109 protein-coding genes and 6 pseudogenes (2 of these 115 cut by a window edge) are annotated in these 113,670 nt (G+C 55.1%); 40 read left to right on the top strand and 75 right to left on the bottom strand.

Annotated elements, in window-relative coordinates; translation table 11 throughout:
• A protein-coding gene (gene lpdA, locus C1J02_RS05550; protein ID WP_114877695.1) for a dihydrolipoyl dehydrogenase crosses the window boundary here: on the top strand, window positions 1-321 show its 3' end. The gene continues 1,068 nt to the left of window position 1, outside the view; only the last 321 of its 1,389 coding nucleotides appear in the window; the start codon falls outside the window, past its left edge; the stop codon is at window positions 319-321.
• Between the two features lie 83 nt (window positions 322-404).
• On the opposite strand, the gene C1J02_RS05545 is transcribed toward lpdA, so the two are convergent.
• The 4 genes from C1J02_RS05545 to C1J02_RS05530 are packed head-to-tail and all read right to left on the bottom strand — an operon-like array spanning window position 405 to window position 3,310.
• On the bottom strand, window positions 405-1,010 hold the full coding sequence (locus tag C1J02_RS05545; RefSeq protein ID WP_114877694.1) for a pyridoxamine 5'-phosphate oxidase family protein: 606 nt from the start codon (window positions 1,008-1,010) through the stop codon (window positions 405-407).
• Window positions 994-1,731: a 1-acyl-sn-glycerol-3-phosphate acyltransferase gene (locus C1J02_RS05540; RefSeq protein ID WP_114877693.1), complete on the bottom strand. Its 738-nt coding sequence runs from the start codon at window positions 1,729-1,731 to the stop codon at window positions 994-996. Before C1J02_RS05540 ends, C1J02_RS05545 begins: the two co-directional genes overlap by 17 nt.
• Window positions 1,731-2,603 (bottom strand): ABC transporter permease, encoded by an 873-nt coding sequence (locus tag C1J02_RS05535; RefSeq protein WP_114877692.1) that lies wholly within the window; start codon window positions 2,601-2,603, stop codon window positions 1,731-1,733. Before C1J02_RS05535 ends, C1J02_RS05540 begins: the two co-directional genes overlap by 1 nt.
• A gap of 29 nt (window positions 2,604-2,632) precedes the next feature.
• Window positions 2,633-3,310 carry a cell division ATP-binding protein FtsE gene (locus C1J02_RS05530; RefSeq protein WP_114877691.1) on the bottom strand — a complete coding sequence of 226 codons (678 nt, stop codon included), beginning with the start codon at window positions 3,308-3,310 and terminating at the stop codon, window positions 2,633-2,635.
• 164 nt (window positions 3,311-3,474) lie between these two features.
• Between C1J02_RS05530 and C1J02_RS05525 the strand changes: the two genes are divergently transcribed.
• On the top strand, window positions 3,475-4,305 hold the full coding sequence (locus C1J02_RS05525) for a zinc-ribbon domain-containing protein (RefSeq protein ID WP_114877690.1): 831 nt from the start codon (window positions 3,475-3,477) through the stop codon (window positions 4,303-4,305).
• Window positions 4,306-4,354: 49 nt separating this feature from the next.
• Here C1J02_RS05525 and C1J02_RS05520 read toward each other — a convergent pair whose 3' ends face one another.
• From C1J02_RS05520 to argH, 5 genes are all read right to left on the bottom strand, one after another.
• Entirely contained in the window at window positions 4,355-6,988 is a 2,634-nt protein-coding gene (locus tag C1J02_RS05520; RefSeq protein ID WP_114877689.1) for a DUF4175 domain-containing protein, read from the bottom strand.
• A gap of 49 nt (window positions 6,989-7,037) precedes the next feature.
• Window positions 7,038-8,303, bottom strand: coding sequence for a diaminopimelate decarboxylase (gene lysA, locus C1J02_RS05515; RefSeq protein ID WP_114877688.1), 1,266 nt, complete (start codon window positions 8,301-8,303; stop codon window positions 7,038-7,040).
• 32 nt (window positions 8,304-8,335) lie between these two features.
• Window positions 8,336-8,653, bottom strand: a complete 318-nt coding sequence (locus C1J02_RS05510; RefSeq protein ID WP_114877687.1) for a DUF2834 domain-containing protein — start codon at window positions 8,651-8,653, stop codon at window positions 8,336-8,338.
• Window positions 8,654-8,827: 174 nt separating this feature from the next.
• Window positions 8,828-9,007, bottom strand: a complete 180-nt coding sequence (locus C1J02_RS05505) for a hypothetical protein (protein WP_114877686.1) — start codon at window positions 9,005-9,007, stop codon at window positions 8,828-8,830.
• Window positions 9,004-10,395: an argininosuccinate lyase gene (argH, locus tag C1J02_RS05500; RefSeq protein WP_114877685.1), complete on the bottom strand. Its 1,392-nt coding sequence runs from the start codon at window positions 10,393-10,395 to the stop codon at window positions 9,004-9,006. Before argH ends, C1J02_RS05505 begins: the two co-directional genes overlap by 4 nt.
• Before the next feature lie 21 nt (window positions 10,396-10,416).
• Between argH and C1J02_RS05495 the strand changes: the two genes are divergently transcribed.
• Entirely contained in the window at window positions 10,417-10,980 is a 564-nt protein-coding gene (locus C1J02_RS05495; protein WP_114877684.1) for a TlpA disulfide reductase family protein, read from the top strand.
• 13 nt (window positions 10,981-10,993) lie between these two features.
• Here the strand turns inward: C1J02_RS05495 and C1J02_RS05490 are convergent, their stop codons facing one another.
• Window positions 10,994-12,070 carry a Hint domain-containing protein gene (locus C1J02_RS05490; RefSeq protein WP_114877683.1) on the bottom strand — a complete coding sequence of 359 codons (1,077 nt, stop codon included), beginning with the start codon at window positions 12,068-12,070 and terminating at the stop codon, window positions 10,994-10,996.
• 355 nt (window positions 12,071-12,425) lie between these two features.
• Here C1J02_RS05490 and C1J02_RS05485 point away from each other — a divergent pair, with 355 nt between their 5' ends.
• Window positions 12,426-12,953, top strand: coding sequence for a winged helix DNA-binding protein (locus C1J02_RS05485; RefSeq protein ID WP_114877682.1), 528 nt, complete (start codon window positions 12,426-12,428; stop codon window positions 12,951-12,953).
• A gap of 13 nt (window positions 12,954-12,966) precedes the next feature.
• Here the strand turns inward: C1J02_RS05485 and C1J02_RS05480 are convergent, their stop codons facing one another.
• From C1J02_RS05480 to gap, 4 genes are all read right to left on the bottom strand, one after another.
• Window positions 12,967-13,644 (bottom strand): HAD family phosphatase, encoded by a 678-nt coding sequence (locus C1J02_RS05480; RefSeq protein WP_114877681.1) that lies wholly within the window; start codon window positions 13,642-13,644, stop codon window positions 12,967-12,969.
• An 82-nt stretch (window positions 13,645-13,726) separates the two neighbouring features.
• The gene (gene eda / locus C1J02_RS05475; RefSeq protein ID WP_114877680.1) at window positions 13,727-14,374 is read right to left on the bottom strand and encodes a bifunctional 4-hydroxy-2-oxoglutarate aldolase/2-dehydro-3-deoxy-phosphogluconate aldolase; all 648 of its coding nucleotides are present in this window, start codon (window positions 14,372-14,374) and stop codon (window positions 13,727-13,729) included.
• 22 nt (window positions 14,375-14,396) lie between these two features.
• Entirely contained in the window at window positions 14,397-16,196 is a 1,800-nt protein-coding gene (gene edd, locus C1J02_RS05470) for a phosphogluconate dehydratase (protein WP_114877679.1), read from the bottom strand.
• A 34-nt stretch (window positions 16,197-16,230) separates the two neighbouring features.
• A complete protein-coding gene (gap, locus tag C1J02_RS05465) occupies window positions 16,231-17,241 on the bottom strand; it encodes a type I glyceraldehyde-3-phosphate dehydrogenase (protein WP_114877678.1) in 1,011 nt (336 codons plus the stop codon).
• Window positions 17,242-17,405: 164 nt separating this feature from the next.
• Between gap and C1J02_RS05460 the strand changes: the two genes are divergently transcribed.
• The gene (locus C1J02_RS05460; protein WP_114877677.1) at window positions 17,406-18,287 is read left to right on the top strand and encodes a BadF/BadG/BcrA/BcrD ATPase family protein; all 882 of its coding nucleotides are present in this window, start codon (window positions 17,406-17,408) and stop codon (window positions 18,285-18,287) included.
• Here C1J02_RS05460 and C1J02_RS05455 read toward each other — a convergent pair.
• The 5 genes from C1J02_RS05455 to C1J02_RS05435 are packed head-to-tail and all read right to left on the bottom strand — an operon-like array spanning window position 18,284 to window position 24,127.
• Window positions 18,284-19,573: an amidohydrolase family protein gene (locus tag C1J02_RS05455; RefSeq protein ID WP_114877676.1), complete on the bottom strand. Its 1,290-nt coding sequence runs from the start codon at window positions 19,571-19,573 to the stop codon at window positions 18,284-18,286. The genes C1J02_RS05460 and C1J02_RS05455 overlap by 4 nt on opposite strands.
• Entirely contained in the window at window positions 19,574-20,518 is a 945-nt protein-coding gene (locus tag C1J02_RS05450) for an ABC transporter permease (protein WP_114877675.1), read from the bottom strand.
• The gene (locus C1J02_RS05445) at window positions 20,518-21,567 is read right to left on the bottom strand and encodes an ABC transporter permease (protein WP_114877674.1); all 1,050 of its coding nucleotides are present in this window, start codon (window positions 21,565-21,567) and stop codon (window positions 20,518-20,520) included. Before C1J02_RS05445 ends, C1J02_RS05450 begins: the two co-directional genes overlap by 1 nt.
• Window positions 21,557-23,107: an ABC transporter ATP-binding protein gene (locus C1J02_RS05440; RefSeq protein ID WP_114877673.1), complete on the bottom strand. Its 1,551-nt coding sequence runs from the start codon at window positions 23,105-23,107 to the stop codon at window positions 21,557-21,559. The genes C1J02_RS05445 and C1J02_RS05440 overlap by 11 nt, the downstream gene beginning before the upstream one ends.
• Entirely contained in the window at window positions 23,108-24,127 is a 1,020-nt protein-coding gene (locus C1J02_RS05435) for a BMP family protein (protein ID WP_205389867.1), read from the bottom strand.
• A 177-nt stretch (window positions 24,128-24,304) separates the two neighbouring features.
• Between C1J02_RS05435 and C1J02_RS05430 the strand changes: the two genes are divergently transcribed.
• Window positions 24,305-25,633, top strand: coding sequence for an aspartate aminotransferase family protein (locus C1J02_RS05430; RefSeq protein ID WP_114877671.1), 1,329 nt, complete (start codon window positions 24,305-24,307; stop codon window positions 25,631-25,633).
• 104 nt (window positions 25,634-25,737) lie between these two features.
• Here C1J02_RS05430 and C1J02_RS05425 read toward each other — a convergent pair whose 3' ends face one another.
• From C1J02_RS05425 to ugpB, 6 genes are all read right to left on the bottom strand, one after another.
• Window positions 25,738-26,409, bottom strand: coding sequence for a hypothetical protein (locus C1J02_RS05425; protein ID WP_114877670.1), 672 nt, complete (start codon window positions 26,407-26,409; stop codon window positions 25,738-25,740).
• Complete coding sequence (locus tag C1J02_RS05420) at window positions 26,410-27,810, bottom strand: selenium-binding protein SBP56-related protein (RefSeq protein ID WP_114877669.1); 1,401 nt, start codon at window positions 27,808-27,810, stop codon at window positions 26,410-26,412. It lies immediately after the preceding gene.
• A 420-nt stretch (window positions 27,811-28,230) separates the two neighbouring features.
• On the bottom strand, window positions 28,231-29,286 hold the full coding sequence (locus C1J02_RS05415) for an ABC transporter ATP-binding protein (RefSeq protein ID WP_114877668.1): 1,056 nt from the start codon (window positions 29,284-29,286) through the stop codon (window positions 28,231-28,233).
• 3 nt (window positions 29,287-29,289) lie between these two features.
• Window positions 29,290-30,126: a sn-glycerol-3-phosphate ABC transporter permease UgpE gene (gene ugpE, locus C1J02_RS05410; RefSeq protein WP_114880391.1), complete on the bottom strand. Its 837-nt coding sequence runs from the start codon at window positions 30,124-30,126 to the stop codon at window positions 29,290-29,292.
• Window positions 30,127-30,146: 20 nt separating this feature from the next.
• The gene (gene ugpA / locus C1J02_RS05405) at window positions 30,147-31,028 is read right to left on the bottom strand and encodes a sn-glycerol-3-phosphate ABC transporter permease UgpA (RefSeq protein WP_114877667.1); all 882 of its coding nucleotides are present in this window, start codon (window positions 31,026-31,028) and stop codon (window positions 30,147-30,149) included.
• Between the two features lie 59 nt (window positions 31,029-31,087).
• On the bottom strand, window positions 31,088-32,401 hold the full coding sequence (ugpB, locus tag C1J02_RS05400) for a sn-glycerol-3-phosphate ABC transporter substrate-binding protein UgpB (RefSeq protein WP_114877666.1): 1,314 nt from the start codon (window positions 32,399-32,401) through the stop codon (window positions 31,088-31,090).
• Window positions 32,402-33,056: 655 nt separating this feature from the next.
• Here ugpB and C1J02_RS05395 point away from each other — a divergent pair.
• Window positions 33,057-33,910: pseudogene (locus C1J02_RS05395) on the top strand (IS5 family transposase).
• A gap of 403 nt (window positions 33,911-34,313) precedes the next feature.
• Here the strand turns inward: C1J02_RS05395 and C1J02_RS05390 are convergent.
• On the bottom strand, window positions 34,314-34,727 hold the full coding sequence (locus C1J02_RS05390) for a cytochrome c (protein WP_162798243.1): 414 nt from the start codon (window positions 34,725-34,727) through the stop codon (window positions 34,314-34,316).
• 301 nt (window positions 34,728-35,028) lie between these two features.
• On the opposite strand from C1J02_RS05390, the gene C1J02_RS05385 reads away from it, so the two are divergent.
• Window positions 35,029-35,217, top strand: a complete 189-nt coding sequence (locus tag C1J02_RS05385; RefSeq protein ID WP_114880390.1) for a hypothetical protein — start codon at window positions 35,029-35,031, stop codon at window positions 35,215-35,217.
• Window positions 35,218-35,517: 300 nt separating this feature from the next.
• Here C1J02_RS05385 and C1J02_RS05380 read toward each other — a convergent pair whose 3' ends face one another.
• Both C1J02_RS05380 and C1J02_RS05375 read right to left on the bottom strand, forming a co-directional pair.
• On the bottom strand, window positions 35,518-36,354 hold the full coding sequence (locus C1J02_RS05380; protein WP_114877664.1) for a GNAT family N-acetyltransferase: 837 nt from the start codon (window positions 36,352-36,354) through the stop codon (window positions 35,518-35,520).
• Window positions 36,355-36,445: 91 nt separating this feature from the next.
• Entirely contained in the window at window positions 36,446-36,742 is a 297-nt protein-coding gene (locus tag C1J02_RS05375; protein ID WP_114877663.1) for an antibiotic biosynthesis monooxygenase, read from the bottom strand.
• 161 nt (window positions 36,743-36,903) lie between these two features.
• On the opposite strand from C1J02_RS05375, the gene C1J02_RS05370 reads away from it, so the two are divergent.
• Together C1J02_RS05370 and C1J02_RS05365 are read left to right on the top strand one after the other, a co-directional pair.
• Window positions 36,904-37,824 carry a sulfurtransferase gene (locus C1J02_RS05370; protein ID WP_114877662.1) on the top strand — a complete coding sequence of 307 codons (921 nt, stop codon included), beginning with the start codon at window positions 36,904-36,906 and terminating at the stop codon, window positions 37,822-37,824.
• Window positions 37,825-37,960: 136 nt separating this feature from the next.
• Window positions 37,961-38,947, top strand: coding sequence for a succinylglutamate desuccinylase/aspartoacylase family protein (locus C1J02_RS05365; protein ID WP_114877661.1), 987 nt, complete (start codon window positions 37,961-37,963; stop codon window positions 38,945-38,947).
• Between the two features lie 509 nt (window positions 38,948-39,456).
• On the opposite strand, the gene C1J02_RS05355 is transcribed toward C1J02_RS05365, so the two are convergent.
• Together C1J02_RS05355 and C1J02_RS05350 are read right to left on the bottom strand one after the other, a co-directional pair.
• A complete protein-coding gene (locus tag C1J02_RS05355) occupies window positions 39,457-40,224 on the bottom strand; it encodes a methyltransferase domain-containing protein (RefSeq protein WP_114877660.1) in 768 nt (255 codons plus the stop codon).
• Between the two features lie 144 nt (window positions 40,225-40,368).
• Window positions 40,369-41,067: a helix-turn-helix domain-containing protein gene (locus tag C1J02_RS05350; protein ID WP_114877659.1), complete on the bottom strand. Its 699-nt coding sequence runs from the start codon at window positions 41,065-41,067 to the stop codon at window positions 40,369-40,371.
• 145 nt (window positions 41,068-41,212) lie between these two features.
• Here C1J02_RS05350 and C1J02_RS05345 point away from each other — a divergent pair, with 145 nt between their 5' ends.
• Window positions 41,213-41,455: a hypothetical protein gene (locus C1J02_RS05345; protein WP_114877658.1), complete on the top strand. Its 243-nt coding sequence runs from the start codon at window positions 41,213-41,215 to the stop codon at window positions 41,453-41,455.
• A gap of 332 nt (window positions 41,456-41,787) precedes the next feature.
• Here C1J02_RS05345 and C1J02_RS05340 read toward each other — a convergent pair whose 3' ends face one another.
• The 4 genes from C1J02_RS05340 to C1J02_RS05320 all read right to left on the bottom strand — a co-directional run bounded on the left by C1J02_RS05340 (window position 41,788) and on the right by C1J02_RS05320 (window position 45,960).
• Complete coding sequence (locus C1J02_RS05340; RefSeq protein WP_162798242.1) at window positions 41,788-42,600, bottom strand: class I SAM-dependent methyltransferase; 813 nt, start codon at window positions 42,598-42,600, stop codon at window positions 41,788-41,790.
• 148 nt (window positions 42,601-42,748) lie between these two features.
• The gene (locus C1J02_RS05335) at window positions 42,749-43,237 is read right to left on the bottom strand and encodes a histidine phosphatase family protein (protein WP_162798241.1); all 489 of its coding nucleotides are present in this window, start codon (window positions 43,235-43,237) and stop codon (window positions 42,749-42,751) included.
• 232 nt (window positions 43,238-43,469) lie between these two features.
• Window positions 43,470-44,357, bottom strand: a complete 888-nt coding sequence (locus tag C1J02_RS05330) for a LysR family transcriptional regulator (protein ID WP_114877655.1) — start codon at window positions 44,355-44,357, stop codon at window positions 43,470-43,472.
• A 970-nt stretch (window positions 44,358-45,327) separates the two neighbouring features.
• The gene (locus C1J02_RS05320; protein WP_114877653.1) at window positions 45,328-45,960 is read right to left on the bottom strand and encodes a tyrosine-type recombinase/integrase; all 633 of its coding nucleotides are present in this window, start codon (window positions 45,958-45,960) and stop codon (window positions 45,328-45,330) included.
• Between the two features lie 366 nt (window positions 45,961-46,326).
• On the opposite strand from C1J02_RS05320, the gene C1J02_RS05310 reads away from it, so the two are divergent.
• From C1J02_RS05310 to C1J02_RS05300, 3 genes and pseudogenes are all read left to right on the top strand, one after another.
• A complete protein-coding gene (locus tag C1J02_RS05310) occupies window positions 46,327-47,196 on the top strand; it encodes an NAD(P)-dependent oxidoreductase (RefSeq protein ID WP_114877651.1) in 870 nt (289 codons plus the stop codon).
• Between the two features lie 252 nt (window positions 47,197-47,448).
• Window positions 47,449-48,243: a class I SAM-dependent methyltransferase gene (locus tag C1J02_RS05305; protein WP_162798240.1), complete on the top strand. Its 795-nt coding sequence runs from the start codon at window positions 47,449-47,451 to the stop codon at window positions 48,241-48,243.
• 18 nt (window positions 48,244-48,261) lie between these two features.
• A pseudogene (locus tag C1J02_RS05300) lies at window positions 48,262-48,681 on the top strand (IS30 family transposase); the annotation flags it as partial.
• Window positions 48,682-48,721: 40 nt separating this feature from the next.
• Here C1J02_RS05300 and C1J02_RS05295 read toward each other — a convergent pair.
• The 3 genes from C1J02_RS05295 to C1J02_RS05285 form a co-directional block, all read right to left on the bottom strand.
• Window positions 48,722-49,534, bottom strand: a complete 813-nt coding sequence (locus C1J02_RS05295) for a GNAT family N-acetyltransferase (protein ID WP_162798239.1) — start codon at window positions 49,532-49,534, stop codon at window positions 48,722-48,724.
• A 227-nt stretch (window positions 49,535-49,761) separates the two neighbouring features.
• Window positions 49,762-50,406: a hypothetical protein gene (locus C1J02_RS05290; protein ID WP_114877648.1), complete on the bottom strand. Its 645-nt coding sequence runs from the start codon at window positions 50,404-50,406 to the stop codon at window positions 49,762-49,764.
• Window positions 50,391-50,867, bottom strand: coding sequence for a hypothetical protein (locus tag C1J02_RS05285; RefSeq protein WP_162798238.1), 477 nt, complete (start codon window positions 50,865-50,867; stop codon window positions 50,391-50,393). Before C1J02_RS05285 ends, C1J02_RS05290 begins: the two co-directional genes overlap by 16 nt.
• 97 nt (window positions 50,868-50,964) lie before the next feature.
• Here C1J02_RS05285 and C1J02_RS05280 point away from each other — a divergent pair, with 97 nt between their 5' ends.
• Window positions 50,965-51,708, top strand: a complete 744-nt coding sequence (locus C1J02_RS05280) for an SDR family NAD(P)-dependent oxidoreductase (protein ID WP_114877646.1) — start codon at window positions 50,965-50,967, stop codon at window positions 51,706-51,708.
• Window positions 51,709-51,720: 12 nt separating this feature from the next.
• On the opposite strand, the gene C1J02_RS05275 is transcribed toward C1J02_RS05280, so the two are convergent.
• Window positions 51,721-52,650 carry a ketopantoate reductase family protein gene (locus C1J02_RS05275; protein ID WP_114877645.1) on the bottom strand — a complete coding sequence of 310 codons (930 nt, stop codon included), beginning with the start codon at window positions 52,648-52,650 and terminating at the stop codon, window positions 51,721-51,723.
• Between the two features lie 379 nt (window positions 52,651-53,029).
• Between C1J02_RS05275 and C1J02_RS05270 the strand changes: the two genes are divergently transcribed.
• From C1J02_RS05270 to C1J02_RS05255, 4 genes are all read left to right on the top strand, one after another.
• Window positions 53,030-53,839, top strand: a complete 810-nt coding sequence (locus tag C1J02_RS05270) for a class I SAM-dependent methyltransferase (protein ID WP_162798237.1) — start codon at window positions 53,030-53,032, stop codon at window positions 53,837-53,839.
• Between the two features lie 67 nt (window positions 53,840-53,906).
• Window positions 53,907-54,749, top strand: coding sequence for a class I SAM-dependent methyltransferase (locus tag C1J02_RS05265; protein WP_114877643.1), 843 nt, complete (start codon window positions 53,907-53,909; stop codon window positions 54,747-54,749).
• Window positions 54,750-54,805: 56 nt separating this feature from the next.
• The gene (locus tag C1J02_RS05260; RefSeq protein WP_114877642.1) at window positions 54,806-55,426 is read left to right on the top strand and encodes a histidine phosphatase family protein; all 621 of its coding nucleotides are present in this window, start codon (window positions 54,806-54,808) and stop codon (window positions 55,424-55,426) included.
• On the top strand, window positions 55,423-56,232 hold the full coding sequence (locus C1J02_RS05255; RefSeq protein ID WP_114877641.1) for a GNAT family N-acetyltransferase: 810 nt from the start codon (window positions 55,423-55,425) through the stop codon (window positions 56,230-56,232). The genes C1J02_RS05260 and C1J02_RS05255 overlap by 4 nt, the downstream gene beginning before the upstream one ends.
• A 250-nt stretch (window positions 56,233-56,482) precedes the next feature.
• On the opposite strand, the gene C1J02_RS05250 is transcribed toward C1J02_RS05255, so the two are convergent.
• Together C1J02_RS05250 and C1J02_RS05245 are read right to left on the bottom strand one after the other, a co-directional pair.
• Window positions 56,483-57,283: a glutathione S-transferase family protein gene (locus tag C1J02_RS05250; protein WP_114877640.1), complete on the bottom strand. Its 801-nt coding sequence runs from the start codon at window positions 57,281-57,283 to the stop codon at window positions 56,483-56,485.
• A gap of 4 nt (window positions 57,284-57,287) precedes the next feature.
• Window positions 57,288-57,731 (bottom strand): cupin domain-containing protein, encoded by a 444-nt coding sequence (locus C1J02_RS05245; RefSeq protein ID WP_114877639.1) that lies wholly within the window; start codon window positions 57,729-57,731, stop codon window positions 57,288-57,290.
• Between the two features lie 112 nt (window positions 57,732-57,843).
• On the opposite strand from C1J02_RS05245, the gene C1J02_RS05240 reads away from it, so the two are divergent.
• Entirely contained in the window at window positions 57,844-58,776 is a 933-nt protein-coding gene (locus C1J02_RS05240) for a LysR family transcriptional regulator (RefSeq protein ID WP_114877638.1), read from the top strand.
• 220 nt (window positions 58,777-58,996) lie between these two features.
• Here the strand turns inward: C1J02_RS05240 and C1J02_RS05235 are convergent, their stop codons facing one another.
• Window positions 58,997-59,800 (bottom strand): class I SAM-dependent methyltransferase, encoded by an 804-nt coding sequence (locus C1J02_RS05235; RefSeq protein WP_162798235.1) that lies wholly within the window; start codon window positions 59,798-59,800, stop codon window positions 58,997-58,999.
• A 95-nt stretch (window positions 59,801-59,895) separates the two neighbouring features.
• Complete coding sequence (locus tag C1J02_RS05230) at window positions 59,896-60,330, bottom strand: thioesterase family protein (protein ID WP_162798234.1); 435 nt, start codon at window positions 60,328-60,330, stop codon at window positions 59,896-59,898.
• 123 nt (window positions 60,331-60,453) lie between these two features.
• Here C1J02_RS05230 and C1J02_RS05225 point away from each other — a divergent pair, with 123 nt between their 5' ends.
• Together C1J02_RS05225 and C1J02_RS05220 are read left to right on the top strand one after the other, a co-directional pair.
• Window positions 60,454-60,672, top strand: a complete 219-nt coding sequence (locus tag C1J02_RS05225; RefSeq protein WP_114880389.1) for a tautomerase family protein — start codon at window positions 60,454-60,456, stop codon at window positions 60,670-60,672.
• A 230-nt stretch (window positions 60,673-60,902) separates the two neighbouring features.
• Complete coding sequence (locus C1J02_RS05220; protein ID WP_205389866.1) at window positions 60,903-61,676, top strand: methyltransferase domain-containing protein; 774 nt, start codon at window positions 60,903-60,905, stop codon at window positions 61,674-61,676.
• A 385-nt stretch (window positions 61,677-62,061) separates the two neighbouring features.
• Here the strand turns inward: C1J02_RS05220 and C1J02_RS05215 are convergent, their stop codons facing one another.
• Window positions 62,062-63,444, bottom strand: a complete 1,383-nt coding sequence (locus tag C1J02_RS05215) for a transposase (protein ID WP_114877634.1) — start codon at window positions 63,442-63,444, stop codon at window positions 62,062-62,064.
• 453 nt (window positions 63,445-63,897) lie between these two features.
• Here C1J02_RS05215 and C1J02_RS05210 point away from each other — a divergent pair, with 453 nt between their 5' ends.
• Window positions 63,898-65,037, top strand: a complete 1,140-nt coding sequence (locus C1J02_RS05210; protein WP_114877633.1) for a site-specific integrase — start codon at window positions 63,898-63,900, stop codon at window positions 65,035-65,037.
• Between the two features lie 712 nt (window positions 65,038-65,749).
• Here the strand turns inward: C1J02_RS05210 and C1J02_RS05205 are convergent.
• The 4 genes from C1J02_RS05205 to C1J02_RS05190 are packed head-to-tail and all read right to left on the bottom strand — an operon-like array spanning window position 65,750 to window position 70,011.
• Entirely contained in the window at window positions 65,750-66,367 is a 618-nt protein-coding gene (locus C1J02_RS05205; protein ID WP_114877632.1) for an ABC-type transport auxiliary lipoprotein family protein, read from the bottom strand.
• Window positions 66,368-66,371: 4 nt separating this feature from the next.
• Window positions 66,372-68,087, bottom strand: a complete 1,716-nt coding sequence (locus C1J02_RS05200; protein WP_114877631.1) for an MlaD family protein — start codon at window positions 68,085-68,087, stop codon at window positions 66,372-66,374.
• On the bottom strand, window positions 68,087-68,878 hold the full coding sequence (locus C1J02_RS05195) for an ABC transporter ATP-binding protein (RefSeq protein WP_114880388.1): 792 nt from the start codon (window positions 68,876-68,878) through the stop codon (window positions 68,087-68,089). Before C1J02_RS05195 ends, C1J02_RS05200 begins: the two co-directional genes overlap by 1 nt.
• Window positions 68,878-70,011, bottom strand: coding sequence for an MlaE family lipid ABC transporter permease subunit (locus C1J02_RS05190; RefSeq protein WP_114877630.1), 1,134 nt, complete (start codon window positions 70,009-70,011; stop codon window positions 68,878-68,880). Before C1J02_RS05190 ends, C1J02_RS05195 begins: the two co-directional genes overlap by 1 nt.
• 309 nt (window positions 70,012-70,320) lie before the next feature.
• Between C1J02_RS05190 and C1J02_RS05185 the strand changes: the two genes are divergently transcribed.
• Window positions 70,321-70,734: a cytochrome c gene (locus C1J02_RS05185; RefSeq protein WP_114877629.1), complete on the top strand. Its 414-nt coding sequence runs from the start codon at window positions 70,321-70,323 to the stop codon at window positions 70,732-70,734.
• 45 nt (window positions 70,735-70,779) lie between these two features.
• On the opposite strand, the gene C1J02_RS05180 is transcribed toward C1J02_RS05185, so the two are convergent.
• The 5 genes from C1J02_RS05180 to C1J02_RS05160 form a co-directional block, all read right to left on the bottom strand.
• Window positions 70,780-71,106 carry a TraR/DksA family transcriptional regulator gene (locus C1J02_RS05180; RefSeq protein WP_114877628.1) on the bottom strand — a complete coding sequence of 109 codons (327 nt, stop codon included), beginning with the start codon at window positions 71,104-71,106 and terminating at the stop codon, window positions 70,780-70,782.
• Window positions 71,107-71,172: 66 nt separating this feature from the next.
• On the bottom strand, window positions 71,173-71,613 hold the full coding sequence (locus C1J02_RS05175; protein WP_114877627.1) for a DUF6691 family protein: 441 nt from the start codon (window positions 71,611-71,613) through the stop codon (window positions 71,173-71,175).
• A gap of 3 nt (window positions 71,614-71,616) precedes the next feature.
• Window positions 71,617-72,048, bottom strand: a complete 432-nt coding sequence (locus C1J02_RS05170; protein ID WP_114877626.1) for a YeeE/YedE family protein — start codon at window positions 72,046-72,048, stop codon at window positions 71,617-71,619.
• A 3-nt stretch (window positions 72,049-72,051) separates the two neighbouring features.
• A complete protein-coding gene (locus C1J02_RS05165) occupies window positions 72,052-72,264 on the bottom strand; it encodes a DUF2892 domain-containing protein (RefSeq protein ID WP_114877625.1) in 213 nt (70 codons plus the stop codon).
• 87 nt (window positions 72,265-72,351) lie between these two features.
• Window positions 72,352-73,020 (bottom strand): Crp/Fnr family transcriptional regulator, encoded by a 669-nt coding sequence (locus C1J02_RS05160; RefSeq protein ID WP_114877624.1) that lies wholly within the window; start codon window positions 73,018-73,020, stop codon window positions 72,352-72,354.
• A 209-nt stretch (window positions 73,021-73,229) separates the two neighbouring features.
• Between C1J02_RS05160 and C1J02_RS05155 the strand changes: the two genes are divergently transcribed.
• Genes C1J02_RS05155 through C1J02_RS05140 form a run of 4 tightly spaced genes read left to right on the top strand, consistent with a single transcriptional unit; the run spans window position 73,230 to window position 79,171 of the window.
• Window positions 73,230-73,937, top strand: a complete 708-nt coding sequence (locus C1J02_RS05155) for an ABC transporter ATP-binding protein (RefSeq protein ID WP_114877623.1) — start codon at window positions 73,230-73,232, stop codon at window positions 73,935-73,937.
• 5 nt (window positions 73,938-73,942) lie between these two features.
• A complete protein-coding gene (locus tag C1J02_RS05150) occupies window positions 73,943-76,306 on the top strand; it encodes an ABC transporter permease (RefSeq protein ID WP_114877622.1) in 2,364 nt (787 codons plus the stop codon).
• Between the two features lie 4 nt (window positions 76,307-76,310).
• Window positions 76,311-77,522 (top strand): efflux RND transporter periplasmic adaptor subunit, encoded by a 1,212-nt coding sequence (locus C1J02_RS05145; RefSeq protein WP_114877621.1) that lies wholly within the window; start codon window positions 76,311-76,313, stop codon window positions 77,520-77,522.
• Entirely contained in the window at window positions 77,519-79,171 is a 1,653-nt protein-coding gene (locus C1J02_RS05140) for an alpha/beta hydrolase (protein WP_114877620.1), read from the top strand. The genes C1J02_RS05145 and C1J02_RS05140 overlap by 4 nt, the downstream gene beginning before the upstream one ends.
• Here C1J02_RS05140 and C1J02_RS05135 read toward each other — a convergent pair.
• Complete coding sequence (locus C1J02_RS05135) at window positions 79,168-79,533, bottom strand: phasin family protein (protein ID WP_162798233.1); 366 nt, start codon at window positions 79,531-79,533, stop codon at window positions 79,168-79,170. The genes C1J02_RS05140 and C1J02_RS05135 overlap by 4 nt on opposite strands.
• 108 nt (window positions 79,534-79,641) lie before the next feature.
• Between C1J02_RS05135 and C1J02_RS05130 the strand changes: the two genes are divergently transcribed.
• From C1J02_RS05130 to C1J02_RS05120, 3 genes are all read left to right on the top strand, one after another.
• Window positions 79,642-80,358 carry a VIT1/CCC1 transporter family protein gene (locus tag C1J02_RS05130; protein WP_114877618.1) on the top strand — a complete coding sequence of 239 codons (717 nt, stop codon included), beginning with the start codon at window positions 79,642-79,644 and terminating at the stop codon, window positions 80,356-80,358.
• Between the two features lie 69 nt (window positions 80,359-80,427).
• Window positions 80,428-81,561: a site-2 protease family protein gene (locus tag C1J02_RS05125; protein ID WP_114880387.1), complete on the top strand. Its 1,134-nt coding sequence runs from the start codon at window positions 80,428-80,430 to the stop codon at window positions 81,559-81,561.
• Between the two features lie 87 nt (window positions 81,562-81,648).
• A complete protein-coding gene (locus C1J02_RS05120) occupies window positions 81,649-83,202 on the top strand; it encodes a PAS domain S-box protein (RefSeq protein ID WP_114877617.1) in 1,554 nt (517 codons plus the stop codon).
• Here C1J02_RS05120 and C1J02_RS05115 read toward each other — a convergent pair.
• Window positions 83,169-83,948 carry a response regulator gene (locus C1J02_RS05115; RefSeq protein ID WP_114877616.1) on the bottom strand — a complete coding sequence of 260 codons (780 nt, stop codon included), beginning with the start codon at window positions 83,946-83,948 and terminating at the stop codon, window positions 83,169-83,171. The two genes, C1J02_RS05120 and C1J02_RS05115, sit on opposite strands and share 34 nt — an antisense overlap.
• A 171-nt stretch (window positions 83,949-84,119) precedes the next feature.
• Here C1J02_RS05115 and C1J02_RS05110 point away from each other — a divergent pair, with 171 nt between their 5' ends.
• Window positions 84,120-84,794 carry a helix-turn-helix domain-containing protein gene (locus C1J02_RS05110; protein ID WP_114877615.1) on the top strand — a complete coding sequence of 225 codons (675 nt, stop codon included), beginning with the start codon at window positions 84,120-84,122 and terminating at the stop codon, window positions 84,792-84,794.
• Window positions 84,795-84,868: 74 nt separating this feature from the next.
• On the opposite strand, the gene C1J02_RS05105 is transcribed toward C1J02_RS05110, so the two are convergent.
• Window positions 84,869-85,300: a DUF2267 domain-containing protein gene (locus C1J02_RS05105; RefSeq protein ID WP_254693210.1), complete on the bottom strand. Its 432-nt coding sequence runs from the start codon at window positions 85,298-85,300 to the stop codon at window positions 84,869-84,871.
• A gap of 20 nt (window positions 85,301-85,320) precedes the next feature.
• Window positions 85,321-86,502: a hypothetical protein gene (locus tag C1J02_RS05100; protein WP_162798232.1), complete on the bottom strand. Its 1,182-nt coding sequence runs from the start codon at window positions 86,500-86,502 to the stop codon at window positions 85,321-85,323.
• Window positions 86,503-86,648: 146 nt separating this feature from the next.
• On the opposite strand from C1J02_RS05100, the gene C1J02_RS05095 reads away from it, so the two are divergent.
• Entirely contained in the window at window positions 86,649-87,488 is an 840-nt protein-coding gene (locus C1J02_RS05095; RefSeq protein WP_114877612.1) for a universal stress protein, read from the top strand.
• Between the two features lie 98 nt (window positions 87,489-87,586).
• On the opposite strand, the gene C1J02_RS05090 is transcribed toward C1J02_RS05095, so the two are convergent.
• Window positions 87,587-87,886, bottom strand: a complete 300-nt coding sequence (locus C1J02_RS05090) for a chaperone modulator CbpM (RefSeq protein WP_114877611.1) — start codon at window positions 87,884-87,886, stop codon at window positions 87,587-87,589.
• A gap of 4 nt (window positions 87,887-87,890) precedes the next feature.
• Window positions 87,891-88,823 (bottom strand): DnaJ C-terminal domain-containing protein, encoded by a 933-nt coding sequence (locus tag C1J02_RS05085; RefSeq protein ID WP_114877610.1) that lies wholly within the window; start codon window positions 88,821-88,823, stop codon window positions 87,891-87,893.
• A 154-nt stretch (window positions 88,824-88,977) separates the two neighbouring features.
• On the opposite strand from C1J02_RS05085, the gene C1J02_RS05080 reads away from it, so the two are divergent.
• A complete protein-coding gene (locus C1J02_RS05080) occupies window positions 88,978-89,823 on the top strand; it encodes a universal stress protein (RefSeq protein ID WP_205389865.1) in 846 nt (281 codons plus the stop codon).
• Window positions 89,824-89,844: 21 nt separating this feature from the next.
• On the opposite strand, the gene C1J02_RS05075 is transcribed toward C1J02_RS05080, so the two are convergent.
• The 9 genes and pseudogenes from C1J02_RS05075 to rfbC all read right to left on the bottom strand — a co-directional run bounded on the left by C1J02_RS05075 (window position 89,845) and on the right by rfbC (window position 99,448).
• Complete coding sequence (locus tag C1J02_RS05075; RefSeq protein WP_114877608.1) at window positions 89,845-91,617, bottom strand: SulP family inorganic anion transporter; 1,773 nt, start codon at window positions 91,615-91,617, stop codon at window positions 89,845-89,847.
• A 2-nt stretch (window positions 91,618-91,619) separates the two neighbouring features.
• On the bottom strand, window positions 91,620-93,293 hold the full coding sequence (locus C1J02_RS05070) for a bifunctional protein tyrosine phosphatase family protein/NAD(P)/FAD-dependent oxidoreductase (RefSeq protein ID WP_114877607.1): 1,674 nt from the start codon (window positions 93,291-93,293) through the stop codon (window positions 91,620-91,622).
• A gap of 32 nt (window positions 93,294-93,325) precedes the next feature.
• Window positions 93,326-94,210 carry an MBL fold metallo-hydrolase gene (locus C1J02_RS05065; protein WP_114880386.1) on the bottom strand — a complete coding sequence of 295 codons (885 nt, stop codon included), beginning with the start codon at window positions 94,208-94,210 and terminating at the stop codon, window positions 93,326-93,328.
• Window positions 94,211-94,388: 178 nt separating this feature from the next.
• Window positions 94,389-94,600, bottom strand: a pseudogene (locus C1J02_RS05060) (transposase); the annotation flags it as partial.
• 191 nt (window positions 94,601-94,791) lie between these two features.
• A protein-coding gene (locus C1J02_RS05055; protein WP_114877606.1) for an IS3 family transposase occupies window positions 94,792-95,918 on the bottom strand; the annotation gives its coding sequence in 2 pieces (ribosomal slippage) (window positions 94,792-95,654 and window positions 95,654-95,918; 1,128 coding nt in all).
• A 90-nt stretch (window positions 95,919-96,008) separates the two neighbouring features.
• The gene (gene rfbA / locus C1J02_RS05050) at window positions 96,009-96,890 is read right to left on the bottom strand and encodes a glucose-1-phosphate thymidylyltransferase RfbA (RefSeq protein ID WP_114877605.1); all 882 of its coding nucleotides are present in this window, start codon (window positions 96,888-96,890) and stop codon (window positions 96,009-96,011) included.
• Window positions 96,887-97,768 (bottom strand): dTDP-4-dehydrorhamnose reductase, encoded by an 882-nt coding sequence (gene rfbD, locus C1J02_RS05045; RefSeq protein ID WP_114877604.1) that lies wholly within the window; start codon window positions 97,766-97,768, stop codon window positions 96,887-96,889. The genes rfbA and rfbD overlap by 4 nt, the downstream gene beginning before the upstream one ends.
• A gap of 63 nt (window positions 97,769-97,831) precedes the next feature.
• Entirely contained in the window at window positions 97,832-98,869 is a 1,038-nt protein-coding gene (rfbB, locus tag C1J02_RS05040; RefSeq protein ID WP_114877603.1) for a dTDP-glucose 4,6-dehydratase, read from the bottom strand.
• A 3-nt stretch (window positions 98,870-98,872) separates the two neighbouring features.
• Window positions 98,873-99,448 carry a dTDP-4-dehydrorhamnose 3,5-epimerase gene (gene rfbC / locus C1J02_RS05035; RefSeq protein ID WP_114877602.1) on the bottom strand — a complete coding sequence of 192 codons (576 nt, stop codon included), beginning with the start codon at window positions 99,446-99,448 and terminating at the stop codon, window positions 98,873-98,875.
• A gap of 313 nt (window positions 99,449-99,761) precedes the next feature.
• Between rfbC and C1J02_RS05030 the strand changes: the two genes are divergently transcribed.
• Complete coding sequence (locus C1J02_RS05030; RefSeq protein ID WP_114877601.1) at window positions 99,762-100,928, top strand: nucleotide sugar dehydrogenase; 1,167 nt, start codon at window positions 99,762-99,764, stop codon at window positions 100,926-100,928.
• Between the two features lie 512 nt (window positions 100,929-101,440).
• Here C1J02_RS05030 and C1J02_RS05025 read toward each other — a convergent pair.
• On the bottom strand, window positions 101,441-102,856 hold the full coding sequence (locus C1J02_RS05025; protein ID WP_254693209.1) for an oligosaccharide flippase family protein: 1,416 nt from the start codon (window positions 102,854-102,856) through the stop codon (window positions 101,441-101,443).
• Between the two features lie 329 nt (window positions 102,857-103,185).
• Here C1J02_RS05025 and hemE point away from each other — a divergent pair, with 329 nt between their 5' ends.
• Complete coding sequence (hemE, locus tag C1J02_RS05020; RefSeq protein WP_114880384.1) at window positions 103,186-104,220, top strand: uroporphyrinogen decarboxylase; 1,035 nt, start codon at window positions 103,186-103,188, stop codon at window positions 104,218-104,220.
• Here the strand turns inward: hemE and hemF are convergent.
• A complete protein-coding gene (gene hemF, locus C1J02_RS05015; RefSeq protein WP_114877600.1) occupies window positions 104,217-105,098 on the bottom strand; it encodes an oxygen-dependent coproporphyrinogen oxidase in 882 nt (293 codons plus the stop codon). The two genes, hemE and hemF, sit on opposite strands and share 4 nt — an antisense overlap.
• Window positions 105,099-105,116: 18 nt before the next feature.
• Window positions 105,117-105,662 carry an isopentenyl-diphosphate Delta-isomerase gene (gene idi, locus C1J02_RS05010; RefSeq protein ID WP_114877599.1) on the bottom strand — a complete coding sequence of 182 codons (546 nt, stop codon included), beginning with the start codon at window positions 105,660-105,662 and terminating at the stop codon, window positions 105,117-105,119.
• Window positions 105,663-105,865: 203 nt separating this feature from the next.
• Here idi and C1J02_RS05005 point away from each other — a divergent pair, with 203 nt between their 5' ends.
• Together C1J02_RS05005 and C1J02_RS04995 are read left to right on the top strand one after the other, a co-directional pair.
• Window positions 105,866-106,327, top strand: a complete 462-nt coding sequence (locus tag C1J02_RS05005) for a cytochrome c family protein (protein ID WP_205389864.1) — start codon at window positions 105,866-105,868, stop codon at window positions 106,325-106,327.
• A 799-nt stretch (window positions 106,328-107,126) separates the two neighbouring features.
• Window positions 107,127-108,578 carry an aldehyde dehydrogenase family protein gene (locus tag C1J02_RS04995; RefSeq protein ID WP_114877597.1) on the top strand — a complete coding sequence of 484 codons (1,452 nt, stop codon included), beginning with the start codon at window positions 107,127-107,129 and terminating at the stop codon, window positions 108,576-108,578.
• Between the two features lie 633 nt (window positions 108,579-109,211).
• On the opposite strand, the pseudogene C1J02_RS04990 reads toward C1J02_RS04995, so the two are convergent.
• From C1J02_RS04990 to C1J02_RS04975, 3 genes and pseudogenes are all read right to left on the bottom strand, one after another.
• Window positions 109,212-109,499 (bottom strand): annotated as a pseudogene (locus tag C1J02_RS04990) (transposase); the annotation flags it as partial.
• 40 nt (window positions 109,500-109,539) lie between these two features.
• A pseudogene (locus C1J02_RS04985) lies at window positions 109,540-110,710 on the bottom strand (IS3 family transposase).
• A gap of 856 nt (window positions 110,711-111,566) precedes the next feature.
• Window positions 111,567-111,827, bottom strand: coding sequence for a hypothetical protein (locus C1J02_RS04975; protein WP_114877595.1), 261 nt, complete (start codon window positions 111,825-111,827; stop codon window positions 111,567-111,569).
• On the opposite strand from C1J02_RS04975, the pseudogene C1J02_RS04970 reads away from it, so the two are divergent.
• Window positions 111,777-111,965 (top strand): annotated as a pseudogene (locus C1J02_RS04970) (IS5/IS1182 family transposase); the annotation flags it as partial. The gene C1J02_RS04975 and the pseudogene C1J02_RS04970 sit on opposite strands and share 51 nt — an antisense overlap.
• On the opposite strand, the gene C1J02_RS04965 reads toward C1J02_RS04970, so the two are convergent.
• A complete protein-coding gene (locus C1J02_RS04965; protein ID WP_114877594.1) occupies window positions 111,956-112,957 on the bottom strand; it encodes a tyrosine-type recombinase/integrase in 1,002 nt (333 codons plus the stop codon). The pseudogene C1J02_RS04970 and the gene C1J02_RS04965 overlap by 10 nt on opposite strands.
• A 90-nt stretch (window positions 112,958-113,047) precedes the next feature.
• Here C1J02_RS04965 and C1J02_RS20790 point away from each other — a divergent pair, with 90 nt between their 5' ends.
• On the top strand, window positions 113,048-113,413 hold the full coding sequence (locus C1J02_RS20790) for a hypothetical protein (protein WP_162798231.1): 366 nt from the start codon (window positions 113,048-113,050) through the stop codon (window positions 113,411-113,413).
• Window positions 113,414-113,517: 104 nt separating this feature from the next.
• Here the strand turns inward: C1J02_RS20790 and C1J02_RS04960 are convergent, their stop codons facing one another.
• Window positions 113,518-113,670, bottom strand: partial view of a site-specific integrase gene (locus tag C1J02_RS04960; protein ID WP_114877593.1) — the end only. The gene runs 1,131 nt beyond the window's last position; only the last 153 of its 1,284 coding nucleotides appear in the window; its start codon lies beyond the right edge, outside the window — the gene reads right to left on this strand; the stop codon is at window positions 113,518-113,520.

Raw genomic sequence — 113,670 nt, 5'->3', positions numbered from 1 at the left:
GGCGAAACCGAAGCCACGCTGAAAGAAGCCGGGCGGGCCTATAAGGTGGGCAAATTCAGCTTTATGGGCAACGCACGGGCCAAGGCGGTATTTGCGGGTGACGGATTTGTCAAAATTCTGGCAGACAAGGAAACGGACCGCATATTGGGCGCACATATCATCGGCCCCGGTGCCGGTGATCTGATCCATGAGGTCTGTGTCGCTATGGAATTTGGGGCATCTGCTCAGGATCTGGCGATGACCTGCCATGCGCATCCGACCTATTCCGAAGCGGTGCGCGAGGCCGCGTTGGCCTGTGGAGACGGCGCAATCCATATGTAGTTTCTGAAAGCCAAGGTGGGCAAAGTGCCCGCCTTATTGCAGGTGCTTTTGGGCGGGCGCTTAGCCCGGAAAATCGCCTGCGTTTACCACATCGTCTTGGCCGCCCGAGCGCCCCATGCGTCATCATAAGGTGCACCGCCCTCTTCGCCACTGGTCATTTCGGCGAGTATTTCACCGACACTGGGAAGGCTGGTACTTTCGTCGACGCCGGCCCAAGCCCCTGCGCGCATCAAGGCGCGGGCGCATTGAGTATAAATTTCGGCAATTTCAATCACAATCACAGTTGCGGGTTGGCGACCGCCCTTGTCGAAACGGGCGCGCAGGTCCGCATCATCGGTGACAAACCCGCGCCCGTTGACCCGCACGACATTGTTTGATCCCGGCACCAAAAACAGGCAGGACAACCTTCCATCCGCCACGATATTGCGCAGGCTGTCCAATCGGTTGTTGCCGCGCCAGTCGGGCATCGCAAGCCGATGCGCATCCAGTTCCATGACCACAGGGCCGTCATCACCACGGGGGCTCCCATCGGTGCCACCCGGACCTATTGTGCTGAGCACACAGAGCTTTGAGGACATGATCCACTTGCGGTAGAGCGGTGTCAGTCGATCCGCCACCTTGCGCAGGGCGGGTGCCCCGGGTTGGCCATAGAGCGCCTCAAGTTCTCTTAAATCATCTAGGTGTCGCATCAACTGGTGTCCATCCTGCATCGCGCAGCAGCGTATCAGACGCACTTTCAACCTTGGTTTCCAGTTCTGCCATGAATGCTTCTTTTGTGAGGCCGGTCCGAATGGGTTCCAAAAACTCAACCACGGCGAGGCCGGGACGACGATATAGTCCACGGCGGGGCCAGAAATACCCGGCATTGGTGGCCACCGGGACGCAGGGTTGTGCCATCTGTTCGTAAAGTGCTGCGGTGCCCGCCTTGTAGGGCGCGCTCACACCAGGTGCCACACGGGTGCCTTGCGAATAGATCACCAACTGTCCCGCCTCGATACGGCCAGATTTCACATCTTCCAGCATCTTGGTGATGGCTTTGCCGCGTTTGCCACGGTCCACCGCCACCATGTTCATCCTCTTGGCGTATTGACCAATAATAGGTGTATAAAGGATTTCCTTTTTCATGATGAATTTCGCACGCGGCAAGGCGTTGAAAATCATCATGATATCAAGAAATGACTGGTGCTTTGCAGCCACCAGCACTTCGCCCTGCGGCACAGTCCCATGCACTTCACAGCGCAGTCCGATCAGCCAGCGCGCCGTCCAGATGCACCATCGCGAATAGGCTTTGCAGGCTGCATATGCGCCGTTAAGCGAGAACATCGCCCAAGGGGCATAAAGCAAGCCAACCACAGGCATCATCACTGTTGCCTGCACGATATAGAGGATCGACCGCACCCATTGCAGCATTATGCCAACTCCCTCAAAGTACGGCGCGCCGCCGCGCCCGTTGCGATAAACGCCACAGCCCCAGCCAAAAACGGGATCAGCAGCGGCAACAGCCAATGCCATCCCTGCAAGCCCAGCCCGGTCAGAAAGCCAGCCTCCTCAGCTGCGGAGGGCATCAGGAGCACCGCAATCATCCCCAGAGTTGTACCCGCCGCAGCGCCCAAAAGGGCGCGCAGGGTAAAGCGCCGGATGAACGCCTGTGCAATGTAGTCATCCGTGGCCCCCACCAACCGCAAAACAGCAATAACCTGGGCATTTGCGGCGAGCGCGGCATGCGCTGCAAGGGTAATCATCGCAGCCACAGCGGCCCCGATTAGCAGGATCGACAGCCAGCCCAAGATGCGCAAACGGGTTGCCGCCTTGATCAAAGGCGCACGCCAGCGGGCATGGTCATCCAAAATTGCCCCCGGGACTTCGGCAGACAGACGCAACCGCAGACCGGTGGCATCCAGACCTTCGCTGTTCTCAATCACTTCAATCAGACGCGGCACCGGCAATGTATCAAGCGCCAATTCGGGGCCAAACCACGGGGCCAGTAATGCCTGTTGTTCCGCGTCGGTCAGCGCGCGCGCCGTGGCAACACCTTTGGTCGTCTCCAGAATGCGCAAAGCAGCATCGGTCTGGGCCGCGCGTTGATCCAGCGGTGCCACAATTCGGATCGTTGCAGACCGTGCCAGCTCGTCTCCCCAGCGCTGCGCGAGACGTCCGGAGGCCAGCGACAGCGCAAGCGCAAACACCGCTAAAAAAGCCATCGCGGCGGCGGCAAAAAGGGTCAATTGTGCCGTAAATCCCGAAGGCGGCACAACGCGGTCCGCATGTCGGTCGCCCACCATCACGGCCCGAAAAGACGACAGAGTAAACTTCACAGATCTGCCCCCGCCAATTGAATGCGGCGGTTTGCAATGCGCAAAACACGGGCTTGGACATGCGCCTTGGTGGCGCGGATCAGGCTTAAATCATGGGTTGCGATCAATACGGTCTTGCCCATCTTGTTCAATTCTATCAGCAGCCTCAGCAAACGCTCTGACATTTCCCAGTCGATGTTGCCGGTGGGTTCATCCGCCAAAACCACATCAGGCGACATGATGACGGCGCGCGCCAATGCCGCGCGTTGCCGTTCACCGCCCGACAATTCGGGTGGCAATGCATCCGCGCGATTGGTCAGGCCAACCCACGACATCAGTTCCTGCAAATCCTCGCCCCCTGCCTCGGCATGACGGCCAGATACCGTTAAGGGCAGCGATATGTTGTCTGACACGTCCAGATGATCAAGGAACTTAACATCTTGATGTACAACACCAACCCGACGACGCACCATCGCGATATCGTCCCGGTCAAGCCCGCGCACGTCCGCACCAAACAACCGGACATGGCCCGCGGTTGGCAGCAATGCACCATAACAGAGCTTCATCAGCGTCGTCTTGCCGGCACCCGAAGGCCCGGTCAGGAAATGAAAAGAGCCCGGCGCAAGTTTCAGCGCAATATCTGACAGCAACTCACCGCCGCCATAGCTATACGCCACATTTTCCAGTTCGATCACAAAAGTACCCCGGTTCGCTCAACCTGTTGTGCCTTAGCACCGCTTACGTTTCAATACACCTGAACAAAGCTTCACGCCCAGATAGCACTTTTCCTATTTTGTTCTAAGACATATGCTAGGTGTTAACACTTAAGTTCGGTCGTTACAGAGCAACAGGATAAATAATGCGGCTCATCTGTCCAAATTGCGATGCCCAGTACGAAGTCCCCGACGAAGTCATGCCGACGGATGGACGGGACGTGCAATGTTCAAATTGCGGGCAAACCTGGTTTCAGCATCATCCCGACAACGCGCCTGAGGAAGATCAAGACCGCAGCGTCGATGTGGATGCCCCCGCACCGGACGAAGAGATTTCCCCGCCACCACCGCCAATGCCGCGTCCAGCCGAACCTCAGCGCAAGCAACTTGATCCTGCGGTCGCCGATATTTTGCGACAGGAAGCAGAGGCCGAACATGAGGCGCGGCGCAAGCGGCAATCCGAAACATTGGAAAGCCAGCCAGATCTGGGACTGGACAGCAGCGACAAAAATGACAGCGTCGATAGCGAAGACCGCCGTACCCGGCAGGCTCAGGAACGTATGGCGCGGATGCGTGGCGAACCAAAACCGGAACCGGTATCAGATTCGTCTGTGATGGCGGCGGCGATTTCGTCCCGGCGCGATCTGTTGCCTGATATAGAAGAGATCAACTCGACCTTGCGCACCGGAAACACCCGCAACGGCGTTGGGGGCGAAAACGGACCTGAGATCGAAGCGCCCACAACACGAAAGCGAAAGCGCGGCTTTCGCAAGGGCTTTTTGCTCATGATCTTGTTGTTCGCGATCATGCTGGCGGTCTATTCGTTCGCGCCGCAGATCGCCAAAGCCGTGCCGCAGACCGATCCGTATTTGTCGGGCTATGTCGCCTGGGTGGATCGGATGCGACTGGGGCTGGACGGTTATGTGCAATCGATCCTGAGTTGGCTTGACACGATGGCCTCCGCATCAGGCGGTTAAGCCGGATGTGTTAAACCCGCGCTCACATCTTATCCAGATGGCCACCCGGTTAGAATTCATCTAACAGGCGTTTGAGATAGTCGCGCTCGACCTCTGGTCGCTGTGTTTCACCTGACCGACGGCGGATTTCATCAAGCAACTTGCGCGCGGTCCCTGCGCCGCCCGGTCCTTGGCGCAGTTTGCCATCCGGCGCTCCGTTGCTGCTTGACCCCTCGCGATCACGCCCCAATGGATCCTGAGCTTCGGCGCGACGCTCCGAAGGTGCTGTGCCCTGGCCCGGTTGTTGGTTCTCTTGCTGGTCCATCGCATCGGCAAGGGACCGCATTCCTTCGCGCAGCGCTTCCATGGCTTGCGCCTGATTGTCAATTGCCTCAGCCAGATCCCCATTTCGCAGCGCATCCTCTGCTTCGTCCATGGCGCGTCCTGCACGGTCCAGCGCCTCGCGGGCGGCATCGACCTCTGGTGTTCCTTGTCCGGGCAGGCGTCCCTGTTGACGCCGCAGTTCATCGCGTAGGGCTTCCTGACGGTCGGCAAGGCCATCCTCGCCTTTGCCAAAGCCTTCGCCTTGTTCTCCGCCTTCGGGGACAGGAGTATTCTGACCCTGACCTTGGCCTTGCTGTTCACCACTGCCCTGTCCCTGGCCATTCTGGCCCTCATGGCTCTGGCCGCGACCCTGGCCACCATTGCGGCCTTCGTTGCCATCGTTTTCACCTGCCTGCGCATTGGGGTTGAACTGTTCTTGCAGGTCGCGGAACGCCTGATCGCTCAGACCTTGTTGTTCGCGCAGGGTGTCCGACAGGCCTTCCATCGCCTGTTCGCCGGGCGATTTTCCACCTTGGCCGGGCTGACCTTCGGTGACGCGCATGTTTTCCAGCAACTCTTGCAGTTCTTTGAGCGCCTGTTCGGCCTCAGCCATGCGGCCTTGTTCCATCAATTCCTGAATGTGATCCATCATGCGTTGCAGGTCGTCCTGGGTCATCTGCATGCCATCGCCCTGTTGCCGGTCCGGCTCATCGGTACCGTTGCGGTCCTGTTCCTGCGCCTGCTGGCGTTGCAACTGGTCTAAGTAATCTTCGGTCGCGCGGCGCAACTCGTCCATCAATTCGGCAATCTCTTCCTTTGAGGCACCGTTCTTGATCGCTTCGTTCAGGCGGTCCTGCGCCCGGCGCATCCGTTCCAACGCATCAGCCAAGACGCCTTCTTCAAGCTCAATTGCGAGGCCCCACATGTCTTCCGCCAATTGTTCCTGCACATCATCGCTCAGCCCAAACCGGGCGTGAATTTCCAACTGCCTGATCACTTTGCGCAGACGCAATGCAGTCGTTTCTGAACGAAACAGGTCTTGCGGCCGATAGGAAACAGCCCGCAATACCTGTGCCATGCGTGGTGCATTGGCCCGTGACCACAGAAGATCGCGACGCATTTCAATGACTGCTGCCGCTGTCGGATCAAAAAACCTGCGTCCCGGCAGGATGATGTCAGTTGGCACCGCATCACCTTGTTGTTCCGCCGCATCCAGAACCGAGAGGCTGATTTTGACCGGCAGGTTCGCCCAAGGGTGCTTTGAGAAATCATCGGTTAGATTTTCTTCAAAATCCGCACGGTCACCTGCAATTGGGGTCGGCAGTGCCACGATCACCTCAGACCGGGGTTCGGGATCAAGGCTCAGACCATAACGCCGGTCAACCGCTGCCAGATCAAGAATGATCCGCGCCTCGCCCGCTTCGACGCCGTAATCGTCACGCGCCGCAAAAGGCAGCCGCATTTCGCCAAGTGCGGAAACTTCAGGTGGGCCAAGCACGTCGACTTCCGGTGCCAGATCCTCGACCACTGCGATATCCCAACGGCGCCCGCCGGGGCCATCAACAGCGATTGTCCCATCTTGCAAAACCGTAAAATCCTGAGCGGCATCAGAAGCGGCGGGTACATCTGAGGTGCGGCCCGAAACGGTTTCAGACAGGGTCAGCGCACCGACCTGGCCGTAAAACCGCAACGTGATCAGTGTCCCATTGGGCAGATCGATGGCCCCTTCGGCCAGATCATTGAGATAAAGTGTTGGCTTGCCAGTATAGCGCGGCGGTTCTGCCCAGCCTTCCCAAACCGGACCGTTCGCAAGCCCGCCGCCGCCCGGAGCCATGTCAGCCACCGATCCGACCCGCCAGATTGATCCAAACAAAAGCGCAACCGCAAAGGCCAAGACGGCCACAAATCGCAACGCATAGGGGTCGCGGCGCGCGACCCGCAGGTCCGCAGGCACCGGGCGCGCAAGGGTTGCACGTGCAACCATACGTGCTTTATGCGCACGCCAGACCGCCATTGACGCATCATCCCCTTCGCCAATGATCTGGTCATCCATCATCGCCTGAATAGGACGCCCCGGCAGACTGCGATCCAACCGCTCCATCGCGTCGCTGCGTGACGGTATGCGGAACCGACGCAAGGCATAGATAAGCGCACCCAAAGCTGCGACAGCAGCGGCCATCGCACCCGCCCAGACCACTTCGATCATCACAACATCTTGCAGGCCCAACATTAACGCGGCCAGAACCATCAGGCAGACGGTCATCATGGGCCAAAGCGCATTGACCAGACTTTCCGCCAACATACCCACCCGCGTCAACCGCAACGGCCAGCGCAAAATCGCCAGCCCGCGCCGCAGATCGTTGGGGGTAAATGAGGTCATATTGGCCGTCTCCCGTTGCCTTTCAGCAAAGCCTGTCAGCAAGGCGCTGTCAAAGCCATTCAGGGATGGTATCTCGATTTATCATTTCGTCAAAGGTCGGGCGTGAGCGGATAACCGCAAATTGATCATCTTTCACCAAAACTTCGGGGATAAGCGGGCGTGAATTATATTCACTGCTCATCACCGCACCGTAAGCACCAGCCGAGCGAAACGCGACCAGATCACCGGCAGTCAGGGGCGGCATCATGCGCCCCTTGGCAAATGTATCGCCGGATTCGCATACCGGCCCGACGATGTCATAGGGTTGGAATTCAATTGCGGGCGTGGGTTCATTGACCGCGATGATATCGTGATGGGCGTCATACATTGCCGGACGGATCAGATCATTCATAGCGCCGTCAAGGATCAGAAAATCGCGGTCTTCGCCTGATTTGACATAGATGACCTTGCTGACCATCAGGCCGGCGTTGCCCGCAATCAGACGGCCCGGCTCAATCTCAATCTCGCAGCCCAGATGCCCGAGCGTCCGCTTGACCAGTGCGCCGTAATCCATGGGCAAGGGCGGGGCGGCATTGGAATGCTGGTATGGGATGCCAAGGCCGCCGCCCAAATCCAGACGGCTGATTGTATGCCCGTCCGCGCGCAGTGTTTCTGTCAACTCCGCGACTTTCAGATAGGCTTGTTCAAAGGGCGCAAGGTCCGTCAATTGGCTGCCGATATGGACATCAATGCCAATCACCTCAAGACCGGGCAGACCCGCCGCCATGCGGTACACCTCCCGGGCGCGGGCAATGGGAATGCCAAACTTGTTCTCGGATTTTCCCGTCGCAATTTTCGCATGGGTTTTTGCGTCGACGTCCGGGTTCACGCGAATGGTGATGGGCGCGGTTGTCCCCAAATCCTGCGCGACTTTGCTCAGCACCATCATCTCGGGCTCGCTTTCGACATTGAACTGGCGGATGCCACCCTGCAAAGCCATGCGGATTTCATCCGCCGTTTTGCCCACACCGGAAAATACAATTTTTTCGCCCGGCACACCCGCTGCCTTGGCGCGCAGGTACTCCCCGATGGACACCACATCCATGCCCGCCCCGGCCTGTGCCAGAGTGCGCAGCACAGCGATGTTTGAATTGGCCTTCATTGCATAGCAAACCAGATGGTCCATGCCTGCCAATGCCTCATCAAAAAGCTTGAAATGGCGCAGCAAAGTCGCGGTCGAATAGACATAAAACGGCGTGCCAACCGCCGCTGCAATTTCGGCCACTGCGACGTCTTCGGCGTGCAGCACACCGTCACGATACAGAAAATGATCCATGCTTCTTTTCGCCCCAAATACTCAATTCTGACCTAACGAACCGGTGCCGTCCGCAAGAAAAGGTAAAGCGGCAGACCACAGCTTACCCCAATACAGAACGTGGCGGGGATGGCAATCAGGGCCCGCCAATTGCGCCGCACAGCGACCTCGGCCAGGATCCACACTGTCAAGGTGATGGCCGCAATGGTCAGGTCCCAGACCAGCCCGCTTGACGCCGCGTTTGCGTGCCACGCGTCGACCATCGCCATAATGTCAAAGCCATTGGTCCGGAACCATTGTACGAAATAATACATTGGATGGATCGCACCCCAGACCGCCAGGGCAAGGTATGTCATGCGCAATATCGACATCTCAATTCACTGTTGAAACGCCAACAATCACCTGTCCTGAAATATGGACGCCGGGGGTGGTTGGCTCTGGAACATGACGCGTGCTTATGTCACGCACACGCCCGTCATCAGACGGGCTTGGACCGGTGCAGGCGGCAACACATCCCATAAGGCAGGTCACGATCGCAAAGCGCGTCATAAACCGAGGCCCAATGACACCCACAGCGGTCCTTGGTTCAATGCCACATTGGTGCCAACGGACACACCGTGGTTGGACAGGGTGACCGCAGAACTTGCGGTTGGATAGATCGGTTCGCCGTCCACGCCACAGGCCGCCAGCGTCAGGACAGCACCGACAATGAGAACTGATTTCATGCCAAAATACCTTTCCACCTTGCGACCTGCGCCCGCACTTGGGCAGGGGCCGTTCCCCCATAAGACATACGCGAGTTTACCGAATTTTCCACGCCTAAGACGTCAAAAACGTCGCTGGTGATATCCACATGTGCTGATTTCATCTGATCCAGCGTCAGATCAGGCAGATCACAACCCTGGCCTTCTGCCATTGCAACCAGCGTCCCGGTGATGTGGTGCGCATCGCGAAACGGCAGGCCCAGCACCCGGACCAGCCAATCAGCCAGATCAGTGGCGGTGGAAAATCCACTGCCCGCCGCCGCCGCCAGATTTTCACGCTGCGCGTTCATGTCCCGCACCATGCCCTCCATTGCGGCCAGTGCCAGCATGAGGTTGTCAGCGGCGTCAAAAACCTGTTCTTTGTCTTCTTGCATGTCCTTGGAATAGGCCAGCGGCAGGCCCTTCATCACCATCATCAACGCTGTATTGGCACCGAAAATGCGCCCGACCTTGGCGCGGATCAGCTCCGCCGCATCGGGGTTCTTTTTCTGCGGCATGATGCTGGACCCGGTTGAAAACCGATCCGACAGCGCCACAAATCTAAACTGTGCCGACGACCAGATCACCAATTCCTCCGCAAAGCGGCTCAGGTGCATGGCACAGATGCTGCCCGCACCCAGAAATTCGAGCGCAAAATCACGGTCGCTGACGGCGTCCAGCGAATTGGCAGACGGGCGGTCAAACCCCAGCGCCTGTGCGGTCATGTCCCGGTCGATGGGAAAGGACGTGCCCGCCAGCGCGGCGGCTCCCAAGGGGCATTCATTCATCCGTTTGCGCGCATCGCGCATGCGGCTCAGGTCGCGGCCAAACATTTCGACATAGGCCATCATGTGATGGCCCCATGTAACCGGTTGCGCCGTCTGCAAATGCGTGAACCCCGGCATCACCCAATCCGCACCTGCCTCGGCCTGACCAAGCAGGGCTTGGAGCAGCGCGATAAGTCCCGCCTCGGCGGCATCAAACTGATCACGCACCCAAAGTTTAAAATCTGTCGCGACCTGATCGTTGCGCGACCGACCTGTGTGCAAACGCCCGGCCGGTTCGCCGATCACCTCTTTCAGGCGCGCCTCGACATTCATGTGAATGTCTTCAAGGGCGGTGGAATACTCAAATGTCCCGCCTTCGATCTCTGACAAGATCGTGAGCAACCCTTCCCGTATCGCTTTGGCATCGCTATCAGTGAGGATGCCTGTGGCGGCCAACATGGCGGCATGGGCGCGCGACCCTGCGATGTCTTGTGCGGCCATCCGCTTGTCAAACCCGATCGAGGCGTTAATTGCCTCCATGATCGCGTCCGGCCCGGCGGCGAAACGGCCACCCCACATTTTGTTTGAGGTCGTGTCAGTCATTTTAAACCCTCGGAGGGACAGATGAAGAATTTGGTGTTGGCGTTCGTGTATACGGCCCTTGTGACAGGTGCAAACACCGTTGCTGCTGCGGGCGCGGACATCCTGAGCTTGCGCGACGGGGATATGAAAAAACTGATCGTGCATGAAACACCGATTGCCACATCTGATGCGGCCTTTGATCTTGAGGACGATGGCGGCAAAGGTTCGCTCGCTGATTATCGCGGCAAATATGTGCTGCTCAATTTCTGGGCCACTTGGTGCGCGCCCTGTCGCAAGGAGATGCCGCAATTGGAAGCACTGCAAAAGGAATTCGGCGGCGATATGTTTGAGGTGCTGACCATCGCCACCGGTCGTAATTCACCCGAAGGCATCACCCGCTTTTTTGCCGAGGCCGGTATCGACAGCCTGCCCCGCCACCAAGACCCAAAACAGGCACTGGCCAGCCAGATGGGGGTATTCGGCCTGCCGATCACCGTGATCATGGACCCGGAGGGCCGCGAAGTCGCGCGCCTGCGGGGCGATGCGGATTGGAGCAGTGAAAGTGCAAAGGCCATCATCAAGGCTTTGGTACAGCCGGACAGTTAGGCAAGTTCGCGCGTCATGCCGCGTGGGTCAAGATTGCGGCTTCTGAAGATGACAAATGCCGACGGGCAAAACGTCCGTAGGTATGGGGGTCAAATTCCAACTCCGGATGAGCCGCCAGCAAACGTGCGCGATCCGCATCATCCAGCGTACTGAGGGCGGTTGATGCCGGGTGAAAGCTTTCTGTTTCCACGCCGTTTGCCCAGACCACTTCATGCTGATCCAGCAGCATGTGGATATAGGTCACTTCGCGCACTTTCATATCGACGCGGATGCTGCCGCCGTTGATCAGGTCTTTGGCGGCGACAAGGACTTCGGACGTATTGAACAATTCCTGAGCCACTGCACCTTTCACGACCACACGGTGTTCGGGTGAAACAACCAGATCATCGTCCGGGCAGTCGATGCCCAGAATGCCTGCATCAAACCGGACTGGGCGCAATTTCGGCATCGCAAAAAGGCGTGCGCCCGACATGTTGCGGCTTCCGATCCACTGGATTGTTTGGGCACCATTGTCTTTGGTTTGAATGCGATCGCCTTCGCGCAGGTCCTCGATTAGGATCAGCCCGTCTGGCGTGCGAATACGCGTGCCGGGGGTAAAACAAATCACACCACCGCTGCCCGCGGACATCGATTCACCGGGGCTCGACCCAAGTGTATGGTGCACGACCCAAAGATCCGCGTTGCGTGGGGGAATTTCGTCAAGGAACATCAGCAGGGGCTGTGATCCGCCCCCAACGTCGATCAGCGTTACGGTATAGCTTTTGCCACCGTCTGTTACGACAAAGCTGTTGTCCATCATTGGCGGCTGGTCTTTAGGGTCGATCCGCTCGGGATGCAAAGTCGGCATGCTCTGGTCAACGGCAGCCCCCACCAGACGGTGGACCATGCGCGCGGCGCGTCTGCGTAGATTCTCTGCTTCGTCTGCCTGATCCAGCCGCAACACGTCATTAGGTCCATCCACCCGGATGGCATCGCCCCGCCATGCCCACGCAGCACCCACATTGAGGTTTTGCACCGGCGCAGCATCAAGGCCGTCTATTTCTGTTTGCGACCAGCTGATGACAAACGTGCCCTTAAAGCCCGTTTTCATTGCTCGTTCTGCCTGCCTCTTCTTTTTATTATGAATACGTTAACAAAGCCGCACGAATCGGGGAAGGTCAAATTTGTGTCAGATTCCAGTGTGTTGCAATTTCACGATGGCCTTTTCTCTGAACATGACCCGAATTCAATATCTGGTGGGCATTTTACCTTTACCCACTAAATGCAGTCAGCGCCGGATCCCTGGTACGATAGAGTGACTCAAGGTAATGTTATCCCCTCGCTGGGACATCGCCGCCTTACGCCCAACAATATTGCCACCACCCGCGGGCCATACCCCTTCAATCGCTTGTAAATCACCGATAAAATGATAGCGTTCTGTATCTGAATTCTCGATCGGAGGCTCCATGTCAGACCCACGAAAACCTTTGCCTGACCGACGTATCGTTTCGTCAAGACACCTTGCCGAAGGGGAGGGATGGGAGGCGTCCGAGCTCGAATACGGGATGATTATCGCTTACAACGCCTTTGCCCGCTGGATGTCACGGTGCATGGCGGCAGCGGGGAACCCTGACCTTACCCCGCTTGAGATATTGGTGCTGCACAACACAAATCATCGTGGCCGAGAAAAGCGTCTGACGGATATTTGTTTCATTCTGAATATCGAAGACACGCACACCGTCAATTACGCGCTTCGAAAGCTACTGAAATCCGGACTTCTGGAGGCTGACAAACGCGGAAAGGAAGTGTTTTATCGAACCTCTCAGGCGGGCACTGATTTGTGCGAAGCCTACCGGAATATTCGCCAGATTTGCTTCATCGACGGCTTGCCACGCACAGACATCAGCGGTGAAGATCTACGCGAGATCGCGGCCAGCTTGCGCACCATGTCGGGTCAATATGATCAGGCCAGCCGCGCTGCCGCCTCGCTATAAAACTCGCGGCATTTCAAACAGGCGTTTCGGCTGTGAAAATCGACGGGACCAATGCCCGCAGATCGGGCCACTGTTCAAAGCTGCGCACATAGTCCGCGTGTTTCAGGACCCGCCCCGCCAGATGCGCGCCGCCCGTGTAGCGGCAAATATGCATATTTGCCGCAAGCGCCGCCTCAACCCCCGGAAGGCTGTCTTCGATCACCAGACAATGTGCTGGATCGACGCCCATCTTCTCTGCCGTATACAGAAATAAATCTGGTGCGGGTTTGCCATGGGCGACCTGCGACGCGGTAAAGACATCTTGCCCAAAGTAACGCGCCAAATCTACGATATTCAACGAATTGGATACCCGCTCCGGACTGCTTGACGTCGCAACGCAGCACCTGGTGGTCAGCCCGTCCAATACGTCCGTCACGCCTTTGGTCGGCGTCAATCGCTGCGCGAATTTGGCCAAAAGTTCGTGACGGTATTGCTGTTCAAAATCACCGGGCAGGTCCACATCAAATGTCATTTGAATGTCACGCGCGACAGTGGGGAAACTACGCCCCATGAAATTTGTGCAGATGTAATCGAAATCAATGACTACGCCTAACTTCGCAAGGGCCCCGAGCAAGACCTCCGCACTCAACCCTTCGCTGTCAATCAAGACCCCGTCACAATCGAAAATGACCAGATCTATGCGTGTATCCATCGCCCGTCGCCCCCCGCCTGAATGTTTCGGATAGCGCAAATTGGGGTCCTTTGTCTTGCGGAATTTGGCCTTGGATCTGAGCCTAGGCGTCGCGGCTCAACTGGCTTGCAGCGCGGGCCAGTTCAGTGATCGCCGGCCAATCGCCCGCCTGGACAAGGGCATCTGGTGCCACCCATGACCCGCCAGCGCAGGCCACATTCGGCAAAGACAGGTAGCTGCGTGCGTTTGCCATGCTGACGCCGCCGGTTGGGCAAAAGCTGATCTGGGGCAACGGTGATGCGAGCGATTTCAACGCAGGTGCACCGCCTGACGCCTCAGCCGGAAAGAACTTCATCATGTCATATCCGCGTTCAAGCAAGCGCATCGCCTCGGTCGCCGTGGCGGCACCGGGAAGGGTGGGCAGATGTGCATCCTCGCAGGCCGACAAAAGCCGGTCCGTGGCACCCGGTGACACACCAAACGTGGCCCCGGCATCTTTGGCGCGTTTGACATCATCTGGCGTCAGCAAGGTGCCAGCGCCGACAACGCCTCCTTCAACCTTGGCCATTTCGGCAATCACCGCCAATGCCGCCTCGGTGCGCAACGTCACCTCAAGGACCGGCAAACCGCCCGCTACCAAAGCTTCGGCCAAGGGCCGGGCGTGGGCCACATCATGGACGACCAGAACCGGTATGATCGGGGCCAATGCGCATATCTTTTTGGTGGCGGTGCTTGCGTCGTGAGGAAGCATAACGTGTCCTTTTTGGATAATCTCAAATACAGCTTGCGCCAGTGTCAGCAGAACGCACCAAAGCGCGGAAATTGGCAAAAAGTTCGCGCCCTTGCCCGTATTCATTGCCGCTGAGGTCAGCAGTCACAAGTGGGCGGTCCAACACGCCTTCAGTGATAATATCCAACCTGCCTGCATGGGCATCGACCCGAAGAACATCACCATCTGCAATCCGCGCGATTGGGCCACCGTCCACCGCTTCGGGGCAGACGTGGATGGCCGATAGAACCTTGCCGGATGCACCCGACATGCGCCCATCCGTGACCAGCGCGACCTTTAGACCACGCGCTTGCAGGTTTGCCAGAACCGGTGTGAGACTGTGCAACTCGGGCATCCCGTTGGCCTTGGGTCCCTGAAAGCGGACCACGACGATCACATCGCTGTCAAACTCACCTGACTGATAGGCCGCCTTGACCGCCTCCTGATCGTGAAACACCCGCGCCGGGGCCTCAACCACATGATGTTCTGGCTTGACGGCGGACACCTTTGTTACCGCGGCACCCAGTGACCCATCCAGACGTTTGAGGCCACCTGTGGGCTGAAACGGGTCGGTTGCGGGGCGCAGTATCTTGTCGTTCAAGGTTTCGGTCGGCCCGGCCACCCAAGACAATTGATTGTCCTTCAATTTGGGGTCCTGCGTATAACGCTCCAAGCCTTTGCCAGCGATGGTTGTCACATCTTCATGCAGCAAGCCCGCGCTTAGCAATTGACCAATCATATAGCCCAGACCGCCCGCCGCGTGGAAATGGTTCACATCCGCAAGTCCGTTGGGATAGACCCGTGCCAAAAGCGGTGTCACATCCGCAAGTTCGGAAAAATCCTGCCAATCCAGCATGATACCGCCTGCGCGCGCCATTGCGACCAGATGGATCAAGAGGTTGGTGGAGCCACCTGTGGCATGCAGACCCACGATGCCGTTTACATAGGCGCGTTCGTCAAGCACATCACACACCGGCGTATAGCTGTTGCCCAGATGGCTGATGGCCAGTGCCCGCTGTGCGCCCGCGATGGTCAATTCGTCGCGCAGGGGGGTGTTGGGGTTCACAAATGACGCACCCGGCAGGTGCAGCCCCATAAACTCCATCAGCATCTGGTTGGTGTTGGCCGTGCCGTAAAACGTACAGGTGCCCGGCCCGTGATAGGCGGCCATTTCGGCGGCCATCAATTCTTCGCGCCCGACTTCACCTGCGGCAAATTGTTGGCGCACTTTGGCTTTCTCATCATTGCTGATGCCCGACACCATCGGACCGGCAGGCAGAAATATCGCGGGGATGTGGCCAAAGGCCTGGGCAGCAATGACCAGTCCCGGCACGATCTTGTCACAAACGCCAAGATAGACAGCCGCGTCAAAAGTGTTGTGGCTTAACCCGACACCGGCGGCCATCGCAATCACGTCGCGCGAAAACAGGCTCAGTTCCATCCCGGCCGTACCTTGGGTCACACCGTCACACATCGCAGGCACACCGCCCGCCACCTGCGCCGTGCCGCCAACAGCGCGCGCCGCATCGCGGATCAGTTCGGGAAACCGCTCAAACGGTTGATGGGCCGACAACATATCATTGTAAGTCGTGATGATACCCAGATTGCCAGCCGACTTGGTCGCCAGTGCCGCCTGATCGGGGCCTGCCGCGGCATAGGCATGGGCCTGACCGCTGCACGACAAATGCGCGCGCGCAGGGCCATCATCGGCCGCGCGGCGCATCCGTGTCAGATAGGCACTGCGGCCTTTGGCACTGCGTTCAATAATCCGGTCGGTGACGCGGGCAATTGTGTCATTCAGCATATCAGTTCCAATCAGGCGCTGCTTTGGTAGTGGTTCAGGCGGATGCCATCAGTTTGCCCATCAGGCGGGCCATGTCATTCATACGGTTCGAAAAACCCCATTCGTTGTCATACCAGCTGACCACACGGACCATCCCGCCCGCCGTCACCTTGGTCTGTGGTGCGGCAAAGCTGGAAGAATGGCTATCATGGTTGAAATCCACAGATACCAGCGGATCCGTTTCATAGGCCAGGACCCCTTTCATCGGGCCGTTGGCCGCTTTTTCAATGGCGGCATTCACGGCCTCCACGGTCGCGGGGCGCGACGGCATGAAAGCAAGATCAACAAGCGATACATTTGCGGTCGGGACGCGCACAGCGGACCCTTCAAGCCGGCCTTTGAGGTGCGGGATGACTTGTGAAATCGCCGCTGCCGCCCCTGTTGACGTTGGCACCATCGAGAGCGCCGCCGCACGGCCCCGATACGGGTCACGGTGCGCACTGTCATGGCTGGGCTGATCACCGGTGTAGGCGTGAATTGTGGTCATGTACCCGGTTTCAATGCCAAAGGCATCGTCAAGAACCTTGGCCACAGGGGCAAGGCAATTGGTGGTGCAAGACGCGCTCGACACGATCTTATCGTCCGCAGTCAGATCGGCGTGGTTGACGCCATATACGATAGTCCGGTCCACGTTTTTTCCGGGTGCAGAGATCAGCACACGTTTGCTGCCATTCTCGAAATGGGCGGCGGCCTTGTCACGTTCGGTGAAGAAACCCGTGCACTCGTACGCCACGTCCACATCTTCCCAAGGCAGGTTTGCCGGATCGCGTTCAGCAGTCAGACGAATCGCCTGCCCCGCAATGTGCAACATGTCGCCATCAAGCTTGGCCTCGCTTTTCAGGCGGCCATGCACGCTGTCGTATTTCAACAGGTGCAACAAGGTCTCTGGGGCGGCCAAATCATTGATTGCAACCACTTCAATCCCGTCAAAGCCGCTTTCAACCAAGGCCCGCAAAACACAGCGTCCAATGCGGCCAAAGCCATTAATTGCGATTTTTGTGGTCATCTTCTTTGTCTCCTCATCGCATCTGCGATTGCATGTTTGTATCCGTTAGCGCTAACATAGCACATTAAGCACGCAAATCAATCACTCCGTTGTCCGTTGCACTGCATAAAAGTTCGGTTAGGTTGTGAGCGCATCAGAAATTAAGAATACAGGTCAAGGTCAGCATGACAGAAATAGATCAAACCGTCCTTATCGCGGTAGATGGCGGCGGCACCGGATGCAGGGCCGCTGTGGGGACTGTTCAGGCTGGTATCATCGCCGAGACGCGGGGTGGGCCGTCGAACGTCAGCACGAACTTTGAAGGGTCGGTGGCCAATATCACTGAAACCATCGCCCAGGCCCTGCACACAGCAGAACTGGACGGCATTGATCTGTCACAAACGGTCGCCCACATTGGCGTTGCCGGGGCCAATACCGAAGGTGAAATGCGCCAGGTCGAGGCCGCGCTTCCCTATGGGCGCTGCCGTGTCACGGGCGACCGCGCCACCACGGTTGCTGGCGTTCTGGGCGCTGACGACGGATATGTGCTGGCGCTTGGCACAGGCACCATCATTGCGCGCCAACACGCACAGGAAATGACCACTGTGGGGGGCTGGGGTTTTCAGCTGTCTGATCAGGCATCTGGCGCATGGCTGGGCCGCACATTGTTGACGCGTATCCTGCTCGCGGAAGACAGGTTGATTGATCACAGCCCGCTCAGCAGTGAGGTTTGTGCGCGGTATGGTGGCGGTAATGAGCTTGTTGTTTTCAGCAATACCGCAAAGCCAAGTGACTATGCCAAATTCGCGCCCGAGATCATTGGCGCTGCGGACAATGGGGACAAGATCGCATTGTCGATCCTCAACGAGGGTGCGCAGTATGTCGAATGCGGCCTGAACGCTTTGGGGTTTCGGCCCGGCGACGGTCTTTGTCTGTCGGGTGGCGTTGGCCCGCGCTATGCCCCGTATCTGTCCGCACCTTACATTCAAAACCTGCGCGAACCGCAGGGCAACGCGCTGCAGGGTGCGTTTTCACTGGCGCGCCGGGTCGCGGTTGCGGCCTCCTAGCTGGGTTGCGAATGCGCCTTATGACGGCGGCGCACGCTTGCAGGGCGTCCCGACAAATCAAGGCGCGCATCATTGCGGCTCTGGCGCGATATCACCTTGCCTTTCGCAATCACGCACAGCCGATCTGGCCGCAGACGCAACGCTTCGATCGGATTGCCCGCATCCAACACCACCAGCGACGCTTTGGCCCCGACCCGCAGACCGTAGTCTTGCAACCCCATGATCGACGCATTCACATTTGTCACCATATCAAAGCAGCGCCGCATTTCGTCAGGTGACGTCATCTGCGCCACGTGCAGACCCATGAACGCCACATCGAGCATGTCCGCGGTACCCATCGAATACCAGGGGTCCATCACGCAATCCTGCCCCCACCCCACCGTGATGCCCAGCGCCTGCATTTCCTTCACGCGCGTCAACCCGCGCCGTTTGGGATAGGTGTCGTGACGCCCCTGCAACACGATGTTGATCAGGGGGTTCGGGATGGCGGCCACTTCAGCCTCTGCCATCAGGGGCAGTAGTTTGCTAACGTAATAATTGTCCATCGAATGCATTGATGTAAGGTGCGATCCCGCCACCCTGCCCTGCAGCCCCAACCGCTGTGTCTCAAATGTCAGCGTCTCGATATGCCGCGACTGCGGATCATCGGTTTCGTCGCAATGCATGTCCACCATCAGACCACGTTCCGCCGCGATCTCGCACAAAGCAGTGACCGATCGTGCACCGTCTGCCATGGTACGTTCAAAATGTGGAATCCCGCCCACCACATCAACGCCCAGATCTAGCGCGCGCAGCGTGTTCGCAAACGCAGTTGGATCGCGGTAAAGCCCGTCTTGGGGGAACGCGACCAGTTGCAGGTCGATGTACCCCGCCACCGCCTTGCGCACCTCCAGCAACGCCTCAACGCCCAGCAGCCTGTCATCACAGGTGTCCACATGACTGCGGATCGCCAACAACCCCATGGACGCCGCCCAATCGCAATAAGCCAAAGCGCGGTCATAAACCTCTTGCTGCGTCATCACTTGTTTCAGTTCGCCCCAAAGCCCGATCCCTTCAAGCAGCGTGCCAGAGGCGTTGATGCGCGGGGTGCCGTAACTCAGCGTGGCATCCATGTGAAAATGCGGGTCGACAAAGGGTGGGCTGACCAGATCGCCCTGCGCGTCAATCACTTCGGCGGCGTCGGCATCCGTGAGGTGGTCCATGGCCGTGATCTTGCCATCTGCAATGCCGATGTCGGTCACCCGGCCATCCGGTAGGGTTCCACCTTTTACGATCAGATCAAACATCTACCGTTCCCCTTTGTTAAATGGCACCATCAGCGCCGCTGGCACCTGCGCCCGGCGCGACATCACCACCAGTGCCAGAATGGACAGGATGTAAGGTGCCATCAAGAATATCTGATAGGGAATATCGGCCCCCAACGGTGTCTGTTGCACCCGGATTTGCAGAGCGTCAAAGGCCGCAAAAAGCACGGCCCCCAGCAGCGTCTTCCCCGGTTTCCATGACCCAAAAACCACCAACGCAATGCAGATCCAGCCACGCCCATTGATCATCTCAAAGAAGAATGAATTGAACGCCGACATGGTCAGAAACGCACCACCCACGGCCATCAACCCACTGCCCACCATGACCGCGCCCATACGGATTGCAGTGACATTCAGCCCCTGCGCCTCGACCGCGGCCGGATTTTCACCAGCGGCGCGCACGGCCAGGCCGACGGGTGTGCGGTACAGGACAACGGACACAACCACCGCCAGAACAAAGGCCAGGTAGGTCAGTGGCGTCTGGCTGAAAAGCGCCGGACCGAGCAATGGAATGTCTGAAAGGATTGGTATCTCAAACGGCTGAAACGCGTCGATCTTGGGCGGTGACGTTACCTCAGGCAAGGCGAGGCGATAGCAATAATACGTCAGTGATGTTGCAAGCAGCGTGATCCCCAGACCCACGACATGTTGCGACAGCCCAAAGGGCACGGTGAGCAATCCATGCAACAAGCCGAACGCCATACCAGAAAGCATGGCCACTGCGACGCCGAACCAAAGCCCCCCGCCCAGATAAACGGTGAGCCAGCCGGCAAAGGCCCCGACGACCATGATCCCCTCAATCCCGAGGTTCAGCACGCCCGCGCGTTCACAGATCAACTCACCCAGTGCCGCAAAAATCAGCGGCGACGCGATGCGGATCGCGGCGGTCCAAAAGCTGGCAGATATCAGGATGTCGAGAATATCCATCAGTGCCACCTGACTTTGAACCGGGTGAGCATGATCGCCAGCACCATCATTAACAGCGCCATGGCCAGCATGATATCGGCCAGATAGGTCGGCACGCCTGCGGCCCGGCTCATGCTGTCCGCACCGACAAAAATTCCCGCCACAAAAAGCGCCGCGATCACCACACCCAAAGGATTGAGCAGCGCCAGCATGGCGACGATAATGCCAGTGTACCCAAACCCCGGCGAGATATCCAAAGTCAGGCTGCCTTTAAGGCCTGCCACTTCTGAAAATCCTGCAAGTGCTGCCAATCCGCCCGACAAAAGCGCGGTTTTGATCAGCACGGCGTTGACCGGAATGCCGGCAAATCGCGCAGCATCGGCGTTCAAACCAACCGCGCGCATTTCATAGCCCAGCGTGGTTCGGCGCTGTATCACCCAGACCACAACCGCCGACAGCAGTGCCAGGCCAAACCCCCAGTGCAACCGCAACCCATCGATCATGCGCGGCAACCGCGCCTCGGCGATCAGCCGCGCGGATTTGGGCCACCCCAACCCCATCGGATCCTTCAGCGCCCCTTCCAGCAGCATTGACACCCACAGCAACACAACGAAATTGAGCAACAAAGTCGTGACGACTTCGTCCACACCAAAACGGGTCTTGAGGAATGTCGGTACCAAAAGCACCAGGGCGCCCGCCAGCATTGCGGCCGCCGCCGTCGCGGGCAACAATATGCCAGCGGGCCAGGCCAATGCCCCCGTTCCCATCACCACTGTGACCACTGCGCCGACATAAAGCTGTGCTTCGGCTCCGATGTTCCAAAGCTTGGCCTTGAACGCGACGGCCACTGCCAGCCCGGTAAAGATAAGCGGTGTTGCCCGGTTCAGCGTTTCAAGCGTGGCAAATTTCGACCCGAACGCCCCTTTTATGATCAAGCCAAGCACCGAAAACGGGTTCGCGCCCGCAATCATTGCCAACAAGGATGCCGCGACAATCGTTGACGTGATGGCGACCGCAGGCAGTCCCAGCGTGCGCGTCCATGACGGGTTGGCGACAGGTTCAAGCCGCATGATTGTCTCGCGCTTCAAAACCATGGCCCGCCATCCAGACGCCCAATTCCGCCGGGCTCAGCGCCCCACGTGCAAACCCCGGTGACAGACGCCCCTCCGATATCACATGGATCACATCTGACAGCGCCGTGATCTCATCCAAATCTTCCGAGATGAGCAGGACCGCCGCACCACGATCGCGTGCAGCCAGCAATTGTTCATGCACATACGTCAGGGCGCCAATGTCCAGGCCGCGCACCGGTTGGTTGGCCAGCACCACATCCGGCGAGACCTCAAGCACGCGCCCCAAAATCAGCTTTTGCATATTGCCACCTGACAGCAGCCGGATGCGGGTATCCGGCCCTGGGCACCGCACATCGTAACCTGCGATAACCTTTTCGGCAAAATCCCGCGCGGCGCGCCAGTTCATCAAACCTCGGCGGCTGAAAGGCGGCTTTGCATAAAGTTCAAGAACCGCATTTTCGGTCAGATCAAAATCCGCAATCGTCCCGGTCTTGTGGCGATCCTCAGGTATCCGTGCAATGCCCGCTGCCAGTGCGGCGCGTGGCGTCCAGCCGTTGGTCGAAGCGCCCATGATGCGCAGCGTTCCCGAGGCGGGTGCGATCAGCCCACCGATCAGATCAGCCAGTGCCGCCTGCCCGTTTCCCGACACACCTGCCAATCCGGTAATCTGTCCTGCGCGCAGCTCCAAATCCACCGCACGCAGCCCCGGCGCGCTGCCGATATTGGGTGTGCTGACACCCGCAAGCTCCACTATTTCCTTGCCGGGATTTGCGGCGCGCACTTGTGGTGCGGCAACCTCTGCACCGACCATCATCTCAGCCAACTCATGTCGGTCGGTTTCTGCCGTCTTGGCCTCTGCTACCAATTTCCCGTGCCGCAACACCACCACGCGGCTGGAGATCGCCGTCACCTCATGCAGTTTGTGCGAAATAAAGATCACCGACAGCCCCAGCGCCACGGCCTTGCGCATGGTGGCAAAAAGATCATCGGCCTCTTGCGGCGTCAACACGGCGGTCGGTTCATCCAGAATAAGGATGCGCGCATCGCGGTAGAGCGCCTTGAGGATTTCGACCCGCTGGCGCTCCCCCACGCTCAATGCGCCAACCTGCGCATCGGGGTCCACGTGCAACCCGTAATCCTCAACCAGCGCCGAAATGCGTTTGCGTGCGGCACCCGCCTGATACCCCATTCGCCAAAGCGAGGCGGTGCCCAGCACGATGTTTTCCAACACGCTCATGTTATCGGCAAGCGTGAAATGTTGATGCACCATACCGACACCCGCCGCCAGTGCGGCGCGTGGATTGCCGGGCGGCAACGTCTGGCCAAACACCTCAACCCGACCTTCGTCGGCGGTGTAATGACCAAACAGGATGTTCATCAGCGTGGTCTTGCCCGCGCCATTTTCCCCCAACAGCGCAATCACTTCGCCCTGCCGCAGATCAAAACTGATCGCGTCATTGGCCGTGAGGGTCCCAAAGCGTTTGGTGATGTTGTCGAGGCGCAGGACAACCTGCGCCTCTGACGGTGGTTGTGTCATCTACGAAGACTTTGGTTCTTCGTCGTTGATTTCAACGCTGAAACTGCCATCCATGATTGCGGCCTGCTTGGCCGCGACCAGATCAAGTGCCGCTTGCGGCACTTTGCCGTCAAACGTACCCAGCGGCGCAAGTGACGATCCGCCCTCAGCCATAAACGAATATTTGCCATAATCCGCCGCTTTGAAGGTACCGCCTTTGACCTCGGCAATTGCCGCGTCCAGCGTTGGCTCAAAATGCCAGATGGCCGAGGCCACAACTGTTTCAGGATACTCTGACTGCGTGTCGATTACATTGCCGATAGCCAGAACACCCTTTTCCTGTGCGGCGTCAGACACGCCAAAGCGTTCGGCATAAAGCACATCAGCGCCATTTTCGATCATTGCAAATGCGGTTTCCTTGGCCTTGGGCGGATCAAACCATGACCCAATAAAGCTGACCTGAAACTTGATGTCAGGGTTCATTTCCGCCGCGCCCGCCATAAACGCGTGCATCAAACGGTTCACTTCAGGGATCGGGAAACCGCCGACCATGCCAATGTTGCCCGATGACGTCATGGCACCCGCAACGATGCCCGACAGATAGGCGGCGTCCTGAATGTAGTTGTCGAACACCGCGAAATTGCCAAGTGCCGCGTCTTCTTTGAAACTGGAGCCCATGAGGAACGAAACCTCAGGATAATCCGCCGCCACTTCGCGGGCTTCTTGTTCGGCACCAAACACTTCACCAATGATCAGCTGATTGCCAGCTTCGGCATATTCGCGCATCACGCGGGCATAATCGGTGTTCGATACGTTTTCGGTGAAGGTATATTCAATGTCGCCGCGCGCCTGCGCTGTTTCGGCGGCTTGGTGAATACGGCTGACCCATTGCTGTTCGACGGGTACGGTATAGATGCCCGCAACTTTGATCGGTTCGGCGGCAAAGGCTGCGCGTGGCATCAGGGCTGCGACCCCGACAAGTGCTGCGGCACTGCCCATTAATTTGCGGCGCGTCATCATCAGTGCTTGGTTCTTCTTCATCGTCACTCCCCCTTTGATTTCTATTTTTTACCGTTTGGATAAATTTCGTCTGTGTCAACCCACCTTATCTTCTATTCCATTGCAATGCTCGCAAATAGCCATTGCTCTGCGTAATGGTTTGGCACACGCGCGTCTCTATCTTATGGTATTGCGGAACCACAAAGGACGGACATCCCGATGAGCCATGTTTTACGCCGCAGCCTGACCGCTGATCAGCCCACGATCGTCAAAGGCGAAGGGTCCTACCTGATCGACGACACGGGAAGACGGTATCTGGATGCCTGCGGTGGTGCGGCTGTCTCCTGCCTAGGCCATGACAACAGAGCAGTCCGTGAAGCGGTTACCGCACAGATGAACATATTGGCCTATGCCCATACCGGGTTGTTCACCAATGAGCCTGCGGAAAAACTGGCTGATTTTCTGATCGCTCGGGCACCGAAAGGCACTGGCGAAGGCCGGGTGATGTATCTTGGCAGCGGCTCTGAAGCGATGGAAGCCGCCATGAAACTGGCACGGCAGTATCACCTCGAACGGGGCGACACTGCACGCACGCGGTTCATCGCCCGCGCGCCCAGCTATCATGGCAACACGCTTGGCGCATTGGCGGTTGGCGGCCATGCGGGCCGCCGTGCGCCCTTTGCCGCGATGCTGATCGACGTCGAGCACATTGACGCCGCATATGCCTATCGCATGCAGCGCGACGACGAAACCGAGGCGGATTTCGCGCTGCGTCTGGCCAATCAACTGGAGGACCGAATTCAGGCCATGGGGCCTGAAACTGTCGCCGCCTTTATCGCGGAACCAGTGGTTGGCGCATCTTTGGGCAGCCAACCTGCACCTGCGGGATATTTCAAACGCATCCGCGAAATCTGCGATGCGCATGGCGTGTTGTACATAGCGGATGAAGTGATGTGCGGTATGGGCCGAACCGGGTCGCTTTACGCGCTTGAGCAGGAAGGCATCTGTGCAGATATCACAACAATGGCCAAAGGATTGGGTGCGGGGTACCAACCCATTGCCGCCGTGATGGCATCAGAAAAAGTGATCAACGCCATTCTGGACGGCAGCGGCAAACTTTGGAACGGGCACACCTACATGTCGCATGCGGTTGCAACCGCCGGTGCCATGGCTGTGATGCAGGAAATTGAGGACCGCAATCTGTTGGCCGAAGTAAAGCGGCTGGGCGCGCGGTTGGAAAAAGGATTGCGTGACCGTCTGGGCCAACATGCCCATGTGGGCAACATACGCGGACGCGGGCTTTTTTGGTCTGTCGAACTGGTGCAGGACCGCGAGACCAAAGCGCCTTTTGATGTCAAACGTAACTTGGCGGGCCGCATCCAAAACGCGGCGATGCAGGCCGGCGTGATCTGTTATCCCTCACAAGGGTGTGCAGATGGGACTGCGGGCGATCACGTTCTGATTGCACCCTGCTATACATCGACCGAAGAAGAAATTGACACGATTGTTGAAACTTTGGCGCAGGTGATTGAAGCCGAAACCGCCTGAGATTATCGCGGCAAGGTGCCAAGGCGAACCAGGTGCAAGACCCCTCGCACCTTTGAAGATGCGTGTGAAAATAATCCTTGAAGCCCGGCACTGACCGTCAGAAATCAATGACCGTAATACGCGGCGTAGATGCCGAAAGCGCCCACAACAATGAGGCTCAGCGCCCAGACAAGGTCGAGGTTGAACCACGTTTTTGAAATGAATTTCAGGCCAAGCCAGAAATAGATCACCACAGCGATCAGCCCCCCGGCAACGGACATGGCAAAGGTGTGCACAGCGGCGACGCTGAAGGCGGTTAAAACATTGCTGCCCATCAATGCCTGAGCGGCAAGATGACCAGTCTCATCTGCACCCACCGCGCAGATCCCAAGGAATACGGGGACAAGCATCAGTCCTGCACCATGGGCCATTGCGGCAAGAAATGACCACAGGGCCAGACGCGCCGGATGGACCCGCGCCAGAAACTTTGGATGCCGTCGATTGATCAGCAGGTAGATACCCATCGCGATGACAAGCAGCCCCGCACCAATGCGAATTTCAACTTCCCACTGAACGAGAAAAATCATCAGCGAAAACGGCAGTAAAATGCCGATCATCGCCAAAAAATGACCGGCTGCCAGCATGGCAAGGGCTTTGGGCAGGGCGCTGTGTTTGCGTTCCATCAATCCGGCGGAAACGGCAAGCGGCCAACCCATACCGGGATTGATGCCATGATAGAGCCCAGAAAAAATGACGGCCCACCACAGGGCCGTCACCGAGATTGCGTCGTCAATCACCTAGACAGACGGATAGCAAAAGCTGTCAGTTGAACAATCGCCGCCCTCAAGACGGATCTGGTGGCTGCGATAGCCCATGGGGAAATCAATATAGAAATCCTTATCAAGGGTAAGACCACCGTCTTTGCCAACATTCGCCATCACCATCTGACCGCCCTCATCGTCGGGATAGAATTGATCGTCCCATGTAGAATAAAGCGAGTTTGTCCAATAGACCCGCTTACCATCGCGGCTGATTTCGACCATCTGCGGACCATAGGCAAATTCCTTGCCGTTTGGATGCTTGTGGTTGGCGACGATGCCGCCCAGTTCAACCTTGCCAGCAAGCTTGGGGTTCATTGGGTCCGACACGTCATATTGATGCATCTCACCAAGGCCCCAGCAGGCGACGTAAAGATATTTGTCATCAAGGCTCAGGTCGATGTCTGTGACCAGCGGCGGCACCGCGCCGAACCCTTTCAAAAGCTCCGGCAAATCGTCGGCATCAGCGGGTACAGGATCAATTGTGATGGTCTTTTTAGATTGCCAGACACCATCGTCATCGCGCCACCATGTAAAAATCGCGCCTTGCAGGTTCGTCGTATCCACAACAACACCGCAGAAACCATATGATTTTGTCGGGTCATGGGCCGGGCGGATTTCCAGAGCCATCTGGTGGTTCGCCCCAAAATCGATGGTCTGAATGTTCTTGCGCGCCCGCAAATCCCAAAAATGGATCGAGTGACCATATTTGTTGGACAACAGGTCTTCAGGCACAATGCCGTTTTCAAATTGCGGCGGCAGACCCCATTCGGAACTGACCATATAGTCCTGCGGCAAGTTCCACCAGAAATCGTAGTGCTTGTCTTGCTTGCCACGATCCATTTCATACTGGCCGATGATATCAAAGGTTTCGCAATCCATGATAAAGATGCCCGGAGGACCGTCTGTGCCGTCTGGGCCACCCCCGCCAAGGGTCGAGACATAGATGCCCTCAGGGCCGCAGTGAATTGTGTGGGGCCGCGAATACCCCGTCTTTTCAAAAATCTCTTCCGGCTCAATTGTCTTGTGGATTTTCGCCTTCAACGGCTCTTTCACGTCGATGATGTAAATGCGCGAAGACCGGATGCCGGGCACGATCAGATACCGACGTTCAAGAAATGCGTGGCCCGACAGTGGCGACAATGAGGATGAACAGGCGTTCCAGCCGAAATGGTGAAATTCATCACCTTTGTTGGGCACGATCACCTGATGAACAATCTGACCATAGGTGTCTGATTTTGGGTTCAGATCGACAACGGCAATCCCGTCTGACTGCGAACCATCAGGGCTGAGCATGACGGTAAAGCCGTAATTCTCGACAGGTGCCTGCATCGCAAGTTTGGCCGTCGCGTGAAATGTTGGATCAGGTCTAAGGTTCATTTGTTCCTCCCAGAAACATCTATTGCTCTTATATTTGAGCTCGGTTTAAGGCCATAATTGACCAGGTGTCGAACTGTGCCTCCCACACATCCAAGATGCTGCAAAGCACAACAGCTTCGTGAATTTTCAAAAATTTGACCGGTTACGACGCGTATGTGGCCCTCACTATTTGTGCCGACGATAGCCTGGCAAACCATATACAACCATCGGCGAGCCCTCGGGACGCATGGAAGTTTAGTGGTTTATCGCTTCGGTCTTTTTTAAGCAGTTGCTCAGGATGCTAACGCGAAATGTCGGTTTGGCAAAGGCCCGATACTTTGGCAGGCGAATACGCGTGTATCAGCCGGCCCTACGCCGATCAGAGATATGTCAGGCCAGCCCCAGCGACAAACGTGCTTGTCCCGCCACATCTGGCCATGATCAGGATATTCGGCGCAGGCCGGTGCCGGCATCAAAGATATGTGCCTGACCGGGCTGAATGGAAAAACGCATGATTTTGCCGGTCTCTCTCAGCGGATGAACGCCTTGCAAGCTGGCGGTAAAATCGGCTCCTGCATCGGTCAATTTGCCGTGGAAAAGCGTATTGGCCCCAAGCGGTTCGGTCATCTGCACAGCAAGGCTCAGAGCACCTTGGTCATCCTGCACAAGGTGTTCCGGTCTGACCCCCAGTTTGACAGCACCATCAGGTCCTGTCGCATCGGCAACCGGCACTTCTTTCAACACAACCTTGCCGCCCTGCACATGCGCATCAAGGATGTTCATCGACGGGCTGCCAATAAACTGCGCCGCAAATAACGTGCGCGGTGTTTCGTAAACCTCCAGCGGCGTCCCGATCTGCTCGGCCACCCCTGCGTTCATCACGATCATGCGGTCTGCCATTGTCATGGCCTCGACCTGATCGTGGGTCACATAAAGCGAGGTGATGCCAAGCTTGGACTGCAGTTCCTTGATCTCAAGCCGCATCTGCACGCGCAGCTTTGCATCAAGGTTTGACAGTGGCTCATCAAACAGGAAAACCGCAGGTTCACGCACGATGGCACGGCCCATGGCGACCCGCTGACGTTGCCCCCCCGAAAGCTGCTTTGGCTTGCGATCCAGCAAGGCTTCCAACTGCAAAAGCGTCGCAGCCTCTTGCACCTTGGCGTCGATTTCACCCTTTGGCAGGCCCGCGATCTTGAGCCCGTATCCCATGTTCTGGCGCACCGACATATGCGGATAAAGTGCGTAGTTCTGAAACACCATGGCGATGTCGCGGTCCATGGGTTCCTTGTCGTTGGCGCGTTCTTCGCCAATAAACACATCCCCCGACGACACCGTTTCAAGCCCGGCAACCATCCGCAGAAGTGTGGATTTTCCGCACCCTGACGGCCCGACAATAACGATGAATTCGCCGTCCTCGATGTGGGTGCTGATCCCGTGGATCACATCGGTCGGGCCAAAGCTTTTCTTGATGTCTTTTAGCGTAACTGTCGCCATGTCTTATTTCTCGCTGTCTACGAGGCCGCGAATGAACAGCCTTTGCATGCTCACAACGACGATTACCGGGGGGATCATCGCAAGGATTGACGTCGCCATGATCACCGGCCAATCCGCAACATCGTCACCTGACGGGAACATCTGCTTGATGCCCATCACGATGGTGTTCATCTCGGGATCTGTGGTGATCAAAAGCGGCCAGAGGTATTGGTTCCAGCCATAGATAAAGAGGATCACAAAGAGTGCTGCGACGTTTGTGCGGCTCATCGGTATGACGATATCAATGAAAAACCGCATTGGCCGTGCACCATCGACGCGCGCGGCCTCAGCCAGCTCATCGGGGATTGTCAAAAAGAACTGGCGAAACAGGAAAGTGGCGGTGGCCGAAGCAATCAGCGGAAAGATCAGGCCGGAATAGCTGTTCAGCATGCCAAAGCTCGCGACCACTTCAAATGTCGGCACGATCCGGACCTCAACAGGCAACATCAGTGTCAGGAAGATCATCCAGAAAAACATGTTGCGGCCCGGAAAGCGGAAATAGACGATGGCAAAGGCCGAGATCAGCGAAATTGCGATTTTGCCGATTGCGATGCCCATGGCCATTATGAGGCTATTCAAGAGCATTGTCGCCACCGGCACGTTCACACCGGCAAACAGTGCCTTTGAGTAATTGTTCAAAAACTGATCACCCGGCCAGACCGGCATCGGAGGGCTGACAATTTCCGGCTGTGACACGGTTGAGGCAACAAAGGCCAGCCAGATCGGAAAGAAGATCACCAGAACGCCAAGGATCATGAAGACGTGGGTCAGCCATAGCCCCACGCCGCGTTTTTCAACCATGCCATGTACTTCGCGCGCCATCAGTAGTGTACTCGCTTTTCAATGAACTTGAACTGCACAACCGTCAGCAGCCCGACAATGACCAAAAGGATCACCGACTGCGCCGAAGACGATCCAAGGTCCTGACCCACGAACCCGTCAGAAAAGACTTTGTAGACAAGGATCGTTGTCGACTGTTGTGGCCCGCCAGAGGTGATGGTGTGGATCACACCAAAGGTCTCAAAAAACGCATAGACCACGTTCACGACCAAAAGGAAAAAGGTTGTCGGAGACAACAGTGGCAGAACGATTGTGAAGAACCGCCGCCAGAAATGAGCGCCATCAATGGCCGCCGCCTCAATGACAGAGCGTGGGACCGACTGCAGTGCCGCGAAGAAAAAGAGAAAGTTATAGCTGATCCGCCCCCAGGCCGATGCCACGACAACCAGCCCCATCGCCTCGCCGCCGTTCAGCACATGGTTCCAGTCATAGCCGAGCTGGCCCAGGTACCATGAGATCACGCCAACGCGGGTGTTGAACATAAAGAGCCACAACACCCCGGCGATGGCAGGGGCGACGGCATAGGGCCAGATGAGAAGTGTGCGATAGACACCGGAGCCCTTGATCAGCCGATCAGCGATCACCGCCAGAAAAAGTGCAGGCACCATCGAGCATAGCGTCACAAGGAGTGAAAAGATCGCGGTGGTCACAAAAGAGGCGCGGTAAAATCTGTCGCTCAGCAGAAACTCAAAGTTGCCGAGACCGACAAATTGCGAGGACAGTCCAAATGGATCAGGGATGAACAGCGACTGCCAAATGGCCTGACCCGCAGGATAGAAAAAGAAAACCGCCGATATCACGACCTGTGGCGCGATGAGAAGCATGGGAAGCAGCCAGCCGCGAAACGTGACGCGTTTTTCCATATCAATACCCCCTCAGACAAGAAAGGCAGGCCGTGATGGCCTGCCTTTTTCATTTGGTCTTAGCGGTTTGCCGACTCAAAACGCCGCAAGAGTGCATCGCCACGCTCTTTTGCGCTGTCCATGGCTTCCTGCGCGGTCTTGTCACCGGCCCAGATGGCTTCAAGCTCTTCATCGATGATCCCGCGGATCTGATCAAATGAGCCAAGCCGCAGACCTTTGCTGTTGGCTGTCGGTTCTTTTGCGGTCATCTGAATCACGGCGATATCAGTGCCCGGATTTGCATCGTAAAAACCGGACGCACGCGTGGCCTCTCCAGCCTCTTTCGTGATCGGCAGATAGCCGGTGTCCTGATGCCACTTTGCCTGCACATCAGACGATGACAGGTAGCTCAGGAATTCACCAACACCCTTGTACTCGTCATCTTCATGACCTGACATGACCCAAAGCGACGCGCCGCCGATGATGGTATTCTGCGGACTGTTGCCGACACCTTCCCAATAGGGAAGCGGACGCACATCAAAGGCAAACTGCGCCTCTGACTTGATGCCAGCGTAACCTGCCGAGCTTTCGGTGAAGAGCGCACAGTCGCCGGCACGGAAGTTTGCGCCGCCCTCATTGCGCCGTCCTGTGTAGATGAATTTGCCGTCTTTTGCCCATTCACCCATCGCCGTCAGATGCGCAACCTGCGCGGGGCCGTTCAATGCAAGCTCGGTGTCGAGCCCGGCAAAGCCGTTGTCCTTAGTGGCGAATGGCACGTCGTGGTAGGCTGACAGATTCTCAAGATGAATCCAGCTTTGCCACGCGGTCACAAGCGGGCATTCTTCACCGCCTGCTTTCAGCTGATCAAGCACCGCCCCCACGTTCTGCCAGGTTGACAGGTCCGTGTCCGGATCAACGCCTGCGGCCGTCATCGCGTCACGATTTACCCAAAGTACCGGTGTCGATGAGTTGAATGGCAGCGACAGCATCTGACCGTCAGTTGATGTGTAATACCCTTTGACCGACCCGATATAGGCGTCAGGATCAAAGTTGGCTCCGCTTTCGGCCATCACCTCATAAACCGGTTTGGTTGCACCGCTCGCGGACATCATTGTCGCGGTACCAACTTCAAATACCATCAGGATATGAGGCTGCTCGCCCGCACGGAATGCCGCAATCCCGGCATTCAGGGTTTCCGAGTAATTGCCCTTGTGGCTTTCAACGACCACATAATCGCTCTGGCTTGCGTTAAATTCTTCGACCTGAGCCTTTACCAGTTCGCCAAGGCGTCCTGTAAATGCGTGCCAAAACTGAACTTCGGATTGCGCCATTGCCATCATCGGAGACAGCAAGGCGGTGGACACGGCAAGCGCGCCGATCAGCATCTTTTTCATAATTCCTCCCATGCACCAAAGCCGGTGCTTTTTTGGGGCGGGCCATACACCCGCCTAAATTCACAGAAGTCAAAAGATATAGATGTGATTGAATAAGGCAAGTCACCGCGTGCGGATGACAACATCGGCCTGCGCGCTTTGGACTGCAGTCTAAAAAGTGCAACTTATTGAAAAGTGGCGGTGACATGGTAGCGCCGACTTCAACCAAGATTGCCCACATGCCCGCCTCGCTGGCATGACAGTGGCGGGATGCGTAAACTGGTCACAAGACGGCCAAGACCTGAACGTAACGAGCCAAAATAGTGGACTCTTTAGGGGGCAGCTCACTTCCGGAAATGGTACGTAGAGTTTTTCTGGCCATGGACAGATTGCCATCCAGTTCCAACTTCATTTCGCCCAAGAACATTCAGGTCTGTCGTAAAGTCTGCGGCAAGGCGCTTTCCGATGTACTTAGTAAGCGCGTCAGCGCGAAGCTGACAATAGCTGTCTGGCGTAAACCCTCGTAGCTTTGGGTTCGAATTTTCGGTGCACTTAAATTTGACCGAAGGTCTGTTTATCGGTTCGATATTCCAATTACACCTAGGGTCTGGACCCATTAATCGACTTGAGGCTGTTCTGGCCGCATGATTCAAGCTCCCAAGCTTAAGGGGGTATGATGAGCAATCTTTTCTGGCTGAACGACGAGCAAATGGCGCGGCTTCGGCCATACTTTCCGAAGAGCCATGGTGTGCCCCGCGTTGATGACCGGCGCGTGCTCAGTGGCATTATCTTCATCAATCGCAATGGGTTGTGATGGAGTGATGCGCCTGCCGATTACGGACCGGCGAAGACCCTGTACAACCGATGGAAGCGGTGGAGCGACATGGGGGTATTCGCGCGGATCATGACGGGGCTGGCTGCCGAGGCACCTGACAATAAGACGATCTCAATCGACGCAACCTACCTCAAAGCGCACCGCACGGCCTCGAGCCTGCGGTTAAAAAAGGGGGCCGTGGACGTCTGATCACTGCCCGGCAGTCGCTGTTTATAGCGATGAGAGGGGGGGCGAACGAAAGGCGGTATGAACACAAAGTTGCATGCCGTCACCGATGCAAGTGGGCGGCCGATCCGGTTCTTCATGACCGCCGGCCCCCCTCTCATCGAAACGTCGTTTCGACTGTCGGGCAGTGGGTCAGCGACTATACCGGGGCCAGGGCTTTGGTAAATAGCCTACCCGCCGCCGACTGGCTCTTGGGTGACCGAGGATATGATGCGGATTGGTTCCGTGAGGCCCTTGTAGTCAAGGGAATAACGCCCTGCATCCCGGGGCGGAAGTCACGCGACAAGCCCATCAAATACGACAAGCGTCGCTACAAACGGCGCAACCGGATCGAGATCATGTTCGGACGCTTGAAAGACTGGAGACGCGTGGCCACGCGTTACGACAGAAGCCCCAAAGTGTTCCTGTCCGCCATCGCGCTCGCAGCCACTGTCTTGTTCTGGCTTCAAATCAATGAGTCTGGAGCCTAGGTGTGAAAGTTTGGTCTTTTTCATAGCCATATTTTTCTGTCGTTGCGCGAGACTGGCGGGGCAGTCAAATTCGGTTGTGTAGTTCAACCAATTGCTGTCGACTTGACCTATGGTAGAGCACAACGCGTCTGACGGGCAATCCATTTTGGTGTTGGTACAATCGGCGAATTCTGCCGGGATATGAAAGTTCCTGAAATCCTATTTTTCAACCCTATTTGCACTGCGGCCACCATTCGCTCATACCGCAGAGAATGACGGCAGTTCGAACTGAGCTAACGCGCTCTGCGCAAATTCTAAGGTCAGCGAATGGACTCGCAGCAACCGTCCTTTTCAATTGTTGAAGCAGTAATCGATTACGCAACTGGCCGAAACAGTCCCGGGCTTAGTGCTTTTGACCTCTCGCTCAAGGCACATAGCTGGTCGGCGCAGGGTCTTGTAGAGTTTCGAGATAGTTGACGATATCGATCAGCTTGCTCGGCACCAACGAATTTACACCATTTCCCGTGTCGAATTCGACCATGTCATCGTCCAAAAAATGCTCGAAGACAGGCATATCCTCGCGCGGGAGTGTATTTCGCGAATAGCCGTCTATGATCGACATGACCTCAAGCATTGGCCAAACTCCGTCGCGGCGCGCGGCAATCTGCGTCAGGTCGGCCGGCTTCGTAAACAAGCCTGCTGCAACAGGACCATTACCTCGTCCAGTGACGCCATGACAGGAAACACAGTTTTCCACGTATAGAGTTTGCCCTGCGCCTTGGGCTTCCAGCGAAGATCCCATAGCAAGAAACGAGACTAAAAGTAAAACGTGCTTCACGTGTGACCTGCCTTTCACCAGAATCCCCTTTCTAAAACCAAGAAAGCCAATTCGCGCCGATCCGCACATACCTTGATCGGTAAGAATGATCGGATAGCGCGCTATCCATCGTGTCTTTCGTTGCCTTGTACATCATTCTGCAAAGACGCGTTAATTTCTCAGTGCATTGCGCCAAAGCGTCTTCGGCGTCGCGGTCAAGGTAGCAGTCGAGTTTGGAAGACTAAAGAGTTTTCAAGGGTTTCTTCTGACAAAGCCCACAGTTTGTCCTAGCCATCTTCATCAGCAACCAATGGAGGACATCATGGCTGAAGCAATGACCCTGAAAGACCTATGCGAAGAACTGAAACTCGATCCGCGCATGACCCGGATGAAGCTGCGGGAAGCCGTGAAGAGCAATCCAGACCTCGCAGCGATCCACAAGCCGCGCACCCAATGGCGCTGGCGTAAAGGCACCGCAGAAGACAAATCTATCCGCAAAGCTGTGGTGTAATCCAAAGATCGATCTCAGCGATATGAGGGCACTCTTGGTGATTGGATAGAGAAAAGCAGCCGTTGGAGGCAATGCTCACCAAATTCCGCTAAGCGGGACTTTTCCGACGTTGGAATTTCGGCATTCGCTAACGCAGCAATCATTCGCAGTTGCGGAGAGCCTATTGTTACGGCGCGGCGCTTGTCACGGAACCGGTCGTTCGCGAGAGACAAATTGGCTGTAACCGCAACCGCATATTCGCCGCAGTCGAGACGAACCAAAAAGACGCGGACAATACCATCATTCCGCCCTCGGCGAATTTCATTTGGCCTCATCATGAGCAGACTTGGTCCACATATCGCGAGACATTCGGTAAGTTGCCCACGCCGGATTGTCATACCCGAGTTGCAGCCACCTAGCTACGCGGTCTTGAACGATGCTGGAATGGGCAATTTTCACGGGCAATGCCGCAGTAATTCGCCTTTCCGCAGCCTGGACGTCCAGCAGTTGTTCTAAGACGAGTTGGCCAATCCTTACCGTACATTGGCGAAGGGTTTCGGCATAATCTTCGTTTTCAAGCTTGGAAATCCGCCAAAGGTCAAATTCCAGCACCTCCAGCATCCGCTGTTCGCCAAACGTTTCTCTGAGCGTATGTCTATCTGCCGGTTCAAATCCAAGGCGGCGTTGAACCGCGTCGCTCGCAGGATTCAATTTGGGCCAGACCCGCGTATAAATCGCAGCCACATCGGAATTCTCAAACACATGTCCGCAAAGCTGGAACGAGGAATCGCCTGATACACCCTCACCCCAGTACGCCTTAGCGACGGCAACAAAAGTCGCGACTGAATTTTCTGGCAGCCCAGGAGCGACGAATACGCCGCGTATGCCCACAAATCGGCCGGCGTTTGACGGATCGACTATCGTCCATAATCCAATATGTTCATGATTGGAGGTGTTGCGCTTCCCGTCAGCAGCAAGTGCGTCAATCCACGCGTCTGTAGCGACTAGGGCGCCCTCAGGTGACGAAACATTATGGACCAACGTTTTTGCTACTTCGATGTCGCCAAAAATATGTTCCGCAACATCCATTTGATCGGAAGCCAAACTGGGCCGAAGCAGAAACCCTGAACGTCGGAGTTTGGCTTTCATCTCACTCATCCACCTTCACGGCCTATCCTGGCATGCGGCAGATGATTTGCACCAGACGCGTTCTTCTCGGCAAGTTTGATGGGCACGATTCACCGCGCCGTCACGATTCCACGAGATCATAGTGCTTGATCGTACGAGATTCGACCAACTCGGCTTCTGCGGGATCAATATGTGGGTTCTGATATTCTTCGCCTGCAAAGGCTTTCAAGGCGTCTAGGTCTTTCCATACCATCACAAAACTAAACTCACCGGGGCTGTCAGGACGTGGTGCACCGGGTAGTACTGAGACGATTCCTTCTGTCCCCTTCATCAGCGGTATCGCAGTCTCATGGAAGAATTTAGCAAACTCGGCCTCTTTCCCTGGGCGTGTTACGACCTGAAAAATGCGCATGATCATGGCTGGCTCTCCCTTTGGTTCCCCTACACAGATACAAGGTTTTGACAGGCCAGCATAGTAGACCATCACCAACCTGACCCGTGTTGGAGAAGTGGCAATGCAGACAAACTGGGCATTTTTTGATATGACTGGAACATATCCAAAGCATCGGGAACAAGCCCATGATGACGCAAATTAGACCCCTGGTTAACACTCCGTGGCTGGCAGATCACTTAACTGACCCGGATTTGCGTATCATAGATGTACGTTGGAAATTCAGGGAAGAAAACGGCAAAGGGGTCGCGTTTGATGACAAGGCTGATTTCTTAGCAGGGCATGTTCCCGGAGCCATGTATGTTGGTATGGCTACCGAATTGTCCGACGATACCAACGACATTCCAGACATGATGTTGGCTGCAGAGGCGTTCGCTCAGAAAATGCGGAGTTTGGGTGTTTCGAACGACACCCACGTTGTGGTCTACGACGACTCCGGCTTGCCATTGGCCTCCGCTCGGCTTTGGTGGGCGCTTTCGTATTACGGCCACGACAAGGTTCAAGTTCTCAACGGCGGTCTGCAACAATGGAATCTCGAAGGTCGAGCGACTGAAACCGGTGATACCACGGCGGAGCGAGGCACCTTCAATTCGTCTGTTCGCAAAGACTGGATCGCGGAAAAAGCAGATGTGTTGAACGCGATTGACGATCCCAAATTCTGTATCGTCGACTTCTTGCCAAACGATCTATTTCGCGGCCAGGGAATACACGCTTGGGGCGGCCGATCTGGGCATGTCCCAGGTGCTGTAAATATTCCTGCGATTTCGAACATTGACCCCGCGCTGGCAAAGACGCCAATTGCTGAGCGAACGGCGAAACTTAAGGAAATAGGCTCGTTCAAGTTGGCGGATCAAGACCACCTACTTCAACACTACCGAGACAAAGGGCTCCAGACTGACCAAGAGGTGATTGCATACTGCGGCCGCGGGATTGCGGCGTCTTGCGGTCTTCTTGCATTGCGTCACCTCGGCTTTGACAAGTCTCGTCTGTACGACGGCTCGTGGGCCGAGTGGAGCGCCGACGAGAGCCTTCCAATAGAAACGTCTTGAAGAAAAGTATTTCGCGGCAATCAAGGTGTCTTTTGACACCAATTGCTATCCAGACTGAGCCATCTTTGGCATGGCCTAGCTTGCCAAAAACCAGGAGCCTCATTGGTTGACCAAGAATGGAGTAACATCTCGCCTCATGGAAACTGAACGCATTACACTGAAATCGGATACGCCTGGTCAGGAACTTGCGCTGTCCGTATTTCAATTTGTTGGATCGAACGATGGACCGGCGGTTTACATACAGGCTGCTCTGCATTCGCATGAAATGCCCGGAGTGGCAGCACTCGACCAATTGATGCCCCGACTTGTGGCGGCTGAGAACGAAGCGCGCCTGGCTGGCAGCATCACATTGGTCCCGCACGCAAATCCGATTGGATTGGCTCAAGCTGTGTACGGGGAAACGCTCGGTCGATTTGACGCCAACACTCGGGTCAATTTTAACCGTTCATTTCCTACAGATATAGCGACTGAGTTGACCGGGAAACCTGCTGCCGAGTGCCTGAAGGCGACCTTGCTCACATTGGCTGAAAGGGCAGATGTTGTGTTGGATTTGCATTGCGATGACGAAGGTCCAGTCTACCTGTACATTTCCGAGGGACAACTTGATGAAGGGCTTCGGCTCGCGCGCGCGATGCAGGCGGCGGTTATCCTGACGGACGCTGCTGACGATCCAATCTCATTCGATCTCGCCGTTGGGGCACGATGGGCCGTAGAGAGTCGCAATGCCGACGATCGTTTCGCGGCTACGATTGAATTGCGCGGAATGATGGACGTTACCCCCGATTTCGCGAAACAAGACGCAGACGGCCTTTATCGTTATCTCGTTGATATTGGCACAGTCATCGACGACCTCCCGGCCATTGATAGTGTCGACCCCACCATGGGTGCGGTAGATGACGCTGTGCTGATATCGACTGCGGAGCCGGGCGCCATTCTCTACGACGTCTTGATCGGAGATTGGGTAACTAAAGGACAGCGGCTTGCGGTCATCTTGTCAGAGCCAGGCTCAGCGCATCACGAAATTTTGTCGCCATTTGATGGTCAGGTCATGACACGCAGGGATCGTCGGTTCGCGCGCCGCGGAGATGATGTCATCAAGGTTCTACGTCATCCGTTACCCTAGGCACCGCGCATTTCGAAAATGAAATCCTCTACATTGGGCTAAAGCTTAACGTCAGTCGTAGTGTTGTTCGGCAACCATGATGAATGTGTAGATATGTACGGACCTGTTTAGAAAGCAGCGGTCGTTTCTGACCAATTACACGCCCCTTGTTCCAGGCTCTGCGTTTCGAGGTGACTGTGGGAAGTTGAACTCTTGGCATGGTATGCCCTTCGATCCCGCCTCCATGCTCAGACATCAGTACAACGCTGACGAAGAGAACATAGCATCGGTTCGAATGGCCGTTGTCCGAAGCCTCTGGAACGCGGTATCTCTGCCAGCGCAATCGGCCGTTAAGAGCCCACTGCAGACCCATCGAAATTTCGCTGCGCGCGCTCGAAACACGAAAATCGCTGCAGATGTATCGATTTCAACGCTGCCCTGCAGCGGCCAAACCGGTTGTTCATGTGGGCTGCGGCAGGACTGGGACTCGATCTCACGGGTGGCAGGACGGAGATGCCTTTCGGAGGCATTCATTTGTTTCCGGAGAGAATGTAGCGGTTGAGCGAAAAGAACACGCCACCGTCCCGCTCTAGTTGTTCCTGATCTTCCAGCCAACGCGCCTGCTCTTCTTTGCTGAACTCGGGCGCGCCTTCCATGATGGAAGTCGCGAAGCCCATGGTCTGGCGCGCATATGTCTCTTCTCCCAAACCTCTGTTCAGAACCACGAAACTCTCGACTTTGATGTCCGAAAACCCTGCCTGCGATAAACGGTGCGGTAGCGTTCTCGGTAAATAGGCGTCCGCATAGACCGCTTTGTAGGCGTCCATGACTCTTGCCATCAGCTCGGGGTGCCGGTTACGCCAAACCAGCGTATCCCAATCCGTATCCAGGATGACGACCCGCCCGCCGGGTTTGAGAACGCGATAGGTTTCGGCCAGCGCCCGGTCAACATCCGTCAGGAAACAAAACACCTGTGCGCCAGCCACGGCATCGAAACTCTGATCGTCGAACGGCAAATCCTGCGCGTCACCCTGTATGAAATCTACTTGCGGGCAGATGTGACGGGCCATTTCCAGGATGGCTTCCGAAGGATCCAGTCCGATCACCCTGCCACCTGACCCGACGCGGTCTGCAAGTTCGCGTGCGAATATCCCGTTGCCGGAGCCGAGCTCCAGAATTTTTTCACCCGATTTCGGCGAAAGAACCCGCATGTGTTCCGAGCGTTGGCGCATCATGTCCTCGGTTCGCGCCATTCGTTCCTGCTGGGCGGCCATCTCTGAATCATAAAAATCATTCATCGAATTCTCCTCCGTGATCTCTAAATCGCGACTTTTTCCTTCGTCAGAATTCGGCCCCGATGCTAGTGGCCACTCTATGAAAATGCCACCGCTTCTTGGCGCACCTTACTCTCAGCCGCTCCATATGTTTACTGTATCGTCCCGTCACGCCATCGCGATCCCGTCGGTGTCCGAATAGACATTGTGCGGCAGCCACTTAGTGAAGTTCCGAGCCAAGCGTGTGTCACCGCTCATGAATATGTTGCCGTCATCTATTTCGCGCGCCAGGCTGCGGCGACCCAGGTAGATCCCGGTCAGCACACCGACCCCACATTCCACATATAGGTCCGGTTCCAGCTTGGGATCGTGAACGCAGAGGTCGGCTTCGGCACCGCGTTTGGCGACGATCCAGTACGTGTTGTGCTTGCTGGTGGCGTCGGGAAATCGGAACCGCACCACATTTCGGCCCTCAATCATTTCCTCGGGATTGATCCGCCGACGCAGCTTCCACATCAGCATTCCGGCATCCTGATCCGAAAGCGCGATTTCCGCATTCACATGACGCTGGGCCCAGCGGGCCAGTTCGTCAAAAATCGGCTCAAGCTCAATCGCTTTTTGAGTGCGAAAATAGTCAACCGTGCCCTGTGCACGGTTTTCCACACGTTCGATCATTCCATTGGCTTCGAGTTCCTTGAGGCGCTTTGACAACAGTCCGGGTGACAGCGCGGGAAGAGCGCGCCGGATTTCGTTGAACCGCGTGTTGCTGTCCCAAAGCTCGCAGAGAATTGGAATGGTCCAACGAGGTTCCAGTACCTCGCAGGCCTTCGAGGTCGGGCAGTAGATTCCATATGTCTTGGTTGCCATGTTCAGATCCTCCTACTTTCAGGCATAGGTTTTACCGCCGCTCCAATCTAGTTCATAAAAAGTACCGGGACCGCTTCATTTCCTGCACTATCTGAAGGGCAAGGCCACCTGTCATTTTAAGGATGCATCGAAAAGGAGGCACACAATGACCCACAAAACTCATACAACCCCGCTCACCGAGTTCGACATGATCGTGATCCGTGCTGGCGGTAAAACGCAGGCAGAACTTGAAGCAATGGCCGAACGCGGTTTTGGACTTGCAGCCCGCTGCATGGTTTGCGCATTCCTCGCAGACACACTTTACCGCGTTGTCGTGAAACTCGAAACTGGCGCAAACCGTGCCACGGAAGCATCCCACCACCGGCTGGCCGCAAACCCGGCTGTTTGACCGAAGCTTAGGACTCGAAGCGAACGAAGGGGGGACATGACACCGCCCCTTCGATGTTTGGAGCACCAGCCAATCGCGGATTTCTCGCCGATATGGTGCCGTTAGGGCTCGTTGCTTTTGGTGCCTCATGGAAGAGTTCAAAGACCGCTTTGGCGAAATGGGCTACGTCGCAGCGAGATGCAATCGCGAGTGGTTTCTGCGCTCGCATTCGCTGCATCTGGACGAGTCCGGAAAGTCCCGCGCCTTTCCAGTTCAGGCGGCGCGCAGCGAAAGTCGGGAATGCCGTAACGATACGATTCCGCCCCCAACCAGATCAGCCCCCTGACGCTTTTTTAGAGTGTCGCTGTCAAAGTGTGGCAAGGTGCCGGAGCGGCGAGACCACCATCGTCATGATAATCTGCCAATTCTTTTACAATCTCGGTGTAGAGCATGCTGCTTTCTTCCTCAGGCATTTCAGCAAGCGCACTGGCAAGTGGTGAGCCTGCGACGGCACCAGTGACGAAGGCGATAGGATCCGAATGCCGGGCGAACTTGTAGTCAAAGGTGATATGAACGTCGCGAAACCCTGCGGCGAGAACGAGGCTGCGTAATTCCTCGCGGTCACCAAGCGAATACATGGTCTGCCATGAGGCAGTTGTATCTTCGCCGAACCGCCTGTCAAAAACCTTGGCGAGGGCCGCGCCCAACGGCGAACGCTCTTTCCAAACGCTCAGTGCAAGACGGCCATTTGGCTTTAAGACCCGTGCCATCTCGCGCAGTGCGCCATTCTGATCGGGCATGAACTGAAGACCCTGCTGGCAGAGCACAACATCGAACGATTGGTCTTCGAACGGCATGTTCGCAGCGTCACACTCGACCCATGCGATACCCCCGATCCCGCTTCTTTCCGCGAAGTCCGCTGCAGCGATCAGCATGGGCGCATTCACATCGACGCCTGTCACCTGTGCAGCGTTCCTCACATTTGCTGCAGCGGTCCTGGCAACGACGCCGGTGCCGCAGCCCACGTCCAAAACCCTTTCGTCCAGATCAATTTTGGCCGCAGCTACAAGTTCTTGCGCGGAGGGGCCCATTTGAGCCGTGACAAGGCAGGCCTCATAGACGTCCGGGCCGCCATTTCTCAGTTGAAACTCTGATGAACCTGGCATGATCTCATTCTCTTGTGACGGGTTAGCAGCCTCGATTGCACAGGTAAGGATAACCAAAATCTGCACCATAGGCCCCGGTCTCACCTGAGCTGTGCAATGTGCTCATTCTAAACGCGCAACCGTAGCACTTCAATTCTGTATTATCGCGCTATGGCATCCGCATCCGAATGAGATAAGGGTCGTTCGCTTCGGATTGGGTCAACACAAACAGATTGGCGAAATCGGTTTGGCTTATATCGATCTCTTCAGATGCCCCAAGGTTTCTGAGAATACCGGGGATAGTCTCGGCATGGCCAACGACCAGAACGGTATCTTCTTCGTGGTCGAAGCTGAGTGTATCGATCAATCCGGCCGTGTCGTTACGGTTCATCGAGGTCAGCGGCAGCCCCAGTTTATCCGCGATGATTTGCCCCGTCTGCTGAGTACGTCTCGCGTCGCTGGTGATCACGATATCCAACCCAGCGTGTTGAAGCATATCTGCCCAGGCAGCCGCTCTGTTTCTGCCCGCGTTGGTGATGGCCGGGTCTTCTCCGCGCAGTTCTTTTTCAGCGTGCCGTATGACAAAAACAGCCTCTTGCGCAGCGCTTGCAAGTGCCGCTGTGATGACGACGGCAAACGCCAAAAAGAACACTCGCACAACGGCCTCCCCAAAATAATATCCCAGGCTCTTAACAGATTGGGCAAAGCTGCACCAACAGCGGGATGTCACTTGCGCCACAGGCTGGACGCAATGGACGCCGCGAAAAAGGGCGACAAGTACAAATGCTCAATTTTGAGGCCCAGACCACAAACTTCCGACACCCCCGATCAAGGCGCGGGCATTCCGCGAAGGCCTCGCGAGTGTCCGCACATTGTTCGTTTCTGCAAATTTACCTAAAAAGCGCGGCATAGCGCGGCGCAAAATATTTCACAAACAATTTGACCTCTTGGCGCCGATACGCTTCTTGCGAGATCAGTATCAAATGCGGCGCCGTCAGGTCGTCGATCGATTCAAAGCATTGGATGAGTTCCTCGTCTGCTTCGACAAGTTTCACATTGCTAATTCCCAAGCCCTGTCCTGATCGAATGGCGGCGTGCATTAGGTCCATTTCGCTGAACGTGGCGACGATCTGCTCAGGGGCTGCGTGCTGCTCTAGCCATTCGTGAATGACATTCGGGACGTCGCCGCGCCGAAAGGTCACGAACGTGTGGCCACCCAAATCTTCGATTGAAACGGGAAGACCGAATTTCTCTGCATAACTGTAGCCGCCAAAAAGAGACCATTTTGCATCGCTGACCTTCCTGCAGATCAGGTTTGGATCGGGCTCGGTTCGGGCCAGCCTCAGGGCGACGTCGGCCTCGCCAGCCGACAAGTCTAAAGCTCTCACTGAGGGCAGAAACTCGAACGCCACTCCTGGATTCTCTGCCGAAAAAGCGTTCACTATGTCGACCATGCGCGGGGAAAAGTTCCCAGAATAGGCTGTAATCCGGATAGGACGGGCTTCAGCTAGTTCCGCTGCTTGCTCTAGGAACTCAGTGGCAGCGGCTTCGACGACTTCAGCCGCAATGACAAGATTGCGCCCATTTTCTGTAGGCCTGAAACCTCGCGTCTCACGTTCAAATAGGGTCAGCTCGATTTCGCGTTCCAGGGCCTCAACCCGCCGCGCGACTGTGGGCTGCGACATCCCAAGCTTGCGCGATGCCGCCAGGGTTGATCCAACTCGAACGACGGTCAGGAAAACCCGGATGTCAGACCAATTCCAGAGTTTATTCTTCATTTTTGTAGAACAACACAAAATCAAGCCCGATACCAGAACCCTCGTTCTGCCATTAACCTCATCACAAACGAAAACGATGAAAGGCCAGACTGATGACCGAAGCCACCGCACATGTCGCAATTTGGAAGCCTCTCGCTCTCTTGCTGGAGGCCTTCAACTCAGCAAGAATCCGGCCTACGATCTCAGCAGATTCAGATGATGAGATACGCGCCAGACGTGATTGCATCCTGGAGATGATGCAATCCAACCCAGAGGCTTTTCAAAGCGAGTTGGACTTCCAATGCATGATGCATCACTATCCCAGCAGACATGGGTGTTAGGTCGGAGGTCTAAAACCACTCTCGGCGCTTGGCCCGAATGCCTGCTGGATGTCTTTGACGATCTTCTCGCCAGGGCTTTTCGTTGTCTTTCTCATCGTCCACTCCTCGGTGGCTACGATGAGCAACAAACCTTCTCTTAGCAAACATGCTGTTTGGACCCATAAGCGCTGACGTCAGACATATCGGAATCTGAGTGGGATCCGTCAATGATGCGACGCCCGCCGCCGTGACAGATTTCAGGTCAGTCATTTCGATGCGCTCGGACATGAACAGTCCTTACTCAAATCCCCCCGGCGTGCAAACTGGGGATGCCCGGACCACACGGGAAAATTCGGCTGTTGGCACTTTTTGACCTTACCCAATCGGCAATACCGGAAGTCGAAGCCGACGTTTGAAATGCATTTTTGATGGCGGGTCTGTCTGTGATCAGGGAGTTCAGATCGCTATCCATGCTGCACGCTGCGCCGACGGCCAGTCTCGACGCTGCAATGCAACTACGAGAATTGGGCTGCCGCAGCAAATATGGTGCTGCGAGTGCGCGCAGCGAAAATCTGACACTTCCGCAAAGGGCTCAGTCCTGCCGACCGCTGCGGGAACCATAAAGGCCTGGTCTTGATTGGCGAACGGCAATAGCCGCACGCCAACTTCGTTCAGATGTCGATCCGTTCAGCAATGCTTAGCGCATCTTCCAGCTCAACGCCCAGATAACGCACTGTGCTATCGACCTTCGTATGGCCTAACAAAAGTTGCACGGCGCGGAGGTTCCCCGTCTTGCGGTAAATCTCCGCAGCTTTGGTTCGGCGCATCGAGTGTGTTCCGTATCCGCTGGGTTCCAGGCCAATCGCTGTAACCCAGTCACGAACAAGTCGACCATATTGACGTGTTGAGATATGCGGGCGATCGTGGAAACGGCTCGGAAACATGAACCGGCACCCGATCATCTCAGGTGATCGCACCCACGCAATGACGGTATCTCTTGTGTTTTCAGTAAGTTCGAACTGAACGGGTTTCTTGGTTTTACTCTGGACTATTGAAACGCGTTCGCGAACGCGGTCATCTTTGACCAAATCGGCCACAGCGAGTTTGACCAGATCACAGCCGCGCAGTTTGCTATCAATCGCAACGTTAAACAGCGCAAGGTCACGAAGATAACCCGAAAGTTCAAGCCGCGCCCGGATGGCCCACACTTGTTTAGGAAGAAGGGGACGTTTTTGGCCGATGATCCGGCCCTTGTTCCAGGCTTTGTGTTTTGGGGTAACTGCGGGAAGTTGGACTCTTGGCATAATATGCCCTCCAATCCTCCCTCCAAACCCAGACATCAGCACCGCGCTGACAAAGAGAGAATAGCATCCAGCTGAATGGCCGTTATCCGAAGTTGTTGGAACCTTGTTTCTCTGCCAGTGCATTCGTCCGCACAGAGCCCACTCTGTGAATTTGATTTTCGCGCTGCATGTGCTCGCAGCATAGGAATTGCTGCAACCGCGCAGTTTTGCGTTTCGCAATGCACCGTAAAGACCGGCCGTTCATGCACATCGCAGCGAGGATGAGACGATCAAGGATCAAGTCGCGGACACAGCCGACCTTGGTCATCTTGCTGTTTGCGCATAGTGTCAGTGTATTCGTCTTGCATTTGCTATGGAGACTACGAAATGAGCGAAGTTACAATCTTTGGGCTTGGGTTGATGGGATTGGCGATTGCCAAAGCCTACCAAAAAGAAGGCATTCCTCTAACCGTTTGGAACCGCACAATCAAAAAAGCAGAGGCGTTGGCAGCCGAGAATGTCGCAGTCGCTCAATCGATTTCAGACGCGATCGTTGCAAGCCCGGTTTCAATCATCTGTGTAGACGACCCCAATTCGGTTCTTACCCTTTTTGGGCAAAGTCAGGTTGAGCCGCTGCTCGATGGTCGGACAATTATTCAACTCAGTACATGCCTGCCAAAACAGGTAAGAGAAGACCAAAGCTGGCTGGCTGGAAGACACGCTGAGTTTCTGTACGGAGCTATTCACTGTGCCCCCCAAGATTTGGGAACGAAAGACGGTAATATACTGATTTCTGGGCCTCCTTCTACCTACAAGCCGGTTGAAGGCCTCATTGGTCACCTAGGCGGGCAGATCGACTATCTCGGAGACGACATCGCCGCCGCGTCTACACTTGACCTGGCCTGGTTGTCGACCCGTTTCGGTGAGTTCATGGGAATGCTGCACGCTGCAAACCTTTGCCAATCGGAGGGGATTGAGCTTCAAAAATTCATTGCGATGTTTCCTGATGATGCACGCATTCAGCATCATGTCGGAACGATACGAGATGGCACTTACGATCAAAGAACGGCCACGTTATCCGTTTGGCAGGCATCGCTCGAACTGTTGAAGCAGCAAGCTACTGACGCTGGCATGGATGCCGAGTTTCCTAACCACGTTGGGGGCCTTTTCGAGAAGGCAATCAAAGCAGGCTACGGCGAAGAACATGTTATGGCTTTGTTCAAAGTTCTGAAGGGCAATGAAGGCACTGTCGATTGACAGTTTGGGCCTCAGAGCCGCCCGATGCCGATGCAGCGTCACCCGCGATGAAGGTGGTTTCGAACCAGTCGTTCGCCTTGTGGGCTAAGTAACGGATACGTCGCTGTTTTTTCGGATGTGCTGACATCGCTCTCATCGAGAGCCGGGTTTGAGGCACCGAGCCGCGAAATATGACTGCGAGCCCATTGTGGGCTAGGTTCGATCTATGCCCACGCATCGAATTTGACTATGATTAGACTTGGAGGGGTAGTCATGGGAGCATCAACATTCGCCGAGCGATACCAGTCAGTGCTCGTTCCGGTCATATTTGAGCCTTGGGCGAGCGAACTGATCCGCCGTGCCGAACCGGGAAATGGCGAACATATTCTCGACTTGGCGTGTGGGACCGGTGTAGTCACGAGGCAGATACCAAAACTCATTTCCAATCCAGGACGCCTCGTCGGCGTGGATCATAATGGCGCGATGCTCGACGTGGCGCGTGTTCTGGCGAAAGAAGCTGGCCTGGATGCCGAGTGGATTGAAGCAGATGCAGGTGCGTTACCGTTCAACGAAAACCAGTTCGATGTTGCGTTCTGTCAGCAAGCTCTACAATTCTTTCCCGATCGGCCCGCAGCTCTTTTGGAGCTGCATCGCGTGCTTAAACCTGGTGGCCGCGTTGCGTGCTGCGTTCAGCAAGAAATTGACCTTAACCCGATGCTGAAAGCACAGGCGGCAGCACTTGACGCCCATGTCGGAGAGAATGCAGGGAACGCTGTTCGTGCAATCTGTGGCCTGCCAGATGGTGATGAAATTCGCCGTCTTTTCGAGGATGCGGGCTTCCAGAACGTCGCGGTGCAATCGACAACCCTTACGCTGCAACATCCAGATGCGAGGGTATTTGCCCAAGGCGCAATGGGCGGAATGCACACCGGAGACAAGCTGTCAGGACTGGCAGATGGCGCTGTTGAGCGTGCTGTGGAAGCGTTCCTTTTGGGACTTGGCGATTGCCTCAATGGCTCTGCAATGCGCTTCCCCCATGTTTCGAACGTCATCACCGCGCGCGTGTAATGCCGCGAAGGCCAGGTCAGTTACATCGCCACACTGGTCCAGCGCCATTCCCGATTTGTGATGTTGGCGAAGGTCGAGAACAAGGACACCCAAAGCGTTATCACGGCCCTCATCAAGCAGGCGCGAAATCTGCCCAAGGAGCTCTACAAATCCCTGACTTGGGATCGTGGATCAGAGATGGCAGGGCATCGCAAGTTCACCATGGCCACCAAAATCGACGTCTATTTTTGTGATCCTCAGTCTCCGTGGCAGCGCGGCAGTAACGAAAACACCAACCGACTTCTCAGGCAGTACTTCCCGAAAGGCATAGATATATCAGGCTTCAGTCAGGCCGAACTCAGCGCGACCGCCCGCCACCTCAACGAGCGGCCCAGAAAGACCTTGCAATACCAAACCCCTGCAGAGAAATTTGAAGCCTGTGTTGCAGCCACCCCTTGAAACCGCAGGGCAGCTGTCCTTTAGAGGATAAACTAAAAAATCATCCTTTCGAAAGGGTCTGAGCATCAATGGCCAGTAAGTCCAACAAACCGGATGTCGAAAACCCGAGCTTCTTTGAGACTGCAATAGATGCTGCGTTTTCACTGAGTATTCCGGTCTCAAAGTTTGAGAGGCCGTACCGATCCGCCATTGAGACCATTGCCATAGCTCCAAGAACTTTGGCAATGCCGCGACCGCGCCATTCATCGCTGGTGGAGAGAAATCCCCACCACACCTTGCCTTGCTCGGACGGAGCACAAGTAGCCTGAACAAGGGCCGCAGCAAACCCAATCACTCTTCCATCGGAAGTCTTTGCAAAGAGGCAAACGGCTGGGCCAGCGTCACCACGCAAGAACGCTGAGGACGGCAACAATATCCCACAGGACTGAGTTAGATCATCAATCTTGTCGAATTCCTCATCAGACGTATTGATCCCAATCTCGTACACGGTGAGTTCGGTTGGCAGGGCGCTGTTGCGCAAGAAATCCCTGGACATGGTGACACCTAGTTCGTCGGCGCTCCAACGTTGTTGGACCTCCACAGAAAGGTCCGCACTCTCGATTTCGGAAATGCGCGCCTCAATAGTTTCCGGTGTCAGTTGGGGAGATGGGCCAAGTCCCTGAAGTCTAGCGAGGGCGATCTGAGCCCCCACGTCTACTGCACGTCGCTTCAGAAGCCCGACTGCACGCCCATGAAAGCAGTAGCTCGGATCGTCTTTGACAATCTGCCACAATAAATCTGCTCTGCGTTCGAGGCCCTGTTGCTCAACCGTGCCAAAATATCTGTTCCGGCCTGACATATGGATAAATCGCACAATTCGACCTTGCTGTCACCTAGTTGCAAATAAACAGTGAAATCTCGGTGAGGCCGTTGCTATTAGAAAGTTCCTTGGCTCACTCTCTTATCGTCTGCTTTGCCTAGTGCGCCAGCCAATCGCTGACCCTGATAGTTAGGCAACTATGGGCGGCGGTCTCAACGGATCTACGCAACACCTTAATCTTTGTGCAAAGCGGACTAAGCAGCCCTTAGTATTTGCGGTTCTCATGCAAAAAAGAAGAACAGTGGAATTGGTGCTACAGCGCATAACACTACCCCCAGGAATTGCCAAAAGCCAAACAAACCTGATGCTCCAGCAACGAAGGCTAGTCCTCCTCCTCCGCCTAGCAACGAGTTGCCTGGGGTGTTCAACGCAACAGCCAACAGCGCGTATCTGTGTTTCAACAGTTTTTGTCCGATCCTTGATGGGACGATTGAAGACAAGGCGATTAGGCGTTCATCTGGCGTAACGGCATCTAGCTGTACGACAAAGCTTGACGCTTTTTTCAATCCAAGCCATTCCATTGCGCGGCCGATGAATGAGAGTGGAACCAACCTTGCGAGGGTGTAAGAGACAAGCAGCGCCCCCACCATTCCCAGATAGACCAATGGTGCAATGGGACCGCCAAATAGCAACAAAAGCGCAAAACCTATCTCCGCACCGGGGACAAAGGGTAACGCTGCCAGAACGATGAATGCGATGAATGCTGTCATGACGATGCGGTGTATCATCAGCTCGTTCATTGGGCGCATCTCGGGGACTGTCATTTCTTTCAGGGCGTCGCCCAGAAACCATCCGCCGAGGAGGAGTAACCCATAAAGAACAATAGCTTTCCGCTTTTCCCAAAGCCGCGTCAAAAACGGGCGCATAAGGGATTGCCGTCAGGGTCTATGGTTTGCATGTCCTGACGGGTTTTGGAAAGCGACACGGTTAGCACGGGTTCCGAAAGCGCACCGACAAACATGATTTCGCGTGTGGATGTCCAATACCAGCGGCGGCGTTCCCAAACGACAGAAACAACGACGGAGCCATCGTCTTTCAAGACCCCCACGTAGTCAAAGCGTCCACGGCTTTCGCTTTCAAGGGTGCCAGTAAAACGGACGCCTTCTGCAGTTTCCTCAGCCTGATAAACGCCAGGAACAAACCCACAACGGGTACAGATCTGGGACCAAAAATGTCCATCGTCGAAGTAGAGATTATCCGGCAAGTCGGGATTTTCTGCGGGACCGATCATGCCTGAAAAAGTTTTGCCGTCTAACAAGCCTTCCGCATTGCCAAAAGGAGCCCAAACAAAGGCTAGGAAGAAGATCAAGGCCAATGACTTATACATGCTTTCCGCCGACAACTCCCTACTGCTTTTCCCAGTTAGCTTAAGCATCAATGGAAATGTGCGCAATTCATTGCTTTGGTAGGGGGGTCGGTGGTGTTTGGATCGTTTGGGCACAAAAGGGCTCGGAGCAGTCACTCTCTGCACCTTCGGGCCGGGCCTTGGGGCGGCCTATGCGGAGGTTTTCCAAAATGATGGTTATGATCTTGCCCTCCTGAGCAGGTCAGGTGCGGAGTTTGAAGGCAACAAAGACAACAATACTTCAATGAAGGCCTATGCCTGTGACGCGGGAAACCCTGAAAGCCTAAGGGATGCTCTAATGTCCGCTCAGAGTGACCTCGGCAAGATTGACGTGGTCATTTACAATGCCGACCTCGCCCAATTCGGAACACTCGATGACGTGTCTGAGGTCGAATTTGAGCAAAGTTGGCGCGTGGGGGCATCGGGTCTTTTCACATCGGCTAAACTCCTTGGCCCGCAGATGGCCGAACGCGGTTCAGGTGCAATCATAGTGTCAGGCGCTACAGCGTCGTTACGAGGGAACGTTTGGACCACCGCCTTTGCGCCCTCAAAATCAGCCCAACGAGTTTTGGCAAATGCCCTTGCGAAACAGCTAGGGCCGAAAGGGGTCCATGTGGCTTATTTGGTGATTGATGGCGTCATTGATACGGCGGAAACTCGTACCAACTTTGCACCAAATGAGCCTGATGAATTTTTCATCAATCCTATGCACATCGCAGAAACGGCGCTGATGCTAGTAAAACAGGACAAGTCTGCATGGACATTCGAACTCGACATTCGTCCGTTCGGCGAAAAAATGGTAGGTAAATTGCTCGTACCTTGACCGTATTGCTTACTACACGGACTTTCGCGCACCATGCCGGTGCGGTAATAGGAGCGCATACAAAGCCTCATTGATTGGGGCTTTTATTCCGGCCTTTTTCGCGAGCCTGACCGCAGCGCCTGAAATCCATTCGATTTCCAGCGGCCGACCATTCTCAAGGTCAATCGCGGTGGACGCTCGCATACTAGTTGGAAGGCCACTCGCCGCAGTCCAGGTTCGGCTTTCAATGTCAGAGCTCAGGGAGACCCCCAACGCACGCCCAATTGCGGCAGTCTCCGCAACAACTTGGCGAAATAATTCGCCCAACTCTGGTATAGAAACGATATCGCCTATGGTGCATCGTCCCGCCGCCGTAACACCGGATACGGCAGAAAACAGCACGAACTTGGACCAGACATCACGTTCAATGCTATCGGTGACCGGTGCTGTGGAACCAGCTTTATTTATTGCCTGCCGCAAGGAATCAATTCTTCCTGACGGCTTGCTGTCACGCTCCGCGAACGTGAAGACATTGAATTCGCCAGTCTTCTTGATGACACCAGCAGTTGCAATCGTGGTGGACACCTGAGCCATTCCGTTTGCGACATTCCGTTCGGGTAGAATATCGAGCAATCGGTCAGATGCCTCAACACCGTTTAGGAATGGCACCACCACTGTGTCCGGGCCCAGCATGGGGAGGCAGGCACGGGCCGCTGCCTCCAATGCATCGCCTTTGACACCGAAAATAATTGCATCGACTTCACCAACTTCTGACGGGTCATCAGTCGCAATCCAGGGATGGGCGAGTTCAGTGCCAGAAGTGTCCAAGAGGGTGAGGCCATTTTCTACGATTGCGGCGAGGTGGTCGCCGCGAGCGATGGTGGCGACTTGATGTCCGCTATTTGCGAGCTTGACAGCAAGGAACCCTCCAATTCCACCCGTTGCCATCGTCGCAATCCGCATTTCAATCTCCCCCAATGACCAGCACGTTTGTCCAATCTACCACCCGGACATGTTTCCGTCCAATAAGATTGGGTTTTGCCTGGCGAGTTGTTTGCATTGGGCTCGCAGTCCTATTTCGCGGCGCGGTGCCTCAACACCGGCTGTCGAGGTGGGGATGTCAACGCATCCGAGAAAATAGTTAAATCTTAGATGTCTAGGTCGTTGGGTAAACGGCTGGGTCAAGACTGCGCTCATCATCGGTGATGCCGCACTGGCTTTGGGCAACTCTGAGCCAGAAGTGCAGAATGTTGTGTTGTCAATAATGGCCGCTCACGCATTTATTCGCCAAAACGCTTTATTTCTTGTAGCCTCCCCCACAGCGAGATTTGCGGGAGGAAGCATGGCGAGCTTTAAAGAATTGGAACATCAAGGATGGGCTGAGAAGGCCCGCTTCTACGACCATCACTTTGCGGGTGTAACCCGACAGGCGATTGACCCGTTGCTTGCGGGATTGGGTGATATCTCTGGGTGTCGTTTGATTGACATCTGTTGTGGCACTGGGGATCTGGCTGAAGCTGCTGCTCTTGCTGGTGCAAAAGTGACGGGCGTGGATTTTGCAGAACCGATGATCGACATTGCTCGGTCACGTGTGCCGTCAGCAGTGTTTGAAGTCGGGGACGCCGAAAAGCTGTACTTTGAAGACGCGATATTTGATGCGGCGACCTGTGCTTTTGGGCTGTGGCACGTCGCTGATCCGGACAGCGCCATTTCCGAGGCCGCCCGCGTGCTGAAGCCGGGCGGGTCCTATTCCTATACCGCTTGGCTTCCACCTGACGAAGGGTGGGACATGATGGGCCTGTTGATGACCGCAATCAACAAACACGGTACGATGGACGTCGATTTACCGCCCGCCCCGCCGCCGTTTCGATTTGCACAGGCCGCAGAAGCAGAAAAGGTGCTTTTGGCCTCCGGCTTCGTTTCGGCCACCTGTCAAAAGAAGGTCGCCATCTGGCGCGGCCAGACTGGCGACGACTTGCTCGATTTACTTTACAAGGGAATTGTCCGTGCGCCCATGCTCATTGATGCGCAGGCGTCAGACGCCAAGCAGGCAATAATCAACGATATCAGAAATGGCGCTGAAGCATTTCGTGACGACGAAGGGATCAAGATGCGTTGGCCCTATCTGTTGGTTTCCGCAACCAAACCCTAGCGGTATCGTGTCGGGGGTGCACAGGCATGAATGCCTGCTAAGTTGTTCAAAACAGGGGTGGCAGATCATGGAAGCAAACAAAGCGCAGGCTGATTATTGGGCTTCACCCGCAGGCCTGAAGTGGATCGAACACGAACGTGCGCTGGATACGGCAATGGCGGGTATGTTGGAAATGATGCTGGATATGGTTGACATTATCTCGACGGACCACATCCTCGACATTGGCTGTGGAACCGGAGCAAGCACCATTGAAGCCGCCAGACGCGCTCCGGCTGGCAAAGTCCTTGGGGTAGATATCTCTGATCCGCTTCTCGCACGCGCTGCCCAAAGGGCGAAAGCGGTTGGAGTACAGAACGCGTCATTCCTGCTGGCTGATGCCCAAACCCACGATTTTTCGCCTCAGCACTTCGATGTTCTGGTCTCGCGATTGGGAATGAGCTTCTTTTCAGACACCGTTGCGGCTCTGAAGAACCTGTCCAATGGACTGAAAGATCATGGCAGAATGGTCTTTGTTTGCTGGGCTTCGGTGGCGCAGAACCCGTGGTTCGATATCCCCAGAAAAGCGGCGGAGGAAAGACTAGGGGCACAGCCAAAAGGAGACCCGACAGCACCTGGCCCTACCGCATTTCAGGACTGTGATCGTGTCGCCGATCTCATGGCTCGGGCGGGCCTCTCCAACATCGAAGCAATCCCGGTAGACATCGTTCTCACACCCCCCGGAGGGGTTGCAAGTGCTGCGCGCGCTGCCAGCAAGGTCGGCCCCGCGGCGCGCATCATGAAAGCCTACTCGGGGTCAGAAGCAGATGAGGCGGCGATTGAAAGCGCCGTGATGGCGGCCTTCGGGAAGTTCTCCGAGGGAGATACAGTACGGGTTCCGGCTGTGGTGAACCTCTTCTCTTGTTCACGATGAAATGGTCATCCAATCGCTGCCGCCCGTATGGCTATTCGCCAAGGTGAAATTGCAGCATGCTGAAAGACGAAGGCGAAAGGTTAAGAATGATACTTTTGTTGCGTCACGGGGAAACCAAATTGAATGTGCAAGGGCGCTTGCAAGGTCGGAGCCAGGCCGCGCTTACAGCAGCTGGACGATCCTTCGCCCAAGAAACTGCCCGCGTGATATCTCGAGAGGTTGGAGATGGCGATTGTGCGGTATTCACTAGCCCCTTGACCAGAGCTTTGGAAACCACCGAAATCATCTTGGCGGAACTTTCAGGTGTAAGAAAAACGGTGACGGATGAACGAATATCCGAGATCGATTTTGGGACATGGGACGGGCTTACCTACGATGAAATCGACGCGGAATGGCCCGGTGCGCGCGATGGGGGCTTGCCCGGCGAATGGTATTTCAACGCACCCGGAGGTGAAGGTTTTGATGCTTTTCAGTTTCGCCTTGCGCGTTTTATGGAAGACGTGACCAAGGACCCAAACGAACATAAGATTATCGTTTCGCATGGATTGGCAGGCAGGGTGTTGCGGGGAATTCACGCTGATTTGTCCAAGCCTGACATCATGTCTCTGCCGGTGCCCTCGAGGGCGTTCTTTATTTTGCAAACAGACGGCGGCATTCAGGAGGTGGCGGTAGAATGATCATCGAAACAGATCGGCTTATTCTGCGGCCGGTAGCCAAGCAAGACACCCAAGACATCGCGCAGGTGGTTTTTTCAGACCCGAATGTCGTGGGAATGCTGGCGCATGACATCAGAACGCCAGAAAGCGCTATCGCGGAATCCGAGCGCTGGACCTCGATCATGGGGATCGATGGCGACGGTGGCATTTGGGATGATGGTGGGATGGGCCTTTTTGCGGTCGTACCCAAATCCGATCAAGCCTTGGCAGGCGTTACAGGCTTTTACATGGAACGCAGCGAACACCAGCGCTGGAACGGCGAATATTTCTATGCATTGGGAACTCGATGGCATGGTCGCGGGCTTATGAGCGAAGCTGCTGACGCACTGGGTGAGAGACTTCGTTCCCTTGACGATCTGGGGGTCATCTATGCCGGCTACTGGGACATGATAAACGAAGCCTCCGGACGCCTTCTTCGTCGCACTGGATTGAAGCCCGAAGGGCGAAAGTCGGTGATCGAAGAATATGGCGTCGATCGGTGCCGATTGATATTTGATTTCGATCTTTGGCGGCTCTCAAACGCGGCGCTGGGTGATGTGCGAGATTCCATCTTGACCCAAGTTGCACGGCGCGCAGGCGCATTCGTTGCAGAGGACATCATCACCAAGGATGAAGTCCTAAACTCGCTGAAAGACAGATACGGATCGCCATCACTGACCCGCGATGCAGTAACGATGCTGGAAGCGTCCATCAAACGCCCTGGCATGGCGTATCTGGAAATTCGTGGGGCGGGCAACAGTGACGCACCACAAAACCGCTTAAAGTGAGTGTGGAATCGCTCCTCATAACTGGCAAGTTGCCTGACACCAGACTTCTGCCACTAGGAGACCTTCGAACGTTAAGGGGCAATTCAGCTATGTCCCGCGTTTTTCCAGTTCGTGCGCGGTGCAGCGAAAGGTGCTGTTTCCTGAACCAGCCACTCGTGATCAGCGCAGCTAAGGTGCAAGAAGAGCTCAAAGTCACCAATGCTGCAATCTGAGCGATTGCCTGACTACGAGTTGCTACCGGTTCGATGGATCAGGCAATGAGGCCGAGCGTGCCATCGCTGACCGTTCCGGCATACTTGTCCTTGGGGGGCATCGGTCTTGACTTCCAACCGGGCTCGAATGCGAAGCTGGAAACGGTGCGTCCCTCCGGCAGGGCGCCATTTCCTGCGCCAAGCGCGTAGTCGTAGTAGAGCTTGACGATCTCCTCTTCGACCACCTGCTCTGTCGCGGGATGGGCCATACACGCATTGCGCCAAGCCCGAACGCGGTCATAGGCGCTGCCTGCTGGTAGCTCGAAATCCTCGTAGTAGTCCAAGAACCAGAAGCGTTTGAACATCGGTGTGAAGACGGCCTCTGCCAGACCGAAGTCCTCAAACAGGTAAGTACCTTTCGGGTTCTGATCGACGAGGAAATCATTGATGTCCCGGTAAATCGCCAGCAATTTTTCCAGATGCTCATCCCGACGCGCGCGGTCCTGGTTCATGACGAAAAGATAGCCTGCCATCGTGAAGGGGCCTTCGCGGGCAATGAGCATCGATTCAATCGCGTGTTCGAGGGGATCGCTTCGGCGCAGCGGGGGGCCGTCCAGGGCCTCATCAAGATAGCGCAAGATCACCAGGCTCTCTTTCAGGATGCGACCGTCAATGGTTTCCAACACCGGTAAGGCGGTCGTGCCACGGGTCTTGGCCAGCAATTCGGGATCGCGCGGTTTGGTGATGTCCACGACCCTGAATTCGACCGCGTCCGTCTGCCCTCGCAGGGCCAACAGGATTTCCAGGCGCTGTGAAAAGGGGCAGACGGGAATGTGGTAAACGATATGTTTTTCTGTCATTTGGTCAGTCCAGTGGTGGGCCGGTGAAGGCCATATTGTGCTGCTTTGCGGATTTTTCGATGGCAGGCATGTCTTCCGGGATGCGGTACTGGCCAGCCGCCATATCCGCAAAGAACCCCTCGAAACCACCAGGTGTGAGGATCACCAGATGGCGGCACGGCTTATCGCCAACGACCTTGAAGGTATGCTCCTTGCCCCGGGGAATGAAGACACTTTCGCCCGCGCCTGCCGTGAATTCGTCACCTTCCAGCCAGAACTTGCAGGCCCCGGTCATGATCACGAAAGTTTCGTCCTCGTTCTTATGCACATGACGTGGGGGGCCGCTCCCTGCCGGAGACCAGCTATCCACGATGGACATTGATCCGCCGGTTTGTTCGGGGGTCAGGATCGTCTTGTATTGAACACCGAGCCATTCGATGGCTCCGTCGATTTGGGCCAGATCTTTCATCGTCTCTCTCCCTTGGCAGTGGATTGAAACGAAAGCGCTTTCGTTGACATAAGCCTACTGGAAGGCCAACCTATCAGGCAAATCGCATTATCCGATAAAGGATATCGCCTAGGTGAATTTCGCAACGCTCGACCTGAACCTTCTTCGCGTGCTTGACGCCCTCTTTCGCGATGGATCAACCGTCAAGGCGGCCGACAGGCTGGCCATGTCGCAATCTTCAGTCTCGGGAGCTCTCTCCCGTCTGCGCCATGCATTGGGTGATCAACTTTTCATCCGGCAGAGCAACCGGTTGGTCGCCACAGACTATGCGGCGGGACTCGAAGCCGGGTTGAGAGAAGAGCTTGAGCGTCTGGAGGCGTTGCTCACCCGACCGGCTGCTTTTGACCCACAAACCGCCGAAGGCACTTTCAGGATTGCAGCAAGCGACTTTTTCGCCGAGCTTTTGATGCCGCCCTTGGGTGATCTCCTACAGAAATCAGCGCCACACATCAGGGCGCAGCTCGTCGATCTTGTTCCCAACGATTACGTGGCAAGCCTTGAACGGCGCAACGCCGACATCGCGCTGATCCCCGACCTGGCGCTGCCGGAATGGGTCAACCGGGAGCCTTTGTTCAGTTCTCCGTTCCACGTGATCGCGCGCGCAGGCAATCCAGGCACCGCGGAACTGAAGGATGGGATGCACATGCCGATGGACGTCTTCTGCGCGCTTCATCACGTCCTGTTTTCTCCCGAAGGCAACTTGACCGCGATGGGTGATGCAGCCCTAAACCGGGTCGGAAAAAGCCGACAAGTTGCGATGACCGTTCCCGTCTTCAGCGGCGTCTGCCGCGCGGTGAGCGAAAGCGACCTCATTGCGCTCGTGCCTGCGCAACTGGCATCGAAGGTAGCCAATTCATTCCGGCTATGTGTGTTTGAGCCGCCGATGGAGATTGATCCGGCGCTGATCATTGGCATCTGGCACAAGCGATCCGACAATAACCCAATGGCCAGCTGGATGCGAAGGCAGGTCTTCAGTCTCATGACGGCATTGGATGTAGATACATAGTCAGCCTGATCACAAAGGTATTTGCTGCCCTATTTCGAAATGACGGGAAGAACGCCAGATTTGGCACAGCCTCATGTGCCAATGCGGACATTGTAACAAGCATGGCAAAGGGCAGCAAAGCCCCGCGCCTTTTCAGTTGGTGCGTGTTGCAGCGAACGGCACGCCGAATTGGACCCGCCGTTCGTTGAAGGTGCTTCCCTGAATGGTGCCCCCTAAGAGTTCACACCGAACGCGATGCTACAACGACGTTGGCGCTATGGGGGAAACGCAGCGCTGCACCATCATAGCAGGTTCCAAACCCTTTTAGGATGTCGTCGTGCAGTGTCGCTCTGTCAGCGGGGGTCATTACCGCTATGCGGTCGGCAACCGGAGTGGCCATCATCAATCCGTTCACAAATGCGGACCCATCTTCAGCTTCAAGATCAAGAACAACTTTCTCAACGGCGACCTGCCCGAAACCTGCGCTTTCGAATACAGAACGCATCTCATCGGGATCGGGAAAACCGCAAACGGCACGGATCGCCCCGGTTGTTTCTTCGCCAAAATGCCTGCCAAAGACGGTAACCTGTGCCTGCATTAAAGGATTTTCCTCCAACCCACGCGCCGTGCAAAACACAGCCTGGCCACCTGGCTTTATGACCCGCAAACACTCGGACAGCGCGCCGAGCTTGTTTGGAAAGAATTGAAGGCCTTGCTGACATATGACGGCATCAAAACTTTCATCCTCGAAAGGCAGGTCTTGTGCATCTGCCGAATGGAAAGTTGCGTCCAGCCCTGCCGAGCGTTCTTCTGCAATGGCCAACATACCAGGATTGATGTCACCGCCTGTCGTCATGACACCTGACCGAGTTGCCAGTCGCGCGACAATGCCTGTTCCGCACGCAAGGTCGAGAAGACTGTCGCCGGAAGCAAGGCCCGCGCGCTCGATCAGGTGATTGGCCCACGGCGCAAAAATGACGGGTACGAGGTATTCTTCGTATCGTTCGGCCATGTTGCCGCTGAGTTGCCATTCCGTGTTCGTCATGTCTTCCCTCCCCTCAGTTCTGAACATTCAAATCTTCTTCGCATTGTCTTTTTGCAGCCACGCATTCTGCCATCAGATGAAGTGAAGGCTATATCCTATGTCTGTTGGGGGGCGTCTTCCTGCCAGGCGTCCGCCCTCTTTCGGACTTCATCCGGAATGTCCGCTGCTCTGCGTGTTTCCAGACTCAGCATCACACATTTGAACACCGTTTCAAACGCGGTTGCATCGTCTTCGGACCTTACAAGCCGGTGCCGGAATGTGATGGATTTGGCACCCATCTCAATGATTGATGTCTCCAGTCGAATTGAATCTCCTGCAGACAACTCAGATCGAAAATCGCTTTCGGCATGTACGACTGCAAACGACAGCCTGCGACCCGAGCGCATGTCGCTGGCTGTCAACCCCATCTCTGATTGAATGGCGATAACACCGTCTGAACAGGCGGCAAAGTATCTCGAAGCATTCATGTGACCCAGAAAATCACAATCTGCAGGGTCAACGACAGAGCGGAAGGAAATCATGGCAGTCATTCTCGGGCACCTTTCAGTTTTGGTTGGCAATTTTACACGGAGGAACATCATCTGTCATGTTGCGTGCCAGACGATCTTTCAATTGATCGATCTTCTGCAAGACCACAAACAAAGGAGAAGGCGATGCCATCCATCGATATCCAAGTTCTAGAAGGTGTATTTTCGGCGGAGGAGAAAGCCGAGATCATCCGAAAGGTGACAGACGCATTTGGCGAAGTCGCGGGTCAGACTGTCAGGGCCGGAACGTCCGTCCGCGTACATGAAGTGAACAGCGGTTCGTGGGGTTACGCCGAAAATATCCTGACAACCGAAGATGCTTTGGAGATGCGCGCACGCGATTGATCAAGCGCCCTGATTTGGAAACATACCAGCCCCGCCTTGGGACGCAGAATTATTGCGCTGACGCAAGACGTTTTTTGGCGTGAGTTGCACACACGACGACAATTTCTACAGCTTGAGCTAGACTGGAAAGCAGCCGACTGGCGAGCATCGTACAGCACACAATCAATCGAAGAGGCGCGAAACCAATGGCAGACGATCCATACCGAATTGCAGATCAGGTCGATAGCAATATGCTGGAAATGATGGCGTCTCGGCTTGAAGCGCGCGGGAAAGACACGCGGTTTCTGGGCATGATTGACGACTATCTAGACGCGGTAAGCGTTACGGACGCACAACAGGTTCTAGATCTCGGCTGCGGAACGGGAGTCGTCGCCCGCAGGATTGCGGGCCTAGATGGGTTCGCCGGTCAAGTAACAGGCATCGATCTCAGCCCTCAGTTGGTGGCCAAGGCCTGCGATCTGGCAACGTCGGAAGGACTCTCGAGTAAGACGACATTCGAAGCCGGCGATATACGAAGCCTTGTTTTTGAGGGCAGTCGGTTTGACGTAACGGTTCTGCACACGTTGATCAGCCATCTCGACAATCCCGTGGTCGCGCTTCAGGAAGCGGCCCGGGTTACGCGAGCAGGCGGTGCGATTGTGATTTTCGACGATGATTACGCGTCGTCAACGCTTGAGACTGCTGACGCGGGACGGGCCGCTGAAATCGACAATGCGATGATTGAAGCCACGGTAACGCAACCTCGGGCCATGCGAAGGCTGCCGCGAATGGCAAAATCGGCAAGACTGTCGATTGAAAGATGTTTTTCGTATTTGATAGCCGAAGTCGGAAAGCCGGATTTTTTCGCTGGCCTTGTCGACACGATCGGTCCGATGCTTTTGAGTGCAGGCGTATGCTCAGAGGACGAGGCAGATGCCATTGCTGCCGATTTGAAAGCCGCTGTTGTAGAGGGCACATTTTTCGGCGCGTGTAATTACTACGGATACGTTTTTCGAAAGTCTTGAACGACTGCTTTTTGCGCTGCGCTGCTGCAAACCAAGGTAAATTAAGTTGGGCGTCACTTAATCACCGCGCGGATCTTACATAGCGGCCATGTCGCGAAGCGCAGAAACCAGCCATTTGGCGAGCTTGACACAAAGCCCGCTCCGTCCCGCGACCTGTAAGTTCGACGCCTGATCCATGCTGCAGGCCGCACTAATGGCCGTTTCTCTTGCTGCGCAACGGCATAGCGATTTTTGCTCACGCCGCATTTTTCGTGCTGCGAGCGCACGCAGCGCGAAATCAAGACTTTCGCTATGGGCTGATTTCGTTGAAAAACCCGCTGTTTTCGGCGTTGCTTTCTGAGCTAGTGCGTTGATTTTTTTGAGGGTCCGATGTTTGGTCCTGTTCTTAGCCAGTGGCGGGGACCATTGGCTTGAGTTTTGCCAGTTTCCGGAGGTTCTGGGCGGTGGCAGCGAGGGTAAATTCGTCTTGGACGCCACATGGTCCTCGTAGTCGGACGCGAGCCAAGCCGAGGATGCGTTTGAGATGTGCAAACAACATCTCGACCTTTTTGCGCCGTCTCTGAGCCGTTGGATTGAAGTCGGAGGCTGTGCACAGTCGGGCGAAGTCCCTGACGATCTCGTATTCTTCTCGGTTGACGGAGCGCGTTGCTGTGTTTGGGCAGCATTTGGGCTTTGATGGACATGTCTGGCAATCGAGTTTCAGGCTGCGATACTGTCGGCGGCCAGCCTTGGCTTTGTGCCTTTTGGGGTCAGAGTAATTTCGCCGGGTATGACGCAGCTCTTTTCCTTCCGGGCAAATGTATCGGTCATTGTCTTCGTCCCAAGTGAAGTCAGACCGCGACCAAGTGCCATCCTTGCGCTTTGAATGGTCAAAGACAGGGATGAACGGGAGAATTTTCCGTTTGAGCGTTAACCAAACGAGATTGTCAGACGAACCGTAAGCCGTATCCGCCGCAACCCAATCCGGCTTCAGGCCAAAGCGGTCTTCTGTGCGATCAATCATTTTGCGCATCGCACCGACCTCTGCCTGCCGGATCGACCGGCTGACGTCCACATCCATGATGATCCCGTGATCTGTGTCGATGAGGTAATTGTCTGAATACGCAAAGAAAGCGGGGCCTTTACGCGCGGCAGTCCATTGGCTGGCCGGATCGGCATGAGCGGTGAACTTGGGTGTTGTCTCGCTGGCACCACCAAAGGCTGCGTCGTCAAGAACGTCGAGGTATTCACGCACCGCGCGCGGCGCATCTGCTGCTGTGACCTCCCGAGCGGCCCAGTCTTGTGGGTTGCTGGAATTCTGCTTCTGAACATCAGCGCTGATCAAGCTGGCATCGACGGCGAAGCCTTCGCCACCAACAAGGCCCTCTTCTATACAGCGCGCAACTGTTGTCTCGAAAACATGACGCAGCAAGTCACTCTCGCGGAAACGGCCGTGGCGGTTCTTTGAAAAGGTAGAATGATCAGGAATGCGATCGCTTAAATCGAGGTGGCAAAACCAGCGATACGCCAAGTTCAAGTGCACCTCTTCACAAAGGCGGCGTTCAGACCGGATACCGAAGCAATAACCGGCCAGTAACATTCGGATCAGCAACTCTGGATCGATCGACGGGCGGCCTGTGTGACTATAGAAATTTGCCAAATGCCCCCGAATACTGCTGAGATCAAGATGTCGGTCAATCGAGCGCAATAGATGATCTTGTGGAACATGATCTTCCAGCGAGAACTCATAGAACAACGACCCTTGCGCTTCCTGCTTCGGTCCCATCATCGCCAATCCTCCCGCTCAATACAGGAATTGAATCAGCGACTTGCCTACGGATCAAGGAATAGTTTTTCAACGACATCGGCTCATTGCTGCCGTTAGCCGCGGAAGAAACGAAGGTCGGCTTCTTGGTTTGACACCCCAATTCAGCAATGGTTTTAAATTGAATGATGGGTTTTGGCACCCATATGACACCCGAAGCACTTTTGATGCTTCATCAAGGCTTAGAGAATAGCCATCTAATATATTGATTTAATTAATTAAAAAGTGGTGCCCGGGGGCGGAATCGAACCACCGACACGAGGATTTTCAGTTCTCGGTTAGAGATGAACATACCATACCATACCTTCAACTTTATCGTTGTATTTTCATGCTATTAGTAGATATTAGCTCTTATAGCTGAACATAGGAAACCCTCCGAACGCCCCGTATTTTAGAGCCTATAGAGAGCCTAATGAAATGCCTCGAGTGAACCTAACCGACCTGACAGTGAAGACCCTGCCACTACCGGAACGAGGTCAAGTAACCTATTGGGACGATAGCCTGAGCGGCTTTGGTGTTCGGGTTTCACAGGGCGGCTCAAAATCCTTCGTTTTGGTCCATGGTGTTAATCGTCAAAGGGAGACCCTCGGGCGATATCCCACCATCAGCCTCAGACAAGCGAGAGACCAGGCAAAGAAGAAGCAGGCTGAGATTACTCTGGGGATCGAGCAAAACCGATCTATTTCTTTCAAAGATGCCCGAGAACTCTTTCTGGAAGACTGCCGCTCCAAAAACAAAAAGAACACCGTTGATTATTACCGCAAGCGCTTGGACATTCATTTTCGATTTGGGCGCAAACGTTTGGATGAAATTTCCCGTACAGATATTCAGTCACGCATTCGCCGAAGCCAGGTTTCACCACCCGAGCAGCATCACGCGTTCGTAGCGATCCGCACTTTTCTCAATTGGGCATTAAGGGAGCAGTTCATTGAAATCAGTCCTATCGCCGCGATGAAACCTCCGGGGCCCCCGAAGCCTCGTGAAAGGGTTTTGTCAAACGGCGAGCTCCAAGAGGTTTTTACTAAGTCCATGCAACAGCCCTACCCTTTTGGCACCATCGTCTCGTTGCTGATCCTAACCGGGATGAGACGCAACGAGGTTGCATCTCTCGAATGGGATTGGATCGATCGGAATGACCGCATGATCACCCTGCCCGCGACCCTAACCAAAAACAATCGCACACATGCCCAACCTTACGGCGACTTGGTCACTGATGTCTTGGAGTTAATTCCCCGGACGTCCAACTACCTGTTCCCCAGCCGCTCAGGAAAAGGCACCGTATTCAATGGATGGGGAAAGTCTAAGGCCCAGATTGACGCCAAGTTCGAAAACGTTGATCCTTTCACTTTGCATGATCTCAGGCGCACTTTCGCAACAATTCATGCAAAAATTGGCACCCCAATTCATGTCACTGAAAAGCTCTTAAACCATGTAGCTGGAACGATCAGTGGCGTCGCGGCGGTTTACAATCGCCATTCGTATTTGGACGAAATGCGTGATGCAATTGATCAGTATGACAGCTATGTTGCCGGGCTAACCGATGTGCAGCTTAAATGAGCCTCGAAACTGTCCGAATAAGCGGGACCAGTTAATGGTTAACGATTTGGTACGGAAGCAAAGCATTGAAGCTGGCAACGTCAGGCAATCTGACCCAGCCCCCTAAATCGAGCAAGCAATGGGTCCAGTTGTGGTGGACGAAGTGCGTCTTATCCTCCGTGCGGCCGTTCACTATCCGGCTATGGTTCGGATATCACGGACAGCATGGTCAGGTCGTGGACACAACGAAATGGCAATTCGATCCAAATAGACCGCGGACTGACGTCTGAAGGGGAGCGGAGGATCATTCTAGCGGAGCAAACGCAATTTAACCGTCTTGGTTGCGAAACAGGTAAACCTGATGGTGTGATTGTTCCGAACAGCCGTGCAGCCTTCAAGAAAAATGCCGAAGCGACAGGGATTGACTTCAAAGCTGTCAATTTTCGTTCACTATTGTTCCTGAGAAAAACCGGCTCCCAGATTGGCCGAATGTGTCGATAAGTGTGCGTCACCACTCAATTTGGCGTCATGTTCTTTCAAGACTGCCTATAAGTTGACAGCGAAATGTATCGAGTTGCCAAGCCTATTTTCGACGTCGATAGATTTGTCGCTGACTGCTGCAAAGCGGTCGAAAAGAATCCAGCTCACAAATCGGCTACGGAAGTCGTGTGCCGTGCAATGTCCGATCCCACGAAAATACTCGACACGCTAGGAGCGCCAACAGAGCCTGTAATTACACCCGCTGAATGACCCATTCTGACAGGGTGGGGATAAGGTTGTTCAACACATCCTGAAACGCAGAGACAACGGCCCTGGCATCCTCGCTGGGTGTTGATTGTGATTGCGAAAAGCTGCGTGTTGCGACGACGCGTTGATCTCGATCGTTGATGATGGTCAGTTCAATATCGACGTGTACCTCAAACGTATCATCAGCCAGCGCGTTCACTTCGAACGCATCCATTCGGACCAGCAGCGCTTTGTCAGGAACGGGGCCTGCATCGCTGCGCCCGACGTAAGCAATGCGGTCAGTTGCGGAAATACTGCGGATCAGGAGGGACTGAAATACCAAGGGGAGTTCGTCGCTCCAACGGGCATCGGGCAGATAGGCGATTGATGCGCTGTCCGGCCTGATCATGATCCGGTCGGTTGCAAGCGCCGCTGAAGCCTGTGGACGTGCGATCAGCAGTGTGCGGGATGTTCGTCCGCCCTTTTTTGACCCCATCACCGGGAGCAGATCGTAGGTATTCAGCGGCTCGGTTGCTGCGTTCAAAGCGTTTAGGGTGCTGCATCCGCCAAGGACGCTAACCGCACCAAGCAGGGCAGTTCGACGGTTCAGAATGAGCGTTTGCATTGATCTATCTCCTGTATTCCGGGACACGCCCATCCAGCAAAAAGCGTGCCGGGTCGCGTTCAATCCGGCGCACCAGATCGCCCAGCGTCGTGACCAGAACGCGTGCATCTGCGGCAAGCCTCGTCATTTCTGGCAGGCCCTTGCGCGCAAAATCGCTAATGCCGGGTGTGCTTTGCGCGACCCCTGTCTGGATCTGTTTGACCACCACATCGCTGCGGGCGATCAGAGCCCTGAGTTCGGAGGTAATTTCGGGCATATCCTTGGACACGTCGGCGACCGCCTGACTGATTTGAACAGAAGCCTCACGGATGTCTGTCATCATCGGCCCAATATCCGTATCCATTACGGTTGTGGCTGATGCAAATGCGGTTTGCGCCGATCCAAGCGCTCCATCGGCCACCTCAAGCGTCTTGTTCAGCGCGTCCAGACTGCCTTGTGCTTTTTTAAACAACGCGTTGGCCGATCCGATGGCCTGTTGTGCTTCATCGGCCATAGGGTCAAACCGATCTGTCATGCCGGTCAGGTTTGCCGCTACATCTTCAACGGCTTTGCTCGCGGTTGCGACCCCTTGGCGGATGTCTGTCATGATGGCGGGGACATCGTCCAGCACCACGGCTTCGATCGTTGCAATGGCGGCTTTTGCATCCTTAAGAACAACGCGGGCTTCGGCGACCAGCAATGTCCCGTCTCCCTCGACCAGCGTATCAAAACTGGTTGAGGCCTCAATGACAGCGACAAACGCATCATTGGCGAGCTTCAATGTCTGATCAAGTTCGGCCAGCCGCGCATTCAACAGATCCGAGGTCTGGGAAAAACCGTCCAGTGTTGCACCTGAGCGTTCCTGTAGGTCAGCAATGGCAGCGTTGGTCTGGGTTGCCGCTTCGGACACCTGCGCAAGTATGTCGGGCACCTGCTCACTGAGGATTTTCTGGGCCTGATCAAAGACCCCTTTCGCACTGTCGACCGCGTCGACAGATTGCAACAACGCCTTGTCCGCTGTCTCAAACGCCCCTTTTGCGGCGGTCAATGTGTCATCCGTCTGCTCCAGTGTGGCAGAAACAGATGCGCCAATTGCGTCGAGGCGTTCAGTGAACAGTGTGATCTGCGCCGTGGCCTCTCGTACGGTGACGGTGATATCGGAAAAGTCGCTGAGGGCCTGATCCAGATTATCCGATGATGCATCAAGATTGCGCAGGATATTTCTGACAAATGTTTGATTTTCGGGGCCTGTCAACGTCTGAAATTGCTCCAACAACAATTTCGCTTCGTCCAAAAGATCGGGCGCGTCTTGAACCAGAGTCTGTACAGTTGATCGGCGCGACGGGATGATCAGCCAGCCGTCGTCATTGGCGGTCAAAGGGGCGGCGGAGGGTGTGCCACCTGAAAGCGAGATATAGGCAACGCCCGTCACCCCTTGGGCCTGAAGCTGGGCAATAGTGTCTGTTCTGACGGGTGTATCCGCGTCTACCTCAATGGTGGTGAACACCTTTGATGGGTCTTCCGGTGCAATCTGAAAGCCGATGACTCTGCCAACAGAAATACCATTGAAGAAAACATCTCCGGACGAGTCTAGGCCGGAAACATCGTCAAATAGAATGCCGTATGTGGCGTACTGCCGATCTATCTGAACACTGGCGAGCCAAATGAAAAATCCCAGCGTACCCAGGATGGCCATCAGGGTGAAAACACCGATCAGAATATAGTTCGCACGGGTCTCCATCACAGGTTTCCTTTCGGTGTGGCCGAGGCAGAGGCGGCGCGGGCGCGCGGCCCGTGAAAATATTCGCGCACCCAAGGATGATCAACTGCCAACATATCCTGCATCGTACCCACTGCCAGCACGCGCTGGTCCGCCAGCACTGCTATCCTGTCGCAGATTGCGTGCAGGCTATCAAGATCATGGGTCACCAGAAATACTGTCAGCCCCAGTGCTGCCTGCAATTGCTTGATCAGTATATCAAAGGCCGCGGCACCGATCGGATCAAGCCCTGCCGTTGGTTCGTCAAGAAAAACGATTTCGGGGTCCATTGATATGGCCCGGGCAAATCCGGCCCGCTTGCGCATGCCACCTGAAAGCTCAGAAGGATACTTTGCCATCGCATTCTCAGGCAGGCCAACCATGCGCACCTTGATGCCTGCCAATGTCTCACGCATGTCGTCGTCAAGCGTGAGTTGCTCGCGCATGGGTGCTTCAACATTCTGGCGCACGGTCAACGAAGAAAACAATGCACCATCCTGAAACATCACCCCCCAGCGTCGGCGCAGGGCGCGGTATTGTTCGTCTGAGGTCGAGCGCACGCTTTCACCAAAAACCTCGATCTGCCCCTCGTCAGGGTCCAGTAATCCTACAATGGCCCGCAGCAAAACCGATTTGCCGGTGCCAGAGCCGCCGACAACTCCGATGATCTCGCCCCGCCTGACATCAAGATCAAGACCGTCATGAACTGTGTGGGTGCCAAAACGCGTGACCAGACCGCGGACACGTATGATGGGGTCTTCGGATGATTGCATCATACCCCCACCACTGCGAAAAAGACTGAAAACAACGCATCCATCACGATGACCATAAAGATCGACAATACGACCGATGCAGACGTCAGGCGCCCCAGCGATTCTGCATTTCCGCCGACCATCATGCCCTCGTAACACCCGATAATGCCAATGATCAACGCAAAGAAGGGGGCCTTGATCATGCCGACGCTGAAATGCCAAACGTCTGTGGTGCTGACCAGCCGAGCCTGAAAGACCGCTGGAGAAACGCCCAGATCGATCCATGACATCAGCGCCCCACCCACCAGCCCGGATATGTCGGCAATAAATCCCAGTGCGGGCAACATGAGTATCAGCGCCAGAACGCGCGGCACAACGAGAATGGTCACCGGATCAAGGCCGAGGGTGCGCATGGCGTCAATTTCCTCGCGCATTTTCATCGACCCGATTGCGGCTGTAAATGCCGACCCTGACCGCCCAGCAACGATGATTGCGGTCAAAAGGATGCCAAGTTCGCGCAGGATTGATATGGCGATCAGATCGACGACAAACACTTCTGCCCCAAATTGACGCAGTTGCGCAGACCCCTGAAACGCAAGCACAACGCCAATCAGAAAAGACATGAGTGCGACAATGGGAACCGCACTGACCCCAATTTCCTGACAGTGGTGCACCACTGACGTCAGACGCAACCGGCGTGGATGTATTATAATCCCGGCCAGTGTCGCGACCACCTGTCCCAGGAACGATGTCAATTCAACCGCCATGCGCCAGCCGCGCGTGACTTTCCTGCCAAAGTTTTCCAACCGGTCGGCAAGTGTCAGAGCGGCTGCCGGCACATGATCAGCGGGCGGCATATTGCGCTGCACCGTCTTGATCAGTTGCGCCTGTGCGGGCGTGGCACCTTCGATGTTCAGGGTCACGCCGGATTGTTCGGCCCGTTTCTGATGATCGACAAGAAACCACGCACCCGCCGTATCCATTTGGGATAAGGCCGAGATGTCGATGACCGAAAATGTTCCTGAGACAACGCGTTTTGCCTCATTGGTGATCTCGACCAAGGTATCTATCAACAACTTGCCCTGCAGCGTTAACCTATCGTCAGCGATGGACAATGAGACCGCTTTTTCGTTGCTTTGCCCGTTGTTGTTCATGCAGGGGCCCTGATCAAATGCGTCATCGGACCTGTGACCATGTTAAACCACATGCGTGGAGATCTGGCACCGACCTACGTGATTTTCGCAGCGGCCAAATAGGGTTGGTATCTTGGGTCACTTCGTTTCCATTGCTTTGGGAGTGTTGCTGGCAAGCATTCTCAAACTATGTACTTGGCCGTAATTATCGTTGATGCAGATCAATACGTCCATCACCCACATATGCAACTGTTCTCAAATGGCGCATGACCTGTTGATGAACCAAGCGCCCGCAAACCCGGTTACCGACCCCATGGCGGAAATTAAAGCATGCAAGCCCCTTTAGGTATCATTGCGACCCTGTGCGCGGCCCTGCTTTTAGGCTGCAACGGAGGTATTCCTGACGCGCGTGCAGATGTTGAGAGTGGGCGCGCGATTTATGCCAAAGAATGCGCGCAATGTCATGGCATAAACGGCGATGGAGCCGGGGCCGCTTCGCTAGGGCTTGGCGTGGTGCCGCCGAACCTGGTCGGCTTGACCGGCCGAAATGATGGTGTTTTCCCAAGAGAATTTGTGCGGCGGTTTGTTCTGGGTCTTCTTGAGAAAGAAGATCCTGACGCTGCCATGCCCGAGTTTGGAACAGTGGGGTTGCAGCATGTCTATCCCGACGGCGGGGCTGGGGCCGAAGTGTTACATACGGATATCGCCGCCCTGCTCGATTACCTCGAGACAATACAGCAATAACCCCCTACCCTTCGTTTGCCGATCAGGAAACCATGCCAAACGCGGTTATTGGCTGCCCGTCGCACACCTCTTGCACAAAGGTGCATAAAGGACAGCATTCAGGCGTTCTTCAGAGATCGGTTCGGCGCATTTCTGGCAGATGCCATAGGAGCCGTCCGCAATCCGCCCCAACGCAAGCTGCAGCAGCGATACTTCCTTTTGCGCGACAGCGCCAAGGCCTTCGAGCACTTCATCATCTTCAAGGTCGATCGCCTGTTCATTCAGGTCTGCGGATTTGGGTTCACCAAGCTCATCATCAATCTCGTGAATGCGGGCCCCAAGTTCCTTGAGGCGATCAGCAATGAGTTTTCCATAATGCGTCAGGTCGGGCATGTTATGTCCTTTGTCTGTGGGTGGGGATATCACTAGCAGCACAGCAGCTGACAGTGTTGACCAAGATCAATGTCCCTGGGCGCGTGTTCGAAACGCGACACGGTCCAGTGCCGTCCGTGTGATCAGCATGCCGGCGATAAGCGCCGCAACGAAAATAACCACGCGGGTATCCAGCGTGCCCAATGCGGGCAAAGCCCCCCCTGGGCAAAAGCCAGCAATACCCCACCCAACGCCGAAAACACCGGAACCGATCAGCAGCCGGGCATCAAGCTGGCGGTTGGTTGGCACATCAAATGTCGGTTCATACACCGGCGCAGATCTGCAGAAAACCAAGCGGTAGCCGATGAACGTGACGATAACGGCCCCGCCCATCACAAAGGCAAGGCTGGGATCCCATGTTCCGGCAACGTCAAAGAAGTTAATCACCTTTGCAGGGTTTGCCATGCCCGACATTGCGATGCCGGTGCCAAAAATGCTGCCGATGAAAAATGTCAGAAGATTGCGCATGATTTATGCCCCCAGGATGTGTCGAATGACATAGACGGTCAGGCCTGTTGTCAGCATGAAAGTTGCGGTTGCGGCGAATGATCTGGGTGACAACCGTGCCATGCCGCAAACCCCGTGACCTGAGGTGCAGCCGCTTCCCAGTGTGACGCCAATACCGACCAGAAAACCGCCTATCAGCAGCATCGGCGTTGCTGCAGGAACCTGGATATCAGGCAGCTGTCCGGAGATCGCCAAAAAGACCCAAGGTCCGGTAAACATGCCGGCCAGCATCATGACACGCCAGACCCAATCATACCTGCTCGCCGGCAAAAGCACCCCGGCCAGAATGCCGGTGGCCCCCATGATCCGACCTCGCAAAAGCATCAGAAGAACCGCGGCGAGCCCAATGAGAGCGCCACCGGCCAATGACGCGATTGGTGTGAAAGCTGTTTCCATTGGTCAGATCCTGCAGCTCGAGATGCCAAAAATTCTGTAAAGTGGGCAGAACCGAAAAAGGGCTGTGCCAACCAAGACCAACCCGACGACGATGCTGGCATAGAAAAGTGGTGTTGATGACCAGACGGCCGGTAGATTGAAAAGTGGTGATAGAATGAGCGCCAAGCCAATGATGGCTCTTAGCACACGATCTGTGTTGCCCAGATTGATTGTCATATCCAAATCCTCCTTTAGGTGCTCCGTTTCACTAAGCGTAGATCAATGGTGGCGGCAGATCAGTGATAATGTCACACGCGATTATCCTTATGGTGCCTCAGCAAGCCGCGCGATCGCGGCGGCATCGCGCAGCTCAATCTCACCCCGGCTCAGCCGAAGCCAACCGCGCCGCTCAAATTCTTTAAGTTGGCGGGAAATAACCTCGCGCGCCGTGCCAAGTTCAATCGCAAGCTGCTGGTGGGTCAGGTGCAAAACGCTTTTTGCATCCTTCAGCTCAAGCAGTTTCTGGGCCACACGGATGTCCATCCGTTTGAATGCAATTTCTTCGATGACAAGAAACAGATCAGTGATCCGTTTCGAATAGGCCTCAAAGACAAAAGCGCGGAATTCCTTTGACGCAGCCATCAACTCATCAAATATGTTGCGTGGAATGAGGATCGCTTCGACATCGGTTTCTGCGATGCCTTCTGCGGAGTAATCCTCAAAGGCAAGAAGACAGGCCGTGGTCAAAACACAGCTTTCACCAGCGTGGACCCGGTAAAGGACGATCTCTCTGCCGGCTTCTGATAATTGCTGGACCCGCACCGTTCCCGATACCAACAGCAACAGGTTTTCGGCCGGGTTGCCAGGGCCAAAAATCAGCGATCCCTGCTTGATCTCAACGGAACGCGCCTGCTTATCAAGCAGGTCAGAAACCGTTTCTGAAAGCTCTGCAAGACCTGGAAATTTGTCCCGCCACGGTAGTCTGTCTAACATTACATTCACCTTATTTACCTATTTGTTACCGCGAAATTATCCTTTGCACTTTGATATTAATCAACGCGATGCCCCATCCTTTCAAGGCACCTTGTGCTGCGGCTGAAACTGATATTGCCGATAATAGTCATGGCCCCCGACCAAAATTGAGATCGATCAATTCCGTCTCCCCCTGGATCCTTTATGCGTAACGTCAGCAGGAGAGGTCCGTGGCTGACATCATATTCAAAACCCAAGGCATCACAAAGGTATATGATACCGGTGAGGTGAAGGTTTTTGCTTTGGACGGCGTGGATCTTGAGCTTTACAAAGGTGAATTGACCGTTCTGCTTGGGCCCTCGGGCAGCGGCAAATCAACGCTTCTTAATATCCTCGGCGGTCTTGATCATGCCACCGACGGACGGGTTTGGTTTGACAATACAGAGCTGACCGACATGGCTGATCGGGGCCTCACAAAATACCGGCGTGATCACGTTGGATTTGTGTTTCAGTTCTACAATCTGGTGCCCAGCCTGACGGCACGCGAGAACGTTCAGCTTGTCACAGATGTCGCACCCGACCCGATGCCCGCCGAAGAAGCACTTGAACTGGTTGGGCTCGGCAAGCGCATGGATCACTTTCCCTCGGAAATGTCAGGAGGTGAGCAACAGCGTGTTGCCATCGCGCGGGCGATTGCAAAACGACCTGAAATTTTGCTGTGCGATGAACCAACCGGCGCACTGGACAGCACAACGGGCGTCCAAGTGCTCGAAGTGCTGCGTGATATCAACGAACGGTTCGGCACCACGACCGTTGTGATCACCCATAACGCTGAAATTCAACGCATGGCGCATAGGGTGATCTTTTTTCAGGACGGTAAGATCAGCGAAATTCGGACCAACGACAAGCGGCTGGCCCCGTCTGAGATTGCGTGGTGACGGGCATGCAGGCAATTGACATCAAACTGCTGCGTGACTTTAAAAGGCTTTGGTTACAAGCCGTTGCAATATCATTGGTGCTGGCTTGTGGCGTTGCAATCCTGCTGACGTCGGTCGGGATGTACAAGGCGCTTTCCGAGACACGAACTGCATATTATGAACGCAATCGCTTTGCAGATGTCTTTGCCCATACCACCCGTGCCCCTTTGTCATTGCTCTCTGAAATCGCCCGCATAGATGGCGTCACCGGTATCGAGGCGCGCATTGCCGGGGATGCCACTTTGGACATTCCGGGGCGCACCAGAACGGCGGTTGGTCATATCCTGTCGTATCCTGAAACCGCCAGTCCGGTTTTGAATGTCCCTTTGCTGGTTACTGGCAGGTTTCCTGATCCTCTCAGCACCGATGAAGTTGTCGTCAACGCACCTTTTGCAGAAGCGAATAAATTTACGGCGGGTGACAGTTTCAGTGCCAACCTCAGAGGGCGAAAGCGCAGCCTGACGATTGTTGGCACAGTGTTGTCGCCTGAGTTTATCTATACAATCGGCCCCGGTGCATTGATGCCGGACAATGCGTATTTTGGTATCATCTGGATGTCTGAACGCGCTGCAGCGGCGGCGTTCGATATGACCGGCGCGTTCAACGATGTGTCACTGGCGCTGGCCACAGGGACGTCGACGGCGACAGTCATTGACGCGCTGGACACGTTGTTGGAACCCTTTGGGGGCTTTGGTACCTATGATCGTACCACGCATCAGTCCAATGCATTTCTCGATGCAGAGATCAGTCAGCTCAAGGGAATGTCCGCCATTCTGCCGCCTATCTTCTTTGGCATTTCGGGGTTTCTGGTCAGCATGGTGATGAGCAGGATCATCACACTGGAGCGTAGTGAAATTGGTCTTCTCAAAGCTATCGGATATTCCGATATGGAAATCAGCCTGCATTATTTGATGTTGGCGGCGATGATCGCAGTGGTCGGTGTCGGGGTGGGTTGGATCGCCGGGACAGTGCTGGCGCGCGTCACAGCCGCCCAATATGCGGAATTCTTTAATTTCCCTTATGTGATCTTTCGCGTTTCATATTGGGTTTATGCCCTCACTGGCCTTGCTGGTCTGGCCACGACCAGCCTTGGGGCCGCTCAGGCAGCCCTCAAGGCTGCGCGACTGGCCCCCGCAATCGCGATGCAGCCCCCTGCCCCGCCGCGGTTCAAGAGATCCTTCATTGATGATGCATTGACACGTCTGCGCCTTGCCCAATCGACGGTCATGATCTTGCGTTCTCTGTTGCGCTGGCCAGTGCGAAGTTTTCTGACCTCGCTGGGTCTGGCGCTTGCTGTGGCTTCGATGATCGCGGCCACTTTCATCAATGATGCGCTCGACGAAATTGTCGATCTGGCGTTCTACCGGACCAACCGACAGGACGCGATACTGCTGTTCGCGGATGATCTGCCTCAGGCAGCCCTTGAAGACATCCGCAATTTGCCCGGTGTATTGCAGGCCGAAAACCAGCAGTTTCACGCCGCAATCTTGCACCATGGCCATCTGAACAAACGGGTGGCTGTTGAATCGCGCCCCCCCGGTACTGACCTGAGCCGGGTGTTGGACGTACAAGGCAAGCCGCTTGATGTGCCGCCAGGCGGGGTGGTTCTGTCCAGGCGATTGGCGTCGCATCTTGATGTGCGAAGTCGCGAAAACATCGACATCGAGTTTCTGAGTGGCCGGCGTGAGACGTTTAGCGTCACGGTCACGGGGTTGGTGGAACAGCATTTTGGTTTGGGTGCCTACATGGATTTTGAATACTTGAACGCCCTTTTTCGACAGGCCCCACGGATATCGACCGTGAATGTGACGCTGGATGACCAACAAACCGAGGCGCTGCACGCCGCCATCAAGGATACCCCACGCGTGACGGGCATTGTTGAGATGAATGAAAACCGCCGCTCGTTTCAAAACACGATTGAGGAAAACATCCTGGTCATGAACACCATCTATATTGTGATCGCCGTGCTGATCACCGTTGGCGTGACCTACAACGCCGCGCGCATTCAACTGTCTGAGCGCGCGCGCGAATTGGCCAGCCTGAGAATCCTTGGCTATGGCCGTGGCGAAGTGTCGTACATTCTGGTGGGTGAGATAATGTTGATTGCGCTCAGTGCACAGCCGTTTGGCTGGCTCATCGGGGCCTGGATTGCCCAGCTGATGACATCAGCATTCACCAGCGATCTTTATGCGATCCCGCTGGTTCTGAAACCGGCAACCTTCACACTTGCAAGTCTTGTGGTGCTGAGTGCCGCGTTTGGATCAGCGATGATCGTGCGCCGGCGGCTTGACCGTCTGGATTTGGTCTCTGTCATGAAAACTAGGGAATGATGCAATGGCATATTCAACCCGCACACTTGTTCTGATCGGCCTTGGCGTCACGCTGGTGGCTGGACTGTCTTATGTCAGCTTCCGGACGGACCCGGTTGCCGTTGATCTGGCCACAGTCATCCAGGGACCTTTGGAAGTCACCATCAATGCGGATGGCAAAACACAGGTTCGGAACTTGTATGAGGTCGCGTCACCGATCGCAGGCACGGCCCTGCGGTCGCCGGTCTTGGAAGGTGATGTTGTGCGTTCAGGAGAGACGGTTGTTGCAATCGTACGCCCCTTGTCTGCCGGACTGCTGGATGCGCGCACCCAGTTGCAGGCCGAGGCGGCCCTGCAGGAAGCGTTGGCTGCACGACATGTGGCACAGGCCGATTTGAAACAGGCGGAAGAAACCCAGCGCTTTGCGCAATCGCAGTTTGAGCGGACGCAGGCATTGGTAAACCGTGGTGTGGCGTCGATCACCCGGCTCGAAGATGACACCCAAAGGCTGGCGGTTGCAAATGCGGCGATTGATGCCGCTCAGGCGCGGATTGAGATGGCGGATGGCGTTGTTAGGCGCGCGCGCGCCAGTCTTTTGTCACCAAGTGAGGCGGGTGCATCGCCTGACAGTTGCTGCGTTGAATTAACCGCGCCTTCGGATGGGGTGGTCCTGTCGGTAGCGGCAATTAGCGAACGCCCTGTTTCAACGGGGACACCGCTGGTCAGTATCGGCGATCCTAGTCAGCTTGAGCTTGTTGCAGACATCCTGTCAAACGATGCGGTTCGTCTTGCACCCGGCGCATTGGCCTATGTCGAACGCTGGGGTGGCGCGCAGGTATTGGAAGCAAAGCTGGACCGCATTGATCCCAAGGCACGCACTAAAATCTCGGCTCTTGGGATCGAAGAACAGCGTGTGGATGCCTATTTCATCATGACCAGCCCCCGTGACACCCACGCAACCCTGGGCGATGGTTTTTCCGTTTTTCTCAGGATCGTTGAATGGCGTGCGGAAGATGTGTTGCAGGTCCCGCTTAGCGCGATTTTTCGTCAGGATACGGGCTGGGCGGTTTTTGTGGCCCAAGGCGGGGTTGCAGAAAAACGCACAGTGACTTTGGGCCGACGTAACACGCAAATGACTGAGGTGGTGAGCGGCCTGGCGGTGTCAGAACAGGTGGTCACCCATCCAAGTGATGCCATCGCTGCAGGTGTTGCTTTGGTGGAAAGGTCGCAATTATGAGCGGAGACAAGAACAAACCGCATGAGCTGGACGCCCGCTGGCATTCGGCGCTTGGCCAACTGACGGGCGGTTTGTCCCCGGCGGCGCTTGTCACGGCATATGTGGATTGGGGACTGCATCTGATCGGGTCCCCCGACAAGCAGTCTGAACTGGTCAAAGAGGCGTTGTCATCTGGCCCAAACCGCAAGTCGCAGAGCGATCCGCGCTTTGCGGATGCGACGTGGTCTGCCTTTCCATTCAATCTTTATGCCCAAAGTTTTCTTGCCACGCAAAATTGGTGGAATACCGCCACCACAAATCTGTCTGGTGTTGATCCTAAACATGCCCAGATTGTCAGTTTCGCCGCGCGGCAGTGGCTTGACATGTTCTCGCCCTCCAACTTTGCCGCAACCAATCCGCAAGTGCATGAACGCACGCGTCAGGAAGGCGGACAGAACCTGGTTCGAGGTGCCCGTTATTGGATGGAGGACTTGAACCGTTTGCTGACCAAAAAACCACGGCAATCAGGCAACTACAATGTGGGAAAAGAGCTTGCCACCACGCCCGGAGATGTGGTTTTGCGCAACGATCTTGTTGAGCTGATACGCTACCACCCCACAACTGAAAAAGTGCATCCTGAGCCGATCCTGATCGTGCCTGCATGGATCATGAAATACTATATTCTGGATCTTACCGCCCAACGATCACTGGTCGCGTATCTGCGCGATCAAGGGTTTGAGGTGTTTATTCTTTCATGGAAGAACCCTGATCAAAAGGATGCCGATCTTTCACTGCAGGATTATGTCGATTTGGGCGTGCGCGCAGCCATTACCAAGATCAAGGCAATGGGATGCAAACGTCTGCATGCCGCCGGCTATTGTCTGGGGGGTACATTGCTGGCCATTGTCACCGCCGCGATGGCGCGTGACGGTGATGACAGTCTGGCCAGTGTCAGCCTGCTTGCGTCACAGGTGGATTTTTCCGAACCCGGCGAACTGGGGCTTTTCATCAATGAAAGCCAGGTGGCCTTTCTGGAAGATATCATGGCAACGCGTGGCTATCTCAAGGCGGATCAGATGGCAGGGGCATTTCAGCTTTTGCGGTCAAACGACCTTGTTTGGAGCAGGGTCATCCGCCACTATTTGCTGGGTGAACGCACCCCCGACAATCCGTTGCTGGCATGGAACGCCGATGCGACACGGATGCCCGCGCGAATGCATACTGAATACCTGCGGCGTTTGTTCTTGCAAAATGAGTTGGCCAAAGGAAGGTTTGAGGTCGATGGGGCGACAGTCGCCCCGAGCGACATCCGCACAAAGGTCTATTGTGTTGGCACGGAGGCGGATCATGTGTCGCCCTGGGTATCGGTCTACCGACTGTTGCTCTTGACCGATACCGATGTGACTTTTGTGCTGACCAGCGGCGGTCACAATGGCGGTATCTTGTCCGAACCCGGTCGCACTGGCCGGCATTTTCGCTGCGGTCACAAGGCCAAGAACGATACACATATGACCGCATCAGTTTGGTTTGACCGCCACCAACCAAAGGATGGATCATGGTGGCAGCACTGGGCGAAATGGCTAAGGAAACACAGCAGTCCAGTGGTGGCACCGCGCAAGGTAGATATTAAGGGATGTGACCCGGCACCCGGCCGCTACGTTCAGGGTTAAGATTTGTCTTTTGGGACTTTGGGCGCAAAAGCCTTAGTGCTCATTTCGACCAGCTTGCCGGTTTCGGCTTGATACTGATCCATGGCTTTTTGAATGAACTGGGCCTGAATGCGCTGAATGTCGCCGACGTTTTTACAGTGCAGTATTTCGTGCTGTGTCTTGACGTCTTCCTTGATCCTTTCAGCCACGAAACTGACCATTTCAGCGCTCAAATCACTGAGCGATTCAATCCACGCTGTGCTCATCCCCATCATGTTGCCGAAACCCGCCTCCTGAAGCTGCTTCAAGGTGTCGAGCGGCTCTGTCATTGAAGATATTGGTTTTTTTGCTTCTGTCTCTTGGGCCCCTGATTTGTCGGCCATTTCATGTCCTCCGGTTTGTGACGTTACGCCCGTAATCCTAGACGAGAATTTTGCATTTGGTTTGACATTACTCAATTGCGGCAAAGGCATCTCGCGGATGCTGTGGGGATGAAGCAAGAACACGGACACAGCCCGCAAGAAGTCGCCAGACGTCTGTCGGCGGGACCAAACCACAGCCATCTCAAAGACCTGATCTATGGCGGTATCGACGGTGCGGTGACCACGTTCGCGATTGTGGCGGGTGTCGAGGGTGCGGGGCTTTCGCATACGATCATCGTGGCCCTTGGGCTGGCCAATATCCTCGCAGATGGGTTTTCGATGGCCGCCAGCAATTATTCGGGCACCAAAGCTGAGCTGGACGACCGCAAGCGGATCATCCAGATCGAAGAGCGCCATATCGTCGAAAACCCTGCTGGCGAGTTGGAAGAGTTGCGACAGATCCTACACCTGCGCGGATTGACGGGTGAGGTGTTGGAAAGCGCCGTGCACGCGATTTCTCAGAGCAAGAAAAATTGGATCGACCTGATGCTCACCGATGAATACGGGCTGGCGCGTGATGGGCCGGCACCGATGCGCGCTGCGATTGCCACTTTCGTGGCTTTTCTGATGGCCGGGGCGGTCCCGCTGATTCCCTTTGTTCTGGGGATGCAGAATGCTTTTGCGATATCGATCGGTGCAACGCTGCTGACTTTTTTCCTGATTGGAACCGGGAAAAGCCGCTGGTCGCTTGCCAAATGGTGGCGGTCCGGCACCGAGACATTGTTCATCGGGGCCATGGCCGCGCTTTTGGCATATGGTGTCGGCGGGCTTTTCAATGTTGGCTAGTTTGGGTTGAGCGATGTCAATTTGGCCTCTGTCGCATCTGATACCTTGGTCCTTAAAAAGAGGCCTCTGATGTTCTCACAAGCGAAAAGAATTCTTTATCTCAATGGCTTTGAAATCAAGGTCGATCCCAGTTGGCTGGTTATTGCAGCGCTGATCACCTGGAGCCTGTCGCAGCAATATTTTCCCGATATTTTGCCCAATGCATCCGCGGCGACCCACCTGATGATGGCGCTGATTTCGATGCTGGCCCTCTTTGCATCGCTGTTGTTGCATGAATTGGCCCACTCGGTCGTGGCTCGACGTCTGGGCCTTCCGGTTAAAAGCATCACATTGTTTCTCTTTGGTGGCGTGGCCGAACTTGAGGCTGAACCTTCATCTGCCCGTGTCGAATTCTGGGTTGCGCTGGCGGGTCCGGTGATGTCGCTCTGTCTGGCGGGTGGGTTCTGGACCCTCACGAACGTCGCTCTGTTCTTTGGCAGCGAACCCGCATTGAGAGAGGTGATTTCTTATCTGGCGCTGATTAATCTGGTGCTCGCTTTGTTCAATATGGTCCCGGCGTTTCCCTTGGACGGCGGCCGCATGTTGCGCGCTTATCTGTGGCATCGGACGGGCGATGCGCTGGCCGCAACCAAGACCGCCGCGCAATCAGGCGCTTTTTTTGCTTATGCGCTGATGGCCTTGGGGGTTATGGCGCTTTTTCAGGGCGCATTGGTTGCGGGGCTATGGCAGTTGATGATCGGGGGATTTTTGCTGATCGCGGCGCGCTCCAGCTACAACGCGCAACTGGCTCGGGTGGTCTTTGAGGGGAAGTCCGTGGATGCGATGATGAAGCGTGACCCCATTACAGTTGGGCCAGAAATGACACTGGCAGAGCTGGCCGATCAGATCATGCTGCGGCACGGCGTCAGCTTTGTCCCTGTTCTGGATGATTCAGTGCTTCTGGGCCATATCGACACAACTGTTCTGTCCAGCATTGATCGCGAAAACTGGAGCAATACCCGCGTGGGGGATGTTTTTGTTGGATTGGATCAAAACGTGCTCGTCCCCCCTGAGTTGCCTGTACCGGAGCTTTTGGGGATTATCGCAAATACTGGCCGGCGCAAATTTCTGGTCGTGTCGGACCATCGCCTTGTTGGCGTGATCACCCTGGCTGATCTCACCCGGTTTCTTAACCTTGGTGATCTTGCACAGAGCGCAAAATAATCAACCACAGGATCTTTGCCACATATCAATAGAGACTTGCACCTTTGGCGGAACAACTGGCAATCTGACCCCAAAGGGACATCGCATATGAGTAACCCCACCGAAGACAGCGCAGTTCTGCAAGCCATTCTGGATGCGGCGGTGGATGCGATGATCGTGTCAGATCATGACGGGACGATCTTGCGGGTCAATTTGGCGGCGGCCCGCCTTTTTCAATATGATGTGGCTGAGATGGTTGGCCAAGACGTGAAGATGCTGATGCCACAGTCATTGGCCGATCTGCACGACGGCTACATGTCGCACCACCTTGAAACCGGCGAAAGGCGGATTATTGGTCTTGGCCGCGCTGTTGAGGGTCGGCGCAAGGACATGTCCGAGTTTCCTCTGCATTTATCAGTGGGTGAAGCACAAGTTGACGGCCATGCTTTTTTTGTCGGGATCCTGCACGATCTGACCAATCGAAGAGCTGCTGAAGATGCGTTGGCCCGTTCCCAGCGGTTGGATGCCATCGGCCAAATGACCGGTGGGATCGTCCATGATTTCAACAATCTTCTGACAGTAATTGTCGGCAATCTGGAACTGCTTGAAAAGCGTGGCGCGGATGATCGTCAAGTGCCTTTGATCAAGGACGCCCTTGATTCTGCCGAACTGGGTGCAGAACTGACATCACGGCTTCTGGTCTTTGCGCGCCGCAGCAAACTCAAACCAGAACAGGTTGACCTGCGCACCTTGTGTGAGGGCACGCTGGCCATTCTCAAACGGACATTTGGCGCGTGTTATCGCATCAAAACCGATTTTGCCGAGGACGTGGGATTGGTTAAGGTCGATCCGGTGCAGCTTCAATCTGCGTTGATGAACCTCGCGCTGAATGCGCGGGATGCGATGGCCACAGGTGGCGAATTGCTGATCTCCGTTGCCAATGTGACCATCGATGACAGCTATATGGCGCAGGAAACGGATATCGAATCCGGCGATTATGTCCGCCTTTCCGTCAGTGACGACGGCGAGGGCATGAGTGCAGAGGCGCAGCGTCGTGCTTTTGAACCTTTCTTTACAACCAAAGCCGAGAGTGGCGGATCGGGCCTTGGGCTGGCGATGGTCTATGGATTTGTGCGGCAATCAGGCGGGCATGTGACACTTTACAGTGAACTGGGGCTTGGCACGAGTTTCGGCCTCTACTTTCCAGTGCTGTCGCCGGCAGATGCAACCGACCAGGCGACGGATTGGGAAGGTCGGGCAAACACGTCCATCCCACGCGGCCACGGTGAGACAATTTTGATTGTCGAAGACAACCCAAAAGTGCGCAAGATTTCCATCGAGCGCATCCGCGACCTTGGATTTGTGACCCTTGAAGCGGAAACGGGGGATCAAGCCTATCAGATGCTGCAGGATGGTGCGGAGGTCGATCTTGTATTTTCCGATCTGGTCATGCCAGGAGACCTGAATGGGTACGATCTGGCCGCCAAAATTCTGGCTGAGTATCCCAATCTTAAAGTGCTGCTGACCTCTGGATATGCCAGTGACGTGGTCACAGATGCAATGGCGCATGGCGACCCCTACGAAATCCTTCATAAGCCCTATCGGCAATCAGATTTGGCGCTGCGGCTTCAGATGCTTTTGGCTAAGGGATCTGACGGCTGAACCAACTGGACGTCAGAGGAAAAAATATAGCCAACGCCGCGCACGGTCTTGATCAGCTTGGGGTTTGACGGGTCGCGTTCGATTTTTTTACGCAGGCGGGCAATCTGGTTGTCAATGGTGCGATCCAGCGGGCTCCATTCTATGCCGCCCGTCATGTCCATCAGTTGATCACGCGATAACACCCGTTTGGGGCTGTTCAGAAAGACTGTGAGCAGTTTGAAATCACCGCTGGTCAATCCGCAATCCGTGCCGTCGCGGTCTATCAGTTCCATTCGATCCGGTGCCGCGATCATCCCATCAAAGGCAAAATGCGCACTTTCGCCAGATCCATATTGTGTGGAAGGGTCGGCGGCCCCCTCCTGCTGGACGATGTTACCGTGCCCGGTTCTGCGCAGGACGCTCCTTACCCGGGCAACCACTTCGCGCACATGGAAAGGTTTTATGATGTAATCGTCTGCCCCGACCTCAAGCCCCACGACGCGGTCAATGACATCATCCTTGCCCGTCACCATGATGATCGGGACCTGAGAGACCTGTCTGATCTGGCGTGCTAGTTTGACGCCATTGTCAGCGCCCAGATGAATGTCCAAAGTGACAAGGCTTATCGGGGCTGAGGCGAGTATATCCATGACATCTGAGGCTCTGTCCGCTTCGCGCACGGCAAACCCTTCATCCTCAAATACATTGCGCAAGAGTGATCTGATTTTCTGGTCGTCTTCCACGACGAGGATTATCTCATCACTCATAAGCGCTCCTTTCTCGCCGTTAATAGCAGATACAAAGTCATGGTTCACCTGCACAGATGCGACAGTGGAACGGGACGGATACAAAATGATACAAAAACCCGCTCAAGTAAAACAACCCGCGTTACAATAGCTACATAGGGTGGCCCCAAATCATCACTAGGGGGCCTCAAGATGTATGTAACAATTCCCAGAGACCATACCGACGAGTATTATGTTGCGCCGCTTGCGAGCAAGTCGCCCAAAACGGCGGCAACACGTCTGAAACCCGGTACATTCCTTTATTACGAGGGTGATCATGTGGAATGGCTTTATCAAGTCACCAGCGGCGTTTTGCGCCTGACCCGGCTGCTGGCTGATGGCAGGCGTCAGGTCATCGCATTCGGGTATCCGGGCGATATCGTTGGATTTCCGTCCAACGGCAGACATCACGCCGACTGCGAGGCGCTGACAGAAGCACGGCTGCAACCTTATCGACGTTCCGCTTTGGAAAGCGGTGAGGGCGATCCCAAGCTGCATCAGGGGCTTTTACAGGCGGCCTTGCGTGAAATCAGTGCAATGCAGGATCATTTCATGATGCTGGGGCGGAAATCGGCGAGTGAAAAGCTGGCATCATTTCTGTGCGTACTGGTCGATCAGGTTGGGCAGGACCTGGGCGGGTTTCGGCAGGTCACTTTGCCGATGAGCCGCTCGGATATTGCGGATTTTCTTGGCCTCACAACAGAGACGGTCAGCCGGACATTCACGCAGCTGCGCAAAAGCAAAATCATCGCAATTGAGAACATCCAGACAATCATCGTCCTGCGGCCGACCGCATTGCTTGGCCTCTCACTGGGTGATCGCGACTGATCCACGGCGTGCCATCGCCCTAAGCATCCAAGCGCCACCGGAAAGACAGGCCCTTCTTGGCCTTTTCCGTGGTTTCAGGGGGCTGGCCAAAGATCATGTATCTCGCTTGGCAGACTGGCGCGGACATCTTCAACCTCGCCCCTGCTGAGGCGCGCGTTCAGCATGTCAAAGACACATTTGATGTCATCGCGCCCCCGGTATTCCGGAGTCTCGCCCATTTGAGCATCAACAAATGTCACGAACTCCTGAGCACGACGTTCCTTGATGGGTGTCTGCTTTGGCACCCAGCCTTCAAAGAAGAAACCGCGGATTATCAGAGGCAGCTGTGCAGACATCTGTGCCAGTTCATTGATCATCAGATGATCGCGGATACGGTGCAACGTGATCCGCAACAGGCGTAACGTGCTGCGCTTTGACGACCAGCCAAGCCGGGCTGCAAGTTCGTTGATCCATTCATGGGTCAGATGAACACTGTGGTCGATTACTTCCAAACCTTGAGCGGTCATGGCTATTCTCCTGTTTGATGTCAGTCGTCTATTGGTTTCAGATCAATGTCCAGCGCTACACCGGGATTGCCGATCAGAGTCTGAAACAACGCATTTGTCATCGCCCCGATGCCCAGCAGGACAAGCGTATAATTGGCCACCCAGCCCACGAACGGGATGAAATTCAGCAAAGCGATAAAAATGATCGCACCGGCATAAATCAGAAGGCGTGCAACATTGCTTGGCTCCGGAGCGCCGCCCAATCCCGCCCAGATGCGCATGGCAACACTATAGGCCCCCAGAGCGTATCCGAGGGTCCACGCCACCACGATGGCAAGCACAACGATCGGGGCAAAGGGCAGCCCCACAATTGTCAGCGCCGTGATCGGCACCATACCAAAAAGAACGGAAAGGCCGATGACGCCGAGCAACAGGGTTTGCCCCGGTGCTGCTGCGATGCTCTTGCGCATTTTCGACAGCCGCTTGGGCATGAAGCCCAGCATCAAGGCACCCAGCACCAGGAAGAACAAAAGCGAGATGACAAAGCCGAACAACAAAGAGGCAAAGGTCGGAAATGCGGGCATGTCTTTGCCCATATCCTCCCAAGCCTCCCACAGCTGCGCATCCTTGATCGCCTCAAACACCACGCGTTCGGCCGGGGCCACCCGTTCAGGCACCGCGATCTTTTCCTGAGTGCTGTAGGTCAATGTGCCGCTGACAACTGCACCCGGTCCAAAAGAGAGGGTCTGTGCCAGAATACGGGCGTCACCTTTGATCGGCGCATTCAAGATCACATCACGGCCCATCACAGAGAGGACGCCGGTTACCGGTCCTTCGATGGTAACTGTATTGCCCATCAGACGTGCATTGCCCTGAGTCTGCGAAGTTTGCTCTGTCCGCACTGAAAATCCGGCTGCTGACAGATCTTCTGCGACGGCACCGCGGATCACGACGTTGGCACCAATCGCATAAAGGTCTTCGGTTGCATCGGCGCTGACCGACACATCAAAGCCCGAGACATGCAGATCACCCTGGGTTGCACCACGAACCTGAGCCGACCGCGCCGCCAAGAATGTGTCGCCGCGCGCATCAATCGTTTCACTTACCTGCCCGCCCGCAAAAAACGTGTCATTGCCATTCTGCAAAGTGACAGTTTCAGCCGTTGAGGTGGTGCAAATGCACAAAGCGGCCAAGGTGGTCATGGCGGTTTGGCGAATAGACATGGGAACACTCCTCGAAAGACTTTGGATTGCCCCAGTGCTACACCGCTGCGCCAAAAGAGGATTGACGCGGATCAATCGACCAGCTGCCAGACTTGCTAGGCAGTAAAGGTGCCACTCTGACACTTCGCAACAATGAGGATTGCATCATGGGACCTAAAACAATTCTGGTTTGTCTAACCACGGTTGAACATGCCGAAGCCCTTCTGAAAGTGGCTGTACCGCTGGCGCGTAAAAATAATGCGCATCTTATTGGACTGCACACTGTTGAGGCCTTGCTGGTTTATCCCGGTATTGCGATGCATATTCCAGAACCTGCCTTTGCCGCCTTCAACGCCAGCCAGAAAGAGGAATCAGAAGAGATCAGGGTGATTTTCGAAAAGCACACCAAGAGCGAAGATTTCATCAGTGAATTCCGCCTTGTTCGTGCCGAAGCTGTTTCGGCCAACGAACGGATGGTCGAAAGCGCCCGCGCTGCGGATCTGGTGATCATGGCGCATGAGGACAAGGAAAACGACAGATACGACCAACGGCATGCGCAAACTCAGGTTATCCGTGAAAGTGGCCGTCCCGTTATCGTGGTGCCGTCCGATTATGATGGCCCTGAGATCGGTGCCAACATCCTTTTGGGATGGAGCGATACCAAAGAAGCGGCGCGCGCGGCACATGACATGCTGGCGATTGCCGATGCTGGCGCAAACCTTACCATCTTGCGCGTCGTCAAATCGCAGAAAGACGCACTTACAGATAGTGATGGGATTGACCTGGCCGAGATGTTTTCAAGGCATGGGCTGAAGCCCAAACTAGATCACCGCGAAGCAATGGGTGACAGCATTGCCAATGTGCTGAACAAGGCCGCATTCGAAATGGGTGCTGATCTGATTGTCACAGGGGCATTTGGCCATTCTCGGGCCTATGACCTTGTCTTGGGTGCCACATCCTATGCGCTGCTGCGTGACCAGAAACTGCCGGTATTATTCAGCCGGTAACAGATGCAGCGGGGACATCGCTGTACAGATGACGGGCGGATCACCGACACTATTCTTTGTACCTCTGAAGGCCGGACGTCGGGTCAGCGGCGCATTGGCTAAAGCGTTTCGTACTGGCTCAACCTGCGCAAAACGGCGTCGCGTTCCTCGATCAGGTCCAAAACAAGTGCGACGCCTGCGACATTGATGCCAAGATCGCGGTTCAGGCGTCGGGCCTTCTTGGCCCGGACGATGTTTGTGCCAATAAACTGCCAGTTTCCCGATCTGCTGCCTTTGGGTTCCAGTACGCCATATTCCACCAGTTCAATCACCCAATCTTCTTCGGCCTGACAAAAGCGGCACAGGTCCTGCAATGACAGCGCGTCAACAACGTCGCTTTGTGAAGTGGTCTTTTTCATGGTGCTATCCTCCAAGATGGGCGCGGGGATCAAACGGCATTTCTTTTGCCATCTTCTCAAAAAATGCGCGCGCTTCTGCTGTGTCGGCTTTGGGATTGACGATCTTTAACGTGGCATAGATGTCCCCTTTGGGAGTGCCGGGCAGGCCTTTGCCTTTCAAACGCATCTTTTGGCCCGAGCGCGCGTTTTTGGGGATGCGCAAGTCAACCTTGCCGCCCGGCGTCGGCATTACGACGTGACTGCCCAACGCCGCCTCCCATGGGGCGATGGGTAAATCCAGATAAAGATCCTTGCCTTCCGGGCGATAGACCGGGTGCGGGGCAAAGGTAACCTCAAGAAACAGATCCCCCGCTGTGCCCGGGCCCGCCCCCGGTGCACCCTGCCCTGCGAGCCGGATGTGCTGCCCCTGTGCAATTCCCATTGGTACATGCACTGAGACTTTATGGTCTTGCAGTCTGACATTTCCGTCCGGGCCAACAACCGGTGTGCGCAAGCTGATGGTGCGATCAGCCCCTCGATAGGCATCTTCAATTGCTATCTCGATCCGCGCGTGACTGTCCGCACCACGGCCAGATCGCATGCCCCCGGGCGCCCCGCCCCCTCTGCGGAATAGCGTTTCAAAGAAATCACTGAATGCCTCACCGCCTTGCGGCCCGCCGCCAGAGAATTCGAAACCACTGTCCCAATCCGGAGGCGGCTTATAGCGACCCTGACCGGGCGGCGGTTCTTGACCCAATTGATCATACGCGGCCCGCCGTGCAGGGTCATTCAAGACCTCATAGGCTTCGTTCACGTCCTTGAACTTGGCTTCAGAACCTGCGCCCGCGTTGATATCGGGGTGATATTTACGCGCAAGCTTTCGAAATGCCTTCTTGATCTCAGATGCACTCGCCTCGCGCTGGACGCCGAGAACCTTGTAATAATCTTTAAATTCCATCTGACCTTCATCCGCACATCAATTTCAAGCCAAGTTAACACCAGATTCCGAAATCTCACTTGATCTGTGTCAGTGTGTTCTTCGTAGTGACTGTCAAAATGAAACAAACCCGCACCGCATAATTGCGGCGATCACAACCAGACTGGAGAACAATATGAACCGTCGCACCGTGCTTTTCCTGATGAACTCAGACACCTCGGACGCTATGATCAGCGCGGCAGCAGAGGCCGCTGCCGCGCAACAAAATCACCTGAGCTGTCTGCTTCTTGCGGCAGCACCGGTTCTGCCCATGAACGCGTATGGAGCCCTTCCTTATGGCGGCATCAGCGTTTCTGACAACTGGGGAGAGCAGCTCGCAGAGGCGCAAACCCGGCAACAGGAACGCGTTGATGCGACCGAAGCTCTGTTGGCGCGCAGCAACGTTTCAGGCGACGTCCGGTCTGTTATCTGCGCTACGGTTGACATCAAGCGTGCTGTATCTTTGTCGGCGCGGGTCAGTGACGAAGCGGTCATCGCGGCAAACCTGCGCGACACGCAAGAAATCATGCGCGAGGCAGTCTATGGTGTATTGTTCCATTCCCCCATTGGTTTGCGGCTGAATGGCTCTGCATCTCAGGAAATGGGCCGCATATTTGTTGCGTGGGACAGCAGCGAAGCCGCCGCAGCAGCTGTGCATGCGGCCTTGCCTTACCTGAAAGATGCCCAAGAAGTCGTTATCGGCTGCTTTGATCCGGTTATGACCGCAGAGGAAAACGGCCAGGACCCAGGCACTGCCGTGGCGGCATGGCTCAGCCACCATGGCTGCAAAGTTACGGTCTCGCAATTTCCAAGCGGGGGACGTGCGATCTCGCGCTGTATTCAGGACCGTGCTCAGGAATTCGGGGCCGACCTTGTCGTCATGGGCGGATATGGCCATGCCCGCATTCTCGAAGCAGTCTTTGGCGGCACCACACGGTCAATGATCGAACAAACAGACCTTCCCGTGCTTTTGGCGCATTGATCGCCCAGGCCCAGGCCCATTCTACGTGGCAACAACCGAGATTTTGTTCAAAGGTGGCTTTGGCTGAGCGAGCGCCCGGAAGGCGTCGAATTGCGAAAGATAAACGTTGCCGGTCAGATGTTTGAGCAGATCACCACGGCGCAATCTGTCCATGACCGGCCCCTTCACTTCTGAAAGCGACAGGTCGATTCCCATCTCTTTCAGCCGGGTATTGACCATTTCCAGCGTTTCCAGCGCACTCAGATCGATTTCATTAACGGCAGAGCACATCAACACGACATGTGTGAGGTCAGTGTTGTCGATCACACGATCATAAATGTAGTCCTCCAGAAACCGCGCATTGGCAAAATAAAGACTTTGATCGATCCTCAGGCTCAGCACTGTTGGGTCGGTCAGAACCGCGTGACGACGAATGTTTCGAAAATGCTCGGTCCCTTCGACCAGACCAACCTCGGCCACATGCGGGCGCGACGTGTCATATAAGAATAGCAGGATCGAAAGAACAACGCCGGCAGTCACGCCAAGCTCAACCCCAAAACCAAGCGTCAAAAGCATGGTCACGGCAACAGCGCCAAAATCCCGTTTGGAATAGATCCAACTGCGCTTGAGGGTTTGAACATCCACCAATGACAGAACGGCAACGATGATTGTCGCCGCAAGCGTGGCCTTGGGCAGAAAATAGATCAGCGGCGTCAGAAACAGCGCAGCAACAGTGAGACCGATAGCTGTAAATGCCCCTGCGGCTGGCGTTTCCGCCCCAGCGTCAAAGTTGACCACAGAGCGCGAGAATCCACCGGTCACCGGAAAGCCACCGGTCAAGGATGCACCGATGTTGGCCGCGCCCAAACCGATTAATTCCTGATCCGGGTCAATCCTTTGCCGTTTCTTGGTTGCCAGTGTCTGGGCCACCGAAATTGATTCAACAAATCCTATGATCGAAATCAACAACGCGGGCATGAACAGTGCGGACATCAAATCCATGGACAAATCTGGCCAGGTAAACGGGGGCAGGCTTTGCGGAACCGCACCGACAATTTGAACCCCGCTCGCGTTCAGATCGAAGTTCCAGACCAACCAGGTCGTTGCCCCGACAGCGAAAACAGGCCCCGCTTTGGCCAGGAAATCTGCCACACGCGGGCGCAATCCGATCTTGATCAATGCAGGGCGAAGCCCTTTTCTGACCCAGAAAAGAAACCCGATGGCGGTCACACCGATGGCAACGGTCAACAGATTGGCAGACAGAACATGGGTAACAAGCGAAGACACGATTTCCAGCAGGTTATGCCCCCCGCCATCTATCCCCATCACATGTTTTAGCTGGCTGGCTGCGATCAACACCCCCGACGCAGTTATGAATCCCGAGATCACCGGATGCGACAGAAAGTTGGCAATAAATCCAAGCCGCAGGATGCCCATGGCCATCAAAATCGTCCCCGACAACGCTGCGAGGCTGAGCGCTGCTGTTGCATACCCAACATCCAGCGTGCGGGTCACATCCGCAATCGCGGCGGCCGTCATCAGCGACACAACAGCAACAGGACCAACCGCCAAAGATCGGCTGGTGCCGAAAATACTATAGAGCATAATCGGCACGATAGAGGCATATAACCCGGCCTCTGGCGGCAATCCGGCCAGCATCGCATATGCCAGCGACTGTGGGATCAACATGATCGTCACAATCAACGCCGCTACCAGATCGTTGACTGCAGTCGCAGCAGTATAGCTGCGGCCCCAATCCAGAATCGGGAAATAGTGAGAAAATCGAAAGCCTGATTTCTTGCGTGACTTGGCCATGATCAGCGGGCCGATATTTTTTCAGGAGAAGCCATCCATTCACGGCCCTTCAGCATCGCTTTCCAATAGACCGGCGGTAGGATTTTCTCTTTCAACAGCCACGCCAAGCGGCTTGGCTTGGTGCCATCGATGAGCCAGCGGGGAAAACTGGGTTGCAGGATGCCGCCGTACCCAAATTCGGCAAGCACAATCTTGCCACGCTCGACGGTCAAAGGACATGATCCATAGCCGTCATATTGTGATACGGGCGCACGCCCATTTATGTCCGCGACAATGTTATTGGCAACCACGGGCGCTTGTTTGCGCGCTGCCGCAGCGGTCTTGGCGTTCGGCGCATTCATCACATCACCCAATGACCAGATATTCTCAAACGTTTTGTGGCGCAGCGTGGCCTGATCCACATCGACCCAGCCCGCTGCATCGGCCAAAGGTGATACAGCGATGAAATCCGGGGCACATTGGGGTGGTGTGACATGGATCATGTCAAATTCAATCTCTACCCGTTCAACCGGGGTGTCGGGCCTGGACACGTCAAACCACGCCTTTTTCGCCGGCCCGTCAACAGCAACCAGATTATGGAAAAAATTTAAGCCGATCTGATACTTATCTACGTATTTTTGCAATGCCGGGACATAATCCTTGACCCCAAACAGGACACCGCCTGCGTTGTGAAACTGGATGTCGATGTCCTTGATGGTGTTCTGGCGGGTCCAATGATCCGCAGAAAGGTAGATCGCCTTTTGCGGTGCCCCCGCGCATTTGATTGGCATCGGGGGTTGGGTAAATAACGCGCGCCCCGACGTCATGCCCGACACCAACTCCCATGTGTAGGGCGCCATGTCATAGCGATAATTGGATGTCACACCGTTGCGGCCCAGTGTTTCAACCAGCCCTTCAACACGCCCCCAGTCCAGCTTTAATCCCGGACAGACAACCAAACGTTTGTATTTCACCACCCGACACCCATCGAGGATCACAACATCCTTTTCGGGTTCAAAGGCCGCAACGGCCGATTTCAACCAGTGCACGTCTGGTGGGATCAACGACCCCATGGTGCGCACCGTGTCTTCGGCGGCAAAAACACCGGCACCAACCATTGTCCAACCCGGCTGATAATAATGCGCATCGGCGGGATCAATCACTGCAATTTCAAGGTCCGGCAAACGGCTTTTCAAACTTGCTGCGGCTGAGATACCAGAGGCCCCTGCCCCAACGATCACAACATCGTAAGATGCGTCCGCCTGATCCACTGGCGTCTTGCCGCCATTCGCGATCCTTCGCACGACGCCCTTCATGTCATACCCGGCTTTTTTGGCCGCGCTGAGAATATCCGCAAGCGGCATGTCTTTTGCATGCGCCAGCGACCATAATGTCGCTGACCGTGTACCCGTCCGGCAGTACGCCAACAGCGGCTTGGGCAGCGCATCCTCTGCACTGCCAAATGCCTCTGCATCTTCATCTTGAACCATCCCGCCCGACACCGGGATATAGCGCATCTCTATGCCAAGTTTCTGAGCGGCGTGAGATAGCTCCGTGAACGTGGGTTGGTCTGCGCCCTCTCCATCTGGTCGATTACAAATGATGGACCTGATGCCCTTGTCATGCAGGTCTGCCAAATCTACCTCAGTGATTTGAGGGGCAACAAAGAACTGATCCGAAATTTTTCGAATATCCATGGAAGTAACTCCTGCTCGGGCGTGCGATATGGTCAGATGGCGTTGACGGGAACTTTCAGCATCGGCTTGCCGTCTTTGTCTTTGGGCACTTTCCCGGCGCGCATGTTGACTTGCAGCGATGGCAGGATCAGTTTTGGCACCTCAAGTGTGGCGTCGCGTGCCTCGCGGAACTTGATGAACTCTTTGCGGCCTTTGCCCCGTCCGACATGGATGTTCTCGGCCTTTTCCTCTGCGACTGTGGTTTCCCACATGATATCGCGGCCATCCGGTCCATAATCGTGGCACATGAACAACCGCATATCATCCGGCAAGGCCAGTACCTTTTGAATTGAATCGTACAACTGCCCCGCATCGCCACCGGGGAAATCCGCACGTGCGGATCCGCCGTCAGGCATAAACAACGTATCTCCGACAAATGCGGCATCGCCAAAGACATGCACCATGCACGCCGGTGTATGTCCGGGCGTGTGCATCACGAACGCGGTCAACCCGCCAACGTCATAGGTGTCACCGTCCTTAAGCAGCAGATCGAACTGCGACCCGTCGCGTTGGAATTCCGTGCCCTCGTTAAAAACCTTACCAAAGGTATCCTGCACAACCGTTATCTGGTCACCGATGCCGATTTTGCCGCCAAGTTTGGACTGAATGTAGGGGGCAGCAGAAAGGTGATCTGCATGCACATGTGTTTCGATCAGCCACTCAAGCTTGAGCTTGTGCTTTTCAATATAGGCGATGATTTCATCCGCATGATCATACGTGATCCGACCTGCCGCATAGTCGATATCCATCACAGAATCGATGACCGCACAGGACGTCGATTCCGGGTCCATGACCACATAGCTGATCGTATTGGTCTGAGGGTCAAAAAATGACTCTATTTCAGGGTGAACGTGCATATTTACAGGATATTGTGTCATCATCTTCTCCATTCGTACTTTGCATACATTTCTAGAGCCGCCGACCACGGCTTTCAGTGACAAGGTCACATTGGTCCGGAACGCCGTGAATGATGTTGAGAAATATCAACGCAACGCGTCGGCTGGTGCAGTCGATCGGTAATCCCCCCATTTTTAATGGGGTTCAGCCGTAGAACTCACGCAGCTTCGCCGCATCCGACACCTCCATGCCGCCATATTGCGATTTGAACTTGTTGAACGTCCCTTGGCTGAGACCGTGCTTGCGGCACACATCCGCAGTCGGCATCCCTGCTTCTTGCTCTTTGATCATCCCCCCTCTCGGGACATTGCTGCGCAATGCCCTGTCGGGCAGTGAATAATCTGGGCTTCGCTAAATCGGCTCTTTCGCATCTGTTTGCTCCTTCAAAGGTTGAGCAAACTCTACATCAAACTGAGGGAAGTTTCGGGGGGCAGGTCAGAACGCAAGCAGACGCAGGTCACCAGTTGTCACGTGATGAGCAAGAAATCAGTCGCATTGCCCAGACACTTACGTGAAGTTGGATGAGCGTGAGCAGCCCCACTTGAGTGGTCCATGTTAAAAGTTAGTGCATGATTGGCCGTTGGCCCATCGGGACGATGGCCTCAGGCGCTGGTGGGCGATAGCCTAATGCACTGTGTGGTCGCTTGGTGTTGTAATTTCTCCTCCAGCTTTCGATGATGATTTGGGCTTCACGTGGCGAGTAGAAGGTTTCACCGTTCAGCAACTCGTCGCGCATCCTTCCGTTGAAACTCTCGCAATATCCGTTCTCCCAGGGTGACCCAGGCTCGATGTAGGCAGTCCTTGCCCCAACGGCCTTGATCCAGTCCCTGACGGCCTCAGCGATGAACTCTGGGCCATTGTCTGACCTGATGTAGGCAGGCACCCCGCGCAGGATGAACAGGTCCGTGAGAGCGTCGATGACCTCAGGCGAGTTCAGCTTTCGTTTCACCCGGATCGCCAGACATTCCCTGCTGTGTTCGTCCAGAATGTTCAGAGTCCTAAACGCCCTGCCATCATCGGTTCGGTGGTGTACAAAGTCGTACGACCAAACATGGTTTCGGTACTCCGGACGCAGCCGGACACATGATCCATCGTTGAGCCAAAGGCGTCCTTTCTTAAGTTGTTTCATCGGCACTTTTAGCCCCTCACGTCGCCAAAGCCGTTCGACACGTTTGTCGTTCACCTGCCAGCCTGCGTCTCTCAACAGGTCAGCAACTCGACGGTATCCATATCGACCAAACTGGCGCGTCAACTCGATCATGTCCTCGACCAAGCGTTCTTCGTCAGCACGCCCACGTGGCAATTGACGTTGTGTGGATCGGTGCTGGCCCAGAACGCGACAAACCCGTCGTTCAGAAACCTTGAACCGATCACGCACATGATCGATGCAGGACCGCCGACGTGAGGGGCTCAGAAGTTTCCCGAAGCGGCCTCCTTCAAGATTAGCTTGTCCAATGTCAGGTCAGAAACCGCGCGACGCAGGCGCTCGTTCTCTTTCTGTAGCCGCTTCAGTTCTTTGAGTTGTTCTGTGCCCATTCCACCGTACTTCTTCTTCCAGCGGTAATAGGTTTGTTCAGTCACACTGATCTGTCTGATTGCATCAATCCGGGGCATGCCTTGCCCCATCAGAACTTCAACCTGCCGTAACTTCACGACAATCTCTTCGGGCTTGGGTCTCTTAATGGCCATCTCTGGTCCTCCGCTTTCCTAACTATAGGGGCGGACCACTTCAAAGGGGGAGGCTCAAGCGTGAGCAGCACAGCTTTTTCTATAGTGGTGCTAGCGCAGCAATCCCATCAGATATGTGCCATATTCATTCTTGGCGAACATCTCGGCGCGCGCCTGAATGTCTTGGGCTGAAATCCAGCCTTGATTGAACGCGATCTCGTCTGGACTGCCGGTTTGCAGACCCTGTCGCATTTCCAGCGTACGCACGAAATTGCCCGCATCCAGCAGGCTGCCATGGGTGCCGGTATCCAGCCAGGCGTATCCGCGACCCATGCGTTTCACCCGCAGCATGCCTTCATCAAGATAGCTTTCGAGCAGGGTTGTGATTTCCAGCTCTCCGCGTGCCGATGGCGCAACTTTGCGGGCCCGGTCTGATGCGTCTTCATCAAGGAAATAAAGGCCCGTGACCGCGTAATTTGACGGCGGCACCTCAGGTTTTTCGATGATCTGGCGCGCGCGGCCCTCGTCGTCAAAATCGACAACGCCATAGCGTTCGGGATCGGCAACACGGTATCCAAAGACAGTGCCGCCCCGTTCCTCTTTGTCCGCCTCGGCCAGAAGTTCCGGCAAGCCGTGGCCGAAAAAGATATTATCCCCCAGCACCATCGCCGACGGTGCCCCATCCAGAAAGTCCTCGGCCAGAATATAGGCCTGCGCCAGACCGTCGGGACTGGGCTGCACAATATAGGTCAGGCTCACGCCCCATTGGCTGCCATCCCCCAGCGCGCGTTCAAACTGCGCGCGGTCCTGCGGCGTGGTGATCACCGAAATTTCGCGGATGCCTGCCAGCATGAGCACGGAAAGCGGGTAATAGATCATCGGTTTGTCATAGACCGGCAGCAATTGTTTGGAGACACTGACCGTGATCGGATAAAGCCGGGTGCCAGAGCCACCGGCAAGAATGATCCCCTTGCGATTGGAAGTATTGGTCATGAGGAGGATGTCCCGTTTTGTTGCTGGGAAAGTTGGGTCAGGATCGCAGTCAGGCTATTTTGCCATTGGGGCTGCGGAATGCCAAATGTGACGGTGGTGGCGCTGCACTGCATCCGCGAGTTCAAAGGCCGCTTTGCAGGTGTCGGATATGCACTGGACGGAATATCGGTGACAGCACATTTCACCCCCGCCCCGGCAAAGATCGCACGGGCAAAATCGGCCCAATTGGTCGCCGGCGTACCTGCGAAATGATAAATGCCTGCGACATCTGCATCCTGCGAAAGCTTTCGTGCAATGACAACACACGTCGCGGCAATCTCGGCGGCACCTGTGGGGCCACCGATCTGATCTGACACGACATTCAGTGTGTCCCGCTCGGCCCCCAGCCGCAGCATGGTCTTGACGAAGTTGGTGCCATGCGCAGAAACGACCCATGAGGTACGCAGCACCGCCCAACGGCCTCCCACATGCGCCACACCCTGTTCGCCCGCCAGCTTGGTGCGGCCATAAGCGCCTTGCGGATCTGGCTGGTCTTGCGGTGTCCAGGCCAGCTGACCTGCGCCAGAAAATACATAGTCGGTCGAAATGGTGACAAAGGGAATATCGCGCGCGGCGCAGGCTTGGGCCATCGCGATGGGGGCATCAGCGTTAATGATTTGGGCTGTCGCCTCGTCTTCTTCGGCACGGTCCACGGCGGTATAGGCCGCCGCATTGATCACTGCATCTGGCGCATGGGCCGCTATTGCCGCAGCGCAGGCCGTCGGTTCGGTCAGATCAGCGGCGTCCCGGTCCAGCGCGGTGATCCTCAGATCCTTTGCCGCCAGCCCGCGCAGCTCAGTGGCCACCTGCCCGTTATACCCAAATACCAGTATATGCACTTTTGGTCCCTTTCGTTGGGCCTTGGATCGCCAACAAATCTGTCGCCGTCAATTGTCAGACGTTCACCCTTGTCCCAGCCGCTGCCCCACGCCCTCGCGGTTTTGCAGCGCGCGCCACCATGGTTCATTACTCAGATACCAGTCGACGGTCAGCGCCAGACCCTGCTCTACTGTAACTGAGGGTTTCCAGCCAAGTTCGTCCCGGATGCGGGAAGGGTCAATCGCATAACGCATGTCATGACCCGGACGATCAGGCACGAAGGTGATCAAATCCGCATGGAGTGCGCCGGTCGGGCGTCGGTCATCCAGAATTGCGCATATCATTTTGACCAGATCAAGGTTGGTCACCTCGTTTTCACCGCCGATGTTATAGCTGCGCCCGATCTTACCCTTGGCGGCAACGGTCAGCAAAGCATCGGCGTGGTCCTCAACATAAAGCCAGTCGCGGACGTTATCACCCTTGCCATAAACCGGTATAGGCTCCCCCGCCAGCGCCTTGAGGATCACCACCGGCACCAGCTTTTCCGGGAAATGGAATGGGCCATAGTTGTTCGAGCAATTGGTCAGAACGACCGGCAGCCGATAGGTCTCACCCCAAGCCCGGACCAGATGATCAGACGCAGCCTTGGACGCGGAGTAGGGGCTACGCGGATCGTAGGGCGTTGTTTCGGTAAACTGCCCGGTTGCGCCGAGCGAACCAAACACCTCATCGGTTGAGATATGATGAAACCGAAATGTATCTGGCCGACCTTGCGCGTGCCAATAGCTGCGCGCCGCCTCAAGCAAAGTATAGGTGCCGGTGATATTGGTGTCGATAAAGGCACCCGGACCGTCGATGGATCTGTCCACATGGGATTCTGCCGCCAGATGCATCACCACATCGGGGCGGTGCGTGTCAAAGATCCGTGTCAGCGCCTCGCGGTCACAGATGTTGGCGTGCTCAAAACTGTAAAGTGGGTTGCCCGCAACAGACGCGACATTATCAAGACACGCAGCATAGGTCAGTGCATCAAGGTTCACGACCTGATGACCCTGTTTCACAGCAAGGCGCACAACAGCCGAGCCAATAAATCCGGCACCGCCGGTAATCAAAAGCTTCATCTGTCAGCCCTCATAAGTGAAAGGTGTGTCAAGATCGGCAAACAAGGGGGCCGCGGCATCCTTGTCTGACAATATGGCGGTAAGCTCCCCCTGCCCTGCCCCCTGTCGCCAATTGATGTCAAGATCCGGATCATCCCAACGGATCGCCCCTTCGGTTTCAGGCGCATAATAGTCAGAGCATTTGTAAATGATTTCGGTGTCAGATGTGCGGGTGATGAACCCATGCGCAAATCCGGCGGGCACCAAAATTTGCCGCCCGTTTTCAAAGCTGAGTTCAGTACCGAACCACTGCCCATAGGTGGGCGACCCACGGCGGATATCGACCACCACGTCAAACAACGCCCCGCGACCGCAGCGTACCAGCTTGTCCTGAGCATGTGGAGGGGCCTGAAAATGCAGCCCACGCACGGTGCCCTTGGTTTGCGAAAGCGAATGATTGTCCTGCACAAACGGAATCGTAATACCGTGTTCTGCCAGCACCTTGGCACTGTAGCTTTCAGAGAAAAATCCGCGGTCGTCACCAAACCGCGAAGGGGTCACAATGACAATACCGGACAGAGGCGTGGTCTCGATCTGCATGTAAAATCTCTCTAATTGAACAACTCATAAACACCCGCTGCTTAACAAGTCGGGAGGTGCCTGTCCACGCTCCTGCTTCCCTTCGGAAGTTGATAGGCGGTCCGCTCGCTCAACTATAGATGGTACAAGAAAAGGGTGTCTAATTTTGTAGGGGCCTGGACGCTTGATGTCCTGAAGGGAGACCTAGATTTTATCTGACATTGGTAACCCCAAAATCCGCAGTGGTCAGTCAGACCCAAAACTTGTAGGAGTTTCGGCGATATACACTTTTCCTGCCCGGTTTCCGCGGGCAGCTCGGCCTACGGAGAGAAACATGAAAATTGCGATTGCTGGCCTGGGTTACGTAGGCGTGTCCAATGCGGTGCTTTTGGCACAGAAGTATACTGTGGTTGCGGTCGACATTGCGCAAGATCGTGTGGATGCAATCAACGCAGACCGCTCACCCATCGTCGACCCCGAGGCCGAGGCTTATCTCGCGCGTGGCGATCTGAATTTGACCGCAACCAGAGACAAGGTTGCAGCTTATGAAGGGGCGGATTTCGTGATGGTTGCAACGCCAACGAACTACGATCCCAAAACCAATTACTTCGACACCGGTACTGTTGAGGCGGTGATCGCTGACGTGCGGGCGATTGCACCCACAGCGGTCATTGTGGTCAAATCAACCATTCCAGTGGGCTTTGTTGAACGTTTGCGCACCGAGCAGGGCATCGACAATGTTCTCTTTTCACCTGAATTCCTGCGCGAAGGCAAAGCGCTGTATGACAATTTGCATCCTTCGCGGATCATCGTCGGCGAACGCTCTGACCGGGCACGCACCTTCGCCGAGCTGCTGAGAAGTTGCGCACTCGACGACAATATCCCGACGCTGTTCACTGGCTCGGGCGAGGCCGAAGCGATCAAACTGTTTGCAAATACATATCTTGCGATGCGGGTGGCCTATTTCAATGAACTAGACAGCTATGCCCTTTCAAAGTCTCTGTCGAGCCGCGAGATCATTGAGGGCGTCTGCCTCGACCCTCGAGTCGGCGATCACTATAATAACCCTTCATTTGGCTATGGCGGATACTGCCTGCCCAAGGACACAAGGCAACTGCTGGCCAACTACAGCGCTGTACCGCAAAACATGATCAACGCCATCGTAGAGGCCAACACCACCCGCAAAGATTTCATCGCCGATCACCTGATTTCCAAGTCACCACAACTAGTCGGCGTGTATCGGCTGACCATGAAAACCGGGTCTGATAATTTTCGCGACAGCTCCATTCAAGGTATCATGAAACGGATCAAGGCCAAGGGTATTGAGGTTGTGGTCTATGAGCCGCAACTGGAAGAGGAACACTTCTTTCACTCGCGGGTCGAACGTGATCTGGCGACCTTCAAGGCAGATTGCGACGTAATTCTGGCCAACCGCATGTCGGACGATCTGGCGGATGTGTCGGATAAGGTCTTTACCCGCGACCTGTTTGGGGCAGACTAGGTCGGTTCGTCTTGGGGTAGCAACCGCAGTTGTTCAGCTAACATGGATAATTCATCTCCACTTCTCAACTTGGAGGGACCAGTCCTCGTGTTTAGTGGAGTTGCTCAGGGCCGTTGTGCATTCAACATCAGAAGTGGTGGGTCCTCGCGATATGGCGCTGGCATGTACAGAACTCATCCGGGTGCATTCAGCTCTCTGTAATGTAGTTATCGCCAACACATCCGGCGTACCTATGGAGCAGGTTGTCCCCACCGCACTAATTGGCCCGTCTTTGCATTACTGAAATGGATAGAACCAATCAGAAGTTGCCGGCGCTCTCAACCGCGATCTGGTTAAGGGTCGTAAGGACGGAATCAACAAATTCGAAGCAACTTCTTTTTAGGTTGCCATTTTGCATACGCTACCAGCACAGTTGATCTTGGTCTGGACGTTTCCGCACAGACTGTTGGGTGGTCGATCCTTCTTCATCCCTGCCTAATGAAGTTTTTGATCTAACTGCGCCAGCCCACTGGCTAGCGAAGGTGAAACGCCCCGGCTGATCCGGGGATCAGCATCTTGATATCTGGCAAGTTCACCCAGACCGCGATGGCACCCAGCAGCAGTGCCAGTGGCAGGAATATCAGATCGTGCCGCCCATCCCATGCATTATGCCGTCGCGCCAGTGCGGCGATAAAGGGATAGTACAGCAACATGGCGCATGCGAGGCCGATCACCGCCCCCAAAAGGCCCATGATCATGACCCCTATCAAGAAGAATCCGAACGTCAGGATCGCCTTGGTCACGCTGACAAGAAAAAACCCGCGTGAATCCCCGGTTGCAAGGGCCGCCTGATCATAGGTCAGCGACACCACGGTAATCATCTGGACACTGGCTAGGGCAACAATGATGCCTCCTGCAGCAAGATAACGATCATCATAAAGCGTCTGAACAATCCAAGGACCGATCAACGCCAAGCAAAACAAGCCAAGGATCATCACCCCTGTCAGACCATACCGCAATTGAAACAGGCGATTACGCGCGGTCAGGTCTTCGTCTTTCAGATGCTCGCGGTAAAGCGGGATAAGAATGCGAGACGTGACCGTCATCGCCAACATCAGCGGAAAACTCGCGAGGAACATACCGATATTATAGATGCCAAGCCCATCTATACTGAGAAACTTGCCCAATATGGCCCTGTCCCCCTGCAAAACCAGCAAGCCACAAATGGAAGACAGAAAAATCCAGATCCCGAAATTCAACAGTTCTGATCCGGCACGCTTTTCCCAATAAATACGGTTGCCCGGCCCCGGAAGGAACAACCACATCAGCGCTAAACGAACCGCTGCGGTCACCACCCAACCGGCAACCAAGGACCAGACTGAATGGGTGACCCAGGCGAGGATTACCATCGAAACGGTGCCGGTGCTTATGGACAACAGATCCAACGCCGTCACCCGCCCCAGCAGCAAATGCCGATTTGCTGTTTCGACGCGTATCGGTTCCAGCGCCGCAAACACCAGCGACACCGCCGCAACTGGCAACATTATTGCGATATCCGGCTGGTCATAAAATGCCGCCGCTGGCAGTGCCAGCGCACAGGCGGCCAGCCACAAAACAACCCCGCGAATGATCTGCATGGTCCAGGCGGTATCCATGAAAGCAGGCTCATCACCTCGTTTACTCTGCATAATCGACTGGGAAATGCCCATATCAGACACGAGCGTCAGCGCGACCAACAGCATGGTGACAAGCGCCATGATCCCAAATGCCTCTGGGAACAACAGGCGCGCAAGCATCAGGTTTGCAGCAAACCGCACGCCCTGTGAAATAAAGAAGGTGAGTGCCGTCCAGGTGGACCCACGGGCCGCCCGCGCGAGCATTGACGCACCATAAAAACCACCCTCCGCCGAGGGCTTTGACGCATTGGGCGATTTCGACCCTTCAGCCATCAGACTGTGCCAAAGCAGCGCGGCCGACAAAGGCAGATATCAAAAGGCAATTGGTCAAAAACATACGCGCGACGGTTACTTTCCAACGGCAGAAAACGGGCAGTTCTCTTTTAGTACCGATCATCGTGGCACATGGTAAGTGGAAAACTGTGGCTGAGATAGGACCCGGCGCTCCGACCCCGCGCCCCGGTCAAAGACCCCCCTGACCCGCACTGAACATTAATCGTACATGAAACACCCCCATCGTCATACTGCGGCACTGACAACACTTGTACCCCGCCCTTGGCAAAGTGCATGGTGCGGAAAAATCAATTCCTGGGAAAAGTGACATGACATCTCAAAAAACCATCCTGCGCGCGCTGGCCGGGGAAACGCTGCCTACCCCTCCGATATGGATGATGCGTCAAGCAGGCCGGTACCTGCCTGAGTATCGTGCAACCCGTGCCAAGGCGGGTGATTTCCTATCGCTTTGCTACAACTCAGAACTTGCCGCAGAGGTCACGCTACAACCGATCCGCCGCTATGGATTTGATGCCTCGATCTTGTTTGCGGATATCCTTTTGGTCCCGCAGGCCTTGGGCGCTGATCTGTGGTTTGTAACCGGCGAAGGCCCACGATTGTCGACCATCACCAGCCAAGCCGAGTTGGACGCATTGAAGCCCAGCGATGACATCCACGACCATCTGTCCCCGATCTATGAGACTGTTGGCATTCTGGCCAAAGCGCTGCCCAAGCAAACAACAATGATTGGTTTTGCGGGGGCACCGTGGACCGTCGCCACCTATATGATCGCAGGCCAAGGCACCCCTAATCAAGGCCCGGCCCATGCATTGAAAGCCGAAAACAAAGCCGTTTTTGACGGCCTGATTGATCGGATTACCGAGGCCACAATCGTCTATCTGAATGCACAGATTGAAGCCGGTGCGGAAGTGGTAAAATTGTTTGACAGCTGGGCCGGATCACTGCAAGGTACTGATTTTGATGATTATTCCATAGCACCGATGCGAAAGATTGTGCAAGGCATCAAGGCCGCACATCCCCATACACCTGTCATCGCATTCCCCCGTGGCGCGGGCGAACGGTACAAAGGTTCACATGCCGCAATCGGTGCGGATTGCATTGCCGTCGATGATGCAGTGAGTGCGGAATGGGTCGCCGAGAACGTGCAGCCCGATGGATGCGTTCAGGGCAATCTGGCCTCAAAGCATATGGTCACGGGTGGCGACGCCTTGGTGTCAGAAACCCGGCGCATTGTCGATGCACTGTCGAATGGCCCGCATATATTCAACCTTGGCCACGGGATCACACCAGATGCGGACCCCGCAAACGTGCAACTGATGATTGATACGGTCAGGGGCGGTTAATACCACTTGGCCATCGGCGGCAGGCTCATCAACACGGCCTCAGGATCGTGACCTGTTTCCAGACCAAACTTTGTGCCCCGGTCGTAGACCAGATTGTATTCTGCATAAAGCCCGCGATGCCGCAACTGGATGTCCTTGTCGGCCTCATCCCAGGGCGTCTGATGGCGGCGGTCCACCAGCGGCACAAAAGCCGGCAGGAACGCGGCACCAGTATCCTGGGTTAGCTTAAAATCGGCCGCCCAATTACCGGTATTGAGGTCGTCAAAAAATATGCCCCCTACCCCGCGCGCCCGTTTGCGGTGTGGAATATAGAAATACTCATCGGCCCACGCCTTTAGCTCATCATAAAGTGCGCCCCCATGTGGATCACAGGCGCGCTTCATCTCGGCGTGAAAATGTGCCGTGTCCTCAGCGTATTCAATGCAGGGGTTGAGATCGGCACCGCCACCGAACCACCATGCATGTGGTGTCCAGAACATGCGCGTGTTCATGTGGACCGCTGGCGCATGCGGGTTCTGCATATGTGCCACCAGCGAAATACCAGACGCCCAAAATCGCGGATCATCGACCATTCCGGGAATGCCTTTGCGCGCGGCCATCGCCGCCTGCGCGCGCGCGCCCAAGGTTCCATGGACAGTCGAAATATTCACGCCGACTTTCTCGAAAACGCGCCCGCCGCGCATCACGCTCATTTCACCACCGCCAGCGTCTGCGCCATCATCCGCCGATCGTGTGGTTTTGCGCACCTCAAAGCGGCCCGCTGGCGCACTGCCCTCATGACGGTTTTCCAGCGCGTGAAACGCGGTGACAATTTCATCCCTCAGGGTGCGAAACCATGCAGCGGCTTGCGCTTTTTCAGCTTCGAAGGTTTCTGTCATGGTCTCAACTCAATCTTCCTACAATCCTTGGGCTGCATCGGCACTGGCCCCACCAAATATCATGTCACTGTGCTCTGCCAGATAGATCCTTAGCCAAGGGGTAAAGTGGTCAGGATTATCTGCCAATTCCGCGATAAGTTGATCATGTTCAATCCACCGCGTTGCCATCACCTCGTCTGGGTTGAGTGTGATGCTCAGATCAAGATCGGCGGACACCAAGAAGACATCAACCAGTTCGTGCTCGATCAGGCCCCCACCCACATCGGCCCGGTATTCGACCTGCCCGCAATGACGTGGAACGGTACCTTTGATGCCCAGCTCTTCTTCAAGGCGCCGCACTGCACAAGTCATCGCATCCTCGCGCCATTCGGGATGGGTGCAGCACGCATTCGCCCAAAGGCCCGGGGTGTGGTATTTGTTGAGAGCGCGTTGCTGGATCAACACGTGCTCACCCGCAACCACAAAGACAGATACCGCCTTGTGCCGCAAACCTTGTTGGTGCGCTGCAAGCTTTTCGAAGGGTTGGAGCGTGCCGTCCACCCATGTTGGAATCATCGTTGCCATGGTCTTTAGGTTCTCGTGTGATTTGACGACATGGTTTCTATCATTTTAAAATTTCATGAGCGTGTTAGCATGCTTCATTTGGGTTTGCACATTGCCACCCATTCGCGGCGTCCTAATGTCGCAGACACCATTTGGTGATATGATCTATGATCATGATATCCAGTCCATCTAGGATGGTGATCCGAAGAATTGAGGAAAAAGAAATGAAATTATTGCCAATCATGGCCCTTGGCCTGTCTACAATTGCCGCACCGTTGTTCGCCGATGGCCACGCAACTGGTGACGCCAGTGCGGGTGAGAACGTCTTCAAAAAATGCAAATCCTGCCATGCGATCATCGCGGATGACGAAACGGTCATTCAGAAGGGCGGCAAAACTGGGCCGAACCTTTATGGCATCTATATGCGGGCTGCAGGAGCCGCCGAAGGTTTCAAATTCGGGAATCACATTGTCGCGGCGGGTGAAGCCGGATTGATGTGGGACGAAGAAAGCTTTGTGAAGTACGTAGCGGATCCAAAGAAGTTCTTGGCAGAATTTCTGGGTGACAGCGGTGCCAAGTCAAGAATGTCTTTCAAACTCAAGAAAGCCGAAGATTCAGTAGACCTCTGGACCTACCTTGTTTCGGTTGGACCTGAGGTTGAGGACGAAGGCGAAGAATCCAACTAGCCAGCTAACGGGTTTTTTCTCAAACACCATTGACGGCCGAACTGTTACGCCGTCAATGAGCCAGACTAGGGGGTATCGATGATAGAAGACGCAATGCTCTCCGATCGAACATTGCATGATTTCATATTCGCGCAGAAGCGATCCCATTTGGAAGGCGATGAGTATTAACCAATTATTGGATACTAAGAGACATAAAAACTGAGTTCTGCAATCACACCTTGTACTTTTTTAGTTTCGTCACGGAATGGCTAGGTTGCTTATGCAACCTAGCCTGATTTCACCCGATGGATTGACCAAGACACGGTCAAGCAAACCGAAGTGATAGTTGTCTACTCAAACTGAATTGAATGCCACAATATCCGCGGATATCGGTAGGCACCTCGACAAATTCATTGCCACCAAGCATTTAACGGCAAACCCACGGAACACATTTGGCGCACAAAAAGCTGGTATCGGAAAATCGACAATTGCGGCCCACTTTGCACACTGTTAATCACCCTTTTTATCAGGCGTGTTCCGATATTCAACGCGGAACCTCTGGAAACTGGAAGTCCCGCTTTTTTCCATTTCCGAACTGCCCTATTTCCCCCAAATTATCTAACGCTGGCTGAGTTATGGACATAGATGGCCGCAAAGAACACCAAAACCGAAAAAGGGAGTTTGAAGGTGTGCGTGAAAGAGAATACCAAGGGACTCTCTCTGAGACTTTGACCGAAAAAATGAGTCTTCTAAACGCGTCTGCAGCATTGACCGCAAGATCGATTGACGAAAAAATAGAAACCAACACAGGGTGCAACTGATGAGACCACTCGGCATTGATCCAGCGTTTTGTTTTATTAACAATGAATGGGTGCCTGGTTGTTCCACGCAAAGGGTACCTTTGATCAACCCGTCAAATGGCGAGGTATTGTGCGAAATTGCCCGTGGTACAGCAGGCGACATAGACATCGCAGTGATGGCTGCGCAGGCCGCTCTTGAGGGTGACTGGGGAAGAGCGAGTGCAGCAGAGCGTGGTCGAGTGCTTCATAATATCGGCGCAATTGTTCTTGAGCACGCTGAGGAGCTGGCCGAGCTTGAAGCGCATGACGTGGGCAAGCCACTAAAGCAGGCGAGCGCAGATGTGGTTGCCTTGGCGCGGTACATGGAATTTTATGCAGGTGCCGCGGACAAAGTGCATGGTGCGACAATTCCGTATCTGAACGGCTACACGGTTTACACCATGCGAGAACCACACGGGGTTACTGGACACATCATTCCGTGGAATTACCCGATGCAAATTATTGGGCGGTCTGTTGGGGCGGCACTGGCCATGGGCAATGCGGCTGTATTAAAACCGGCGGAGGAAGCTTGTCTGACCGCGTTGGCATTTGGAGAGCTGGCGCGCCGTGCGGGGCTGCCGAAGGGGGCATTGAATATAGTTCCGGGTTTCGGGGAAGAGGCGGGCAATGCGCTGGCCCAACATCCGCTGGTGCGCCATGTTTCGTTCACTGGGTCAGTTGATGTTGGGAAACTGATTCAGGAATCAACAGCGCACCATGTCGTGCCCGTGACGTTGGAACTGGGGGGTAAGTCGCCGCAGCTGGTGTTTGAGGATGCGGATATCGACGCGGCATTGCCATTCTTAGTCAATGCAGGAATTCAAAATGCCGGCCAGACGTGTTCAGCATCGTCGCGTATTTTGGTGCAGCGACAGATTTATGATCAGATCGTGGAAGCGATGACGCAAATGTACACTGACCTGCGTGTTGGCCCCGCGATGGATGATCTTGATCTGGGCCCGGTTATTTCAAAGCGCCAAAAAGAAATTGTTGAGGGCCATTTGGATCGGGGTCGCGATTTGAATCTTGTTGCGAAGGGGCAAGTTTCGGCTTCTGCGCCTGAAGGTGGATCTTACGTCGCGCCCGTGTTGTTTGCGGATGTGCCCCCTGATCACGTTCTGGCGCAGGAAGAGATTTTTGGCCCGGTGCAGGTTGTGATCCCTTTTGACGATGAGACGGAGGCCTTGGCCATTGCCAACGGGACCCAGTTTGGTCTCGTGGCGTCGGTTTGGTCTCGAGATGGTGCGCGGCAGATGCGGCTGGCCAAAAAGCTGCGCGCGGGACAGGTATTCTTGAACAACTACGGGGCTGGTGGCGGTGTTGAACTTCCGTTTGGCGGGACTGGCTTGTCAGGCCATGGTAGGGAAAAAGGCTTTGAGGCGCTTTACGGGTTTTCATCGCTCAAGACGGTTGCGGCGCTGCATGGCAGCTGACTTTTCTTTGGTGTGTGCAAGGTACAATAGATTAGCTATATCTTGAGTTTGGTGCTATTGAGGGCCACATTTCAGGTGAAAGGGCCAAACCATGCATGTAGAGTCCTCAGTTCCATTGTCTGATCAAAAAGAACGCTTTCCTTGCAATTTGGTAGATCATGGTCGGTTTTCAAGCGCTGGTCTCGTAACAAAGATCGGTCTCGACTTTATAGGTCAGGGAACCGAAGCCGCGGGATTGGCTGCGCTAAGATCTCTGTTAACTGAACGGCAATCCGCTGAGTTTCTTTCGGGCCCTGTCATGCAAAGCCGTATTTCAGCGATGATGACCAAGAAGAGGCATTCCTCTAATCTGGATATTTGATTTTTCTAGAGGAGCGGAGCGCGAATTCGAACCGGTTCTTGGCGAGCTTCTTGAAGCGCTTCAGGATCTTTGTCGAAGTTTGAGGTCACAATCGACACTAGCAAGTGTGACTAGGAATGTTCACGGTTTATGGTGCAGCAATTTGACCCATGGTCATGAACATCTCCTTCTTCTCAATTTTGGGAAACTAAAGAAAATGTCTCGCGAGTAACGGCACATTTGCAGTCCGGCATGCGAGTGAGCAGCCCCACTTGAGTGGTCCAATTTGAAAGTTAGTGCATGATTGGCCTTTGGTCCATCGTTACGATGGCCTCTGGCGCAGGTGGGCGATAGCCCATAGCACTATGGGGTCGTTAGGTGTTGTAGTGGTTCCTCCATCGTTCGATGATGATTTGGGCTTCACGCAACGAGTAGAAGATTTCGCCGTTCAGTAATTCGTCGCGCATTCTCCCGTTGAAGCTTTCGCAGTATCCGTTCTCCCAAGGCGATCCAGGCTCGATGTAGGCCGTCTTTGCTCCAACTGCTTTGATCCAGTCCCTGACGGCCTCCGCGATGAACTCTGTGGACCTGTCACGCTTTCGTGCCGCCCCAAGTGCTCGTTTAGGCCACTTTCCGTTCGAAGGCGACCGGGCTTTTCCAGCCCAGTGCTGAGTGGCGTCGTCGCGGATTGTAAAACCCGTTGATGTATTCAAAGATCGCCACTTCCGCTTGCCGCCGCGTTTCCCATGACCTGCGCCAGATCAGCTCGGCCTTGATGGTTTTGAAGAACGTTTCGACGGCAGCATTGTCGTAGCAATTGCCCTTGCCGGACATCGACGCTTTGAACCCGTGCTGGCGCAGAAGCTTCTGATAGTCGTGTGAACAATATTGCGACCCGCGATCCGTATGATGAATGCAGCCTTTGGGCGGCGCCCGGAAAGCTATGGCCATGTTCAACGCTCGGATCGCCAAGTCGCGTTTCATCCGGTTGCTCACGGCCCAGCCGATCACACGCCGTGAATGCAGATCGAGGATCACGGCCAGATACAACCAACCTTCGCGGGTCCAGACATAGCTAATGTCACCGGCCCACTTCTGGTTCGGCGCAGCAGCGTTGAAGTCTCGATCCAGCAGGTTCGGCGCGATATTGAACTTGTGATCGCTATCGGTCGTCACCTTGTGTTTGCGGGTCCTGACGACAGATATGCCGTTCTGGCGCATCAAACGGCCCACACGGCGATGACCGACGTCCAGGCCGATCTCCTTCAACTCTTCGGTCATTCGCGGCCTGCCGTAGCTACCAAGGCTCAGGCGGGACTGTTCTTTGATGTGTGCAAGCGTGACCATATCAGATCGTTGTCTGCGACTGGCAGGGCGACTACGGAAGGCCCGCAAGCCACGTGTGCTGACGCCAACGACACTGCATAAACGGTTGGTTGGGAAATGGTTCCTGTGTTCCTCGACAAACCTAAATCTCATTGCTTTAGGCCCGCGAAGAACTGCCCTCTCGGCAGATTACTGCGTAATCGCCTGTCGGGTAATAGGTGGCCTTTTTTAAGATCTCCCTCTCCTCCTTCAGGAGCCGGCTCTCTCGTCGAAGGCGTTCATTCTCTTGAGCGAGGCTCAAATCCTCTTTGGAAACCACGCCTGTGTCTCGGTGCGCCGTGATCCATTTGTTCAGCGTCGACATGCCAACGCCCAGATCATCAGCCACCTGCTTGCGCGTCAGCCCACTGGTCAGCGCAATACGCACCGCATCTTGGCGGAATTCGTCCGTCCGTTTCAGTCCCATAGTCAGTCTCCTTTGTTGCAGTAAATGCTATCAAAGGAGCGGCATCAAACCGCGACAGGTCCAGGAGCTATCCACACAGGACTTTCGCTGCGACCGCGAAATCTCGGCGCAAGTGAACTCACAGTTTGCGGACGTAGCGGACCATCAGCGCGTTATAGGAGGTTTTGGTCAGACGTGTTAGGATTGAAGCTCACAATCCGTACACGAAGCACGGCAAAATAGGGAGATTCTGCATGACTACGGTTGTCGTAACACACGCTGTCGGAAACATGGACACATGGTTAGGCGGAGGAGAAGTGCGCACAAAAACGTTCTCCGGATTCTGTTCCAGCCACCGAGTTTTCAGGCATACCGACAAGGATCAGGTGTCTATTGTCTTTGAAGGTGTAGACCTTGACAAGATGAAGACCATACTCGGATCGTCAGAGGCCGCTGCGAGTAAAGCCCAACACACTGTGATCGATCCAATCGAATTATATATAGAGGTTGAGGGCGGCGCTTGAGCTTTTGATTAGGGATTATATCTTGTACCCTTCATGAGTTCAGGCTTATTGAAACCAACTCAAAAGGCAAGCTGATGTACGCGTTTGCGGTGCACGCAAGAGCTGCATTCGCAATTTGTCTATATTGGGCTCTCTACCGCCATTAGATCGGCCGCAGCATATGCAGCTGACGGGGGGACCAATCCCGGTAGGAACGGCCCATTGCCGACATTCAGCCAAGTTCAAATTCGTCTTACCTGCTTCCCGAAAGCGGGCAATCATGCATCGCACAGCATTTTCATTGGCCGGATGTTGGGAGATCGTCGAAGCAGCATTTGCGTCAATAGCGTTGCTGTTCCTTCACTAGTTTTGAATCATCGCGTTCCACGAACTGCCCATGCGCGAGCGGCAAGCAAGATCATCCCATCAGGATCCGTCGGTAAGATATCGATCAGGCGGTTCTTCAATTTCTTGCGCGCGGCATCGTCCAGAGATGCGCAATAACCCGGCGCAGGCGCAATTCCGGAAAGGAAGGGAGACCAGTAGTCATCAAAATCTGTAAAAGGTGTCAGAATGTCGATGGGCGCTGTCCATTCTTTGCCTATTCCGACAATTATCTGATCGATACGGACCACGGCATCATCGTTGATGTGGATGCCAGCCGCTCGAACAAGACCGCTGAGGTCGGCGCGATGCGGAAGATGCTAGACCGGACCGAAGAGCGCTTTGGCGTCAAGCCCGATTGGATCGCAGCAGATACGGCCTACGGGTCCTCCGACTGATGTTGGCCTCCTTGTTCGTAAGCTCGTGAAACTTCGGCAGCAGCAGATTGGCTAGCCCTAATACGCCTCCCATATCGAGCGGGCATTTCAGGCGATGTCCAGCGACCTGCCACCATTATTGACGAGAGATCACACCCAATCCTGAAAGCATCATGTACCCCGCCCACTCGGGTGCTATGAGCTGAGACGTCTTTTCTACCAGTACAACGTTTCATAATTCTTGAAATGGTGCTCGGGCTCATAGCTACCCGTTTCGCTCCTTGCTGAGATTTGGTCAACAAAGGTTCAGTAGGCTGTAGTTTCGCAAGTTCTATCCAATCAAGAACAGCCTTAGTTCCTCGACCAGAAAGAAACGCATAGTCCCCTTGCCCATAAGTGTCTGTTTTTGACCGCCGTACGTACAAAAGGCTGCTGTCGTCATCTTGCCTGATCAAATCCTTTACTTTGAATGCCACAATTTCAGATGCCCTACACCAGCTATCAGTGGCTACCCAAAGAACCGCTTTATCTCGAATGTTCTGTCTAGTTTTACCCAATCGATCAATCGCAAGAATTACTTCCTTTTTGCCGAGAGGCGGTGCTTGATTGGTATGCGCCCCATACTTTCGTTTGACGCCCTTCAGCGCAAGGTCAACCATCCGATGTCTGGTGGGCGAAGGGAGGAAATTCGAGCGGTGTAGTTCAGCAATAGCCCAAAGCCTTGTTTCGATGGAGTTTGCAGCTAGCCTGCCACCCATATCATCAACCCAAGACGCTAATACTCTTGGATCAATAGGCGGTTCCGGTGAATAGCCATTTTTTTCACACCAATCTCCGAACAATCGAACAACCATTTTATAATTTCGCAGAGTTTCAGGTGCAAAAGCTGCCTCTGACCTCCGACGATATTCCTCTATGAGTTCTTCACGCCTGGTTGGCGTTGTATTGGCCAGTGACGTTAACATTTCTGCACGTTCAGTATCTCGATCAAAAATCAGTTTCATCAATCGCCTCCTTCAAAAAACGCGTTAACCATTTGTTAACGTCGGCACTGTAGCACTCACTTATGGCTCAAAAAGCTTCGATGTTGGGAAATGAAATCGCGATTGCCGCCAACTTGTAAACCAAACGGCGAACTGCAAATCAAGCGTTCTTTGATACTAAATGATGAGGGATTGTTAATGGCTGATAGTGGACGACGAGTTGGTGATAGGGTCACGTCAAGCTTCTTCGGAAAGGTGCAAAGTGGAGATACTTGGCTTGCAATTGAAATTACTCGTGCCAGTTCGCAAAGCAGCTGGAAACTTGAGATAACCACTGAGGAAATGAAGACTATCACTTGGCCTGTACCGTTTGAAACTTCAGATCGTGCCCTGCAGGTTGCAATGCAAACCATTGATCAAATTGGGGCTTCAAATATGGCGGCATTTGCGCGGCCTGAGATACCGCAAAAGCACTAGTGAGGCTTCGATAGCCGCAGATTGCTAGGCGACTAGCGGATTTCTGTATCGGAAAAGTTATAGCGCAACGCCGCCCCCCCCAATCAATGTCGGCATTAGGCATATCAGCGCTGCCGCAATTCGTCCTCCTTTGCCCGCAGAAGGCTGACGACAGTACCGGTGGCTTTGCTTCGGTTCTTCCGGGGCCAAGACCAATTTGGTTCCTCTGCTGTCTGCAAGGTGTCCCGAAGACGTGTGAGGCGCGAATCCTTCCGAAC

It is taken from the genome of Sulfitobacter sp. SK011, from assembly GCF_003352065.1.
GTDB lineage: Bacteria > Pseudomonadota > Alphaproteobacteria > Rhodobacterales > Rhodobacteraceae > Sulfitobacter.
This window is presented reverse-complemented; position numbering and strand designations above follow the sequence as displayed.

Bases quoted from the DNA above. Each gene is read 5' to 3' on its own strand.
- C1J02_RS05105 (WP_254693210.1), bottom strand. From the start codon at position 85,300: ATGACCGCTCAAGGTTTGGAAGTAATCGACCACAGTGTTCATCTGACC.
- C1J02_RS05460 (WP_114877677.1), top strand. From the start codon at position 17,406: ATGACAGAAATAGATCAAACCGTCCTTATCGCGGTAGATGGCGGCGGC.
- C1J02_RS05250 (WP_114877640.1), bottom strand. From the start codon at position 57,283: ATGACAGAAAAACATATCGTTTACCACATTCCCGTCTGCCCCTTTTCA.
- C1J02_RS05480 (WP_114877681.1), bottom strand. From the start codon at position 13,644: ATGGATACACGCATAGATCTGGTCATTTTCGATTGTGACGGGGTCTTG.
- C1J02_RS05535 (WP_114877692.1), bottom strand. From the start codon at position 2,603: ATGGTGGGCGACCGACATGCGGACCGCGTTGTGCCGCCTTCGGGATTT.
- rfbB (WP_114877603.1), bottom strand. From the start codon at position 98,869: ATGAAGCTTTTGATTACCGGCGGTGCCGGATTTATTGGCTCGGCTGTT.
- C1J02_RS05220 (WP_205389866.1), top strand. From the start codon at position 60,903: ATGCTGGAAATGATGGCGTCTCGGCTTGAAGCGCGCGGGAAAGACACG.
- C1J02_RS05190 (WP_114877630.1), bottom strand. From the start codon at position 70,011: ATGAACAACAACGGGCAAAGCAACGAAAAAGCGGTCTCATTGTCCATC.
- C1J02_RS05275 (WP_114877645.1), bottom strand. From the start codon at position 52,650: ATGCGGATTGCGACGATGGCAACGGGTGGAATTGGAGGGTTCCTTGCT.
- C1J02_RS05540 (WP_114877693.1), bottom strand. From the start codon at position 1,731: ATGCTGCAATGGGTGCGGTCGATCCTCTATATCGTGCAGGCAACAGTG.
- rfbA (WP_114877605.1), bottom strand. From the start codon at position 96,890: ATGACCAATACTTCCAATCGCAAGGGGATCATTCTTGCCGGTGGCTCT.
- C1J02_RS05385 (WP_114880390.1), top strand. From the start codon at position 35,029: ATGGCTGAAGCAATGACCCTGAAAGACCTATGCGAAGAACTGAAACTC.
- C1J02_RS05065 (WP_114880386.1), bottom strand. From the start codon at position 94,210: ATGACACAATATCCTGTAAATATGCACGTTCACCCTGAAATAGAGTCA.
- C1J02_RS05135 (WP_162798233.1), bottom strand. From the start codon at position 79,533: ATGGCCGACAAATCAGGGGCCCAAGAGACAGAAGCAAAAAAACCAATA.
- C1J02_RS05525 (WP_114877690.1), top strand. From the start codon at position 3,475: ATGCGGCTCATCTGTCCAAATTGCGATGCCCAGTACGAAGTCCCCGAC.
- C1J02_RS05340 (WP_162798242.1), bottom strand. From the start codon at position 42,600: ATGCCAGGTTCATCAGAGTTTCAACTGAGAAATGGCGGCCCGGACGTC.
- C1J02_RS05225 (WP_114880389.1), top strand. From the start codon at position 60,454: ATGCCATCCATCGATATCCAAGTTCTAGAAGGTGTATTTTCGGCGGAG.
- ugpB (WP_114877666.1), bottom strand. From the start codon at position 32,401: ATGAAAAAGATGCTGATCGGCGCGCTTGCCGTGTCCACCGCCTTGCTG.
- edd (WP_114877679.1), bottom strand. From the start codon at position 16,196: ATGCTGAATGACACAATTGCCCGCGTCACCGACCGGATTATTGAACGC.
- C1J02_RS05490 (WP_114877683.1), bottom strand. From the start codon at position 12,070: ATGAAAACGGGCTTTAAGGGCACGTTTGTCATCAGCTGGTCGCAAACA.
- C1J02_RS05170 (WP_114877626.1), bottom strand. From the start codon at position 72,048: ATGGAAACAGCTTTCACACCAATCGCGTCATTGGCCGGTGGCGCTCTC.
- eda (WP_114877680.1), bottom strand. From the start codon at position 14,374: ATGCTTCCTCACGACGCAAGCACCGCCACCAAAAAGATATGCGCATTG.
- C1J02_RS05075 (WP_114877608.1), bottom strand. From the start codon at position 91,617: ATGGCCAAGTCACGCAAGAAATCAGGCTTTCGATTTTCTCACTATTTC.
- C1J02_RS05445 (WP_114877674.1), bottom strand. From the start codon at position 21,567: ATGCGGCTTGAACCTGTCGCCAACCCGTCATGGACGCGCACGCTGGGA.
- C1J02_RS05215 (WP_114877634.1), bottom strand. From the start codon at position 63,444: ATGATGGGACCGAAGCAGGAAGCGCAAGGGTCGTTGTTCTATGAGTTC.
- C1J02_RS05420 (WP_114877669.1), bottom strand. From the start codon at position 27,810: ATGAACCTTAGACCTGATCCAACATTTCACGCGACGGCCAAACTTGCG.
- C1J02_RS05085 (WP_114877610.1), bottom strand. From the start codon at position 88,823: ATGGAATTTAAAGATTATTACAAGGTTCTCGGCGTCCAGCGCGAGGCG.
- C1J02_RS05185 (WP_114877629.1), top strand. From the start codon at position 70,321: ATGCAAGCCCCTTTAGGTATCATTGCGACCCTGTGCGCGGCCCTGCTT.
- C1J02_RS05260 (WP_114877642.1), top strand. From the start codon at position 54,806: ATGCTGAAAGACGAAGGCGAAAGGTTAAGAATGATACTTTTGTTGCGT.
- C1J02_RS05115 (WP_114877616.1), bottom strand. From the start codon at position 83,948: ATGAGTGATGAGATAATCCTCGTCGTGGAAGACGACCAGAAAATCAGA.
- C1J02_RS05235 (WP_162798235.1), bottom strand. From the start codon at position 59,800: ATGACGAACACGGAATGGCAACTCAGCGGCAACATGGCCGAACGATAC.
- C1J02_RS05110 (WP_114877615.1), top strand. From the start codon at position 84,120: ATGTATGTAACAATTCCCAGAGACCATACCGACGAGTATTATGTTGCG.
- C1J02_RS05175 (WP_114877627.1), bottom strand. From the start codon at position 71,613: ATGCGCAATCTTCTGACATTTTTCATCGGCAGCATTTTTGGCACCGGC.
- C1J02_RS05320 (WP_114877653.1), bottom strand. From the start codon at position 45,960: ATGCCAAGAGTCCAACTTCCCGCAGTTACCCCAAAACACAAAGCCTGG.
- gap (WP_114877678.1), bottom strand. From the start codon at position 17,241: ATGACCACAAAAATCGCAATTAATGGCTTTGGCCGCATTGGACGCTGT.
- C1J02_RS05150 (WP_114877622.1), top strand. From the start codon at position 73,943: ATGCAGGCAATTGACATCAAACTGCTGCGTGACTTTAAAAGGCTTTGG.
- C1J02_RS05165 (WP_114877625.1), bottom strand. From the start codon at position 72,264: ATGACAATCAATCTGGGCAACACAGATCGTGTGCTAAGAGCCATCATT.
- C1J02_RS05520 (WP_114877689.1), bottom strand. From the start codon at position 6,988: ATGACCTCATTTACCCCCAACGATCTGCGGCGCGGGCTGGCGATTTTG.
- lysA (WP_114877688.1), bottom strand. From the start codon at position 8,303: ATGGATCATTTTCTGTATCGTGACGGTGTGCTGCACGCCGAAGACGTC.
- C1J02_RS05095 (WP_114877612.1), top strand. From the start codon at position 86,649: ATGGGACCTAAAACAATTCTGGTTTGTCTAACCACGGTTGAACATGCC.
- C1J02_RS05005 (WP_205389864.1), top strand. From the start codon at position 105,866: ATGAAATTATTGCCAATCATGGCCCTTGGCCTGTCTACAATTGCCGCA.
- ugpA (WP_114877667.1), bottom strand. From the start codon at position 31,028: ATGGAAAAACGCGTCACGTTTCGCGGCTGGCTGCTTCCCATGCTTCTC.
- C1J02_RS05305 (WP_162798240.1), top strand. From the start codon at position 47,449: ATGGGAGCATCAACATTCGCCGAGCGATACCAGTCAGTGCTCGTTCCG.
- C1J02_RS05120 (WP_114877617.1), top strand. From the start codon at position 81,649: ATGAGTAACCCCACCGAAGACAGCGCAGTTCTGCAAGCCATTCTGGAT.
- C1J02_RS05510 (WP_114877687.1), bottom strand. From the start codon at position 8,653: ATGTCGATATTGCGCATGACATACCTTGCCCTGGCGGTCTGGGGTGCG.
- C1J02_RS05290 (WP_114877648.1), bottom strand. From the start codon at position 50,406: ATGCGCCCGTTTTTGACGCGGCTTTGGGAAAAGCGGAAAGCTATTGTT.
- C1J02_RS05375 (WP_114877663.1), bottom strand. From the start codon at position 36,742: ATGATCATGCGCATTTTTCAGGTCGTAACACGCCCAGGGAAAGAGGCC.
- C1J02_RS05310 (WP_114877651.1), top strand. From the start codon at position 46,327: ATGAGCGAAGTTACAATCTTTGGGCTTGGGTTGATGGGATTGGCGATT.
- C1J02_RS05125 (WP_114880387.1), top strand. From the start codon at position 80,428: ATGTTCTCACAAGCGAAAAGAATTCTTTATCTCAATGGCTTTGAAATC.
- C1J02_RS05370 (WP_114877662.1), top strand. From the start codon at position 36,904: ATGATGACGCAAATTAGACCCCTGGTTAACACTCCGTGGCTGGCAGAT.
- C1J02_RS05380 (WP_114877664.1), bottom strand. From the start codon at position 36,354: ATGAGTGAGATGAAAGCCAAACTCCGACGTTCAGGGTTTCTGCTTCGG.
- C1J02_RS05505 (WP_114877686.1), bottom strand. From the start codon at position 9,007: ATGAAATCAGTTCTCATTGTCGGTGCTGTCCTGACGCTGGCGGCCTGT.
- C1J02_RS05415 (WP_114877668.1), bottom strand. From the start codon at position 29,286: ATGGCGACAGTTACGCTAAAAGACATCAAGAAAAGCTTTGGCCCGACC.
- C1J02_RS05245 (WP_114877639.1), bottom strand. From the start codon at position 57,731: ATGAAAGATCTGGCCCAAATCGACGGAGCCATCGAATGGCTCGGTGTT.
- C1J02_RS05080 (WP_205389865.1), top strand. From the start codon at position 88,978: ATGAACCGTCGCACCGTGCTTTTCCTGATGAACTCAGACACCTCGGAC.
- C1J02_RS04965 (WP_114877594.1), bottom strand. From the start codon at position 112,957: ATGAAACTGATTTTTGATCGAGATACTGAACGTGCAGAAATGTTAACG.
- C1J02_RS05230 (WP_162798234.1), bottom strand. From the start codon at position 60,330: ATGACTGCCATGATTTCCTTCCGCTCTGTCGTTGACCCTGCAGATTGT.
- C1J02_RS05090 (WP_114877611.1), bottom strand. From the start codon at position 87,886: ATGAAAAAGACCACTTCACAAAGCGACGTTGTTGACGCGCTGTCATTG.
- C1J02_RS05070 (WP_114877607.1), bottom strand. From the start codon at position 93,293: ATGGATATTCGAAAAATTTCGGATCAGTTCTTTGTTGCCCCTCAAATC.
- C1J02_RS05455 (WP_114877676.1), bottom strand. From the start codon at position 19,573: ATGTTTGATCTGATCGTAAAAGGTGGAACCCTACCGGATGGCCGGGTG.
- C1J02_RS05350 (WP_114877659.1), bottom strand. From the start codon at position 41,067: ATGGCAACCAAGACATATGGAATCTACTGCCCGACCTCGAAGGCCTGC.
- C1J02_RS05355 (WP_114877660.1), bottom strand. From the start codon at position 40,224: ATGAATGATTTTTATGATTCAGAGATGGCCGCCCAGCAGGAACGAATG.
- C1J02_RS05145 (WP_114877621.1), top strand. From the start codon at position 76,311: ATGGCATATTCAACCCGCACACTTGTTCTGATCGGCCTTGGCGTCACG.
- C1J02_RS05495 (WP_114877684.1), top strand. From the start codon at position 10,417: ATGAAGAATTTGGTGTTGGCGTTCGTGTATACGGCCCTTGTGACAGGT.
- hemE (WP_114880384.1), top strand. From the start codon at position 103,186: ATGACATCTCAAAAAACCATCCTGCGCGCGCTGGCCGGGGAAACGCTG.
- C1J02_RS05265 (WP_114877643.1), top strand. From the start codon at position 53,907: ATGGAAGCAAACAAAGCGCAGGCTGATTATTGGGCTTCACCCGCAGGC.
- C1J02_RS05210 (WP_114877633.1), top strand. From the start codon at position 63,898: ATGCCTCGAGTGAACCTAACCGACCTGACAGTGAAGACCCTGCCACTA.
- C1J02_RS05545 (WP_114877694.1), bottom strand. From the start codon at position 1,010: ATGCGACACCTAGATGATTTAAGAGAACTTGAGGCGCTCTATGGCCAA.
- C1J02_RS05200 (WP_114877631.1), bottom strand. From the start codon at position 68,087: ATGGAGACCCGTGCGAACTATATTCTGATCGGTGTTTTCACCCTGATG.
- C1J02_RS05365 (WP_114877661.1), top strand. From the start codon at position 37,961: ATGGAAACTGAACGCATTACACTGAAATCGGATACGCCTGGTCAGGAA.
- C1J02_RS05255 (WP_114877641.1), top strand. From the start codon at position 55,423: ATGATCATCGAAACAGATCGGCTTATTCTGCGGCCGGTAGCCAAGCAA.
- rfbC (WP_114877602.1), bottom strand. From the start codon at position 99,448: ATGCAGATCGAGACCACGCCTCTGTCCGGTATTGTCATTGTGACCCCT.
- C1J02_RS05160 (WP_114877624.1), bottom strand. From the start codon at position 73,020: ATGTTAGACAGACTACCGTGGCGGGACAAATTTCCAGGTCTTGCAGAG.
- C1J02_RS05285 (WP_162798238.1), bottom strand. From the start codon at position 50,867: ATGTATAAGTCATTGGCCTTGATCTTCTTCCTAGCCTTTGTTTGGGCT.
- C1J02_RS05430 (WP_114877671.1), top strand. From the start codon at position 24,305: ATGAGCCATGTTTTACGCCGCAGCCTGACCGCTGATCAGCCCACGATC.
- C1J02_RS05345 (WP_114877658.1), top strand. From the start codon at position 41,213: ATGACCCACAAAACTCATACAACCCCGCTCACCGAGTTCGACATGATC.
- ugpE (WP_114880391.1), bottom strand. From the start codon at position 30,126: ATGGTTGAAAAACGCGGCGTGGGGCTATGGCTGACCCACGTCTTCATG.
- C1J02_RS05205 (WP_114877632.1), bottom strand. From the start codon at position 66,367: ATGCAAACGCTCATTCTGAACCGTCGAACTGCCCTGCTTGGTGCGGTT.
- C1J02_RS05450 (WP_114877675.1), bottom strand. From the start codon at position 20,518: ATGGATATTCTCGACATCCTGATATCTGCCAGCTTTTGGACCGCCGCG.
- hemF (WP_114877600.1), bottom strand. From the start codon at position 105,098: ATGACAGAAACCTTCGAAGCTGAAAAAGCGCAAGCCGCTGCATGGTTT.
- C1J02_RS05330 (WP_114877655.1), bottom strand. From the start codon at position 44,357: ATGAAGAATAAACTCTGGAATTGGTCTGACATCCGGGTTTTCCTGACC.
- C1J02_RS05030 (WP_114877601.1), top strand. From the start codon at position 99,762: ATGAAAATTGCGATTGCTGGCCTGGGTTACGTAGGCGTGTCCAATGCG.
- argH (WP_114877685.1), bottom strand. From the start codon at position 10,395: ATGACTGACACGACCTCAAACAAAATGTGGGGTGGCCGTTTCGCCGCC.
- C1J02_RS05025 (WP_254693209.1), bottom strand. From the start codon at position 102,856: ATGGCTGAAGGGTCGAAATCGCCCAATGCGTCAAAGCCCTCGGCGGAG.
- C1J02_RS05270 (WP_162798237.1), top strand. From the start codon at position 53,030: ATGGCGAGCTTTAAAGAATTGGAACATCAAGGATGGGCTGAGAAGGCC.
- C1J02_RS20790 (WP_162798231.1), top strand. From the start codon at position 113,048: ATGAAATCGCGATTGCCGCCAACTTGTAAACCAAACGGCGAACTGCAA.
- C1J02_RS05195 (WP_114880388.1), bottom strand. From the start codon at position 68,878: ATGCAATCATCCGAAGACCCCATCATACGTGTCCGCGGTCTGGTCACG.
- C1J02_RS05485 (WP_114877682.1), top strand. From the start codon at position 12,426: ATGTCAGACCCACGAAAACCTTTGCCTGACCGACGTATCGTTTCGTCA.
- C1J02_RS05435 (WP_205389867.1), bottom strand. From the start codon at position 24,127: ATGAAGAAGAACCAAGCACTGATGATGACGCGCCGCAAATTAATGGGC.
- C1J02_RS05140 (WP_114877620.1), top strand. From the start codon at position 77,519: ATGAGCGGAGACAAGAACAAACCGCATGAGCTGGACGCCCGCTGGCAT.
- C1J02_RS05180 (WP_114877628.1), bottom strand. From the start codon at position 71,106: ATGCCCGACCTGACGCATTATGGAAAACTCATTGCTGATCGCCTCAAG.
- C1J02_RS05100 (WP_162798232.1), bottom strand. From the start codon at position 86,502: ATGTCTATTCGCCAAACCGCCATGACCACCTTGGCCGCTTTGTGCATT.
- C1J02_RS05130 (WP_114877618.1), top strand. From the start codon at position 79,642: ATGAAGCAAGAACACGGACACAGCCCGCAAGAAGTCGCCAGACGTCTG.
- C1J02_RS05440 (WP_114877673.1), bottom strand. From the start codon at position 23,107: ATGACACAACCACCGTCAGAGGCGCAGGTTGTCCTGCGCCTCGACAAC.
- idi (WP_114877599.1), bottom strand. From the start codon at position 105,662: ATGGCAACGATGATTCCAACATGGGTGGACGGCACGCTCCAACCCTTC.
- C1J02_RS04995 (WP_114877597.1), top strand. From the start codon at position 107,127: ATGAGACCACTCGGCATTGATCCAGCGTTTTGTTTTATTAACAATGAA.